The following is a 115,343-nucleotide window of genomic DNA, read 5'->3' as shown; positions in this document are numbered from 1 at the left end:
AAATCTAAGTCTTCTTATTTTCCTACAGCACCTACCGAAATCATCGCACATCTGAATCCGATGTGGTTGGTTGCTGAGTCTTGATGCATAAATCTTCTCGTACCTGGAGATAACCAATAGGCAACATCTCTCCAAGAACCACCTTTATACACTCTGTAATTGTCATCGATCAAAGTAGTACCGTAATCTTTGGCTTCATCGAAGATACCATCTTTTCTCAGTGGGTTCAAATCATCAAAATCTGTATACGAAAGTGGTCTATAGACATCCTGTACCCATTCGTTCATGTTACCAGCCATGTTATACAGACCGAAATCATTTGGCGGGTAATCGTATACGTTGGTTGGGATGATGTCTCCATCATTGGAGATACCACCTGCGATACCTGCGTAGTCACCTCTACCTCTTTTGAAGTTAGCAAGCATATCTCCTTGCTTCCCTTTTCTCTTGATGTTGTAAGGGTTTCTGACACCTCTACCATCCCAAGGATAGATTCTGCCATATTCCTGATTCTCGTCCATGTACTGAGTACCGATCATCGCTTTTGCAGCATATTCCCATTCGGCTTCACTTGGTAGTCTATACTCTGGCATAGCTACACCTCTTTCGATCAATTGGTTTTTGGTCAGCGTACTGTCTATGCCTTGCTTTTGGCGCATCAGTTCATTTACATATTGGGTTCTCCATTTGGTATAAGCGTTGGCTTGAGACCAAGTCACACCTGCTACAGGATAGAAGTTGAAACCAGGGAATCTGAAATAGTAAGTGTCATAGACATCATTGTAAGACATGGCACCTTCCCATACGCGATCGGAGGGCTCTAGCTTGCCTACAGAGTCTGCACTTACGGCTTTGCGCATATTGAACAAAAATTCCTTGTAGTCATTGTTTGTGATTTCGGTTTCGTCCATGTAGAAAGAAGCGATCGTCACTGTACGCTCTACATTGTCACGGAAAGCCATGATATCTTGCTCTTGAGAACCAAGTACCGCACGACCACCTTGGATATATTTCAGGTTGGGTCCGACGATTTGCTTTGCCATTCTGGTGACTACAAAATTGGTGCTGTCATTCGCGTCAAAGCTGAATTGCGCACCTGTAGTCGCACTTACTTTACCAGGTTTAGCCGCAGTTCTTCTTCCATAACCAGGGGTTTTGTTACAAGAAGAAAGGATACTTACCGCCACAAAAAGCAATGCGGTAGCGACCAATCCGAATTTATTTTTTCCAAAAACCATAAACATTTAGTGTTTTTTGTGCACAAATAGAACGCTAATATATAATGTATAATATCTTATCACAATATTATTTTTTCTCTTTTGCCAATCCAAAAGGCTGAAATTTGTGGATTTTAGCAATATGATACAAAATTTGTCTACAAAGAGGCAAATTTAAGCTTATCAAAATTTTTTAACTTTTTTTGATTTTCATCTCATTTAGCCATTGTTTGGCCCGCTGAATGGTCTTCACTCCGCTGATTGTGAGGATCAAACGGTTTTTGTACTCCTTCATTTTACAATGCTTAGGCTGGGAAGATACATATTGCAAGACCTGTCCGAAGGTCTCGGATTTGAAATACTGCTCTTTGGTTGATGGGACAAAGAAACATTTCATGCTTTCATTTTTTAAGATCAATTTCTCAAAACCTAACTGCTCCGCCATCCAGCGTAGCCTCACAGTTTCGAAGAGGTCATTGACTACCTCTGGAATTGGACCAAATCGATCTTGAATCGTCTTGATATAGGCCTGAAGTTCATCCTCCTTTTTGATATTGTCTAGCTTGGAGTAGAGGCTCAGTCTTTCCGATATATTGCTTACATATTCTTCTGGGATCAAAAGCTCCATGTCTGTCTCAATCACACAATCCTGTACCAAGATCTCTACCTTCTCTTTGAGGTCTACCTCGAAGAGTGCTGCAAATTCATTTTCCTTCAATTCCTGTACGGCTTCATCCAGAATTTTATGATACATGTCGAAGCCCAAATCTGTAATAAATCCACTTTGCTCTGCGCCGAGCAAGTTGCCGGCTCCTCTGATATCCAAATCTCGCATGGCGACTTTGAAGCCATCACCCAAGTCTGAAAACTCTTCTAAAGTTTGCAAGCGCTTTCTTGCCTCAGAAGTCAGGCCTGTAGTTGGGGTAGTCAAGAGGTAACAAAAAGCCTTCTTGTTGCTTCTTCCTACTCGACCACGCATCTGATGCAGGTCACTCAAACCAAACATGTGTGCACGATTGATGATGATGGTATTGGCATTTGGAATGTCCAATCCTGATTCGATGATGTTGGTGGAGACGAGCACATCAAATTCACCTTCGATGAATTTGACCATGATTTTTTCCAAGGTCTTGCCATCCATTTGTCCATGGGCTCCAGCTACCCTTGCATCTGGTACCAAACGCATGATGGTATTGGCAATGGTGTCGATTTCGCCGACCCTGTTGTGAACGAAAAACACTTGCCCTCCTCTCCTCAATTCAAAGGCTACAGCATCACGAATTACCTCTTCTTCAAAAGTATGAATTTCTGTTGTTACCGGCTGTCTATTGGGTGGAGGTGTAGCAATCACGGACAAATCACGCGCTCCCATCAATGAAAAGTGTAAAGTTCTAGGAATAGGCGTAGCCGTCAATGTCAATACATCTACATTTAGCTTCATTTCCTTGAGTTGATCCTTGACTTTTACACCAAACTTCTGCTCCTCGTCAATGACCAAAAGTCCCAAATTTTTGAATTTGATGTCTTTGTTGACGATTCTATGGGTACCTACGAGTATGTCGATTTCCCCTGAAGTGACCTGCTTGGTGATTTCTTTGATTTCCTTGGCAGTGCGAAAGCGATTGATGTAATCCACTTTTACAGGGAATGCTTCTAGCCTTTCTTTGAAGGTCTGATAATGCTGCATCGCAAGGATGGTGGTCGGTACCAAGATGGCTACTTGCTTCCTATCGTTGACTGCCTTGAAGGCTGCACGGATGGCTACTTCTGTTTTGCCAAATCCAACATCTCCACAGACTAGTCTATCCATAGGATAGGGTTTTTCCATATCTGTTTTCACATCTGCTGTAGCCGAAGCTTGGTCTGGCGTATCTTCAAAGACAAAGGAACTTTCCAATTCCACTTGTAGCACGGAATCTGGTGAAAATTGAAATCCTGGTGCGTTTCTTCTTTTGGCGTAAAGGGCTATTAGGTCCTTGGCGATGTCTTTTACTTTACTCTTGACCTTCTTTTTCTTATTGTCCCATTCCGGAGAGCCAAGCTTGGACATGGATGGGGCTGTACCTTCCTGACCAGAATATTTGGAGATTTTATGCAAGGCGTGAATATTGACGTAGAGCAAATCGTCGTCTCGGAAGACTAAGCGTACAGCTTCTTGTAGTTTGCCATTGACATTTACTTTTTCCAAGCCCGCAAATCTTCCCACGCCATAGTCGATATGCACCACGTAATCTCCAGGATGCAAGGATTTGATTTCTTTGAGCGTCAGTGCCTTGGACTTGCTAGAGCGCGCCTTGGTTTTGTACCTGTGAAAGCGCTCAAAAATCTGATGATCCGTGTAGCAAGCGATCTGCAAAGTCCTGTCCACAAATCCCTCTCGCAAGCCAATCAGCATAGATTGGGTTTTCAGTGTGGGATCTAATTCTTGGAAAATATTATCCAATCGATTGATTTGCTTGTCATTTTCGGAGCAAATGATATTCACCCAGCCATTTTTTTCATTGCTGACCAAGTTTTCGACCAGAAGATCAAAGTTTTTATTGAAAGAAGGCTGTGGCTGGGAGTCAAAAGTAACCACCTCAGCATCTTTGGCATAAAACTTATGTCCAAATTCTACCTGTACAAAGGACTGGCAGAGCTGCTGAAAGCTTGAAGCATCATCAAACAAATCTTCTGGCTTGGGTAGGAGCCTATCAGATTTAGACTTGTCCACTTCCTGCTCAAAATGCCTTTTGGCTTTTTCAAAGTTTTCATCCAAAACATCTAGCGTAAATTGAAAATCCTTGAACCAGATAGTCGTGTCATTGGGCAAAAAATCCAGAAATGATTGCCTCACCTCCTGAAGCAATCGCGTCTGTACATTGGGAATGATGCTGATGGATTGGATAGGGTCAACAGAAAGCTGTGTTTCTGGATCGAAAGTTCTGATGCTTTCGATCTCCCGACCAAAAAGCTCTATTCTGTAGGGCAAATCATTGGCGTATGAATAAACATCCAAGATTCCGCCGCGAATAGAAAACTGTCCTGGCTCGTAGACGAAATCGGATTTTTCGAAATCATAGGTCATCAGCAATTCCGCGATAAACTCCATGTCTACCTTTTCTCCCACCTTGGCCGTAAAGGTGTTTTCTTTGAGGGAGCGCTTGTTGATTACTTTTTCGTAAAGTGCTTCCGCATAGGTGATGACGATTTCGTTTTTTTCTTGCCTCTCTGAGATTTTGTTGAGAATCTCTGCTCTGAGTAGGATATTCGCATTTTCTACCTCCTCAAAATGATAAGGGCGCTTGTAGCTTGAGGGAAAGAGTAAGGTGTCTTTTTTACCAAGGAGCTCTTGCAGATCTGAGTTGAGGTAGGCCGCCTCTTCCTTATCATGTGCTATGATGAGATGAAATCCGCCTAGGCTTTTGAATAGGCTCGTGAAGAGCACCATATCCAAACTCCCTGAAACCCCCTTTAACTGAAATTGACGGTTTCTACGGTATTTTAATTTCTCTGAAAAAGTCTGTACAAAAGGATCTTTTTCGTAGAGGCTTAGAAATGCTGATTTATCCAAAATGCTTAGAAATTGCGGTGTTCAATGAGTCGGCAAGTTAGGAAATTGATTTGTTTCCTTCCTTATAGAGACTATTTTGAATTTGTGAAGTATAATCCTGAACCTATGCCCTTTTAAAATGTTTAGAAACAAAGTACAACATTACCCATGAGTCAAAAACAGCAAACCTGGTTTCAAAAAATAGAAAGTATGCATCCTTATCAGACCCTGATGTATTTGGGGATGTTTGGTAGCGGATTGATATTTCTTTTTTTGACGGTTGCTTTTTTAGCCTCGGGCTATGGTCAGATGGATGGTTTGGGCTTTAAGATGCCCCGCTCTTTTATTTTGAGCACTTTGGTAATCTTATTTTCAGGCTACACGGTGTCCAAAATGCTGCTTTATTTCAAGGAAGAATCTATCAAAAAAGTCAAAAATAGCCTTTTGAGCACTTTTTTTATGGGGCTGATTTTCACCGCACTTCAATTGATGGGCTGGAAAGAACTCACAGGAATGGGCGTGGATTTCAGAGGCTTACCGAGCGGGAGCTTCCTGTATGTGCTCAGTGGTATCCATATTTTTCACCTGATTGGGGCGATGGTATTTGCTTTGATCATGGTGGTGCAATACAACAAGCGGGAAAAAGACCAAGTACAGCATCTGATCATGTTGACCAATCCATTTGAAAAAATGCGCATAGAGCTCTTTACCAAATACTGGCATTTCATGGACTTGATTTGGCTGGTCTTGTTCTTGATTTTTGTAATCTCCTTTTGATTTATTATGATTTATATATATCCGCTTTCTTGCCAGTAGAACCTAAAAAGTGGTATAAGCCTATGATTCCAAGCCAATATCAATGAATAACTCGTCCGCCGTGGCGGATCCAATATCTACTAATATCAATATATTTTATTTACTAGTCATTTTTGCGGATACATTTAAATTATATTTCATTTTGAGGAAAATTTGCCTTATTCTTAGCAAAGAGAAGCTTTTTGATATCCGAAAGTGGACAATTTTACGTATTGGAAATTTAATTATTCGCGATTGACCGAATAATTAATTGGACATCATGACTAAAGATGAAGCAATCATCAAAGACATATAGCCGACTTTGGCGCTTAAAAATCTATGATGAATATTATATTTAACACCTTTTAAAATAGCAGAGATCAAAAAATAATAAAATTCAATGGAAGACAAAAATTATGAAATCAACATCAATCCTGACTGGATCAAAAAGTATCTGGGCAAGATTGTAGTCGGACTAATAGTCATCGTGGCGCTAGGATCAAGTGTCAGGACGGTAGGTCCAGAAGAAGAAGGAGTGGTCATTCAGCTCGGCGAATACAACCGAACAGTGCAGCCGGGATTGAATTTTATGTTGCCTTTTGGCATAGAGAAGATGCACAAGATTCCTGTACAGCGACAGCTGAAGCAGGAGTTTGGATTCAGAACTACCAGTTCTTCGCAAAGGTCAGATTATGCCAAATCGGGTTTTGGTGACGAGAGTATGATGCTCACGGGAGACCTCAACCTCACCGATGTGGAATGGGTGGTGCAGTATAGAATCACCGATTCGTATAAGTTTCTCTTCAGAGTAAGAAATGCAGAAAAAACGCTTCGTGATATGTCTGAGTCTGCCATGAGAAAAATCGTGGGTGACAGAACGGTCAATGAAGTCCTCACAGTAGGTAGGCAAGAGGTAGCATCAAGTGTAGAAGTGCTCTTGCAAGCCATGTGTGATGAATACGAAAATGGTATTCGCATCGATCAGGTCGTATTGCAGGATGTCAACCCACCAGAGCCAGTCAAGCCTAGCTTCAATGCGGTCAATCAAGCGCAGCAAGAAAGAGAGACTTTGATCAATCAAGCAGAAGCAGAATACAACAGAGTCATCCCTAGGGCGAGAGGAGAAGCAGAGGAGACCATTCAGTTGGCAGAAGCTTTTGCACTCAACAGGGTCAATAGGGCTATGGGTGAGGCAGAGAGATTCAATGCCCTCTATGATGCTTATGTCAAAGCGCCAGAAGTAACCAAGCAAAGAATCTACCTAGAGACCATGGAGCGCATCCTACCTAAGATCGGTAATAAGATCATCGTGGATGAGAAAGGTAATAATGTATTGCCACTTTTGAATATCGATAAAGTTAAAGCACCTACACAATGAAAAAAAATAGAATAGGATACCTCGTCATCGGAGCCATTTTGGCAGTGCTGCTTTTCAATAGTTATTTTATCCTAGACGAAACACAGCAAGCCATCGTCACGCAGTTTGGTAAGCCAGTTGGCGAGCCGAGAACTTCTCCAGGCATCAATTTCAAGACCCCGTTTTTGCACAAGGTGCAGTTTTTTGACAAGCGCTACCTAGAGTGGGACGGCGATAAGAATCAGGTGCCTACCAAGGATAAGAAATTCATCTTTGTAGATACTTATGCCAGATGGGAAATCACCAACCCCCTACAGTTCTTTATCCGATTGAGGGATGAGCGCTCAGCGCAGTCTAGGTTGGATGATATCTTGGATGGAGAGACTAGAAATGCCATTGCCAGTCATGACTTGCTGGACTTGGTAAGGTCTAGCAATAGAGATCCAGAAATCACCGAGGACTTTATGGAAGAAATCGAAATCCTCGAAGATATCTCCGTCGGTAGAGATAAGATCGAAAAGATCATTCTGGAAAAAGCCAATGAAAGAACCACTGACCTCGGTGTAAGGATTCTTGATTTCAGATTCAAGCGCATGAACTATGTGGACGAAGTAAGAGACCGCGTATATGACAGGATGATTTCTGAGAGAAATAGGATTGCCGATCAGTTCCGTTCTGAAGGTCAAGGTCGCGCTAGGGTGATAGAAGGCAACAAGGAGCGAGATTTGGCGCAGATTCAATCTGAAGCTTTCAAGGAAGCAGAAGAGATCAAGGGTCGTGCAGATGCAGAAGCTACCAATATCTACGCATCCGCCTACAACAAAAACAGACAATCCATAGAGCTCTACAAGTTCTTGAGAACGATGGAGAGTTTCGAAAAATCCATGGACGAAAATACCAGCCTAGTGCTTTCCACAGATTCTGAGTTCTTCAGGTATTTGAGGAGGTTGAATTGATAAGTAAAACTGAAGTTTGGTTCTCAGGTGGTATATGAAAATAGGCACTTCTTGGTTTGATAAGGTATTGATCAAGAGTGAACATGAATACGATAGCCTGAGGTTATTGGAGAAAGTGCATACAGTCAATTGATATTAACAAAAAATGCCGCAGGGTCTAATCTGCGGCATTTTTGTTTGTAAAGGAAGTGAGATGATTAGTTATGCGTATCAGGTCATATTTTGCATAGAAGAAAATCTAAACCAAACACAAACCTCGACGTGAATTCTTAAGTCAGTGCGGAAGTAAAAAGCACCTTGCCAGACCCTATCTAGCCATCATGAAAGGTCGTTCCAATTCTAAGCCCCGCATCTAGTCGAACTTGCTGTGCAAAGGCAGTTGAAAACAGGAATAACAATAAGGGCAGCAGAATTGGGAATTTTATGTTCGCTCAATTTAAATTAAAAGATTGTGATGACTAAAAGTACCTGTAATAGATTACGGGATGGGGAAGGTTGTTGATGGAATTCTTAAGACTTAAAAATATTACTTCTATGCCATTCCAAATTATCTCTTGAGGGTTGGTATTTTGCTTTGCTAGGCAGTAAAGCTTTTTTACCTTTTAATTTTCTTATGCTATATGAGTTTTCTGCATCTTCTTCAAAGTGATCAGAAACTAATATTTTGTAGTCTTGATCTAAGCTTACAAGTCCCCTATCAAATGCCCTGTGAATATTTGGGCATAATGCTATTCCGTTTTCAACTTTATCATTTTGAGAAACACTGAAAGGAATAATATGGCAAGCATCTATCAAACTATATCCATGCATCGAAACTAACTTCATTCCTGTGAAGCTACATTGTGATTCATAAATTTTAGGAATTACACGTTTGAAAATACCATTTCTTACATATACTTCATCCTCTTTTGTTGAGATAATTCTTTTGTAAGGTTCAATTGGCTCGTTTAGAATTTCACTTTCAATATGATTGATATAGCTTGTTACACCAGTTTGATAATTCAGACCTTTATTTGGAAAATATTGATTGATCAAGTTTGATTTTAAAAACTCCCTTTTGGTAGGGTCTTGAAGAAGTTGAAAGAGGCTTGGATCTAAATAACCATACTCCAAAACATCAGATAATGTAAAAACACTTTTAATATGTGAGTTTATAGAGTACCCAGCCTTAGGCTTTAAATACCAAAAGTGTTTCTTCTTGTACTGATCATTTTGGAGGTAATAAAAGGGTTGAGTAAAATCAGCCTGATGTAAAGTATCTACGTAATTACCCCAAACCTCTTGAAATTTAGCAACGAGAAGAGCATCGACATAAAACTCATTTTTCACCACATCGCCTTCTTCAATCAGCTGAATTAAAGTTAGAAGAAGAATAGGCTTATGTGGAGCTTGACCAAACTTTGTGGAACCCCTCTTTAGTCTACTTAGGCCCTTTATGTAAAATTCTAATTCCTCGTGCATGTTGAAAGATAATGATTCTATTCAAAACCCTCTTCCCTACCTCAACAATATCCTATTATCTCAATATCCAAATATCATTTAAATCATCTCCTTCCAAACTCCACTTTTGCTTCTTCCAAGAAGTTGACGAAGTTTTGGATATTGGTATCGTAGGCTTTGGGCCTGACGAGGAGTTCTTCATTGTGGTCTAGGATTACATAGTAGGGCTGCGCATTGTTGTTGAAGCGGGTGATTTGAAAATCGGCGTTTTGCTTGCCGATGGTTTTTTTCTCCTTGCCATCATATTCCGATACATACCACTCCGACTCTGGCAATTCAAAGCGCTCGTCGATATATAAGGCCACCATGATAAAATCTTCATTGAGCCTCTTCAGTACCTGTGCATCAGACCATACACGGGCTTCCATTTCTCTACAATTCACACAGCCATGACCCGTAAAATCGATAAAAAGCGGTTTGCCTGTTCGCTTAGCAGCAGCTAGGGCTTGGTCATAGTCGAAGTAACCTTGGATTCCATGTGGGAAATGTAAGAACTCGGCATATTTCGGCACGTCATCTAGGGTGTTGACTTCAGACATGCTCAAACTTCTATTTTCTAGGATATTGAAGTCGTGGGTAGCCATCGGAGGCAAGTAGCCACTAAGTGCCTTCAGCGGAGCGCCCCATAAGCCTGGAATCAGATAGACCACAAAGACAAAGGTGCTGATCGCTAACATCAGCCTTGGCACACTGATGTAGTCCATGGGTGAATCGTGTTTGGTTCGAATCTTTCCAAGGAGATAGAAACCCAATAAGGCAAAAATCACAACCCAAATGGCGATGTAGATATCCCTATCCAAAAGTCCCCAGTGATAGACCTGATCTGCTACGGAGAGGAATTTGAACGCCAAGGCGAGTTCGAGGAAGCCCAGGACCACCTTCACAGAATTCAGCCAACCACCTGACTTAGGAAGGGAGTTGAGCCACTCTGGGAATACGGCGAATATTGCGAAAGGAATCGCAAATGCCAAAGAGAAGGCAAACATGCCCAAAATAGGCTTCACCAAGGCTCCTCCTGCCGAACTGATCAAGATAGAACCTACGATCGGGCCGGTACAAGAAAAGGAAACCAATACCAAGGTAAAGGCCATAAAGAAAATTCCGGATAATCCACCCTTATCCGCTTTAGCATCTATTTTATTGACAAAACTGCTTGGGAGGGTAAGCTCAAACATGCCTAGGAATGCGAAGGCAAAGAAGATAAATACCAAGAAGAAAAAGACATTGGGTACCCAATGGGTAGAAAGCCAGTTAGCAAACTCTGGCCCTTGGATGGCTGCTACAGCCGTACCAGCTATGGTGTAGATTCCGATGATGGAAATCCCATATATCAGGGCATTTTTGATTCCCTTGGCTCTGGATTTGGAGCGACCTGTGAAAAAGGTCACGGTCATCGGAATCATCGGGAATACACATGGCGTCAGCAAAGCAGCCAACCCCGCCAAAAACGCCAATATCATAAAGCCCCAAAGACTTTCTTGCTCTTCGCCAGCTGCAAGGTCTATGTAAGAGCGCTCCTCTTGCGTAGGAGTAATTTCAGCTGCTTCAGCTACTGTGCTTTCTTCGGCAACAACTGTTTCTGTTTCGCTTGATTCTGTGGATATTGCCTCAGCTACTGATGCATGAGTCGCTGTTGCTTTGGCTTTGATGCTGAAGTCTTCGTCAAAAGGCACGCATTGCCCAGTCACATCAGTACACATTTGATAGCCTAGGTAGCCATCAATGACAATATCTTCTGCGGTGATTTTGATCAACTGTTCGAAAGTCCCCGAAACTTCAAAATAAGTAACATCACCTTCCCAAACCTCGTCAAACTTCTTTTTTGGGTTGATGGCTTTGAGTCCACCTACTAGGCTAAAGCCTTTAGATTTTGCTTTATCCAGATTCAATTCGGTCAGCATGGGACCCAATTCTGGATCAAAATCATTGGAATAGATGTACCAGTCCTTTGGAATTTGAGCTTTGAATGTAATTTTCACCTCGTCTCCTACTTTGAGGTCTTTGGTAGCCAACTCAATGCTCCATCGAGGCGGTGCAATCATCTGTGCAAATGCAGCTGTGCCAATAAGAAAAAGGAAGGATAAAATCAGTGAAGATTTGAGAAATTTTGACATGATCGTAGTTGAATGCTAAACTGAATGTAAAAAGGCAAAAATAGCGAGGAAAGTTCAGTGAGAAATGTTCCAATGCTAAGCTGATAAACCAAAACTCCAAGCAAAACAACATGTTTTACTTGGAGTAGGCTTACTATAACTTATTTGCTTGCTTCATTTTTGAAGTGTTTGAAGAAGAGTGCGATGGTTTCGATGCCCATGTAGTAGTTTTTCACGCCATAGTGTTCATTTGGCGAATGCAGCGCATCAGTATCTAGTCCAAAGCCTAGCAAAATAGGGTCTAGCCCAAGTTCTTGCTGGAAAAGCGAGCAAATTGGAATGGAACCTCCTTCACGAGTAGGAATGGCTTTTTTGCCGAAGGCTTCTTGTATCGCTAGGTCAGCTGCTCTGTAGCCAGCTGTATCGGTAGAGACTACTGCCGCTTGACCTCCATGATGTGGAGTGACTGTCACTTTCACTGAATCTGGTGCGATAGCTTTGAAATGTGCTTCAAAAAGCTTAGCAATTTCCTTATGGTCTTGGTTGGGCACCAAGCGCATGGAGATTTTAGCGTAGGCTTTAGAAGGAAGTACTGTCTTGGCGCCTTCTCCTGTATAGCCTCCCCAGATGCCGTTTACGTCCAAAGTAGGTCGGATACCCACACGCTCGATGGTGGAGTAGCCCACTTCTCCGTGTACCTCATTGATATCAAGCTCCTTTTTATAAGCTTCTATATCAAATGGCGCATCATTCAGGGCTTTTCTATAGTCAACGGAGTAATTTTCTACTTTGTCATAAAAGCCAGGGATGGTAATGTGGTTATTCTCATCCTGAAGAGAAGCGATCATTTTGCAAAGGATGTTGATCGGGTTGGCCACAGCTCCTCCGTAAGTTCCTGAGTGTAGGTCTCTATTTGGACCAGTCACTTCCACCTGCATGTAGGCAAGTCCTCGCAAGCCTACAGTTACGGAAGGGTTTTCCAAAGAAATCATGTGTGTATCAGATACCAATACCACATCAGCTTTGAGCTTTTCCTTGTTTTCTTTCACAAAAATATCCAAGTGCTCAGAGCCAACTTCTTCTTCTCCTTCTATCATGAATTTGATGTTGCAAGGCAGGTCTTCATTGGCCATCATGGCTTCGAAGGCTTTGACATGCATGTAAAACTGTCCCTTATCATCGGCTGAACCTCTGGCGAAGATGGCTCCCTCGGGATGTCTTTCGGTCTTTTTGATGACTGGCTCAAAAGGAGGCGAATCCCAAAGTTCATAGGGATCAGCAGGCTGCACATCATAGTGCCCATAGACCAAAACAGTCGGCAGTTCAGGATTGATGATTTTCTCTCCATAGACAATAGGGTATCCAGCAGTCTGGCAAAGTTCTACTTTGTCGGCACCAGCTTTTTCTAAGCTTGCCCTCACAAATTCCGCCGCAGCGAATACATCATCTTTGAATTTGGGATCTGCACTTACCGATGGGATTCTCAGTAAGTCTAAAAGTTCACTCAGAAATTTCTCCTGATTGTCTTGAATATACTGTTTTACTGACATACTTGGGTTTTGGTTTTAATACTTCGTCAAACACTTTTGCAGCTACAAGGCTGATCAAAAACAGGTACTTTGATGCCTGATGCAGTCAAAGTGCTGATTTTCACAATGCCTCAAAATTACGGGATATAATAAGAATTGCCTATTTTAGTCAAAACTTTTATCTATGAAAGCGATACTTTGTCAAAAACACGGACTACCTGAATCATTGACCTATAGTGATGTGCCCGAGCCTGAAATTAGCGAAGGAGAAGTACTGATTCAGGTTGCCGCTTGTGCAGTGAATTTTCCTGATGTGCTGATCATTCAGAACAAATACCAATTCAAACCAGAGCTACCTTTCTCTCCTGGAGGGGAAGTGTCAGGCATAGTGGAAAAGGTAGGAAGTGCTGTGAAGCACCTACAAGTAGGGCAACGTGTCTTGGCACTTTGCGGCTGGGGAGGTTTTGCAGAAAAGGTGAAAGTGGAGGCCGGTCGGGTTTTCCCTATTCCTCCTCAGATGGACTTTATCACCGCTGCTTCTACATTGTACACATTTGGGACAGCTTATCATGCCTTGAAGGATAGGGCAAATTTACAGACTGGAGAGACCCTTTTAGTACTGGGCGCTTCTGGAGGTGTGGGTTTGGCGGCAGTTGCATTGGGGAAAGTCATGGGAGCTAAAGTAATCGCCGCAGCTTCAACAGCCGAAAAGCTTGAAGCCTGTGCTTCCCAAGGAGCCAGCGAATTGATCAATTATGAACAAGAAGACCTCAAAGAGCGGATCAAGTCCATTACCGATGGCAAAGGGGTAGATGTAGTCTTGGATGTAGTGGGTGATAAGTATGCGGAGCCAGCTTTGCGAGGGATAGCTTGGAAAGGAAGATATTTGGTGGTTGGCTTTGCGGGAGGTGAAATCCCCAATTTACCCTTCAACCTCGCTCTGCTAAAGGGTTGTGCTGTGATGGGGGTTTTCTGGGGAAGATTCTCTAAAGAGGAACCCAAGCAAAGCCAGCAGAATATCATGGAGCTTGTAAAACTGATTCAATCAGGAAAAATTTCCCAGCACATTTATAAAACCTATGCCTTAGACCAAGCCCCTCAAGCTTTACAGGATATGTTGGATAGGAAGGTGATTGGGAAGGGGATTATTGAAATTGATATTGATGGATATTAAGTTGATATGATTGGATATTGGAAATAAACTGAAATACGATAGAAATATTGTGGAAATACAATAGAAATAGGGTTGAAATAATCAAAAGATCATCTGCGTAAATCCGTAAAATCAGCGTTCCATTGACCACAGGACCTGTTCCGATCACTATCGGAATGACACGGATTGAGCGGATAGTCACGGATTTAATGATTCAAAATTCATCCGCGAAGATCAGTAAGATCAGCGTTATCCGCGTTCCATAAGCGTTCCATCAGTAGAAGATGACGGTTTTATTGCCGATTGCATGGACCTTGTGCTCCAAGTGGTATTTGATGGCTTTTGAAAGCACCACTTTTTCTATGTCTTGCCCCATCTGTACCAGGTCAGCGACGGTATTGTGGTGCCTTACCCGAGACACATCTTGCTCTATGATCGGCCCTGCATCGAGTTCTTCTGTGACATAGTGTGCGGTGGCTCCGATAATTTTCACTCCACGTTGGTATGCTGCATGGTATGGTTTTGCTCCTACAAAAGCGGGTAGGAATGAATGGTGAATATTGATGATTCTGTTGGGGTACTTTTTGATAAAGTCTCCGCTGAGAATCTGCATGTATCTAGCCAAGACAATGAAATCAACATGATTTTCTTCTAATAAGGCTATTTGCTTGTCCTCAATGGCTGATTTGTTTGCCTTATCCATGGGTATATAATGAAAGGGAATTCTAAATGCTTCGACCACCCGCTTGAGATCCCGATGATTGGAAATGATCAAGGGAATCTCTACCTCAAACTGTCCCGCATAGTACCTGCTCAATATATCAAAAAGACAGTGAGAAAGCTTGGAAACAAAAATCGCCATCCTTGGCTTTCTATCATTGAAATAGAGCTGAAAATCCATTTTAAACCTCAGCCCAATTTCTTGCTCAAACACTTCCTGAATGGCTGATTTATCCAATCCAAAACTATCGAGCTCCCAGCAAGCTCGCATAAAAAATAGTCCAAGTTCTTGATCCACATGTTGGTCAATTTCCAAAATATTGCCATGATGCTTATATAGAAAGTCTGAAACTACTGCCACGATTCCTTTCTGATCAGGGCATTGGATGATAAGCGTTGCTTTTTGCATAATTCAATAGATTTGAATCTAAAATTAGTCGAAAGCGTTGGAAAATTGCCGCTTCACGTTGCCTAAATGCTAAAAAATCAGACTTTTGAAAAACTTTATTGATCTTATCGTTTATTTATCAAAACAAAACCTTTGAGAAACGAGTGTTCCCAAAGGTTTTATAAAACACAGTTCTCCATCTTTTGTATTGATGCGAACAACACAAAACCTTACAAAGAACCTGTGGGTTAGATTAAAGAAGGATAATCAATAGAATAAGAATCACAATCAAGGCACCTGTGGAGATATAAAGTCCACCGCCATTGCTTTTTGCTTCTTTCTTCAATTCTTTTAATTCCGATCGAATTTCCTTTCTTTCTTCTTTGCTAAGTTCGGTGAAATCCATGGCCTTGATTTCATTGACTCTGGATTCAATTTCGTCCAATCTGACTTTTACCTCTGGAGCTATTTCTACATCTTTTGTAGTAGTCTCCCCTTTAGCAAATGCTGCAGTTGCTGTTCCTCCAAAAAGTAGGATTGCGAAGCAGATGTTGATAAAAAACTTCTTCATATGATTAATTTTAAAATGAAAAGGAAGCCCAATTTTGAGACTGAGCTTCCGCTTGTTATTTGACTTATTTTAAACTACCAATCATGTCTTCAGGTTTCACCCATTCGTCAAACTGCTCGCTAGTCAATAATCCTAGTGCAATAGCAGCTTCTCTGAGGCTAGTTCCTTCCTTATGTGCTTTCTTAGCAATAGCAGCAGCGTTTTCATAACCTATATGTGGGTTCAAAGCTGTAACTAACATCAAAGAATTTTCTAAGTGTTGCTTGATGAAAGGCGTGTTCGGTTCGATGCCAATGGCACAGTTGTCATTGAATGATACTGCGGCATCTCCTAGCAATCTTGCAGATTGAAGGAAATTGGCGATCATCATTGGTTTGAACACATTCAATTCAAAGTGACCATTGGAGCCACCTACTGAAATGGCTACATCATTACCCATCACTTGTGCAGCGACCATGGTCATGGCCTCTACTTGCGTAGGGTTCACTTTTCCAGGCATGATGGAAGAACCTGGTTCATTTTCAGGAATTAAGATTTCTCCAATACCGGATCTTGGACCAGAGGAAAGCATTCTGATATCATTGGCGATTTTCATCAAGCTAACTGCCAATTGCTTCAATGCTCCATGGGCTTCCACGATGGCATCATGTGCTGCCAATGCCTCAAACTTATTTGGTGCTGTAACTAGCGGTTGACCAGAAAATTCTGCGATTTTCTTGGCTACAAGTTCAGCATAGCCTTTTGGAGTATTCAACCCAGTGCCTACTGCCGTACCACCAAGGGCTAATTCAGAGAGGTGAGGAAGGGTGTTTTTCAATGCTCTCAAGCCATGATTCAATTGCGCCACATAGCCAGAAAACTCTTGCCCTAAAGTCAGCGGAGTAGCATCCATGAAGTGTGTTCTACCGATTTTGACCACATTCATAAATTGTTCAGACTTGGCTTGGAGGGTATCTCTAAGTTTTTCTATGCCTGGAATGGTTGTTTCTACGATCATTTTGTAAGCAGCGATGTGCATGGCTGTAGGAAAAGTGTCATTGGATGATTGAGATTTGTTCACATCATCATTCGGATGGATTTTTTTCTTTTCATCTTCCAAAGAACCTCCCAATAATACGTGAGCTCTGTAAGCAATCACCTCGTTGGAGTTCATATTGGACTGCGTACCAGAGCCTGTCTGCCAAATGACGAGTGGGAATTGATCGTCATGCTGACCAGCTAGGACTTCATCACAGACCTTGGCAATGATATCCGCTTTATCTTGTGCCAATACGCCAAGTTCGGCATTGGTTAAGGCTGCAGACTTTTTCAGGATGGCAAAAGCTCTGATGATTTCGATTGGCATGCGGTTTCTCTCCCCGCCAATCTTGAAATTGTTGATAGATCTTTGGGTTTGTGCTCCCCAGTACTTGTCAGCAGGGACTTCTACAGGCCCCATGGTGTCTTTTTCTATCCTGATGCTCATGTGTATATAGGTTTTTTTATGTTTTAACTTTGAGTCTGCTAAATTACTACCTGATGCTTATAATCCATAGCCATTGATGGATTTACTCTTATAGTTTGCTGATTGCTACGGTTGATTTTTGTCGAGAAGTTGATGGAAGATATCTTGAGAGATTTTGATTTTCCTTTTGAAATGAAGCCAAGCAAAACTGTAATTGAACAGTCCAAATACCAAACTGCCTGCAGCATAGAGGGGTTTTTCAGCTACAAAAAAGAAAAAGAAGACTAATGCAAGGCATACAAAACTCCAAAATCCCAGGAAAAAGGAAGAGCTGGGAAATAGACGATAGGTCAGAAAAAGGATAGAACCTTTTGGCGTCTCTTCTACTCGACCTTTGATCAGTGGGAGAAAACTATCTGCTTTTTGAATGACCAAAGATAGCCTGAATTGATCATTGGTGATGCTGCCATTGAATTGATGAGGCTTTTCTCCCTTGAAGTCATAATCCAGGTAATTTACTTGTTTGGTAACTTCTTGTAAGTTGGCCAAGACTTCATCTTTATGCAATGAAGAAACCAAGACTTCGCTTTGAGATGGGAAAAAGGGCATAGCAGCATAACTTCGTCAGGGCAAAGTTAGTTATTAGATCGGCTAGTTTTTAATTTATACACTGTGGAAAATTTGAATTCCTATGAATACACATTAATTGAAATATGGGAAGCCGATGTATCGGGGCGGGAAGATAGTGTTTGGAAAAAAATTGAAGCTATCGGAGGAGAACAAGGCTGGTACTATGGAACCATACTTTGGAAAACCCGAGGAGCTGTAGATAAGTTGCTCGGTGGAATTGGATATAGAAAAGGTAGGCCATTTAGAGAATTACGAAATGGAGATCAAGTTGATTTTTGGAGGGTTGTAGGTGTGGATAAGTCTCGCAAGTATTTGAAGCTCCAGGCAGAAATGAAATTGCCAGGCAAAGTGTGGATAACTTATGAAATTAAAGCCAATCGATTCTTTCAAAAAATAGAATTTATTCCTAAAGGCGCATTTGGGAGGGTATATTGGTATTTAGTGAAGCCTTTACACTATTTTATCTTTACACAGATGTTTCGTGCGATTGTAAAATAATTTAAATGATTATCCGCAATGACAGCAATGTTTAAATATTTCACGTGTATCAATGCGAATAATCGTCAATAGTCCACAGTTTACCGACCACAGCTGATTGAAATTAACGGCATACAATATTATAGATGGCTACTGGTGTAAAAGGGGGTATATAAAGTAAGAGGAAAGCTTGATAGTACCTTTAACCTTTCCCCTTTCTTCCCCTATTTCACTGCAATGCAAGAAATTTCTACATTGACATCTTTGGGAAGTCTGCTGACCTCTACGGTTTCCCTTGCAGGGGGATTTGACTTGAAGTACTGACCGTATGCTTCATTGATGGTGCCGAATTGACCCATATCTTTGATAAAGATGGTGCACTTGACCACATTAGCAAAACCATAACCTGCTTGTCGAAGTACAGCTTCTAAGTTTTTCATGACAGCATGTGTTTCTTCGGTAATGTTTTCATTGATCAGTTCTCCTGAATCAGCATCAAGAGCTATTTGACCTGAAACATAAAGGGTGTTGCCTGCTTTTACGGCCTGACTGTATGGACCAATTGGCGCAGGCGCTTCTGCTGAATAGATGATTTCTTTTTCCATTTATTAGGTTAGTTTGTTGTTTTATGTTGCTTGCAAGTTTAATTTACCACGGATAGACACAGATGAACACTAGGTAAAATTCAAATCTAAACCTATTATGCTTTCTGTACCATGTCAAGCTTTGTAAGAGCCCAAATCTAAAATCTAAGATCTAAAATTAATGGCTCGCGGATTCCGCGGATTTCGCAGATTTATTTTACCACAGATAGACACAGATGAACACTAGATAAAATTCAAATCTAAACTTATTTTGCTTTCTGCATCTTGTCAAGCATTGCAAGAGGCTAAATCTAAAATCTAACATCTAAAATTAATGGCTCGCGGATTCCGCGGATTTCGCAGATTTATTTATATTTATTTTGAGCCGTTTAGATTGAAGGCTCTCTATAATTTTATAAATTTAGATAAAATTGAGTTTTTAGATTTAACTTTTTATGGATATCAACGAGAAAAGCTATAATATAAGAAGAGCATGTTTTAATGTTCATAATATATTAGGACCTGGATTATTAGAAAGTGTTTATGAAAGAGCATTAATCTATGAATTAGAGTTGCAGGGTTTTTCAACTGAAAAACAAGTTGCTTTACCTGTGGTTTATAGAAATTTTAATCTTGGTTTAGGGTTTCGGATTGATATCTTAGTAGATAATGAAATTATTATTGAGTTGAAGTCTGTAGAAATGCTTAATTCAGTGCATAAGAAGCAGGTTTTAACTTACCTCAAAATAGCCAAAAAGGAATTAGGTTTTCTGGTAAATTTCAATGCTAAATCATTAGACAAAGAAAATTTGATCAGAATTATCAATTCTAAATCTGTGTAATCTGTGAGCTTCATTTTTGGATAAATGCTGAAATACCTCTAGGTATTGATCGGTGACGTGGTCCCAGTTGTATTTTTGGGTGAGGCCGGAGCGGGCGTTGTCTCGGAGAGATTGCATGGCCTCAGGTTGGGATTCTGCTTTGTGGATAAGTTCGGATACTGCTTTTGGATTCTTTTCAAAATACCATCCATGCTTCCCATTTTGAAGCATTTCTTGATTGAAGGCAGTATTCAAAGCCAATATCGCGCAACCATAACCTAGGGCCTTGAGCATGGCAGGGTTGGTTCCTCCGTATTCATGACCATGGAAATACCCATAGCAATTGTGATACAAAGCTTTGAGTTCCTCAGGGTCTGTCACATAGCCTGTGAATAGCAAGCGTTTGTCTTGAATGGCTTTTAAGTTATCCACATAGTCATCCTGAAAAGGCACATCGCCCACGATTACAAGTTTTCGTTTGGAATTGGACTTTACAAAACCTGAAATGATGATATCTGCATTATTATCAGGAACAAGTCTGCCAACAATCAAGAAATAGCCTTCCTTTTCCAATCCCCAGTTTTGAATTTTCCGAGCATCAGAACTCAGAGAGGGGTTGGCTCCATAAGCAATTACTTTGGAATCAGCATTGAAGAGCTCTTTGTAAATCCGCTGCATTTCGTCAGAGTCGTTGATGATCTGATCGTAAAATTTGGTAGCCATCTTGGAGGCCCAAAAAAAGTATTTAGACCCAAAGCCTTTCCATTTTGGACGAAGCCATTCTAAGCCATCCACATTGATGGCTGTGGGTTTTCTAAAGATTTTGGAAATGATCCCAAAAGGGCCATTACCAGAGTTGACTACAAATATCACATCTACATCAGAAAAACAGGCGTGTAACATGGAGACAAATGAATGTGTCAATTGCGTTAAACTTTTCTTTTCTATTGCAGGTGTATAGACGAGTTTGATGCCATTGACATAGGGTGGGCGATTCTTGAAAAGTGCTCGATGGCAATAAACGGTTACTTCTACGCCCTTTTTTTGGAGTCGTTCTCCCAGTTCTTTGACCATGGTATCATAGCCACCATAGACATAGGGATATCCCTTTGCTCCTAAGATGGCCACTTTTAACTTTTGGTCTTTCTTGCTGTTCATGATTGTTGATTTACAAGCTGAAATGCTCTATGACTCGCTTTTGACCATTTGAGCCCAACTCAGAAGAAAGCGCTCTATCTTCAATCAATGTGGATAACTTTGCTACGGCTTGGTCAAGATCATTTTCTTGGATCAACAAGCCTGTGACCTGATCAAGAATCACCAACTCAGATAATTTGGACTGAATGGAAATAACAGGCAATGCCGTTGCCATGGCCTTAAGGATAATGCTTGGAAATATACCTTCAGCCTTATAGGGAGATACAAAGATGTCAGAGGCTTTGAGGATGTCAGGAAGCTCTTTTCCAAATTTGAGGTAAGACACCTTTCCATAAAGGCTCGGTTGGTCAAGTTTTTCAAGTAAATCTTCTTCAAAATTTGGATCCACTTCATTCGTAGTGATCAAAAAATAAAGTTGGTCGTATTTCTGAGATAGTTTTTGGATCAGCTCCAAAAAGAAAAAGTGGCCATATCCAGCTTTCATGGGTGCTGACATATTGATGATGAACTTATCCACAGGTAGTTGCAGATAATATCGAGCATCTACTTCTGGCTCGATAAAAGGTTTATGATCGATGGCTTGAATTTCACCTTGTGTTAAAGCTGATTTTCTTTTTTGCTTCATGAAAAATAATTGTTTAAGAGGTAAAGATAAAAGGCTTTTTTAAAATTACCTTATTGGTTCATTACCTCAAGGACAGCCTTACCAAAATTCTCCAGATAGGCATCAATCGAAAAATATTGTTTCAACCTATCTTGTCCCTTGATTCCCATTTGTCTGCGCAACTCTGGGTTGTCAATTAGCTCTTGGATTTTTTCTGCAGCTACTTTTGCATCATCATGAGGAATCAAGAAACCTGTTTCTCCATTGACGACCATTTCCAGTGCTCCACCATGATTAGTTGCTATGACCGGTTTTCTTGAAGCCATGGCTTCCAATACAGTTGTGGGCAATGGATCAGGAAGGGTTGAAGGAAGAATAAAAATATCTGTCCCAGATAAAATATTATATGTGTCTAATCTAAAACCAAGATCAGAAACTATAGAACTCAAGTTTGAAATTTTGATAAACGAGTCTATTTCTTTAAGTAAAAACTCAAATCCTGGATAAGGATCTCCAACTAAAACAAAATGTAATTTTTTATTTATTTTTGAAAGCTTGTTTGCAATTTCAAGGAAATACAATTGTCCTTTCCATTGATTTACTCTAGCAATCATACTAATTATAATAACTTCATTATCTAAATTCAATTCTGATTTTAAGTTATATGTTGATTTTTCAAACTTTGAATAATCAATTCCATTAAATATTACCTTGGATTTCGTTAAATTTAAAATTGGTGAATAATTACACTTTGTAGCTTCGGAAACGAAAACATTCAAATCTCCAGTAAAATTTAAATAATGCGCTATAAAGTTTTTCAAAAAAACAGGCTTTACGATTATCTCACGAATATGCCAAATGTGTTTAGTTTTGGTCAATTTTGCAGCAAGTGCTCCAGATAAGATTACTGATGTATTTGTTAATATTAATTCATACTTTTCACTTTTAATTAAATTAATAATTTTTATGGTTGATTTTATGAAATAATATGACCTATTTAAAAATCCTGGAATATTGAAATATTTTTTACGGAGAACACCAAGTCTTAGTATTCTGGTTTCTACTCCTAGTTCCTTTACTTTGGCAGTAAGGGGACCGTTCTCAGAGAGAATAAGCATGGGTTTTAAGCCTAGGTTTTGTAGTGATATTAAGGATCTATATAAACTATTACTTGCTCCATACAAATCAGAACTTGAATGTAGTACTAGAACTTTTTTACCTTTCATAAATTAATTTTTTGATTTCTTTCCAAGAATTGCTCCAATTGTACCAAGAAAGGAGTTTTTGTTGTTCACTCTTCATTGTGGATAGCGCTGAATCGCCAAGACTGAAAAGCGCCTCTATCTGTGAGGCCATATCTTGAATATTGTAAGGGTCGAATAATAGACCTCCTTGTCCTACTACCTCCGGCAAGGAAGATATATTCGAAGTCGCCACAGGCAGCCCATGTTGAAAAGCCTCTAAAACGGGAATTCCAAAACCTTCATAAGTAGAAGGGAAAACATAAGCTTTGGCATGTTGATAATATAGGGCTAGCATCTCATCTTTCAAATAACCCGTCAAATGAACACGATTTTCCAAGCCAAGTTCTTTGATCGTTGCTAGGATTTCAGGATAGCTGTCATTGAAAATTTTTGAAGGCCTACCTCCTCCCAAAACCAAATGAATAGATTTATCCTCAAGCAAAGCAAAAGCATGGATAAGGCGAGGGAGATTTTTTCTCTTGTCCAATACACCAATGTGGAGGATGTATTCATCAGGAATTGGTCTCTGAGCAGAGTTATCCACACTCGTTTGAGTTGCTTTGGCACCTATTGGAATGACCTTTATCTTGGCGCCTGCAATACCCAAGACATCTATAAGTTTAGATTTGGAGAATTGTGATACTGTCAATACACGGTGTGCCTTTTTCTCTCCTTGCATGGCAAGTGCAGAAAAGTACCACCTCCAGACAGCATTATAATTTTGAGGGATTTCCCAAATATTGCAGCCGTGGAAAACGGGGAGGGTTTTGACCTTACCGAGAAAAAGAGATGGTGCTACATAATCTGGACAAAGGAGGTAATCCACATGAGCTTGCCTTGCTTTTCTAGGAAGGGTCCACAGTTTCCAAATGATAAATTGAAAATGTGCGAGGGCTTTACTCCATAGTGAACTGGGTGCTTTGGCATTTTTAGGACTCAATAATACCAATTCTACTGTTGGGTCTTGCTGAATTTCTTTGATCAGTTCTTCTGAAAAAGTTTTTGTGCCCGTTTGCGCAAAAAATAAGTCTCTGGAGTCAAAACCCACTCTAATCTTACCCATGACTGATGATTTCTTTAAGCTTTTGCCTGTGGATAGCATTGACGGTGTACCCCACCATCCACCAAGTTATGAGCGAAACAAATAAAAATTTCTCTGCATTGGAAGTAAAGAGGGGAAATATTGCTGCAAACTTAACGGTGGTCGCAATGAATGCAATCCTCGCTTCACCAGTATTTTTCAGTTGGCCAAAAGCCTTGTAGCAGTAGACAATTGACCCAAATAGCATGAGGATATACAAGATCATCCCTATCCAACCTATTTGTACACCAAATACTAGGAATTGATTTTCTCCACCTACCCGGAGTTCTTCATCGACTGCTCCAATGTTCCCACTTGTAGCTAGTCCTATTCCCATTGGGTTGCTTATCATAGATTCTATGGCTGCGAGCCATTCTACAAGATGTCCCAAAGAAGAGGAGTCTTGTAAAGTGATCGTATCTATAAGAAAGTACCTGAACTCGTCCGAGCTAAAGAAAAGAATGTATACCAAAATAGTAAGGACAAAGGCAATTACTGCAAAGATGATTTTGTATAGTTTGAACAAGAATGAAATATATACTAACATAACAAGCAAAGCTGCCATAGATGATCTTGAATAAGAAAACACCAATGTTGCAGCAGTAGCTCCTATCATGAATAGGTAAGGTGTAGCTTCTCCCCTTTTGGTGGTCAAATACATAATCAAAGCTGTTGCAAACATCATGATTGATGAAATAGCCAACTCAAGTGGATCCGAGAAGAATGAAGCAAACCTTTTGGCGTAAGTTGGAGTCTCAAAAGTCCATGTCAAACCATGGTTACCCTTAGGACTTATATTATTGATTTCTTCATTGAATACTGCATATCCAGTATACTGCTGGAAGTGGGTATCAATACTGAATTCAATGATATTCAAGGTCAATGCTAAACCAGCGATTAGTAGAATGGCGTGCAATAACTTCTTAAGCTCTCGATCATCAAAATGGCTGTTTCTTCCAAAGAAATAGAAGAGACCCATCAAGGCGACATTTTTGAAATAGAGCAACTTGCTGTACACGGTAGCTTCTCCAATCGGTAAGATTAAAAAGCAAATGACTAATAAGTAAAAAAATATAAAGCTATAGTCTAGACCATTCAATCTCAGAGGGTAATTGGATAGGTTCTTCTGGTACACAAAGAAACCTATAAAAGCAATTAGCATGACTATTTCCTTGATATATTGAAATATAGAAAAAATCACGATGGATTTAGTTGTACTATATACCGTACTGATAATTGTAATATAAAAAGGAAAGAACATAGCGGCAAAAAATATGACATACTCCCATTTACCTCTAAAAACAATGTTTTTGAAGGTGATAAAACACAAAATAAATACCGTTATGAAGAAAATTATAAATAACATATAGCTTGAGGTAATTATCCTTCATGAAGATCATTATTGTAACCATAATATAGAGTAGTGAATGGAAGATAAGAGTAGAGTCTCCATTGATTAGATCATTATATTCCAAAGCTTACTTACCTGGTAATATAATGATTTTTATATTGCTGACTATCCGATCTTTTCTTGATAAGTTCATTAATCTCGGGATCGTTTTTCTGATCTTCAGTAGGTGCGTAAAGCGCACGTTGTCTGTCAACATAAGTGGCAGGTGGCTCGCAAAGATAATATATAGCCAGTGATTTCCTGATTTTCTGACCATCAGAAGTGACCTGGCGACTAAGTCCATGCCAAGACTGTAAACTAGTATCGAAAATCACCGCTCTATTAAATTTGATTTCTACTTCTTTAATTAGTTTGTCTGGACTGTTTGTTTCTTCATTGTTGCTCCACAGACCGAAATGGCCTCCATACTCAGGTTTCCAATCCTCCGATAAATAGATAATCAGATTGATTCTTCTTTGTAACCCTAGTTTGGGATGTATATTATAATCCAAATGGGGGTTAAGCTTGCCACCATCTGGATGCATGTGCCATCCACCTCCATGAAGGCCAAAATCAGGGAATAATTTTATCCCTAGAATTTCTCCCAGCTGATTGACAAAATCATTTGAACAAAGAAATTCAAAAAAACTGTAAGTGTTTGAAGGAAACTTATTCCAATCATTCAAAGCAGATTTTTTTTCTAACGGATTAGAATAATTGAAAAGGCTTTTGTCATTGATATCGGGAAATTCATTGGATAATTTTTGAGCTAGTTCAAAATCCAAAAAATCATCTATAACCAAATGGGGAAATGGTTTAGCTGCTTTGTAAACCTCAATTCCATTTCTAATAATTTCAGTATTAATCATGGTAAGTTTTAAATAATCCATCTTTAAAGCCTTTCCAGACCATCTTTAGCTTTATAGGCCTCCAAAGAACTAAAAAATATAAGGAATAAGCAAGCAACTTGATAACTTGTGTTAGGACGGCGACGGGTTTAAATATAGTCGGAGTATGGTGGTTGATAAAAATCATTTGATTTCTTTGAGTTAGATAATGGAATTGAGGATTTAAGAAACCTTCTTTACCCTTAACTTTGGTTTTTGATGAACTTCCTACAGAATGATAGATTTCTGCCTTTGGTTCAAACCAAAGTTTATAACCTTGATTTTTAATTCTTATTGATAAATCAACATCCTCAAAAGATCCGAAAAAATAGAATTCTCTTAATAATCCAGTTTTTTTTAATACTTTTGATTTAATAAGAAAAGCACATCCTGTAATCCATTCAGTGTCTGATGGATATATTTTTTTTGATTTTACTTCATTTTTAAATTTAGTAATTGATAAACCTAATGCTTTTATATATTTACCACCCCCGTTCCATATCAAATGTCTATTTGGTGTGTTGTAAAAAATCAATGGTTGAACAGCGCCATAATCTGGCCGATTATCTACAGACTCGACCAATATATTTAGAAAGTCAGGTTCTACTTCTGTATCATTGTTAAGCTCCAAGATATATTCGTAGTTTTCATTCATTGCATGTTTAATACCTAAATTATTTCCTCCAGAAAATCCCAAATTGGTCTCAGAAAAAATAAAATCACTAAAATCTTTATATTTTTTTTCTAATGCTAAACCTGATCCATCTTTTGAATCATTGTCAACAACAATAGACTTAAAGTTTGGATAATTGCACATTTTCAAAGAATCAAGGCACTTTTCTGTGTCTTCGTAATTATTCCAATTAATTATAATAATAGCAACAGATGGATATTTAATCATTATTCTGAATTTTAATGTTTGACTATCTTGCTTTTTTAAAATAGAAGCAAGCTTGATCCCCTTTTTGAATTTTATTTAGGAGCTTAGCTTTCATTAATAATTCCATTTTCATTTTTCTATTAACAAATTTTTCTGGATCACTATCCTTTAACGAAAATCCCTTTTTATACATTTCAGTGATTACAAATTGCTTTTCATTACTGTCAAAAATAATTTTTGTCAAACTCAAACCTTCTAAATCCCCCATAATCCTCATTGCTTTAACACTAGGTATAAATAAGTGCCTTGGTGCGTCTAGTTGAAACCAATTTATATTTTCTTTTTCCCAAATTTCAGCATCTGTCACAGGTACCCGTATCAATAATTTTCCATTTGGATTTAATAGTGAAGCAAGTTTTTTAAAAGAACTCTTCGGGTCTGGCATATGCTCAAAAGAATGATGTAACATAATTACATCAAAACTTTCTTTAATTTCTTCTAATTGACATTTTTCTAAAACTAATCCATTCATCGATAACTCTTTATTTAAAAATGGATCGTAGCCATGAAGATTACTGAAACCAGAACAATACATTTCATAAAGTAATTGACCATTTCCACAACCTATATCTGCAATTTTGTCATTCAAATTCAAATCTAGCGGGCTTATCCAATCTAAAAATTTTATTTTCTTGAATCTAAAAATATTTCTTTTAAAAAGCTTCCATCTTAATCTTTTATAAAAAATCTTAAGTGGATTGCTGAAAATCAAGTCTTTAGATGTGTAATATTGATTTGAATAATAATCTTCTAGATTGATTGGTATATCCTTAATTTGCAAAGAACGGCAATCAACACATTCTTCGTATAAAAACAAATGTTTCCAACCAAACATATTTTCAGGAATAAAATAGGACTTTCTTTTTTCATAACTATCGCAAACTAAACATTTAAATTTTTCTGACATATTTGTTATTTTTTATAATTATTTACCGATGAATTAATCGTTCTTAGGAATGTTTAATTTCCTGACACTTTAAATATGTCATTTTGGGATTATTTTTATAATGTACCAGTAATATGAAAAATAAAATATGAATATTTACCCAAATACAAGTAGGTAAATTTTATTCTTTGAAAATAAGTGTCAAAATGCTTCAAGGCTAGGTTATAGGTGTTTTCTTGCCCTAAAGTAAATAAAAAGTTATGAATATTTTTCAATTCAATGCAAAACATCCTGATTAACCAATTTACATTCATTTTTTTAAGGTACAAAGTGAAAGAATGATAAACAACAAATTGTAAGTCCAGTGAACACTAATGGCTTAAATCTCTCAATATGTTTAAATATAAACATTATGAATTTAGGACAAGCCTGAATAGTGGTATGGTTATTGAAAAAAGTTAGTTGCACATTTAGGATCTAGGTCCATTGAATGACACTTGTAAGCGCTACCAATAAGGGGTTTTACTACCTGAAACTCCGAAAGGAGATGGTGCAGATACGAGACAGTTTTCAGATTGTACCACAAGGGCATATAATGGTCAAAGTGAACTCAAAAGAATTCTGCATAAGTTCCATATGGTTGCAGAAAAGATGCTTCAAAAGTATTTCAATGAATTCGGATACAAAGTAAACCGAAGATACTTTGGTAAAAAACTCTTTGACAGATTGGTTATTACAAGCATTTGCCCTTACTTGTATACAAGCGGATATTCATTATAAAATCTGTCTATTCGTAATGTTGCACGTACGGGTAAATAGAAGCTACAATTAATCTGTTGAACAATTTTTCTCTAAAGTACCTTCGGTTGAGTTTTTAGACAATCTCATTGAGGTAATTCTGTAAATACTTCTCACTGACCATATGATATATTCACAATAGGTTCTTTTTTAGATTACTTATTGCCACATGTACCCAGTTTAAATCTCCTTTTGTGGAATCTGGAGATGATTTAACCTTACCATGATCTTCTACAAGTCTTTCAAGATTGTAATAAGCAGTATTTTTATCGGTAATAAGGACCGATTTTGGAGTTACTACATCTGACACAAACTTCTCTAAAGATTCTTTGGTCACCTCCTGAAGTACTCTCATTTAAAGAACCCACAATGTCAGCTTTTTATACCAGAATCTGGATCCTCCAATGGAGTTGATTCTGATGCCACTGCAACAATAGCATGGTTTTTGGCTTCCCTTGCCATGTTTGAGACGCTTTTGGACTTCATGTTGGGTTGCTTTTCTAACATAAGCTTCATCATATTCTACCATACCTTTGAGAAAATACAAATCATCTCTTTTCCCCATTACTGATCTTATCTTGTGCATGAGATTAAACGCAGTCTCATATCTTTCCAAACCCAATTGTCTTTGAAATTTAAGTCAAGAAAATCCTTTTATTGGTAGTTGACATCAACAGAAAAGCAGTAAGCCACGTGTGTAAAGAAAGATTACTCGACTCCATGACTGTACCGGATTTAAGAGAATATCTTCTTCTGCATTTGCTGCACTCAAAGAACTTCCTCCCGCTGAACCAATAGTGCTTTGAGATGCATTTGCAGGTCTTACAATAGATGCTGGTATTCTCTCGATGTGTATTTAAAAAGCTCACATAACTTTTCTCGTTTGGAAAATGACTAATAAATTCAAAGATATTCATGGCTTTATGTATTTTTAACCAGGAAACATCAATAAAACAAACTTAAAAAATCATTGACACTAAATGACAAAAATTATTTTGCTAAGTGTATGATTCCGAATAGTTAGATAATAAAATATATGTGTATCCGCTTTCGCACCAGTAACCATAATTTATTACGCACACACCTTAACTTCAGCTGTTGTAGACTATCAACTGTCGTCCGTCGACGATTATCCGCTTGATCCTTTTGTTTTATTGAATTACTGGTGTCATTTCGGATAATCATTATAAAGTAATACTAACTTATGTATATAAAAATTTTTTAGTTTTTTTTTACATCAACATTTGTTTTTTAATTATAAATAATTTAATATTATGAAATAAATATTGTTATTAAATCTGATCAAATTTCTTAAACAAAACATGTATGAAACTAATGACATTTACTAAAATCATTTGCATTTTTTTCCTTTTAGGAATAACATGCTTATTTTCTTGCTCTACAGAAATTGAAGATGGAATAGAATTGGAAAAGGAACTCGTTTCTCTAGATTCCCAAGATACAGAATTTATTGAGTCATTAAATTTGTTCTTAAGGACGTATAATATTCCAAATGATAAAATCAGCGAACATGATGATCATTTCTTGATTGATGGTTGTATTCATTTAACCAAAGAAGAATTAAACAGGAATTTCGCAAAAAAAATAAGTGGTAATAAGCTAAATGGCGAAAATTTACAGGCTACAACTAATGCGCTAATTAATTATACCCCTGGAGTTAAAAGGACAATTACATATAGAATAGCAGACATCCCAACATCTGGGCCACAAAATTGGAGACCAAATATTCAAGAGGCTATGGCTGCCTGGTCGAATATCAGAAATTTCAACTTTAATTTTGTTGAAACAACAAGTTCAACAGCTGACATTACCTTTGTTGAATTTAATAATATGAGCGCAATAGCAAGTGCAAGTTGGCCTCAGAATGGAAACCCAGGTACAATTATAAGAGTAAATTTGAATTACTCAAATTTACCAAGTTCTCAAAAAACTTTTGTAATGGCACACGAGATTGGTCATACTTTGGGTTTTAGACATACGGATTGGAACCTACAGAACGAAGGTCAGGGCGTAATTGGTGCTAATTTAGTTAGAGGTACTTGGAACAATGATAATGCTTCAGTTATGAATTCAGGATTATTTCATCCTAATATTCCAAACTGGCAAAATTTTTCTCGATATGACATTTTAGCTGGTAGAACCATATACCCTTTTGATAATGGTGAAAGACCACTTTACACATACTACAAAAATCTTTCTGGAAATAAAAAATCACATAATTGGACTGGAAATTGGAATGAATTCGGTCTTTCTGCTAATGGCTTTACCTATAGAGGAGTTACTGGATTTATTTATAATTATCAAAAATCACAAACAGTGCCTTTATATAGATATCAAAACAGTGTAGGTTATTATTATTTGTCAAGGAATCCAAATTTACAAACAAATTTCCCTGATTTTCAAAATAGAGTATTAATTGGCTATGTTTATAATAGTCCAAGTGAAGATAATATTCCAGTTTATGAATACTATAATAGTAGTGAAGGCCATTTTTTTACAAGTAATTTTAATGACGCTTGGATGAGTGGCTCTGGTTGGTCAGGAGGAGGTATTGCATTTTATGTGGGCAAATAATATAGTTAATTTCTTGAATTAATAAAACGTTAGATACTAATGTTTATAGATTGACATTTTTGAGAAATTCTTTTGAAAACAGAAAGTAGAGCTTAGATTTAGCTCCACTTTCTGTTTCAATACTTTCAATATGAAGCAAGTGTTTGCTGTAAAATTTAATTTAGGGCTTCTTGTAAAATTCATTCCGTAAAAGTGGAGTAAGGTAAATAATTCACCTTGCTCCACTTTTTTTATGCTTTATTTCTCATAAATCGAGTCAATTTGAGTGCGGAAAAGTACAATTTTTCTAGCTGTTCGACTTTAATATAGGGCGTATTTGAGGTATGGGCACACTTATCCCTTGATTGACTTTTCTGTGCTGGTTTTTAAGCCGATTTTCTTTCCGGTGGATTTTCTTTTTCGCTTCTTCTTTTGGCGATTTTTACCGCATTTGCTGTTATTATTCCGAGAAATATCATCTGTTTCTCCCTTTTTTCCTCTTTCACCTTGATTTTGCGAAGGCCATAAAAATCCTTGTTTGTACCAAAAACACCTTCCATTACAGTCGCCTTCTGTTTTGATATCTCTAAACTCATTACTTTTTCTTATTTGCTCTGCTTTTTTGGGCCTTTCTTGGGAAATCAGGTGAATATTCTGTTTTCCATACAGAATCTGCGGTTACTGTTGGTAGAATAGATCCTGTCCGCATCCAGCTGATTGGAAGGTCCGAAAAACCTTTTGTGTTTGGTCACCGAAAGCTTTAGCCTTGTACACTCGTTGAAAGCCTTGAAGTCGAGTTTATCGATAAATGTGAGTCCGTCCACCTAAAGGTTATGTACCTTGGCACCGAATTCAACAGGTTTGTTCACTTTGCCCCTGACTATAGGTCTGAGATATGGCTTGTGCAGGGATATATCCTGTCCTTCAGTTCAGAGGTATGATTGGTAAGCAGGAACTGTTGCTGGGTGTTTACCTTTTTTACCACTACCAGTCTTGAGAAGTCCTTAAGATCAAGACCTGCTCCCCGGTGGCCGTCAAGAATTTCCTGGAGCTAGGCGATACCTTTTCCAAGGAGGTAAACCAGTGCCTTCCTTCTTTTGAGTGTTTTTTTGAAACTGTTCTTTCTTTTCCTGAAGCAGGACATCTGTTCAATCTTCTGCTCCCTATATTTTGACCTTTGCCTTCTTATTCCCAAAACACTGCAGATCCTGAAAAGCTGATCTTCGAATAACCAATCACCGAATTCCCAGAGTAGCTTGACATCTGTCGGAAACCTTATGTAGGATTCGTAACAGTTGGCATCCATTAAAAGCACAAGGGTATTGTTGACATCAGGTTTCCAAAGGCTGGTGAGCACTTCCTTAAGTATTTTCCATTCACAATGTTTTTCCAGATAGGCCCTGATCATTGTCAAAATGGTCATGTCCCTAACCTGTTGGTCCTCTGCTAGAACCTTGTCACAGAAATACTGTAGCATCCAGTCCGAATTATAACGCTCCAGCAACTGCCAGTCTTTGATATTCAGATAGGACTTCAGGATCATAAGGTTAAACATACCCTTTGAGCCGAACCAACTTGGTATACCCCTTCCTGAACGTTCTTTGGGCAGACTGTGAACCAGCTCATCCCAAGGAATGCAATCAAGCACCTAGCCAAACAATGAATTCTTGAAAAAGTGATATTTTTGAGAATATCCGTCGAAGTCTTTGAAAAGAGGGAGCTGCCCCATATCTTTAATTTTATTTTATTCTGCAACCTTAAAATAGAAAAAAGAAAACCCCAAAAAAGCTCAAAACAGCTAATTTCGGGGTTTTTACATTATGTTTTTGTTAATTATTTTATTAAAATTCAGATAGTTACGAAATTAGTAACAAACCCTAATTTATTTTTCTTTAGTATTCTGAAAAGCTTAGGAGTATTAAGTAGGCTTTTAAATAATTCCTATATTTTTAAATATCACCTTGGAAAAGGAATACTAAGATGACCTTTCTCGGTCCTTTTCTTTGTATCAATTTTTTGCAATCATAATTTGTATTCAGACGTTCTTAGTCATAATGTTTTTGTTAAAATAAATTCGGTAAAAAACTTCTCTTGAATTTTTAACTAAAACTAATGAAAATAAAAAGAAATAAATTAATTCTGTAGCTAAAAGAGCAATACAAATCCCAATAGCACCATAATTTGAAGCCAGAAAACCTCCAAGAGAAAGCATACAAAAACACGCAATTGACGAGATTTTAAAAAAAAGTTCCTGCTCGTTTTTGATTAAAAGAATTAATACATTTAACAAATTTAGACTAGCTAAAAATGGGATAAATGATAGAATTTTCAAATAAAATATAGATTCTTGTATATCATTTTTTGAAAGTAGTTTTATGATGAATGGTGCTGTAGAGTAAATAAATATAGAAATTATTAAGGATATTGATAATCCTAAGAAGTATGCCTTTCTCGCAAATTTGAAAAACCCATCTAAATTATTATGGAATAGTTTAACAACATTGGGGTAAATGGATTGTGTTAATATAGCGGGAAAAAGTCTGATGATCATAGTTATTTTTTCTGAAAGGCTATAATTGCCTAGAGTTTCAGGAGTAGAATAAAAGCTTAACATTATCAATCCTCCATTGATAGAAATATAGGAGGTTAAGTTTGAAAGGAAAAAGTTAATATTTGATTTAAGTGAATTATATATCTCTTTAATTTGAGGAAATATTAATGCTATTTTCATTTTAAATTTGATATAAAAAATAACAAGAACATTAATAGTTAAACCGCTTGCCCCAAGCAAAAAATTTACAAACTTTGAATGATTAGGCTGATCTATAAACAAAACAATACCCAATAAATATAAAAGTTTACTAAATACATTTGCGATTGATATTAACTTCAATTTCTCTAAACCTTGAAAAAACCACAAACTAAATGTCGCTTCAGAATAAAGAATAAGTAACGAAAAAACTAATATTGACTGATACTCTTGAAAAATGTTAAAAATGAATATTCCCATTGTCAAAAGAATAGCTACAACAGTAGCCAGTAGGAGCTTACTAACCGTTATTCTTGATAATAGAATTGATAGTTCTTTTTTGCTTTTTTGATTAATAGCTGTTTCTCTTGGACCACTTAAGTTAAAACCAAAACTTACAAAAATATTTGAAATTACTATTATAGATAAAGATAAATTAACTAAACCAAATTGATCAACACCTATAGAGGTTATTAAAATAGGCATTGAAACTAAATTGATTAAAATATTAGAGACTTGAATAGAACTAAGAAATATAAAGTTCTGAAATGACTTATTTTTTAAAGAATTTAATAGAGATAAACGCAAGATTTTTTGAAGCATATTTAAAATTAAACAATTCATTTTGACAGTAATTTGCCGTATGATTTTTGGAAATAAAGAATCGCAAGACAAAGTATAAATGTTATAATAGACCCATACAATAAACCCCATATTAATTTTATCTCATATCGATTCAAGGGATACCTTGGGCTATCGATAATCTGAATCAATGGAGAATTGTTTCGCTGATTGACCTTGGCTACTTCTAGATTTTTGACGATTTCGGAGTAGATCGCAGAATTTGCCTGAACATCGATTTGCTTCTTCCTAATATCTATATTTCCCGACTGTAAGAGCGGGTTTGGATTAGGTGTTTTGTCAGAAAGAAATGCGAGTTCCTCCAAGCTTCTATCTAGAATCTTCCGCACAGAATCAGCTTGAGATTGTAGGATTTGGAGATTTTCAGAGGTCTTTTTGGTTTTGGTTTCGAAGTAGAAGTTATTCACATTCTCTACCAGCCTTTCATTGAATTCCTTGGCAAAAGCCTCGTCTTTTCCGGAAATGTCTACTTTGATAATCGATAATTTTCGATCTGGCTTGGCTACGGAAAGGTGTTGTTCACGAATGATCTTGGATAGCTCCCGCATCACTGAATCTTGGGTCACTGAGAATTCCTCCCTTGGTAAGGTAAAATCTAAGCTATTTAGATCTACCGTTTTTTTCCATTTTTGATCCAATTCATTGAATGCAATATACCTATGAATCAATAACTCCTCTCCTTGAAAAGGGCTCAAGAGGGTTTTGCTAAGCATATTATTGGATCGATACAGTTCTATGATATTGTCTCCTTGAAATAGGCCGCTTGAACCACCAAGTGAGCCGATGTTTACACCAACCAAAGTTGCCAAACCTGACATTTGTCCCAATCCACCTCCATCAGATTCCTCTAATACAAATGAGGTCTCTGCTACGTAGACTGGTTTTTTGACAATAGATACCAAGGCACCTAATCCAGCTCCAAGTGCTACCCAAATAAAAATGGTTTTCCACTTTGAACGGAAATACTTGATCCACTCACGTAGTCTCAAAACAACTTCTCTCAAAGTGATCTTATCGTCCAATATATGCTTTTCTGACATGTCGGTTATTGTGTGATCTGTGAAATAATCAATACCAAAGTAGCCAAGCCAGTGGTCAGTCCTACGAGTTCACCAGGTCTTATCGGTACCCTTGGCCCTTTGGTTGGCACGAAAACCTCTGCACCTGGTTCTATCGATGGGTATGATCTCAGGCCTAAGAAGCTTCTTGTGCGGGCGACATCACCGTTTGCATAGACTACATAAGTCCGTTTTCTATTGGCTCTGTTGTCGAAGCCTCCTGCTTTGTTGATATAATGCTTCAGTCCTCTAGTGTTTTCATAGCGTACAGTTGTAGGGTAGACAATATCTCCTCTCAATCGTACTGTCTGCAACTGTCTTGGAATTGAAATAATATCTCCCTCTTCTAAGATCAGGTCAAATGCTGATCCGGGGTTGTTCATGATTTTTTCCAAATCAATAGCTACAGCTTCAGTCTCACGGATTTTTACCTGACCAAAATCTCCTTTGCTTTCTGCGATTCCAGCTACTGTCTCTCTTTTAACTTCGGAAACAGCGGCACTTTCTACTGCACTTTTTGCTGCATCCTTATTGCCAAGGTCTTTGAAAAGTCGTTCAAGGAGTAGTTCCTGTGCTTCTGTATTATTAGGATCAGCTTGCAGCTTAAGTTGTAAATCCATCAAGTTTTTTTGCCTCCTCAGTTGCTCGGATTCTGTATTGAAGTATTCAGTTCGGCGGATTAGTGTTGCTCCTTTGGCATACGCAAAAGTTGTCAATCCCCCAGCGCGGGAGATAACGTCTGAGATACGTTCTTGGGCAGATTGCACCGCAAAAGCACCCGGAGAATTAACCTGCCCTTCGATGTACACGATCTTTTCCAAATTGAAATTAGGCTTTCTTCGGATGATTACATTATCGAATGGCTCAAGGACTTGAGGATTGTCACTCGGAACCAGAGATTTATCTACATTCACAGGAATCAAAGTGGAGAAAAGCCCTTCTTGTGGTGTTCCTACCCTCCTTGCGATTTCTATGTCTTTGGTACTTGCTGCTTCTCTTAATCCACCAGCTAAGATGATCAAGTCCTCCACGGTCATCTGTTTTGAAAATGGGTAAGTACCTGGGTTTCTAACTTCTCCTGTCACCTGTACATAAAATTCCTCCTGCAAATCATAAATGCTGGATATGCGAATTACATCTTCTCTTTGGAGCGGGATGTCTGCTGCGCTTCCATTGAGAATATCTCTGACATTTACTGTCAAGACTTCTGTACTCAAATCCTCACTTGTGCGAAGTATACTGGCTCGTTCAAGATATGCCTCACCGCGCACTCCATCTGCATTGGCTATAAGTTGTTTCAAAGTCAGCCCTTCTGTCAGTGCGTAGTTACCTTCCCTGAATACCGCTCCCTTGATTTGTACCCTGTTGGTGAATCTATTCAAGACTTTATTGATGGTATATTTATCACCACCTTTGACAGTGAAGATGTCAAATTGATTTTTGAAAATATCTGACACAGATCGTTCTTTGCCAGTGATTCTTGACACAGCAATCCTATCTTGAAAAGCCTCGTCTGTAAATCCACCCGTATACCTGAGCAAGTCAGCAAAGGTTTCTCCATTTTTCACTTCGAAGATTTTCGGCCTCTTGACTTCTCCTTCCACTGTTGCCCTTCCTTCAAAAGGCTCTACCAAGATTACATCTTGATCTTCCAGCTGCAAGTTGAGATCAGCCTTGCCATTAGTGATAAAGTCATAGATGTCTATTGTCGATATCGTCTTATTCTTACGGATCAGTTTGATGTTTCTATAAGTTCCGTTTTCACTAGGGCCGCCCGCAGCATAGAGCGCATTAAACACCGTACTGAAAGAACTCAAAGTAAAAGTGCCAGGAAGTCTAAGTTCGCCTACCAAATGCACTTGGATTGATCGGACATTTCCCAAAGTCACTTGCAAATAGGTGTTTGGGTTAGACCCGCGCATGCCTTCATAAAAATTAGAAAGCCTGTTTTTGAGGATGTTGGTAGCTTCTTCTATGGATTTTCCTGACAAACTGATTGGCCCAATGTTTTCAACAATCGCAAATCCATCTGGGTTGATATTGACCTCCATGTATCTTTCGGATTGCCCATAGATGTCAATGTAGATCATATCACCAGGGCCCAAAATGTAATTTTTTGGCGTAGGGATATTGATGTTGGGTTCGAAGGTCAGCTTTCTGTTTTTATTGTAAAAAAGATCACCGCCGAAGTACGGAGAACTTTCCTCTTCAAAGAAAAATAGCTCTTGCTGATATTTGAAAAAGCCCTGTGTAATTTCGTTCAAATCACCCTGGCTTCTAGCATCCCTTTTTCCAGCTTGGGAGCTAGACCTGGCGGAGCCCATAGCCGAAGAATCTAGTCCTTCGATCCTGTTTTTGAGTTTCTCTATTTGAAAATCAGATAGACCACGCAATTTGGCCATCTGGAGTAGCTCTGTTTCACTCAATCCAAGTTCACCTGCTCTTCTGATCAGCTCTCTGATTTGTGCGTCAGATAGCTCGTCTACATTTAGATTTGAGAGTTCGCTGAGTGATTGTGCTTGTACTGTCGTGGGATTGATGCTGATCAGCGTCGAAGTAAAGAGTAGGATGATAGTGAGGACCCTGAGGATTGCCTTGTGTTGAAAATGCATAGGATTTACCATGATTTATGACCAAGATAAAATAGATCCGTAAAACTGCGGAGCTGATTATCTTGATTAGTATGATCGCATTATAAAATAAAACTTTCGTAAAGATAATTATTCCAAGGTGTAAAGAAATAGCCACGAAGCCTTTTTCAAGTTGGATGGTATCATTCCGTGCAGTTTTTGCAGATTTCTATTTGCTTTCTGTCTTCTAAAAGCTGCTTTCTAAACGTTTGATAGGCAGTGTTTTTCCAGATTTCTTTCATGGGCTTGAAACTCAACTGTCCCATCACATGAGCACCGTCCTTGTCAAAACAACAAGGCACTACCCTGCCATCCCATGTGACTACAGCACCTTGCCACATTCGCCAACATTTATTTTCAATGTCCTTTTTGAGTTTCCACTTTCCATCCCCTGTGGGAATATATCGGGAGTATTTTAAGTCAGTAGGAATCAAGTCCGAACCATGCTCGAAATCATACACTTGAGTTGTTTTCAGCTGAAGTTCGTCCACTTGCATTGATTTTGCCCAGTACTTTAGCTGTTCTATTTGATGTTCGTTTTTTCCAGTTACCAGAAACTGAACTATCACGCGTGGGAATTTCTGTTTGCGTATTACTCTTTTTTCTAAAAGTAATTTGAGCCCAGCTTGTACTTTTGAAAGTTGACCGCCTATGCGGTAATCCTCGTAAATTTCTTGCGTGATGCCATCCATTGAGATGATCAGCTGCTGGAGTCCTGAGTCCAGGGTCTTAGTGACGTTTTCCTCGTTGAGATAATGTGCATTGGTGGAGGTCGCCGTGTAGATTCCTTTTTGATTGGCATAGGCTACAAGATCGAGGAACTTGGGATGCAAATAAGGTTCTCCTTGAAAATATAAATGCAAATAGGTCAAAGAGTTGCCATTTTCGTCAATGATCTTTTTGAAAAGTGACTCTTGGATCATTCCAGTAGGTCTGGTAAAACTTCTTAGACCACTGGGGCACTCTGGGCAGCGGAGGTTGCAGCTGGTCGTGGGTTCTATGGAAAGCGTAGTGGGCTGACCCCAAATGATAGGTTTTTTGAACCAGCGGCTGTAGTGAAATGATAAAACAAGCTGGAGGTAGTTCAATAACTTCCTCCAGCTCAAAAATTTCAAATAACCATATGCCGAAATAAGTTGATTCAAGTTTACCCTTTTTGGTTAGATTTCCTTGACTTTTGCTCCCCTTCAAGCTCGATCAGAAAGCTATCGATAGTACCTTGTTTGACATGTGGCATCACGACGATTTTGTACCACTCTGGCTCAAATTCATAGCTATTGGCTACCAGGTAAAATTTATCCGCTAGCTCAGCAGACATGTACTTGGCTTTGATGGCGATGATGTTATTATAGGGATTTCGGAAATACTCCACACCCATCCTATCTAGTTTTTTGCAGATACGCTCGGTCTTATCACATAGGGATTCCATTTTGTATTTCCACCCTTCTGAGCCGTGAATCTTCAAAATCATCCACATCGATATGGCATTGGCTCCTGACCGGCTTCCACTGATGGTATAGTCTTTACCTGGGATATACTGCGCTTCGTCAGTCTTGACATATTCTATATAGCCCTTTCTGATTAGGAAAAGTCCTGTTCCATACGGAGTTTGTAACATTTTATGTCCATCTGCTGTGATAGAACTCATATATGGATTTTGGAAAGTAAATCGACTTGTGGGATTGGTAAAAGGATAAATAAAACCCCCATAAGCTGCATCAACGTGTATTCTGAAATCTACATTTTGATCTGTAAAGAAGTCTCCCAATGCATCTATATCATCTACAGACCCAAACATCGTTGTTGACAAGTTGGCGATGACAATAAAGTATTTGATACCATCCTGCATGGCTTCTTTGATTTTAGACTCTAGGGAGCTTTGGAGAATTTCTCTTGTCTCAGGATTTACTTCAAGGATGATGTTCTGAAGGTTCAGGATATTGGCACCCTTAGGCATGCTATAATGGGAATCCTCAGAATAGACCAAGGCAATTTCACCCAATCGAGCACCTTTTTCTTTGATAAAATAATTGCGGTAAACCCACATGGCTTGGATGTTGGCTTCTGTGCCACCTGTGGCCACGTAGCCATCTTGACCATTGGGTTCTCCATTGAAAACTTCCTCAGCTACGAGCCTGATGAGATCTCTTTCGATCTTTTGCGTTCCTTCGAAGACTTCCAAAACGGACTCTTCGCTCAGCGTGTGTACCCCAATGTGATTAGGGTTGCGGACCATAGCTGACATGTAGGGTGCATCCTGAAGAAAGGGTGCATCAGGATAGAATTCTGTAGTATCTAAATATGTCCCCGGGATTCCCAAAATAGGTCGCTCTCCTCTGTAGTCCAAGTTCTCGCCAAGGGCTTTGAATACTGTTTCTTTGATTTGTTCGTGTGATAACTTTTTCCAGTACATGGTAATAATATAAAATGGGTTGAGATCAATTCCAAATCTTCCAAGCAGCTTCTGCCTGAAGATGAAGCATTTCCAAACCATTTTTTACTACTGCACCACGCGCTTCCAAAGAGCGCATCAAAAAAGTTTTTTCTGGGTTGTAGACCAAGTCATATACTTTATGCTCACTTGAAATCAAACTCGAATTGATATCAGCCATTACTTCTGTATTGGGGTAGGTTCCTAGCGGCGTGGTGTTGATAATCAAGTGATGTTGTTGAAGAATTTTTTGGTCGTTTTTAAGGTCTTCGTATGTAATCCAATTGGGTTGATTGCTTGTTGACCTTGAGACGATCAAATAGTCTATATTGAGATCTTTGAGCGCTTGTATCACAGCTTTTGACGCTCCTCCAGTTCCTAGCACAAGTGCTTTGGGTTTGGCTTTTCCCAGCCAATTGTCGAGAGAATCTTTGAAACCAATGTAATCTGTATTGTATCCTATCAGCTTTCCATCCCTTACCTTGATACAATTCACGGCACCTATTGCTTCACAAGCTGGATCTAAGCCATCTAGGTATTCAATGACTTTTTCTTTGTAAGGAATGGTGACACTCAAGCCTTCCAGTTCTGGATTTTCTTGTAGTATTTTTGGAAAAAGGCTGACATCCTCTATTTCATAAAGATCAAATTGACACTCAGACAACCCTTCCTTATCAAATTTTTCGGTAAAGTATTTTTTTGAAAAGGAATGTGTCAACGGAAATCCTATCAGGCCAAATTTTCTCATGATCTTTTCATATAATAGGCTAGTCTCTCAATGCCTAGGACTATCAGTACACCAAATGAAAATGCTAGTATCGCCTGTAAAAATAAAGAATCTTGTCCAGTTTGCTCTAAATAATACTGAGGAAGTATATTTTCTGTCATAAAAGGCTTTTGAACGCCCGAAGATGACATTCTATAACTCAACACAAGCTTCCATGGCCAAAGCTTATTGATGGATCCAAGCATAAAACCCGAAAGCATGCCGATGGTGATGGCATGATATTTTTTCAATAGCCAAGAGATCAATCTACTAAAGGCCAATAAACCTGTAATACAACCCGCTCCAAATATGGCAATGATGACAAGGTCTTTTTCGGAAACTGCCGCTAGTATTCTTTCATATTGCCCAAGCATCAGTAGCAGAAAACTTCCCGATACCCCTGGCAATATCATCGCACAGATAGCGACAGCCCCAGCTACAAATGTGAACCATTGACCATCAGGTGAATTGACCGGTGGGATACTGGTAAATAGGTAAGCGCTGACAATACCCAATACAATGGCCACAACTACAGCAATGCTCCAACTCTTGATATCTCTCAGGATAATGATAGCTGAAATAATGATGAGCCCACAGAAAAAAGACCAAACTGGAATGGGATGCTCGTCTATCAAGTAGGTGATGATCTTTGACAATGCAAAAATGCTGCTGAGTATCCCAAAGAGTAGCGTTGCCAAAAAATTTCCATTGACATGCTTCCACAATTCTTTGATTTCAAATTTGAAAAGATGCTTGACAGCCGTTTGGTCAAATGACTTGATGCTATCGAGGAGTTTTTCGTAAATGCCAGTAATCAAGGCAATGGACCCACCTGATACGCCTGGAACAATATCAGCAGCCCCCATAGCCATACCTTTGAGATAGGTGAGTAAGTAATCTTTGAGTCGGTTCATGAATGAAAAACGAAATGGACTGCCTAATATCATCAGGCAGTCCAAAATAATTTATAATTTGATGTCTCCGAGGAAGTGATCGAAAGTGTCACCCCTGAGCCCCAAGCGGATAGTTTCTAAAGGAATCAACTCCGATGGAGCGATATTTCCTAAATTTACATTGGCACCAAGTAACTTGACAAACCATACTTGTTGCTCTTTTTGTGGAGCTTCCCAGAGAATTCTTTCTTCGGGGATTTTGGTAAGAATCTCCTCTACCAAGCCTTGTCTTACTTCTCCCGAATCTCTAAATAGACCAACAGTTCCTCCCTCTCTGGCTTCACCAATTACCTTCCATGAGCCGGCTTGTAATTCTTTTTCCATCTGCTCAATCCACTTGTATGGGGGGATAATCTTGGCGGCATCTTTGGATCCTACCTCAGAAAGCACAGTAACATCTTTGGCCAAAGTAGCAATAAACTCACACTTCATATCATGTGGCATACTTACAGAACCATCTGATACCTCAGCGAATTTCAGGTCATATTTTTCTAACACTCTTCTGTAATCATCAAATTGATCTCTAATGACAAAGGCTTCGAAGAGTGTTCCTCCCAAGTAGACCGGCACACCGGCATCATGGTAAAGGCTTATTTTCTCAGCGAGATTTTTGGTAAGGTAAGAGGTCGCCCAGCCTAGCTTGACGATGTCCACATAATCTGCATTGGCGTCCAAAAAGTTTTCTACTTCTCTAATGCTTAGGCCCTTGTCCATGACCATGGTAAATCCTGAAGTACGTGGTTTTTGAGTACGTACAGGGATGTTCTTGAGAACGTAATTCATTCTTTGAGATTTTTTGCTGGTAAATAGATTTTCAAAAAGGTATCAACCTTCCTTGAATTGAGAGATAATCTTGAAAATTGCCTTTTGATGCTTGACTTCAGGCATCAATTCATAGAGAATGGCATGTTTTTCGAAGTCCAAAGTTAATGCATTTTCTAAATATGAAAAGGCTTCCTTGTATTTCCCTGATTTGATAAGAAATACTACTAATCTATAGTATAATTCAGCATTTTCAGGTAATTCTTCTATCCCTTCTTTGATCACATCTTCGGCTTCTTCAAATCTGTTTTGGTCAAAATAGATGATGGATAGGTTGATGTAGGTTTCTACCATCCCCGGTTCAAGGTTGATGGCTTCTTCATAAGCCTCAGAACTCGCATGCAGATTGCCCAAATGATATTCTGCATCCGCTAAGCCCACCCAGTAATTAGGGTTTTCTTTGGTGATTTTGATAGCCTTTTTGAAGTAGTGTATCGCTTCAAAGTATTTTTCCTTTTTCAGCATACACATGCCTAATCCAAACCAAGCATCATCATACTCTGGGTCTAGTTTTGCTGACTTTTTAAAATATTTGAAAGCTTGATCTATCTGTCCCAGCTTTTCATAAGCAGCACCTAGATAGCAGCAATTTTCTGAATTTGCACCTTCGCAATTTATCGTATTTTGATAGGCCTCAAGTGCCAGCTCAAACTGCTCCGTATTCATGTAGGCGTTACCCAAATTGAAATAGGCCGAAGCAAAGGTGTCATCGATAATCAAGGCATAATCGTAGGCTTTGATGGCATCTTCAAATTTACCGAGTCTATTGTAAACCACGCCTAAGTTGTACCAAGCGCCTGCTGAATATGGGTCTTGATCGATAAACTCCTGATAGAATTCCAGTATTTCATCAAAAGAACCCTCTTCTTCGGTGATCATTGCCAACTGAAAAAGCGCATCCTCGTGGTTGATTTTCAGTTTTACACATTCTTTGTAGTAGAAGACCGCTTTCTCCTTATTGTCTTCGCTTCTGTAAAAATTACCTAGGCAATAATAGACTTCTGCTTTGTCTTCTGCCAAAGGTAAAAACTCCTCTAAGATGCTAATAGCTTCTTTGGTATTGTCCGATAGCATCATTGCATTGGTCAAAGCCAAAATGATGTCTTCATTGTTAGGGGAGATGTTGTTGATATTTTCCAATAATTCCAATCCCTCTTCTAATTCATCATTGAAAATGAGACATTGCGCTTTGAGCAACTTTACCTCTATACTGAAAGGGAATCTTTCCAATGCATGATTGGCAGCCTTTAGGGCTTTGAGGTATTTTTGATTATCAAAATAATACCGGATGATGTCCTCTAATTCCTCCTCTTCAAAATAAAGATCAAGGTTGGCCTTCAGTGAACTTTCATACCTTTCAACCAGCTCCTTATCATTGTTCCATTCGTTTTCAAAATCTCCGGTCATCGGCGTCAGGTTAATTTCTAGTGATTAAGATACCAATAAAATCAGTGTCTCAAAATCAGTTGATTTAATTTTTTGTCTTTAAGACCTTTTTATTTTTCCACACATCAAATGCAGATTCTGGGTTAAAGTAAAATTACAAACGGCCGAGTATTAGGAATCGTTCCTTCTGGCCCATTTGAGGGTGTTTTGTAGGGTGTGAAACTCGTAATCTATAGCCGAAATGAGTTTTTTATTGGAAAGTATAAACTTACGCTGGGCAAGCATGGCAGTTTGAGGGCTTAGCGGTAGTTTATTGATACTAAATGCCTTTGCAATTTTGGTAAAGAATAGAAGTAATTTGAGGGAAATGGCGGTGACAGGTTTGTACGGTGCTTTTTTATCAAAAGCTTTTGCCAACTCTTCAAAGAAAGCTTTATAAGAAATAGCCCCCGCACTTAGAATAAAATGCTCACCCCAGCGACCGGCTTGGTAAAGTTTAACCGTTGCCGCACTTAAATCTCTGACGTCAATGTAGTTTACTGTACCTTTTGGATAATATTTGTTTTCCTCCAATACATAATTGTACATCTGTGTACTGCTACGATTGTCTGCTATTTTCCCAAGTACCACTGAGGGATAAAGTACCATCACTGAGAGTCCTTCTTGGGCTCCTCTCCATACTTCTAAGTCTGCATGATATTTGGAAATGGCATAAGGCGTGTTAAGTGGAGAGGCGATCCATTTGTGTGTTTCGTCAATTTCAGTGAGTTCTGGCGATCTACCCAAAGCAGCTACTGAACTGATATGAATTAACTTTTTGATACCTTGATCTAGCATGACATTGACCACATTTGTAGTACCCTCCACATTGATTTTCATCAATCGATCTGCATCCTTAGACTCGTATGAGACCAATGCCGCAGCATGTATGATCACATCCATGCCTTCAAATGCAACTTCCAAGGATTGATAATCGGTAATGTCACCTGTTCGCCATTGAATTGTTGGTATATCAAGGTCTTCTATTTGGCTATCTGATCGCTTAAGTCCATAAATTTCTCCTAATTCAGAAAAACTCCGAGCTAAATATCTTCCTACCAAACCAGTGGCACCGGTGATTAATATTTTCATAATGTATGGTTGAGCAAATTCAAGCCTTGAAGCTTTTCGTAATACTTACTTGAGCTGAGCAACTCCATGTTATCCAAATAACGCATATTATGGCAGTCAGTTCCTACTAGCTTGATTCTTTTTTCGTCCACTAATAGTTCTGCAAATCGCTGTACATCCTTCGAATAAAAACCAGTAAATGAAAGCAGATTGGCTTGGAAGTAGATATTTCTATCGAGCAGGTCTTCTTGAAGGCTTTTGTCAGCCATCAAATAAAAATAACGCTCAGGATGGGCTAGGATAGGCTGGAATCCTCTGAGCTCCAACTCAAATAAAGTGTCTAATAAAATGGATGGTTTATTGATAAAACTGGTTTCTACCAAGATGAGATTATCATTGATTGTCAATAACTCCTCGCCATTTCTCACCATTTCTAAGAATGCTTCATCAATGTTGTATTCAGCGGCAGCTTTGACAGAGATATCCATGCCATTGCTGACAAGCCCTTTTTGGAGCTTTTCTAGTCCAGAGAGGATGATTTCGGGAGTGTTCTTATAAAACTCCACCATGATATGTGGTGTCGTGATGATTTTCTTCAATCCGTATCCTTGGAGTCTTTTGATGAGTGCAATTGACTGATCCAAAGTCTTCGCACCATCATCTATTCCTGGTATCAAGTGAGAATGCATGTCTGTTTCCATCCAGCTTAAATCTAGTGGAAGCGTTTTTTTTTGCTCTCTTTTGAAGAAATCTAGTAGTCCCATTACAATCCTCCTTTTTCCTTAGTAAATGTCTCTAATGTGGGCCAAAGTTGATCTTTCTCAGAGAGGATTGGCGTTTCCACTTTCCAGTCAATCTTTAGCTTGGGATCGCTCCACAAGATACCCCCCTCGCTTTCTTTATGGTAATAGGCAGAGCATTTATAAGAAAAGATAGCATCTTCTAATACCGAAAAACCATGTGCAAATCCTTCTGGAATGTAGAGCATGTTGTGTTTTTCTGCATCCAATACGATGGTGTAAATGTCTCCATAAGTCTGAGAATCTTTGCGCAAATCCAAGACCACATCTAAGACTTTGCCCTGGATCACGCTCACCAACTTAGCTTGTGCATGTTCACCAGCTTGAAAATGGAGTCCCCGAACCGTCCCTTTTTTAGAGAAAGATTGATTCTCTTGTACCCAATCTTGCCTTATTCCAGCTTTTTCAAGCATCTCTTTTCTAAATGATTCAAAAAAGTACCCGCGACTGTCTTCAAAAACCGTTGGGGTAATTTCGAATAAGCCTGCGATGGGTGTAGCATTGATTTTCATGAAAATGGATTAGTTAAATATTTGTTGCGATCAAAATTATCCCGTCAATTGGCTAAGGGATCAGAGTTCAAATATAACAGTTATTCTAGCGATGTGCTTTTTCCCAAATTCAATTTTAATTTTTAAATACCTTCTGTCAGTCCAACACCTTATAATTAGCGCTTGATTCGTAACTTTGCTCTCCAATCCTCAGGGAACTAATCACCAATACCTTACCTTATTTATCAAAAGGTCTAAACATTTTATGAGCAAATACTCCAGAAAATTACAAAAACTACACGAAACAGCTCCCAAACAGGATACCGCGGTACTCGTTGCCTTGATCAAACAAGGGCAGTCAGACCATCAGGTGGACGAATACTTGGACGAGCTGGCATTTTTGACAGAAACATTGGGAGCCAAAACTGTCTACAGGTTCACCCAAAGAATGGAGAAACCCGATGTGAGGACTTTTGTAGGATCTGGAAAGCTGGAAGAGATACAAGCTTATGTGCAGCACTTTGAGGTTGACATGGTGATTTTTGATGATGACCTTTCCCCTTCTCAAATGCGGAATTTGGAAAACGAATTGAAGGTCAAAGTATACGACAGGTCTCTATTGATCTTAGATATTTTCCTCCAAAGAGCACAGACTGCTCAAGCCAAAACGCAGGTGGAATTAGCAAGATTTCAATACTTGCTGCCAAGATTGACTAGAATGTGGACTCACTTGGAGCGACAGCGAGGCGGTACGACCACGAGGGGTGGGTCCGGTGAAAAGGAAATCGAGACAGATAAGAGGGATATTAGGGGAAGGATTACGCTCCTAAAGGAGAAGCTAAGAGACATTGAAAAGCAAGGAGTGACTCAGCGAAAAAGTAGAAAAGGAATTGTTAGGGTTTCTCTCGTAGGCTATACCAATGTGGGCAAGAGTACCTTGATGAACCTGATCACCAAGACCGATATTCTTGCAGAAAACAAGCTATTCGCTACAGTAGATTCTACAGTGAGAAAAGTTGTTTTGGAGAATATTCCTTTTCTCCTTTCGGATACGGTGGGTTTTATCAGAAAACTCCCAACTCACTTGATTGAATCCTTCAAATCTACCTTGGATGAAATCAGAGAGGCTGATTTGTTGATTCATGTGGTTGATATTAGTCATCCAGGTTTTGAAGACCATATCGCAGTAGTCAATCAAACCCTCACTGAAATTGGAGCGAGCAATAAACCAGTGCTGCTGGTTTTCAATAAAATTGATCTTGTAGACCAAATGCCAACCGATGAGGAGCAGATGCAAATGACGGAAATTGAATTGGAGGAGCGGAATTTTCTTGATTTTGAAAAATTAGCTGAAGCATACAAAAAGAAATTCGGAATTAATCCAGTGTTTATGGCAGCTGAGAATGGTACGAATGTAGAGGAATTTAGAGAAGCATTGGTCAGGGAAGTAAAAAAAGAGCATAAGAAGATGTACCCGCACTACCTCGAAAGCGAAACCATTGACATGTCAGGTTTCGAGGAAGAGAACTAACCTAGCGAATAGGTTAACATCTTTCAGGTTCTTAAGTTATTGATTAGATTGCTATATAAATCTTGAGAAATCACCCTTCCTTGGATTTATACTGAACCTTGATCCTTTATTCGGGTTAGATAGCCGAGCGCAGATCATTGTCAAATTGTACTTTCACTGCTTTAGTCAATTCTATGAGAGTCCTTGTTTTTATATTACTGTTGTTCTGTATTCCCAAGACTTGGGCACAGTACGCTTCTATAGATCAGCGCATGGAGGAAGCGCTCAAGCAATGGGACGCAGGGGATGATTTGGAAGCCTTGCTTGTTTTTTCAGATGTGATAAGAGAGCGACCATTTTTTGCTGAGCCATATTATTATAGGGCTTTGGTTTATGAAAAAATCGGGGATACTGAGGCAGCATTGACTGACTTCAATATCCTGCTAGAACTCAACCCATACCATTCCGAGGCGTATTTTGCCAGGGGTTTGATGCGTTATAAAATGGGGCAATACGAATCAGCCATTGATGATTTCAAAGTTTTGCTTGACATTCCAAGGGGAGAAACCGTGGAAATCATTTACCGAAGACCAACTTATAAATCTGGCGTAGATAAAATTCTCAGCAGGCAAAATGAACAAATTGACTATCTCTATCATCACCTTGGCCTGTGCGAACAAGGTTTGGGACGGCATGATTTGGCTATACAATACTTTACGAAGGCCATTCAGATCAATGCCACAGAGCCAGATTACTATTTGAGTCGTGGCAAGTCTTTACTGATACTTAACAACACAAAAGCCGCAGAAGAGAATTTTGCCAAGGCTTTGTCTTTGAATCCATATCACCCCATGGCTTATCAGTACCTTGCTGAGTTGGCCAAAGAATCAGGGGAAAGTCTGCTGGCAGAAAAGTATTTCAGTCAAAGTATTGAAAATGCGCCAGAAAATCCCACAGCTTACAAGCAAAGAGGCTATCAACGCTTGATCTCAAAACAATGGAAGGAAGCGCATGAAGATTTTTCGATGGTTTTGAATTTGGAGCCTGAAGACGTGGAAGCTACTTACTATTTAGGATTGAGTTTGGAGGGGCTTGGGCGTTATCAAGAGGCCCTTGTTTGTTTGCAGCGTGTGACGACAAGGCAAGCTGATCACCTTGCAGCTTGGATGGCCAAAGGAAATGTACTGTACAAAGCCAAAAACTACCAAGATGCCTTGCAGGCATATCGCATGGTCATCATCTACCAGCCTAATCACAAAGAAGCCTACTATCAAAGGGGAATTACACAATACCGCTTGGGTAATCAGTCTGCCGCTTGTGCAGATTTACATCAAGCTGCGATTTGGGGAATGAATGAAGCAATAGCTGCAAGTCAGCGTATTTGTAATTAAATTTTATGATTATCTGCTTTCTTACCAGTGGAACTTTAAGAGTGGAATAAACCTATGATTTCAAGCCTACATCAATAAATATCGGGTTAATCTAGGCTCTTATTTAATTTGGTTAGTGGTATAATTGCGGATATACATATTAATTTTCATGATTGTTCGACTTTTTTCAAGCGTAATGGATCAACTTTCATTGATATCCAACTATCGCATTTTCAAATTTCTAATTCATACAGAAAAATCCCTGCTCTAATTATAGATGTTGTATTAAAAAAGCATAAAAATTAAATTAACTGTAAATTTTAAGCTAATTTGTTACAAAAATTTTAACAAAAGGAATGTTTTATTACCTTTGAAATATCAAACAAAGACAAAAGGTCAAAGGAGTTTGAAATAAAGACAAATTGTAGGATGTTGAAACTGGCAGACAAGCCCTCCTGTCTCGGGGGTGAAGATCACAGCATAAAGCAAACATCGAGCTCGTGTTTCGCCTAACTGCTTCGTGGAGGTTCGAATCCTTCTCCTACAGCTGAGATTCTGATAAAAGATCAGAATTTATAAATTGATGATATGATACTGTAGGATGTTGAAATTGGCATCCCGATAGCTATCGGGACTGTCTCGGGGGTGGGGATCACAGGATAATGCAAATGTCGAGCTCGTGTTTTTGCCCAACTGCCCCGTGGAGGTTCGAATCCTTCTCCTACAGCTGAGATTCTGATAAAAGATCAGAATTTATAAATTGATGATATGATACTGTAGGATGTTGAAATTGGCATCCCGATAGCTATCGGGACTGTCTCGGGGGTGGGGATCACAGGATAAAGCAAATATCGAGCTCGTGTTTTTGCCCAACTGACCCGTGGAGGTTCGAATCCTTCTCCTACAGCTGAGATTCTGATAAAAGATCAGAATTTATAAATTGATGATATGATACTGTAGGATGTTGAAATTGGCAGACAAGCCCTCCTGTCTCGGGGGTGGGGATCACAGGATAAAGCAAATATCGAGCTCGTGTTTTTGCCCAACTGCCCCGTGGAGGTTCGAATCCTTCTCCTACAGCTGGTTATTTTGGGTTTATTGTTAATTGACTAAAGCTGTGAAACTTTGTTTCGCGGCTTTTTTATTTTATACTCACTATGATCCAAAGCCTAATGGGTTCAGGTTATTCATCTGCCTCAAGATCCAAGCTTGCCTACCATATATATAAGGTGTCGGTCTAGCAGGAGACCATCGTCTTGGATTTGGCAGGGTCGCTGCAATCAAGGCCGCCTCTTGTCTTGTGAGCTGTGCTGCTGATTTTTTGAAATAATATTGCGCGGCTGCTTCAGCACCATAGATGCCCTCTCCCATTTCAATGACATTGAGGTAAACTTCCATGATACGCTCTTTGCCCCAAATGAATTCAATCAAAACAGTAAAATAAGCCTCAAAGCCTTTCCTGACCAAGGTTCTCGCCGGCCAAAGAAATACATTCTTGGATGTTTGTTGTGAAATGGTGCTGGCTCCTTTAACCCGGTTTCCTTTCTGATTATTCTCCCAGGCCTTTTTCATGGCTTCTCTATCAAATCCATGATGGTCCATGAATTTTTGATCTTCGGCCGCATAGACTGCTTGAGGGAGGTGTTTTGATATCTTAGACATAGGAACCCAGTCTTTGTAAAGCCTTACTTCCTTCTTATCGTCGAAAGCTTGCTCCCATACACGAATAAGCATCAAGGGCGTGATGGGTATAGGAACAAATTTGTAAACAACAGTCAAACCTATCGTGATCACAAAAAACCAAAGGATAATTTTGGCTATAAGTCTAAGTACCCATTTCAAAACTTTCATATTTCCAATTTAAGCAAAAGCAGTAGCTTGGATAAACCTATAGTAAAATACTGCATCTTTTCGAGCTTTCAATTCATCCATCTCTTTCTGCATTTTCAGTAGCAGCTTTTGGTCTATCAATCCTGCTTCCAGCAAAGCTGGCGCACCGCTGCTCATCAAGTTTTTCCAATATGTAATGACTGTATTTCTGTCATCGGGATTGCGACTATCTAAGTGAAATCCCCCTGAGCGCAGTGATATATCCCTGTAGCCAGCAATTTCTAATAGATCACCAAGCCTAGCACCTACCTGTGGGTCTCCACCGATCTCAACTTGGTAGTCATTGTAGATTTGCCAATATTTTTTTACGGTTGGCATTTCGGGATAGGTGTAAAAAGTGGCATTGAAAACCTCCGTAATGACTACCTTGGCTCCAGGCAGAAGGGAAGGCTTCATGCTATGCAATACCTGAACTGGATCAGAAATATGCTCCAATACCCAGCAGATGAATGCAGCATCGTATTTTTCTGAAAGCTGTAAGTCCTTGGCATCTTGTTGAATAAATTGAACTCGCGGCGCAGTATAGCCTAGCTCTTGCATGTTTTTTTCTGCTTTTGCGATTTGCTTGGGTTCGTATTCTACACCTGTGATCTGTAGTTGTGGGTATCTTCTCAGCAGAATTTCTGTCTGTGCACCTACTCCAGAGCCTATCTCTAGTAAATTTTTATACTCCGAAAAATCTATGTAATCATATATAGGTCGTTCAATCACAAGTGCTTGATGTCTCAGACGTTCCTGCTCTTCATCTAAGTAGCCATGAATGTACTTGGGTGTATGCTTCTCGGTCATATCATTGGTATTCTCAAGCAAATTAAACTGAAAATAATGGGAAAATTAGTACCTTTAATTTTTTTAAAACCTATTAGCATATGAGTTTAGTAAGAATTGGAAGTTTCGAAGAGTTTGAACAATATATCGGGAAAGACCTAGGTGTCTCTGACTACCATCAAATCACGCAAGAACAGATCAATCAGTTTGCCACTGCTACACTGGATCATCAATGGATCCACACCGATCCAGTAAAGGCAAAGGTTGAGGGTGCCTTTGGCGATACCATTGCACATGGATACCTTACATTATCTATTGTACCTTATCTCTGGGGTCAGATTGTGGATGTGCATAACCTGAAGATGATGATCAATTATGGCATAGAGTCCTTGAGATTTGCCCAAGCAGTATTGGTCAACAACGAAGTGCGACTCAACGCCAACCTCAAATCAGTGGTCAATCTTCGCGGTACGGTCAAAGCTGAAGTCAATGTGAAGCTGGAAATCAAAGACCAGAAGAAACCAGCCTTTTCAGGCGTTTTGGTTTTCCTTTATCATTTTCAATAAGCGTAAATAATATGGTATGTTTTCTTTTCAACTGCATGAAAAATAAATTTATGATTGCTTCTTAGTAATATCTATGAGTACCCAATAACTATTAATATCGGTACAAAAATAAATCAGGTGTATTGTTTTAAAGAAAAGACCTGCCAGGTTTTTGAAAACCTGGCAGGTCTTTATATTTTAATCTATCATCTCTGTCATAATTTTGGCAGAGAGTAAGCAGAGTGGAATCCCTCCTCCAGGATGTACGCTACCCCCGCAGAAGTAGAGGTTTTTGATATCAGAAGAAAAATTAGCGTGCCGAAGGAAGGCCGCATACCTATTATTAGAACTATTGCCATAGAGCGCTCCTTGCGCAGAGGAGGTTTTACTTTCTATGCTACGAGGTTCAAGGATTTCTTCTACCGCTATCAATGGCTCTATGTCTGTCTTTAGCACACGATTGATTTTGGCAATGATGCTTTTTCTAGCTTCTGAGATCAAATGATCCCAGTCTTGTCCTTGGTTGTTGGGGACATTGATCATCGTGAACCAGTTCATGCAGCCAGCTGGGGCATCGTCTTTTTTGTAGACGGAAGTAATATTGATGTAGACGGTAGGGTCATGGTAAATGGTTCTACGCTGGAAGATGTGCTCAAACTCTGCTTTATAATCTTCACTAAACAGGATATTGTGCAAATCTAGCTCAGGGAATTCCTGTTTGATGCCCCAGTAGAAAATCAATGCCGAACTGGATTTAGGCTGATCCAAAAGCATTTTTGGTTGTTTTTGTTTGCTGAGGATGGTCTTGTATGCATTGACCATATCCATATTGTTGATGATGGTGTCAGCAAAGTAGCTTTCTTCTCCAATTTTGACACCAATGGCTCTGTTGTTTTCAACTAGAATCTCTTCTACTTTTTTGCCAAAGTGATAACGGACACCCAGACTTTTGGACAAATCGTACAAGCTTAAGGTAATGTCGTGCATACCTTTGTTAGGGAAAAAAGCACCTATGTTAAATTCCAAATGCGGAATGATATTCAATGTGGCAGGTGTCTCGTATGGGTTTGAGCCATTGTAAGTGGCATATCTATTAAATAGTTGCACTGTTTTTTCTTGCTGAAACTGCTTTTCATTGGAGCCATTCATGGTATCGAAAATTCCAAGCTTACCCATCCTCAGGTAGGAACGCAAAGCCTGTGGATTGACCCAGGTGTTCCATTGATGCAGGGATCTATGCATAAATAACGGTGCCAAATGTTCGTATAGGTAGGCAGCGCTTTTCAATGCCTTTCGAACATTAGCGGCTGGCTCTCCGAGTTTGGTTTCCACTTCTTCTGCAAATGCATGTATATCACCATAGGCATGAACACGCTTGCCATCTTCCCAGAAGTAGTGGCAAGCCACATCGAGTTTTTGGTACTGAAAGTAATCCTCAGGGTTTTTGCCAGCTAAGCGAAAGAGTTCTTCTACTTGTTCGGGTAAAGTAAAAAGAGAAGGGCCAGCATCGAAGCGGTAACCTTGGAGCTTGATTTCTGCTAATTTTCCCCCAGGATAGGTGTTGGCTTCAAATACCGTTACTTCAAAACCCTTGACTGCAAGTCTGATGGATGCTGCGATTCCTGCGATTCCGGAGCCGATGATGATTGCTTTATGCTTCATATTGGTCTAAACTCGGCTACGAAGTTATGGTTTAGATGAAGAAAAGATGAATTTTGTCTTCAGAAAGATTTACTTTTTGCTCAGGCAAAAAATATTTTCAAATATTTTTTATTTTTTTTCTCCTTCTTTTATCATATAAAATCATTCTTTAGGATTGTTTCAAATCAATGGGAAAGTGAAAATATAGTTTATTTTGAATTGGTATAAGTTTTTAAGGTTCAGGTAATTTTAGCATATATTGCTCAAAATGTATTTCGTATACAAGTAATTGTTTCTCGTTCTATATTTGTAATCTAATCGATAACTCCTTATATCAATTTAACATGATGAAAAACACATTTACAAACTATTTCAAAGCGACGCTTTGGAGCGTAGCGCTGGTCTTCGGGATGATGGCTTGTGCGCAAATGGAAGATTTGACACCTAACTCTTTGGATGCAGAAGTTGCTGCATTAATGGATGGTTCTAACCCTTTCGCTAGAATGTCTGGAGATCCTGCTGTAGCGCCAGTTTTCTGGAATCAAGGTCCAGGAGGGAATGCAACATGTGATGATGCTGCCTCAACTTTTGAAGGTGTAGATGGATTTGAGATGTCTTCTGGAAGAAATAACTATGAAGATGGTCAGTTCGTCAACGAGTGGCCAGAAGGTCTTACGGTACAAGTGATAGATGGAAAAGTTTATTGGGAATATATTGCGCCAGAAGGATTCTGTTTAGAGAATATGTCTGTCATCGTAAAAGGTGGCCCTGCCGCAAACATTTATAACTATGAATCAGGAATCTACCATGATGGTGGCCTTGTAGCTCCAGTGGTGGTAACACCAGGAAGAGGAAAGAACAAAGCTACATCTAGCCCTGCTGGATTGTCAAACTTGACTTTCTGTTTCAACTTGACTGATGCTCCTGAGGCTCCTGTAGTAGAAGAAAGCGAAATTGTTGCTTGTTTTGATCCAGAAGGCGAAATTGGAGTAGGCTCTTTGACTGCTACTGCAACTGTTCAAGATGGTGCTACCCTAGTATGGTACAACGAAGATGGTGATATGGTTACTGACCCTTCTATTTCTGAAATCGGTACAGCTATTTTCTATGCTGAAGCACAATTTTTCAATGGCTGTGTAAGTTCAGAAAGAACAGCAGTTACTTTAACGCTAGAGGATTGTAGTGATACGGATGTAAATGAAAACTGCACAAGAGATACTGCTTTTGCTGGAACATTAGGCGATTTACTTGATAATAGAGGCTGGTTCTATTTAATGAGCTTAGACGGAGATGGTTCAGCAACAGGTACTTTATTCGCTGGTAGAACAAAAGAAGCTGGCACAGTAACTATTAATACAGTAGGTGGCAAAGTAGTAGTTTCTGTAGTGCTTAAAGAAGGTTTTTCTTTGCAGTCAGGTGAAAACTGGTATGTACATGGGTATGATGAAGAACCTAAATTTAGACCAGTTGGAGGTCGCCAAGGAGATGCGAAAGCCTATGCTAAGGGTAATGCTACATCAGCACCATTTACAGTAGAATTAGATAAAAATGGCGCTTCAATCTTTGCAGTACACGTAAATGTTCAAGAGTGTAAGCCTGCATCAAATTAAGTATTAGATCCCTAACCTAATACTGAGAAAGCCACCCCGCGAGGGGTGGCTTATTTTTTTTCTATCGTGTCGTTGGTCTGTGATTTAAGCGGTGTTAAGTAAATTAGGAGTTTGCCCAACAATCCATTTAAAACCTCGCAAACGCTACTAAAGAAAATCTAAGAAAGTCATTTTTTGTAGCAATTACAAGCAAATTGACTGAGAAGCTAAAAGTAGTTTCATAAGTGATCAAATATCAGTCCAAACTCCCAAATTATTGATAAAGTGCTGAAAATCTGATTTATATAAGAAAATTTGAATTATTTTTTTGATCGGAAAAGTATTATAAATACAATGAAAAGTCATCTAAAATTTTTGCCATGTCAAAAAACTCTTAAAAATATGATTTTGGTAATATCATAAAAAACCGATGATAATTTTTTGAAAAACATTTTTTACGTAATTAAATACATTTATTTGTATATTTGAGGTAGGAGTTTGTTTAACAATTTAAACCATTTAAAACTATGAAATTAAACCCAACCGTGAGGTGGTCAACGGGAGTGTTGGCCCTTGCAATTTTTTTGATTGGTTGTCAGGAGATGGAATCTCTTGACGCAAATTTATTGGATAAGAGCGAATTGGCTCTGAGTGACGGTGCTGGCGATCATATCAATGCCAGAATGATGATCCAAAATGTAGAGCCTGTAGTTATCACAGGTGCTAATCCAGGGGGAAATGTAGAATGCAGTGAGGTTGCTGACCATTTTGAGTTAGATGGATTCAATTCTTCGAGTGAAAGAATAGCTACTGCTAGCGGTTCATTTAATGGAACATTTCCAGCAGGTTTTACAGTAACACTTACTAGTGAAAAAACAATGGATTGGAGTTTTACCCCAGGTCAAGATAAATGTCTATTTGACATAGCGGTCATTGTTAAAGGAGGACCTTCAGCAAATGTTTATTACTACAAAGATGGACAGACTGGGGGAACTGGTCTTGTTGCCCCAGGAGGTGCAGGTATCAGTAATGTGACTTTCTGCTATAATATCACCGAAGCACCTGCTGCTCCTGAAGTGATGGGAGATGAAGCTTGCTATGAAGAAGGTATCAAGCTTACTGCTAAAGCTGTTAATGTACCTGATGGTGTCACTATCGTATGGTATGAATCTGCAGAAGGTGGAAGTCCTGTTGCTGATCCAAGCATCACCACCGTTGGTTCTAAAACTTATTATGCTGAGGCTGTCTCTGGAACATGTGTAAGCACAAGCAGATCTGCTGCCACGCTAGAAATCTGGGATTTACCAGCAGCACCGACAAATCCTAATAGTCAAGAACGCTGTATTGAGACTTACCCTTCTCTAACTGCCTCAGTTGAGGTTCCTGAAGGTGTAACAGTAATTTGGTATGATGAAGAAGGTAATGAAACTGATTATATCACAGTAACTACTGTGGGAACACATAAGTTTTATGCAGAACCAATCAGTGAAAATGGCTGCGTAGGTGAAAGAACAGAAGTAGTCCTTATACTGAAAGTTTGTGGTGACACTGATATCGAGGAAGATCCTTGCTATGCTGACGAGACCGCTTGGGCTTCCAGAGGAGCAGGTTTAGACAGGTATAATTCCAGAGGTAATTGGGCTACTTGGGTATACTTTAATGGCAACAAAACTGTTGATCTTTTTGCTGGACAAACACACCTGATTGGTACAGTTAGCTTTGCAGATAATGGAAACAATACTGTGACCATTACCATAGAGTTGAACAGTGATGGTGCCTTCCAAGATGTGGGTGATAATGTGAAAATCCAAGACTACGCTTCCAAGCCAAGTGGTAATCCTGCACCAGGTGGATTTGCTCATAAAGGCACTGCCGAAGGAAGTTCATTTGAAATTACCGTTCCAAAGAACAATTACTATGGAGTTCACGTGGATGCAGCTCGCTTGATCGAGTGCCCTGTGGATGAAGATTAATTGATATAAGGATGATCTATAATAAAAAAGGGCTAGCGATATCGCTAACCCCTTTTTTATTTGATAAGAGTGTGAAAAATACGAGTTTGTTTACCTATTAAAAAATTCCCTAACCTATGTTTTTTTCATCCACTTGTTTCGTGGATTTTTAATTTTTTAATGATACCAAATTTTAATTTGCTCTATGGGCAATCGGATCTGGTGTGGAGTCCTTGTCATTTTTGATAAATCCATCACCTCTAATATTACCCAATAACCTTAGTCCTGCCACGTGGGGTGCAGCCATAGAGGTGCCATTTTTGCTACCATAGCCACCTCTCAATACTGTAGACCTGATGGATACACCAGGTGCTGCCCAGTCAATAGGAGGGTTGCCATAATTGGAAGAACTTGCCATTCTATCACTGCTGTCCATAGAAGAAACCGTTTGGAGAAATGGGCCATTCGCTCTGGCAGGAGAATAGTTATTCGCATCATCTGCACTATTTCCGGCAGAGGTTACAAACCAAATTCCTTTGTTGGAAGCATTGATGACAGCATTGTCAAAAGTTGTACTGGCAGATGCTCCGATACTCAGATTAGCCACATCCCCAGGCTTACCCACTGAGGCTACATAATCTACACCAGCTATCGCCCAAGAAACTCTACCTCTACCATCATCTCCCATAATCTTCACAGGAACCACTGGAGCTCCAGCTGCTACTCCGACTACGCCAAAGTTGTTATCTATAGCGCCCACAATCCCAGCGACGTGTGTACCATGTGAGTGTAAGTCAGAAAGTGTTGTACTGATATCATCCGGTACGATTTTTATACCCAAAGAAACAAATACATTCAAATCTGGATGATCCAATTCAATCCCTGTATCTAAAATAAAGGCTACATTGGTACCTGTATATCTTGTGAATCCACCAACACGTTTGATTCCCCATGGAACTTCCTGAGAGGAAGGTCCTGATACAATTGGCTCTGGCTCTGGACTTGGCTCTGGCTCAGTTGAATCTGGATTTTCCGGAGTCGGTTCTGGATCAGTCGGAGTCGGTTCTGGATCCGTAGGAGCAGGCTCAGTGGTGTTGTTTTTCTTAGGGCCACCACCATTATTTCCTCCGTTTCCGCCCCCGTTTCCGCCACCATTGCCACCACCACGGTTATTGACCGTTGAATCATTGGGTCTGGACAAGGTGATTACTTGATCTTGTTCTATATGCTTGACACGAGGGTCTTTTCTGAGCGCTTCAAACTCTTGGTCTGATAACTGAACCGAAAATCCATCCATCGCATGTCCATACACCATTCGAAGATTTTCAGGGCTGATCTTGTTTCTAAAAAGGATCTCAGAAGATAGCTTTCTCATGCCTGCTTGTACATCCTCGTATTTGTCAGATTTTCTAAAGTTGACAGCAGAAGGGTGAAGCTCTACGATATACTCACCGGGAATAAATTCTGAGCTGAAATCTTGGGTGATTAGCTCTTGGTTGAAAGGTGCTTCTTGATCTAGGGCTTCATAGCAAGAAACCAACATAGTTAGGGTCGCTACGATTCCTAACGTCAAACCCTTCGTCATTCTCTTTCTCAAAGTTTTCATAGCATTTGTGTGTTTTTATAGGTATAAATTTTTCTAGACAGTTTTAAACTCTTCTTAATCAGGAATTTGCACTTCATTTTTGGCCATAAAAAAACCACCTCGAAAGGTGGTTTTTAGTAAAGACTTACCGGATTGTCTCTGGCTTTTGAGCCATACCTCTTGGGGTATTCCCCAGCCTGTATTTCTTCCCATCGAAGGGAAGGATTGCGAGCTTTTTGTAGCGATATGGAACAAAGTCAGATTCATGATTAATTAATTTTCACTGTTTTCGATACTTCAAAACAATCTGATTTTGAACACTTTAGCAAATCGGTCAAAAAATTAAAATAAGACAATAAAAAAATGAAAATAGAAAATTTATAACTCTTAATTACATATTAAACACTGTTTTAAATTTAAAATTGTCAGTTTAAATAATGAAAAATTACCGTAAAATATTTTGTTAAAAATGCACAAAGCAAAATATTTTACGCTAGTTGCAAAATTGATGATTTGAAATTTTCGACTTTTTCAATAAAAATTACGCAATCTAACATCCATCTTTCCCCTAGACCTGATATAGATCCTAATATCGGATTCGGTGCTGTAGATTCCTTCCACATCCAAGCTAGGCTGGATCAATCTGAAATCTGCCAAATCAGTCTGAATATTCCCTTGACGCTGTAGCTCAAACCTTGCCGCATCTAGGTATTCTCCGATAGGGTAGTAAGCCATTTTTTTGATTTGATTGAGTACTTGTCCTTGTTTCATCCAAGTAGCACTACGGGCTAAGAGATTCTTTGTATGGATATCAAATTCAATTTCCTCAAATCGAATTGCCTCGGTCTCTGAATCAAAAGTTGGTTTACCTACCAAATACATTTCCCCAACAATCTGTCTGCGATTTCTCCTGATGGCTAGAAAGTCCATCTTGAGCAAGATTCTATCACCAAAGCTTTGAGAACTCAGATTAGATACTTCAAGTACGGTGTTTTTGTCAGTTCGAAATCTTTGCCCTGATAAACTCTCGTTGAGGTATTCATCCAATTTATCATAGTTAATAGCCAATGGAATCATGATATCCAGCATATTTTCCTTGTTGTCATTCGCTTGTAGCCTAGGCAATGGCTTGGGCTGAATCTGTGGTGCTTGACCCACTTGAGAGAATACCTCACCTTCAATTCCAAGGTATAGCTTAATTTTTTGGTCATTGCTGACCTCCTCCGTCACTTTCAATCTACTGGGTTGCGTGTAAATATATGCTGCCACACCATCCTGAGCGATAGCCAATGGCTTCGCAAATGTCGTCCATGCCTCCTCGGCAATGCTTCGAAAATCAAACTGCGTCAAGCCTGAGTTTCCCAACTGCTCGTTTAGCATTTTTTGAAGTTGCTTGCGAATCATGGGGTCTAGATCAATCTCAAAGCCAAGCAAATTGTACTTCATGGATCGACCGTAGTTTTCGATTTGAATATTTTGCAATGAAAAATTCCAGTCGGCTCCAATTTTTGGGATAAAGCTGATCTCAGGCATCAGATTTTCATCGAATGGAATGGCCGTATTTAGGTTTTGACCAAAAATCCGCTTTTCAAATTTCAGATTTCCAGCCATACTCATCGGAAGGATAAGAGATACCTTCTCAGAAGATTTGCTCACTAGTCTAGCGCTTCCGGTTTTGTTGACATCTATATCTGTAAAAAACCCTCCTCCTAAATCCAATCCTCTTTCAGCAAAGAGCCTAGATGACAGAGAATTGTTGAGCAGTTGTTCGATTTGTGAAAGTGGGATTTCGACAGGAATATTGATTTCAGATGTTGCTCTCGGCAAAATGATTGGATCGCCTGAATAGCTGGGCTTGTTTGGATTGATACTTTTACAAGCTGAAAAGAGTACAATTAATATGACTAACCGGGTGAAGTTTTGCATAGGGGAATATTGCATTGAAATTTTGTAAATATAGTAAGGAACTATTTCAACGAAGAATTAATTGATCGAGGTATTAGATTAAGATAATTTAGCATATGGATTGGTTGACACTCAATAATATTACGCAACTCGAAGAGATCAAAGAAAGCAGCAAGGAAAAGCCTGTCTTGATTTTTAAGCATTCTACCAGATGTTCTATCAGCAGCATGGCTTATGATCGCTTGAGGAGAAACTGGAAGGATGAGGATACTCAGAAAGTCACACCCTACTACTTAGACCTGATTAGCTATAGAGATATTTCCAATGCTATTTCTTCAACTTTTGCTATAGATCATGAAAGCCCCCAAGTCATTTTGATCAAAGATGGGGTCGCCATCTATGACAATAGCCACATGGGAATCAGCTATGCTGATATCATGGCACAATTTCAATAAATACGAGTTGCTAATCCCCTGTTCAATCAATAAGGAATTTCCCAATCAGGGTTCAAGCACTTTACCAATGCCATGAATGACGCCATTTTTACCATGTATGTTGGATAAATTGGAAAGCAAAGGCGCATCGTTGATTTCTTGATTGGTCAGGTTGACAGAAAGTGTTTCTCCAGAAATTAATGTCGGAAGACTTCCTCCTTCTCTGAAATCTTGGCTAAAAGCCCTCAAAGGAACAATGTGATAGTTTAATATTGTTGCTAGCTCCTCTGGACTTAAATCATTGATACTAGCAATACCTTTGCTTGCCAAAAATCCTTCGAAAGCCTCGTCAGTAGGAGCAAAAAGGGTAATGTTTTCTTCATAGCCTCTATTGAGCAGATTGCCAATGCCAGCCCTCTCTATCGCCTGTATCAACAAAGAAAAAATACCTCCTTCTTCCTCGTTTCTCAGGTTGAGCTTTTCAAGCATGCTTATTTGAGGTCTTACGATGACATTGTCTATGACATGGACGATACCATTGTCAGCTTGCAGATTAGTACCAGTTACCCTTGCAGTTCCATTCACCCAAATGGCACCATTTGGAGCTATACTGATGAATATGGGTTGTCCTGTGAGCGTAGGAAGCCCAGCAGATTCAAATGCAGCTGCTGGAATCACCCCATCGATTGCGTGACCTCTCAGGATAGCTGGAAGTGAGTCAGCGCTCAAAAGTTCCGAAGTACTTAGCCCTTGGTCATTCAAGTATCGCGTAAAAGCTGCATTAGTGGGGACAAAGGTCGTGTAAGGACCTGTATTGTTGAATAGATCGGTCAAGTCTGCTGCATTGACAGCGTTGAGAAAGGTGGTGAAATTATTCCGCTCTACTACATCCAAAATAGTATTAGATGGGGGAAGCATCAATTGGTCTATGATATGAATGACACCATTGAGCGCCTCTCGGTCTCTCTGGATGACTTGAATAGAATCATTGAGTAGGATCCTGCTACCTGATTTCTCTATATTGATGACTGCATTTTCTAGAAAAGTATCTACTTCACCTGTATTCAATAGACTACTGATATTTCTTCCTGGAATCACATGGTAGGCGAGTATTCCAGCTAAATTATCGGGAGGGATTGCGGCCAAACTACTAAACCCTAAATTTTGTAAGGCTGCAATAAATGCCTCATCACTGGGAGCAAATATGGTAAATGGTCCCTGCTCTGAAAGCGCTTGTCTCAATCCAGCCCGATTGACAGCCTCTACAAATAAGCTCAAGCCTTCCCGATCTGCTGTTTCCACAAGCAATAACTCCTGCTGTGGAGGGAGGTCATAGTTGTTGCATGCAAAAAATCCTGATAAAATACAGAGCATTAAAATTGGCAAATATTTAAACTGTGATGGCATGATTTTAAAATTGAATGCTTGCTGTTGTTGTTAAAAACGACGGGAAGATACAAAGGATGGAGATGGAATGAAAAAAATATCTAAAAGCAAAAAAGGGATGCCCATAGACACCCCTTTTCCAACATTTATGAACTTAGGGAAAAATTTCCTTATTCTGGTAACAATACACTGTCAATCACGTGAATCACACCATTTGTGGCATGTACGTTCAATAGTGAAGGTACAAGACCTGACTCATTAATTCTTAAATTAGCCAAATCAACCGTCAAATTCTGTCCTTCTAATAGCGTAGGCAAAGATGCACCCTCTCTTAAATCTTGTGAGAAAGCTCTCGCTGGAACAACATGATATAAAAGTACATTTGTTAGTAACTCCAGCTCAATTTCATCAACTCCATTCACATCTAAAGCTTCATAAAGTGCTTCAAATGCTGCATCGGTTGGAGCAAATACGGTTAAATCGTCATCAAAGCCACCTATAAATGCATCTACCAAATCTGCTCTCACCAAAGCTGCTACCAATTGTGTAAATTCTGGCTCTTCTCCCTCAGCAAGACTAGTTGCGATTTCTGCGATATTTTGTGTCGGAGGCGTAATGACATAATCTAGCACGTGAATGATACCATTTGAGGCTTGAATATCAGTATTTATAATTCGGGCTGATCCATTTATCCAAAGTGTACCATTAGGACTTTCGCTTACAAAAAATGGAAAATCAGCTACCGTATTCACTCTTCCAGGAGAGACTTCTGAAGAACTTACGGATGAACCTACTACATGATAGGTCAGGATCAATTCAAGATTAGGATCGCCAAGAAGTTGTTCTGCTGAAAGATTATTGTCAGACAAAAACTCACCAAATGCGTCGTTGGTAGGTGCAAATACTGTAAATGGGCCATCACTAGATAAAGTAGCAACTAAGCCTGCCTGATCTACAGCTGCCACAAGAGTTGAAAATTGTGTGTTATCACTGGCAACGTCTACAATGGTATTACTTTCTACAATTGGTGGCTGATCATCATCATCACTACATGCCACCAAACCAAAGCCGAGCGCAAGCGCTAAAGCGGTGCTTTTGAAATCCCAATTTAATCTACTGTGCTTTTTCATAATTTTTGTTGGTTTAGTTAAATAAAAGTACACAGTTTCAAACCCTTTGATATTAATTAATGTTGCGAAATATATTCGATAATATATAAAAAAGTGTCTGTAATAAACATAAACATAAATGAACATATTTTTTATGTAAACGAAATATTAATTCAAGTTCAAGAAATTTAAGCTTTGCCAGTTTTTAACAATCCAATTATTATAAGAATAATTATATATGAAGCATTTGGGAAATTTATCCTCGCTCAGAAATTTTAGCTTTCTTCCCAAGATTCAAAATAGATTCTACTAGATTTGAACTCAAATCATTTGAGCATGAAAATTCTATTTAATTATCGACAAGGGATATTACTGATGATGCTGACCTTGACATTGGCCTGCAAAAATCAAGAGGAGGAATGTCGCTTGGACAAGAAAATTTTAGCTGTGCCTATTGATTTTGACTTGGAAAGGCTAGAAGACAGATTTTATAATGCCTATGAAATCGAGGAGATCAATTACCTATTGGAAGCATATCCTGATTTTACGGATAAATACCTCCAAGTAGAATTGTATGATTCCAAAGCTGAATTAGCAAAAGCCTTGTTGGAAATCAACCAGGACTCCTTGATGCAAGAACTTTATCAAGAGGTAAAGCAAGAATTTTCTGATTTCGAAGCTATTGAGCAACAGTTACGAGATGCTTTCGCCTACATCAAGTATTATTTTCCTGAATTTAAAGTACCCAAAGTTTACACTTACCTTTCTGGATTTGGAAACGATCTCTTCATTACAGAAGATTTGATTGTGATCGGCTTGGACTATTACCTACCCAAAACCCATCGTTTTCAGCCACCTGACCTGCCACAATACATGGCAGATCGCTACGAAAGGGATTTTATCGTGCCCATGATCGTGACAGCCATCTCTTCTCGATACAATCAAGTGGACCTTACACAGAATACGCTTTTAGCAGAGATGATTTTCTATGGAAAAGCTTATCATTTTACAAAAGCAATGTTGCCTTGTATCTCCGATGAGTATATCATTGGGTATACCACAGATGAGATAGCAGCAAGTTATGCGAATGAAGCTTTGATTTGGTCACATTTTATAGAGAACGACCTATTATTTGTTACAAACCCCTTTGAGATCAGAAAATATACAGGAGAAGCCCCATCTACAGATGAAATCAGCCCTGATGCACCAGGTAGACTTGGAAGATGGTTGGGTTGGAATATTGTGGATGATTATAGATTCAATAACGAACTCGAACTCGATCAACTTATGGCCGAAAGGGATGCAGAGAAGATTTTCAGGCGCTCAGGATATAAACCTCGTCAGTAATTTCATTTCCGAATTGATTCGCATCAATAGCAGACAGTAATCTTTTGATGGCCATTTCTTTGGTGAAATGCTCCTCAGCTAATTTTCTGGCATTTCGTTGGTACAAGGGAAGCGTATTTTCTGCCAGCATTTGATCAATCTTTGCCAATGTTTTCTCAGGAGACTTGCTGTGATGAAAGATGCCAAGTTGGTACTTTTTTGTCAAATCATATACCCAACCTTTGTGATTGACTAAAATAGCCTTGCCGGCAGCAAGCGCATCAAAGAACTTATTTGGAGAGTTGGTCTTCAGTACAGGCAAATGCTCAAAAGAAATGAATGCCATGTCTGAGATGTCCAAGAGCATTCTGACCTTTTCCTTATTGCCGAAGTCAAAGAACCTGAAGTTTTTTAATCCCAAATCTGCGGCTTTCTCTAATAAAGCTCGTTGATGGCTACCTTTGCCCACAACCAAAAACTGATATGGCCTCCTTTCTTCAAGTGCTAGTTTAGCAAGGTCAAGGAGCTCGCCTACAGCATTGACCTGCCCGATGGCTCCAGCATACAGAATTGTCAATTGATCTTTTAATCCTAGTTGCTCTAAAAGTAAGGAATCTTTCTCCGATGTAGGCTGGAAAAACGCTGTATCAGAAAAATTGGGGACAATGGCTATGGGGGTATTGGTTCTAGCTCTTACCGCATTCGCTATGCCAGGTGAAAGGGCAATACACTTAAGCGAATGTGTGTAGATTCTTTTTTCAAATTGGTAAAGCAATTTTTTGAAAATAGGGTTGCGAATGGCTCCTACTTCTATAGGGGCATCTGGCCATAAATCACGTATCTCGAAGAAGTATGGAATGGCAAACTTTCGCTTAGCCCACAGCCCAAGTAAGCCAGTGGTCAGAGGGGTGGAACTCACATACAAGTAATCAGGTCTAGGAAGTTTTTTGATCAATTTTTTGGCTTGCGCAACAAATTTCAGAAATGACAAAGATCGCTTCGCAAACCCCCATTCTTGCTTATAACTGACCGGTAAATAATGCACCCTAACACCATCGATAATCCTGAGGTCGTAATAGTCCTTATTGTGAGCAGTGATCATATCCACAGCTATTCCGGCAGCGACCATGCCCTTTGCAAGGTGGTAAGAGCGAACCGCCCCGCCTTCTTCTGGTGTTAGAAAATATTGATGGATGTAGATGATTTTCATTTTTGCAAATCGATTAATCTTGAAATAATGAATTTCCCCAAACTGATGGATAAGTCCAAAAGACTATCAGGCATGGATCCTCAGCCATGATGCCAAGATAAACATATTCCAGATCAATAGAAATTGATCTTTTGAGGCTTTTTCTGGAGCCTTACATAGCGCTTGCATTTCCATGGGAAAATGTCGCCCCCATTTATAGTACATGGCTTTGATTTCGGGATTTATCCAGTTTTGAAATGCTTTATCCCTAGCAAACCACTCCTCCAAGGGAAGTCCAAACCCAAGTTTCTTTCGCTTGGCAATCTTATCCATTCCCCTGTATATAAGGGCTGATTTGATCGGTTGCTTTCCACAGATTTTTAAATGTTCAGCTTCTGAAAAACTCTTGATCCAAGCGATCAGGTCAAAATCCATATAGGGAGTTCGACCTTCTATACCATGTGCCATGCAGGCATTGTCATGAACTTTGAGGATATCATTGACCAAATAGTATTTCCTGTCAAAATCAAGTGCAGCGCTGTATACATCTGTCACAGAGGGATACCAATTCAAAAATTGCTGTGCAGTTTCTTCAGGAACTGGTCTCAAGGATGCAAAATTCAGAAATGTATGTTTTGGATCTGCTTTGATACTAGCCAAGAATTTGCGGACCCTTCTCGGTAGCGGAAGCCATTGAATATATGGTTTCAGCTTGAGCAGCAGGGTTTTATTATTTAAGTAGAATTTGAAAGCGCTATGTCGCTGATAACCTCCCAAAAGCTCGTCAGCGCCTGCCCCAGAGATCAAGACTTGTACATCAGACTTAGCTTCTTTGCCAATTATCCAAGTCAGCAAACTAGCACTATCTCCCACGGGTTGATCCAATGACTCGATGTATTCATCCCAGTTTGCTTTGATCTTATCGAGACTGATATGTACTTCATGGTGAAAGCCTTCATAATTACTGGTCAACTTTCTGGCATATATGGGATCTCGATATTTTTTCTGGAAAGCCTTCTCAAATGTAGCGGTAAAGGTTGGCATGGGCTGTCCAGTTTCTTCCAGCCACAATTGATACAAAAGGCTGCTGTCTGCTCCACCACTCAAAATCACGCCTACATTGCGCTCGCTATGAAAGTTTTTTAGGACGGCATCCTTGAGTTTAGATTCAAATAGTTGCTGAGAAAATGCTTCCTTTTTTGCTACTTCATGTTCCCATGTAAACTCTACTAGGCACTTTCCTTGTAAATCCAATTTTAATCCGCGTCCAGGAAGGAATTGCTGAATGCCTTGATAAAAACTTCGATCAGGAAAAGTATGTCTGGAGTAAAAATAAGGCAGAAACTGAGCGCCATCAATATTCGGTCTTTGATCCAAGCCAGCTTTCACACCGCGAGCTTCAGAGGAAAAGACCCACTGATCATCTTTTTGGTGGTAATATAGCGGCTTCTCACCAGATGGATCTCTCGCAATGATAATTTCCTCTAAATCTAGGTTTACAAAAACAAAGGAAAACATCCCTTTGAGTGATTTGATGCCTGATACACCATGTTCCTTCAGCCAAAGCAAGAATACCTCAGAATCTGAATTGGTTTTGAATGTATACCCGATATCTAGCAGTTTGTTTCTGAGATCTTGATAATTGTACAATGCCCCATTCCACACCAACACGTAGCGCTTACTTTCATCCCAAAAGGGTTGATTGGAAGCATCGCTAAGATCCAGAATTTTCAGTCGATTCCCAGCAATCCAAACTTTCTCACTAACTTGACTGCATTCAGTATGATCGGGTCCACGATGGCGGTTGGCCGCCATCATTTGATGGATTTTATACTCTGCCTGGGGACTATTGTCAATCAGGAGGGAAATGCCACACATAGCTTAATCCTTATCGGTTTTTGCCATGACAGCCTTTACTTTGTTTGCCTTTTCATAGTATCTACAAAAATGTGTGATATTGCAGAGCTCGCATTTGGGTTTTCTGGCTAAGCAAATGTACCGCCCATGCAATATCAGCCAGTGATGCGCTTTGTGAATGTACTTATCAGGAATATTTTTGACCAATTGTTTTTCTACTTCTAGGGGCGTTTTGGCATTTTGAGGGACTAGGCCAAGACGTTTGGAAACCCTGAAAACATGCGTATCCACTGCCATATTAGGCTGATTCCACACCACGGATGTGATCACATTGGCTGTTTTTCGACCCACACCTGGTAGTTTGATCAGCTCATCTACGGTAGATGGAACCTCACTACCAAAGTCCTCCACCAACATTTTCCCTAGACCTAGCAAGTGCTTCGTCTTGTTGTTGGGGTAGGAGATGCTTCTGATATAAGGGAATAGCTCGTCAAAATTAGAAGTTGCCAAATGTTCGGGACTCGGAAAATGTTCAAAAAGCTTTTTGGTGACGATATTGACCCGCTTATCTGTACACTGGGCGCTGAGCACGACTGCCACTAATAGCTGAAATGGATTGTCATATTCCAGTTCGGTTTCAGCGACTGGCATATTGGTTTCAAAGTGATCGATAAATGTTTTATATCTTTCTTTTTTTAGCATTTTGTTTCCATTTTGATTGATAAAAATAATATCTTAATGCTGATTTCTCTTGCTGGCAATGATTTAATTTACAACATCAGTCAGCATGAATCGTTTTTGAAAGTATAGTAAAGTTTAGATCACCATGACAAAAAGTTTGATTAGGAATACGATAAAAGGAAGTTTTTTACTCACAGTAATTTTATTTTTTTCATGCGCAGATCCAGAAGAAGCACCCCTCAACCTTGATCCATCGGTAGCTGTAGAAATCATAGACGATGACTATGGGAATCACCCGCGTCAAGTGATGGATGTCTATTTGCCTGCCAATCGTTCCACCAATAGCACCAAGGTATTTGTATGGGTTCATGGCGGTGCATGGACAGATGGAGACAAGTCGGAGTTTAGTAGATTCAAACCTTGGCTCGAAGCGGAGTTGGAGGATTATGCCTTCGTCTCTTTAAACTACCGTCTTTATAACATTACCACAGGGAGCAATCGCTTTCCTAACCAAGAAGAAGATGTACAAGCCGCTATCAATTATATCAAATCAAGGCTGAGTGCATGGGATGTCTCCGATGATATCGTGCTGGCTGGTGGAAGTGCAGGAGGCCATTTGGCATTATTGCATGCTTACAAAAATAACCCTGACCGTGCAGTCAAAGCTGCTGTTGCTTTTTTTCCCCCAACAGACTTTCCTACTTTTCATGGATTCAATTTCATCACCACAGCACTAATTGAGGCATTGATTGGTGGAAGCCCTAGTTCTAATCCTCAAGGTTATGCTGCTTCAAGCCCTACCAGTCATATAAGAAGTAGTAGCGTCCCTACAGCTTTTTTTCATGGGACAGCTGACAATGTGGTTCCAATTCAGCAGAGCTATTTGCTGGAAGAAAAGTTGACTGTTCGCAATGTCCCGTTTACTAAAAGATACGTCCAAGGTGCACAGCATGGATTTCCTGAGTCCATATACCGAGAGATGATTGCACAGACAGCGGAGTTTTTGTTGGTACATGTGCCATAAAAAAGCAAAGGCCTGAGAATCCGCTCAGGCCCACCTTTTTTGAATTTTTCATACTCTTTCGAGTCCCGTAGATTTGGCTTTTTTAAAAATGGCCTTTACTACTTTTTCCGAAGGCTGGAGCGTGATTTGATCTAACTTCTCTATTGTGCTCAGCATCTCCAAATATTCTTGCATCAAAGACTCGTCTAGGTGCAAGGCCTGCATTAGAAGTTCACTCTCTCCCTCGTTCATTTCTTGGTAGATGTATCTAACCAAGTCATTTGGGGTAAATTGTTTTATCATAGGCTATGTTTACTTGTTTCATTTTTTTTCTCAGATTGATCAAGGCATATCGCATACGGCCAAGGGCTGTATTGATACTTACACCTGTTTGCTCTGCAATTTCCTGAAAACTTAGATCCATATAATGTCGCATGATCAACACCTGCTTCTGAGATTCAGGCAATTCATCAATCAACCGTCGAACCATCTCTATGGTGTCTTCTTGGATTTTTTGGTCTTCCACATTGTTTTCCGCAAACCTCAATGTATTGAAAACATTCTCACCATCCTCCATGACGATGGTTGGATAGCGTTTACTTTTTCTAAAATAATCAATGGCAAGATTGTGCGCGATACGCATCAACCATGGCTGAAACTTTCCCTCTTCGTTGTAGCGGTCAGAATTTAATGTTTGGACTACTTTGACAAATACATCCTGCAACAAATCCTCAGCAACCCCTTGATCTTTGACAATCAGATAAATGGTGGTAAAAACTCTTGACTGATATTTTTCTACCAACACTTCAAACGCAGCTTCACTACCAGCTCTGTATTGTGCTATTAGCTCACTGTCTTTAGGACCAATCCTTTTACTCATACTGATTTGACTTTTGAATAACGTAGAGGTTTATGCCATAGTATATGTTTATGTTGAAAGAAAAATACGAACGAAACCAAATGTATAGATTCAATAACAATCATGCAATAGATAAAAGAATTTTTTTCTAACAATTTGTCTTGATAAAAGACTATGCCACTATCGATAATTACAGTTTTGGCTTCCAAAAGTGAAATAAAATTTGCTAAAGTTTAAGATGACTGCGTTTTTTTAGAAAATATGATTATCCCATATTAAATCACTTATAACTTATTAAATAACATGATTATCCGCTTACTTACCAGTAGAACCTAAATAATGGAACAAACCTATGATTTCTAGCCAATATCAATGAATATCCAATATCTATTAGTATCGGATTTATCTAGGTCCTTATTTAAATTGGCTAGTGGTATAATTGCGGATACTCAAATTAACCAATCACCAATAAACATTAATCAACCAAAACAAAATACTGGAAAAGGTTTCCAATGGGGATTTTGCATTGATTTTATTACCTTCGTTTTTCGACAGCAATCAATTAAAATAGCAATATGGAAATCAGTGGAAAAATTGTTCAGGTATTGGCTGAACAAAAAGGGAATGGAAGAAATGGCACCTGGAGAAAGCGGGATTATATCTTAGAAACAGGTGGCAATTATCCTAAAAAAGTAGCCCTTACCGTATGGGGAGATAAAATTGATCAATTCAATATGAATGTAGGTGATGATGTCACCGCAGGGATTGAAATTGAAAGCAGAGAGTACAATGGTAGATGGTACACCGACGTAAAAGCTTGGAAAGTAGATAAGCAAGGAACCACGGCTGCCCCAGCTCAGCCTAGCAATACCGCGGCAGCGATGCCAGATGTAACCTCTTTCTCAAGTGAGGATGGTGAAGATGTATTGCCTTTCTAATTAAAAAAATCATACCCTGAGCAAGATTGGCTCAGGGTTACTTTCTATTCTATTTTTAATAAAAACCTTTTTACCATGTGGGACGATTTTGACGACAATGACTTCGATGAAGATGATATGGCAGAATTCCAAAGGAGGAAAGAGGAGCTCAACAGTCATCCATTGAAGCTTAAGGGCATGGAAATTTTTGACTTGACCCATGCTTTGGTTGGCTCCTTAGATGAAGCTAGAAAAGAACTCTATGGTGGGTTGATGCTTGAAAGTGCAGGATTACTGCCAGCTAAATTTTCTGGGGCACATGGCGTAGATGATTATATCATCAAAATGGAAAATGCTGTGATCATGAAAGTTCATGCTAAAAGTTTACAAAGCATGACTTATCAACTGGCACTAGAAGGGACACATGCTGAGGAACACCTTCAACTGTTGAGAGATGCCATTGGGGAATTTAAAGAACTCTTTAGAGAATGGGTCAAAGGTTTTGATGGCGCAGAGCGTTACGACGATGGCTGGGGTTTGTTTTTGGATTAAGGTTGTACACTTTCGCCAAACTTGAAACCCAAATAAAGCCCACCCAAAATCATCAAAAGACTAATGGCACCAAGTAGTAAGAGTACACCAAGTGGCATTTCCCAATCTTCTTTGCCTAGTTTGAATTTAATAATTCTATTCAAGTCCATCATATCTAGATCTGACTATGTGTTTTTTTGCCCTAAAGTTCAACTCCTGAGCGCTTTAAATCAATATCAGTAAAATTCTCAAACCCTTTTTTTAAATTGGTCTAATTGCGGATAATTGTATATCTTAATGTGATCATCCGATTTCTTAACAGAAAAGATTCTAGAATAAACCTTTGATTTATCGCCAATATCAATAAATATCTAATATCTATAAATATCAGTTTACCTTAAACTCTTCTCTAAATTGATTACTGGTCTAATTTCGGATATTAATCATCCAGCCCTTCTTTCCAGCCCTTCAATTCGATTTCTCTGGCTGAATCTTCCACTTTTTGCTTGAGGTCTTTTTTGAAGTTGTCTAAGCTTTCGGCTACTTTGGCATCAAATGCTCCTACGATGGAAGCAGCAAGAATCCCTGCGTTTTTCGCTCCATTGAGCGCTACTGTAGCTACTGGAATACCGCCAGGCATTTGTAAAATAGATAAGATACTATCCCATCCGTCGATAGAATTGCTTGATAAGATAGGGACACCTATTACTGGTAAGGAAGTCAAAGAAGCAACCATCCCAGGCAAGTGTGCAGCACCGCCAGCACCGGCTATGATGACCTTGATCCCCCTTTGTCTTGCATTTTCAGCATATTCAATCATCCGATGTGGTGTTCTATGTGCAGATACTACGGTCAATTCATAGCCAACTCCTAATTCTTCTAGTGCTTTTGCTGCTTCTGACATGATCGGCAGGTCTGACTTGCTGCCCATGATGATTCCTACTTGCTTACTCATGATTATGCTTTTATCTTGATTTTTTCCTTGATTTCTATTGCTCGGCGCTTCAATTGACCAAGCTCTTCATCTAGTAGCGTGACATGCCCCATTTTTCTAAAAGGCTTGGTGATTTTCTTTCCATATAGGTGTACATATACGCCCTTTTCTGCCATCGCTTCATCCAACCCTTCTACTATGGCATCACCTATAAAACCATCCTCTCCCAAAAGATTCACCATGGCAGCTGGACAGCGTAGCTCTGGATTGCCCAAAGGCATATTCATCACTGCTCTCAGGTGTTGCTCAAACTGTGAAGTGAAATTTGCCTCGATGGTATGATGGCCTGAGTTGTGTGGCCTTGGTGCAATCTCGTTGACCAAAATCTCTTCAGATTTGGTCACAAATAATTCTACAGCCAAAATACCTACCAAATCCAAGGATTCGATGACATTTAAAGCGACTTCCTTGGCCTTTGCCTCAATCTCCGTGCTCACCGCCGCTGGCGCAAAAAGAAACTCTACCAAATTGGCAGTTGGGTGAAAGGCGCACTCTACGGCTGGGTAAGCAATCAGTTCCCCTCTTTTGTTTCTCGCTACGATTACAGCGAGCTCTTTTTCAAAATCAATCAATTTCTCAAGTAAACCTGGAGCTTCAAAGGCTTTGTCCAAATCTGCCGCGGTTCTCAACAGCTGTACACCTCGTCCATCATAGCCCTCTTTGCCAAGCTTATTCACAGCAGGCAAAAAATCCGCATTGTCCAATACTTCTTGCTTATTGGCAGTCAGGATAAATTCTGCGGTAGGTATTCCCTTTTCCTTATAAAATTGCTTTTGTTCTCTTTTGTCTTGTATGAGCTTGATCAAGTGCGGTTGAGGAAAAACTTCCTTTCCTTCTTCTGCTAATTTTTGTAAGGCCTCGGTATTGACATTTTCGATCTCTATGGTGATGACATCACAAGCCTGACCAAAAGCATATACCGTATCGAAATCAGTCAGCGCCCCTTGGGTAAACTGATGGGCAATAGCCCTGCAAGGCGCATTGGCATCTGGGTCTAAAATATGGATATCGATATTGTAATTGATAGCGGACTGGATAACCATGCGGCCCAATTGCCCTCCTCCTAAAATTCCTAAGGTTTTTTGCTGATAGTTTTCTTGCACTTCGATAAGCTTTGGATGCTCAAAAATAAGCAAAAAAGTACAGGCATGACACCCTTTATAAAAAAAGCCCCGCTTGGGGCTCAGTATCATAAATTTCAATGATGCCTATCTATACAGAACGACCGCCGATTAACCTCAGCAATACCGAAATGATGGCCAATACTAATAAAATATGAATCAAGCCACCAATACTATAAACAAAGAAACCGAAGACCCAACCAATAATTAATATCAGTGCGATCAGATACAATAAAGAATTCATAGTTAGTTGGTTTAAGTAAATAATTGATTTACTTCTGATTAAACAACTACTATGCCAAGACCTTTAGCTCAGTTGAACTTGATCCCCATCAATTCCATCAACTTGTGAGCATTGAAGCTAGGACAAGGACCTGCTTTGATCTTATAGTCAAAGTGAATTTCTTGATCCGTGATTTCAGAGTGGAAACTTCTGTTTTTCAAATAATTAAGCTTATTCTCCAAAGCACTCAATTCAATGTCATGGGTTGAAATAATCCCCTTGCCGCCTGAGGCTGCGAGCTGTTTGATCAGGGCTTCTGATCCCAAAATACGATCTTCTGTATTGGTGCCTTTTAAGATTTCATCCAATAGGAAAAAGACCTTGATGCCTTCCGCAGCCGTATCCAAAAGCAATTTGATCCTAGCCAATTCTGCATAGAATGAACTTACACTCTCACCCAGATTATCACTATTACGCATACTGGTGAAAAGCTGAAAATGACCACAGCGAAAAGCAGTAGCACATGGACTCAAGCCCAAGTTTACCATGACCATGTTGATTCCCAAGGTGCGCATAAAAGTAGTTTTCCCTGACATATTAGCTCCCGTCAAGAGGACTACTTGATTGCTAGCGTCCATGCTGAAGTCATTGCCCACAGCTTTGGCAGGATGAAGTAAGGGGTGCTTGATGTCTTTCACCTCTATCATGTCCTCTTTTGTCCAATCCACAGTTTGGGTCAAAGACTCTTCGGCAGTAAAAGCACCCAAGGAAACTAAAACCTGCCATGTTGTAAAGGAATTTTCCCAAGATTGAAGGTATTGGGCATTTTTGTTTTTCCAAACAAGCAACCTCCACCATAGAAAAAAGTCTGTCCAAAACAGGAGGTTGAAAATCAAATACACCAGATTAAACCTGTTTTGGATCATAAAGGTCTTTTGCTCCAAAGATTTCAATACCTCTGGTGCTGCTACCTCTTGATTTTTGAAGTCGTGCTGTAGCTGTTTGAGATAATCATCTTCAAACTTTTCCTTGACCAAAATAGCTGACCAAAGTCCGAATGTCTTGACATCACCCTCATTGGGCATGACTAGGGCCGCTTCCTGGAGCGATTGAAAAACAAAGCCTAAAAAAATCATTCCCAAAAGGATCCAAATACCAATCCAACCGTAAGGCAACCCGAAAAATAAAGTCCCCACGAGTACCCCTAATCCTCCAATCGGCCCGAGAAGCATGGGGAGAAATTGCCAAGTTTTCCACATTTGCGGCTTCTCCAACCATTGGTAGAAATCCTTCTTTGATTTTTCCTTACCGATAAAGGCTCGCCCCAATGCCTCAAATGATTTCAGAAATACAGGCTTTTGACTCAATTCTCTGATAGCGGTAAATCGTGACTTGGCATTTACAGCATTGATGGGGCTCTTCATCCAGGTGACCAACAGAGACTCACCTGCTTGATTGACCGTATGGTTGAGTACTTGAAAAAGGGAATGCTCCCCAAATAGATCCAGGTCATTAGCAAAAGGATGGTTCTTGTCAAGGTACCGATCTCCTGAACGGAACATTTTCAGTTCACGATGCTTTCTTTTTTCAGACTCAACAGCCATTTGCATCAATTGCTTGATAAAGGCTTCCTTGTCTTTTTGTCGATTGAATTGAATGATCAGATACACAAAAAAAATCAGGGCAAAAGGCAAGCTCAACAACAAAAGCCTGATTTCACTCAATCCTACAATCGTAATGGCCAAAATCAGAAAAAATAAAAGCAAGCGCACTAAGGATAAGGCAGTAGCTTTCTTTTTGGCTTGAGCGAGTTCTTTGTCAAGTAATTCAAAATCAATCTCTGTAATCATCCTGTAAAATTAGACTTTATAATCCATTTGTGTCCTTCTGATCAAAAATATCCTTCCTTTCCCCTTGATATTCCTTACCTTTGTCTTCCATATAACCAACCCCATTAGCCCCAATGAACGAAAGGTATATGCAGCGTGGTGTTTCAGCCTCCAAAGAAGATGTACACCAAGCTATTTCCAAGCTTGATAAAGGCCTTTATCCGAAAGCTTTCTGTAAAATCGTAGAAGATACTCTAGGAAATGATCCCGAATTCTGTAACATCATGCATGCTGATGGAGCCGGTACTAAATCCGCTCTTGCATACATGTATTGGAAAGAAACAGGCGATCTGAGCGTATGGAAAGGCATTGCTCAAGATGCCATCATCATGAATACAGATGACCTTCTATGTGTTGGGGCGATCAATAATATCCTCGTCTCATCAACTATCGGTAGAAATAAAAACCTTGTACCCGGGGAAGTGATATCCGCCATTATCAATGGCACAGAAGAAGTGCTCCAAATGCTCAGAGATAATGGTGTAAATGTAGTACTTACTGGTGGTGAAACAGCCGATGTGGGTGATTTGGTAAGAACCATCATCGTAGACAGTACAGTCACTTGTAGAATGCGTAGGGACGAAGTGATTTCCAATGATAAGATTCGTGGCGGAGATGTCATCGTAGGGCTTTCATCGTATGGTCAAGCGACTTATGAGTCTGAGTACAACGGCGGAATGGGCAGCAATGGCCTTACTTCTGCCCGTCATGATGTGTTTTCTAAAGTCTTGAAAACAAAATATCCTGAAAGCTTTGACCCAGCAGTACCAGATGACTTGGTGTATTCAGGTAAATATAACCTTACGGATGCTGCGCCAGGCACTGCTGTGGATATCGGCAAACTAGTGCTTTCACCAACCAGGACTTATGCACCGATCATGGTTGATGTACTCAAGTACCTGAGACCGCAGATTCACGGAATCGTACATTGTAGTGGAGGAGCACAGACCAAAGTGCTTCATTTTGTGGATAACGTACATGTGATCAAGGATAATCTTTTTGAAACACCACCCCTATTCAAAATCATCCAAGAAGAAAGCGGGACTGATTGGAAGGAAATGTATAAGGTGTTCAACATGGGACATCGAATGGAAATCTATCTAGAAGAGCGCTATGCCGAAGAGATCATCGATATCGCTGAGGGTTATGGCGTTGAAGCAAAAATCATAGGTAGGGTCACTCCTCATGAAGGTAAAAAAGTAACCGTGCAAGGTGCACACGGGACTTATGAATATGAATGAGAGCTACTGAAATGAAGATGTGGATAAGTCTATGTTAAAATTCCATAAAGCTGTTTCAGGTGTTTTTATAGCGATATTCATCGTTTTGCTCCTGGCAATTAACTTGACAGATAGCATAGACAGAAGTCCTATTGAGCATCAGGAATTCTATAGCAATACGCTCGCAAAACTGCATAGTCTGACCCCTACCATCAGCGAGGGAAACACTTGGCTTGTTGGCTGGTCCAAAGTCAATGCTACTCCTAAACAAGCAGCTTCTTTGGTCGGTTATGCCCCTAGGGGTAAATATGAATTTGTACAAGACAGTAGCTACATAAGGTCACTGATAGTAGGTAATGGGGAACAGAATATCGCTTTCCTCAATTACGAACTTTTGATCATCCACCCCTATTTGGCTACAAGTATCAGAGAGGCTGTCAATCAATCAAAGCTTCCTGTGGATAACTTGTATTTCACAGCTACCCACACGCATAGTGGAATTGGAGGATATATTCCAGGTTTGATGGGCAAAGTTGCTTTCGGAGGGTTTGATCAGGCAATTGTGGATTTTTTGACCGAGCAAACTCTGAAAGGTTTACAGATGGCCTTGGCAGATCAAGACACGGCCTTTATCAACTTTCAGGTTGCAGAGACTGATACGCTTGTTTACAATAGATTTGTCAGAGAAGATCCTGTAGATCCTTATGTGCGACAATTGATTTTTCAGAAAAAGGATGGAAGAAGAGGTACCTTTCTAACTTACAGTGCGCATCCCACCACATTGGCTAGGAATTTTATGGGGCTTTCGGGGGATTATCCACATTATTTGATGCAAAACCTAGAAAGTCAGATCTATGATTTTGCATTGTTTGCTGCTGGTACTGTTGGTAGTCATGGACCAAATAGACCCGGAAATCAACCTGAAGACACGCAGGCTTACGCCAATGCACTTTATCTACAATCTTTGAAGCATGTAAAAAGATTGACTTTAGTCAATTCGAATCGCCTGTCATTTACATTGTTTCCAATTGAATTGCGTAATCCTCAATATCGCCTTGGGAAAAATATAAAATTGAAGCCAGCCTTGTTCAACTTTGCATTTGGAGAGATCAATCCCCATTTTGATCTGGTCTTGATTGGGAATACACTATTGATCAGTAGTAGTGGAGAAATATCAGGTGTATGGATGGCAGGTTGGGAAGCTTTGGCAAAAAGTCACGGATTAAATTTGATGGTCACAACATTTAATGGCTCATATATAGGATACATTACTCCAGATGAATATTATGATTATGACTATCATGAAGTCAGTGCCATGAATTGGTTTGGGCCAGGAAATGGAGCTTACTTTGACACAATTATTCAAGGTTTGATTGTAAAGAATAGGCAATATTGAGGAGCTTGGAGGTTGACAATAATCCTATCCCAACCTAATACAGGGCTTGCTGAAAAAGTCTCAGGTATGCCAGGTTCAAAGCGGGCGAATGAAGATGTATGCTGATACTTCGAATGAGCCCAATGAAGAACCTGTCAAGTCGCCAGGCAGGGATGGTATGCCTGAGGCTAGCCTTAAAATTTCAAGTTTTGAAATTTTAAGGAGCTCGGAAATCAAGCTAGATCGTTGATTAAGGTTTCGCCTGCTTAAAAAGATAATACTTGTTAATTGAGGTATTCTTGAAAATTTTATGAATTTATGCTCTATTTGGCGTTTTTCAGTACGCCCTAATGTAGCCTTGATCATGAAGTTCTTCGACACTTTTGATAGGGAATGACCTACCATTATTGATCATGTAGACTTGGTCAGAGATATCCATGATGTGTTGATACAAATGGTCAGAGATCAAAATACCCTTATTGGGTTTTTCTAGTAGGATCAAATCTTTGATTGTCTCTACATGGAGTGGCATAATATGCGTAAAAGGCTCGTCCAATAAGACAAACTTACTTTTAGACTTTAAGATAAGGTAAACCTCTAAAATCCGCTGCCAGCCTCCCGATAGCTGGTCGATTGTCAAATTTGGGAAATTCCCAAACTCAGGAAAGTAGGCAATCAACTCAGATTTTTCCAACTCAAAGTCTGCTAATACCCGATCAAGGGATAGTTTATTGGGGATAAATTTCTGTTGTGGGAGATATCTCATGTCATTAGGATGCCTATAATCACCCAAGAGGCTCATCCCATCAATTCTTACTGACTTATCCACAGCAATAGGCTCTCCAAACATGATCCTCATAAGCGAAGATTTGCCACAACCATTTCTACCAAGTAGTCCAGTTACCTTTCCTGTTTGACATTTCAAGTAAATGTTTTGTAATACCCTATTTGTTCCGTAATTGAGCAATACGCCATCTACTTCTAAGACGTGATTTATCCTATCCATAGTATGATCAAATAGCCAATGATAAAAAGCCCAAAGTCAAAACCTAGGCTCCAAGCCCACAATTGCTTTCTACTATAACCAAGATTTTGGAAATAATAAAAATGTCTACTAATGTCTTCATTTACGAAAAAATAGATCAAACCTAAAGTCAGTACCTTCAGCCAAAAAAGCAGTCCAAATGCAGCAAGGCCCGAGAAATAAATGACAGCCCAACAAACCACAGTCAAAGTAAGGCTTGCTGGAGCAAAAAAACTATAGAACGTTTTGAGGACTTTAAATTGCTTGTATACTGACTTAGTACTCGTCATAGTTTAGTTGATTCCTAAGATTTTTTCAATATCAAACTGGGCTTGGTCCAACTTCTTAGGCTCAATCTTAGTTGCAGTCATTTCAACATAATAGTCCTCATGAAAAATTACAGACTTGATGCCTAATGCCCCTCCTGTCACACTCAAATAAGCATTCCAGTCACCAAGATTATGATTGGAAAACATCATTGGGTCAACTCGAATCAAATCTGAATAATAGGTTAAATTCCCTTCCTTTTCAACGGATTTACAAGCGTATTTAAGAACTTTTTGTTGCTTTTCGAAAAGGGAATAACCAGACCCCTTGTAAGACACATCACCTGCATCCAACTTGTAAACTCCATCTCCCCTTTTAAAAAAGTATTGATTGCCCTCAGCATTATACAGTTGCATCAGGTTTTGGTCCTGATCATATGCGACATAATTCCCTTGATTGATGTAGTAATGCTGTTCACTAGGGTGCAAATCATGCATTTGTTTACTGATATTTTTACCGTCTATAGAGAAGTATTCATACTTGTATAAAATATATCCCTCGAAGTAAGTTTGTGCCACAGCTTGGCAATGGATTAGGATACATATTCCTAAAATTAGAAAGAGTTGTTTCATGTTTGTAAGGTCAATCTATACTTATAAATATAGTGAATATCTCAAATGTTACAAGAAAAGTACAAGCAAAAAGGGCAATACAAAACTCAACTCCATCACCCTCCTTTTGCTCAATTCATTGCTGCTGGACTTTAAAAAAGATTCCAAATGGATAAATAGTATCATCAGCAAGATCCCAGTGTAAATGTGAAAATAGGAACGGAAGAAAACTAATAGCATCAATCCATACAGTAAAGCAACACCAATCAATAAAAGAATCATACGGCTGAGCATTTTTTCATTGAGCCACATGCTTACTGACCCATACCCATCTTTTTGATCTATAGCCCTATCCATTTGGGATAGAACCAGCAAATTGATATAGGCGATAAGAAAGTAAAAACCAGCTATGTAGTAGGTTTCTACAGGTATCAACTTATCCACATAGACAAATGGAGCCAGCGCTATTCCCAACACATAAAAGGTAGCAATCAAAAATTCTTTCAAGAATGCCAGACGCTTTTTCAACATAATGACCAAACCCAACACAAGTGCCAAACTGAAAGCTAAGATCAAACCTGGCTTAATCAAGAAATGTAGTTCTTTTTTCCAAAAGAGCAGGATAACTACAAACACAAAAGCTAAAATCAGGAATGATTGAATGCCTCTTTTATGCTGTAAATGAAAAGCATGTCTCAATGAACTTGGGCCTCCCTTGGCTTTCTTGGCATCCATCAGATGATCCAAAGTGTAGATAATCCACACCGTCAATGCTAGCAACAAGTAAACTTCCTGATTCAATTTGACGCCAAGCAAATGGGCAAAAAAGTACATGCCTGCTAGGGCGCCCAAGACCACGTCTAAGGATAAGAGATTGAAATAATGGTATATTTTGGCAAACTTATCCACAATCAAACTAGGCCAACAAGGCCTCGATATCTTCCTTGTTGAGGCTCTTCATAAAGCTTTCCTCAGTGCTGATCAGTTCTCCTGCTAGCGCCATTTTTCGTTCTTGCAAAGCCATGATTTTTTCTTCTACACTGTTGCGGGTGATAAACTTATAGATGATCACTTTATTTTCTTGACCTATTCTATGTGCTCGATCTATAGCTTGCGCTTCCACTGCGGGGTTCCACCATGGGTCAAGCAGGAATACATACTCAGCTTTGGTCAAGTTCAAGCCGACACCTCCAGCCTTCAAGGAGATCAAGAAAATTTTAACAGATTCGTCCTCCTGGAAGGACTTTACCTGGGCTTGTCTGTCTTTGGTAGAACCGTCAAGGTAAGCATACTTGATTCCTTCTTGATCGAGAAATTCCCGCACAATTCCCAAATGCCTCACAAATTGGCTAAACACCAGCACCTTGTGCCCCTCACTCGCAGTCTCGTGAAGCATGTGAATCACATCCTCTAGCTTCCCAGAATCCCCTACATAATCCTTATTGGTCAGCCTAGGGTGGTTGGCGATTTGTCTCAGCTGAGTCAAGCCTCTCAGTAGGGTAAACTGCTGATTTTTCAGCCCTGGTACAGAAAGCTCACTGACGATCTTCTCTCTGTAATAACTCTTAATTTCCTCGTAGGCCTTCTCTTGTGATTCCGTCATCGAAGAATACTTCACGTTGATCACTTTTTCTGGTAGGTCTGTAGCTACTTGAGTTTTCAACCTACGCATGATAAAGGGCTTGATCATGGCATGCAGCTTTGCCGCCTTATCCATGTCATTTTTCTTTTCTATAGGAAGCAAAAATTGCTTCTTAAACATGTTCTGATTGCCCAGCAGCCCAGTGTTGATAAAGTTCATCTGAGACCATAGATCCATGGTGCCGTTTTCCACAGGCGTACCCGTCAGGATCAATTTATGACGACAATTGAGCTCATTGACAGCTTTGGCAATGATACTACCCGGATTCTTGATAGCTTGAGATTCATCGAGAATCACATAGTTGAAATAAAAGCCTTTGAAGATATCCACATCTAGTCGGGTGATTCCATAGGAAGTCAAGACCAAGTCATATTTTGCAAAGCGTGTATTGTCCTTGATTCTTTGTGTCCCTGTATACACCAGGACTTTCAAGCCAGGAGTAAACTTCCTTGCCTCCAACTCCCAGTTATAGATCAGGGAGGTTGGCATGACCAATAGGGAAGTTGCTCCAGGGTTCACTTCTTTTTCGTGAGCCAATAGTGCCAGCGTCTGCACGGTTTTACCCAGACCCATATCATCGGCCAAGCAACCTCCAAACCTGTATTCATTCAAAAATCTCAACCAATTGTAACCAGCTTTTTGATAAGGACGAAGCTCTCCATGGAAAGTACTTGGCAAGTCAAAGTCTTCAATTTGTGAAAAATCTCGTAGCTTCTCCAGCTTGCGACTCATGGTGAGTTGTACCAAGTTGTTGGATTGTAACTCCTGTGCCAAAGCAATATGGTGCTTCTTCAGCATCAATGCTTCTTCCTGGATCTTTTCATTGTCCTCTAGAAAAGCAAAAATCTCCGTATAATTCACAAACCAAGAATCAGGAATCACCGCAATCTCTCCGTTGGGTAGCTCAAACTCAGACTTGCCCTGAAGAAGCAATTTTCGGATTTTGGCAAAAGGGATCTTGTAGGAGCCAAACTTGATCAGGGCGTTTACATCAAACCAATCAATATTTTCAGTGACTTCCACGGAGATTTCTGCATGCCCTATAAAGTACTTTTTACCCTTCCCATTGGTAGCTTGCTGTATGCGGATGCCCTGTTCTTCCAGCTTTTCTCTATTGGAGTTGATCCAGCCAAAGGCCTTGGACTTTTCTAGCGCAAAACGCGAAGACCTGACAGGAAGTCCGAGATCCTTGAGGTAATCGCCGTAGGACTTTTCTCTGACGCCATCACGGACTACTTTGTAGAAAGTATAATCGTCGCCATTTTGCTCCAGTTTGACATTATTGGGAGCAGTGTCATCTGAGCGGAAAGCATAATTTCCATATTGAAATTTCAGGTCAAAGACAATCTTATCCTCATCACCATCTCCCTCCTTATTCCCAAATAGATCTATAGAAGGGCTGCCAGGCAAATCACTCAGGCTGAGAACAGGTTCGGGAATATTGCGCTCTACCTTGATCTCAAAGCCTTTGGCGTAGACATCAAAGGAAGCTACTAGCTGGGTGACAAACTTCTCATAATATTGCTGCTCTACCTTTTTGGGAATGACGATAAATTTCTTGTTGAGAAAAGGGCTGAGTTTTTTTCCATCTACACCCTTGGCAAAATGGTATAATGCACCATCAGCCACCAGCCAAGCAGGCTCATGACAGACCAAATAGGCGTTTTTATACTGCCATTCCAGTTTCTCTCCTCGGTATTTGAGGGTGGGGAAGTAATGGGTGTTTTCTTCATTCCTCCTAAAGTGAAAAAGTACGGTGGCAGGCTCTGGCATTACGCAGATTTCCTTCCAGATAGGATTGCCATCATTGGCCATTTCAAAAAGTCGCTTGCCCTTGAGTTTGGGAAGGATTTTTGACCTCAAACCCTCAAGTTTGAGCTCCAACATTTCCTGAGCAGCTTTATTTCCAGTTTTGGGATCGTAGATTTTACGGAGGTATTCCTTGGCTTTGAGTTTTTTGGTGTTCAGCTTTTTGGTGATGGCATCTTGCTGCATTTCATCCATCATTTTGATCAGCTGATAATCGGTTTCGTCCAGTCCAGCTGCAAATTCCTTGGCATTGACAGAGGAAATATTCTGATTGGCCAGCGAAAGTCTGCCCTTTTCATCCAATTGAATCACAAAAGATTCAAATAGGAGCCCAAGGAACTCATGACTAAAAAGAGAATATACGATCTCAAATGGCTGCTCTGCAGAAACTTTCATAGCTGTGGGTCAAACCGAAGAAGCAAAATCAACGGCAAAAGAGTTTTTTGAAATTTAAACTAGTTCGAAAATTAGCGAATAAAATCCATTATTAAAAAAATGAATCTGTATATCTACTTTGAGCCTGCTTCGTGATTTCCTCCACTTAGGCAAGGACCTAAAAAGAAGCGACACAAAACTCACCAAGAAACCCAAAGCCCACAAAATTAAACCTTAGAGGTCTTCGTGTTCCTTCGAGTTCTTTGTGATTCCCTCCTGCTTGGGATGGTTCCTAAAAAACATCTCCCTTTTCCTTAATTAACCCAATCAACCTAATAACTAATTTCCCTTCCCCTCCTTCAATCCTTCCTCACCAGCCTATACCGATCCACCGTCACCCCATCACTTTTGCTGAGAATCAATTCCTCACCAGAGCGCTCTACCCTGAAGTCACCAGCCAAAATCAAAGTCCAGTCAAAATCAGCGGTAAAAAAGCAGGTATTTGAAAACTTGATCGTGCTTCGGCTGATGCTGTAGCTGCCAGCACAGATGGCTGGAAAGTTGCGTTGCTCGCTGCTACCATTGAAATTGCCGCCTTCCAAGACGATCCAAACCTCAGCCTCACCTTCTGAATTACCATCTATGGTTCGCTGAAAAGTGCCCTCATAGCGCCCTTTTAGCCCTTCTTCATTAAATCCTCCCATAATTCCACAGGCCGTCAAGCCCCATATCATTCCAACAATTGAAAATATTTTGATCGCTTTCATATTCATCTCAAATTTATATGAAGAAGACGAGAAATTTATCAGCAATGTCCTGAGTTGTTTTTGAATAAAAAAAATTCTTTGTGCTATAATTACATCCTAGTGTCATTGTGTATAATCATATTTTAATTTTTGACCTAATCAATCCAAATGGCCAATCTGCTTCGTACCTCTTTCCGATTAGCGCAAACAATAAACTTTTTGTGCTGTTAGTTTTACAAACCAACTAAATATATTATGAAAAATAGTTTAATCATTAATCGAATCAAGCAAGGTGCATTACTCTTAATGTCCGCCTTGATTTTTGTAGCCTGTACGGAGGATGACATGCCTGCATTAGATCCAGATGAAGTATTGACAGGTCAGTCTAAATCCTATGACCTTGATGAAGTGGCAGTTCCTGGAATCAGTGGCACAGCCGTACTAGAAGAAACCTCCACAGGTAGCACCAAACTAACGATCACACTATCAGGTACTCCTGATGGAGGTCAGCATCCTGCACATATTCATTTTAATTCCGCAGCCACAGGAGGAGGTATTGCAGTTTCCCTAACACCTGTCAACGGCACGACTGGCATCAGCGAAACCATCATTTCCAGACAAGATGATGGCTCTTCATTGACTTACAATCAGTTATTGGATTTTGATGGATATATCAATGTGCATTTGAGTGCCGATGATCTGGGTACCATCGTAGCCCAAGGAGATATTGGCTCCAATGAACTGACTGGTGAAACCAAGACCTATACCCTCAATGAGGCAGATGTAGATGGGATTTCTGGAGAGATTATCTTTGAAGAAAGAAGAAATGGCTTTGCGTTGGCTACGATCAGCTTGACTGGTACACCTGATGGTGGCGTGCATCCTGCACACATCCATGCTAACTCTGCAGCAATTGGTGGTGGAATTCTATTTACTTTCAATCCAGTAAACGGCACTACAGGTATGAGTATGACCGATACGCGTGCAGGCATGATGGATGGCGAAGAAGGTTATACTTATGATGAAATCCTAGAGGTAGATGGCTATGTCAATGTTCACCTTAGTGCAGAAGCGCTAGCCACTATCGTAGCCCAAGGTGATATTGGGTCCAACGAGCTGACAGGTGTGTCTCAGACTTACCCACTTGCAGCGGTAGCAGTGGCGGGGATTTCTGGAGAGATTACCTTCCAAGAAAGAATCAATGGCTTTGCCTTGGCAACCATTACTTTGGTTGGAACGCCTGTTGATGGCAGTCACCCAGCACATATCCATGAAAACAGTGCTGCTGTAGGTGGAGGTATTTTGTACACCTTCAATCCTGTCAATGGTGCTACTGGAGTGAGCATCAGCGATACCAGACAAGGCATGATGGATGGAGAAGCATCTTACACCTATGCCCAGATACTTACAGTAGATGGATATGTCAATGTGCACTTGAGCGCTACCGAACTAGCAACCATTGTGGCACAAGGAGATATAGGTGTTAACTTTGAATAAACGTTAAAACTTAAATCTAAGAACTAGATTAAAACGAAAGCCGTCCTCACTTATTGAGGTCGGCTTTTTTAGTTTTAAAAATCATTTTCTATTCGTCTAAGTCGATATATATCAAGCACCCTCTCGGTTTGTCTTCGAAGGACTGTCTCTCCTCCTTGCCGACTGACATGATAAGATCCATTTTGAATCAAAGTCCAGTCAAAATCAGCATTGCTTCCATTACAAGGATTAGCTCAAATAGTAGAGTTTTGACCTTTAAATTACTTGAGGATGAGCTTTTTGTTTGGTTTTTGGAATCCTTATCCAAAACCCCTTGTTGAAAATTACCACTGCCTCTCTGTTGTTAGAATGATTTCATTACCTGTCTCTAAGCCAATTAGAGTGCCTTCGTAGTGAACGAATTTTCCTCCTCTTTTCTTGACATCCTTCAAATGTTTGATCAGTGATTTAATTTTTGTTTTTTTCATGGTTTTTGGAAGTTTAGTTTATTGAATATTTGAATTGATCATAGTATTGTCCTTGAGTTTTTTGACTTTACTTTGGGTGTGACGAAAAGCATTCCTGTATGCAAAGATCCCAAGGCATCCTTTATGGTTAGTTTCACATTTGTTTCGACTCCCTTCCCTTTTTTCACATGTAATTCAGGAACAATTTTATCTTGGTAAAGCTGATACACTTTACCTGAAACCTCAGATTGGTCTTCTTTGATAATCATAACTGGATAACCCAAAAGATCTTTGAGGTCAAACTCCACCACCTCCAAGTCCTCTAGGTTAACTCTATCAATGAGTAAAAAACTTGAATCTGAACACATGGCTTTAATATCAGCTTTGCGGATATCAGGATAGTCTTCATCATCCAAATACAAAAGATGATAAATCATATTTGGATCTTCATCAGGGTATGGTGTGTGGAACCTTACCACTTGTCCTGCTTTAGTAGGTCTCATGATTGTGATGCAGAATTTAAAGCGTTGCCCCCGCTATTTCGATAGAACACTGATTTATTTGTCGATTTAATTGACAAAACCGACTATCTTAATATAGTGAAAAAATTCTAAATGTTTACAATAGTAAACAAAAAAATTATGGATATCAAAGAAAAATTTGGCAACAGGCTCAAAGCGCTAAGAAAAGAAAAAGGCCTGTCCCAAGAGGAACTGGCCTTAAAGTCTGGTCTCAATCGCCCCTATATCTCAGGAATAGAGCAGGGCAAGCGAAATGTATCATTGGAGGTGATGGAGAAATTGGCGGAGGCTTTGGGGGTGGGGATAGGGAGTATGGTGAGATTTTAAGCTGTTTCCAATTGCAATAATCTTTCCTTTAAAGCAAATGCAATGGTTCTCTTTACCAATATACTAGCATCTTTAAAAGTAGTCTTGCTTTTCAACTCTTCAATTTTCATAGAGAGTAAAAGCTTGCCAAAACATTCATCAGCGAAACTATGGGATATAAACTCTACGCCAGAAAAATCAAACACTACAAGAGCTTCTATTACTAAAGCTTGCTCAATATCCTTCCTAACAGTTTCACCAAGAAACCTTGTGCCAAGATGGGTTCCAAAATGTGAGAAGTTGATTGTCATACTATTTGATTAAGGAAATTATCAGATTTCGAAAATAGTCTAAAAAAAGCTTCTTTCCCAAGAGGGACTAACAAAAAATCATTGATTTACAGCTTTTTATATCTATGAAGTGCAATAAGGAAAAAGAAATTTGTCTTTAGAGGTAATACAGAAGTTGGCGGAGGTGTTGAGTGTAGAGATGTTGGAGATAGTGTAGTATTAATATTTATTAGGTCCAGACAATTTATTTAATCTAACATTACATTTAATAATTCTTTAAGTAAGAATCCAATTCATCCTCTGTATTAAAGCTTACATTACTATCTTTTCCTGATTGAAAAAATTCAATTACACTGATTAAGGTATCAAAAAATCTAAAGTGGGTTCCTTCATAATTGTAAACAAATACACACCGTCTTCTTCTAGAATTCTCCAATGCAATTGTTTCTAAAGTTCTTGACGCTGTGATATATTCGGTGTTAATTACAATGATCTTATTCATCTTAGCTTTTTTTTAATAGCTATAAAGGTATTTCTAACTTAAGTCAGAAGCAAATTATTGACATAAGTTGTCACATTCATTTGGTGTATGCGAATTAGATTTGCCCGTTGAGACAAGAGAAAATATTTCTGAGACAATTAGCGTCATTTATCTAGTTTTTGAAATTTTTACGGTCAAAAATTCTATCAGTTTATAACTTTTGGAAAACATATTACTTTATATTTGTAACCATTGTGTAAGGTTTGATAATTTGGTTATCTAATTGACGGAATAACAAAACCTTACTTTTTGCTTTACTTACTTGAAACCAACTAAGGCTACTTAAAATCATCTAAATACCATGAAAGAATATTTGTCACTTGCAGAAACAGCAGACTTAGTAGGAAAAAGCAAAGAAACCTTAAGACGATGGGATAAAGAAGGTATTCTAAACGCTGTCAGAGAGCCTGTTTCTAACTATAGGGTTTACAGAAAATCCGATGTGCAATTACTTATGGGTAGCCTCTTTGATGAGGTAATAGATGACGAGGTCTCTAATTATGCCGAACCGAAACATGAATACTCAGTCCTAGAACTTTTTGCAGGAGCAGGTGGACTTGGAATAGGTCTTGAAAAAGCAGGACTTAAATGTGTAGGATTGAATGAAATTGACAAGTGGGCATGTGAAACTTTGAGAAGAAATAGACCACATTGGAATGTGTTGGAAGGAGATATCAAAGAGTTTGATTTTTCAGAATACAGAAACAAAGTGGATGTGGTCACAGGTGGCTTTCCTTGTCAAGCTTTTAGCTATGCAGGAAAGAAACTTGGACTTAATGATGCCAGAGGAACATTGTTTTATGAATTCGCTAGGGTGGTGCAAGAAGTAAACCCAGCCATCTGTATAGGTGAAAACGTGAGAGGATTATTGAGCCACGAAAAAGGTAAAACCTTGCAAGGTATGATTTCCATTTTGGATGAAATTGGCTACAGAGTAGTTCCCGTTCAAGTTTTAAAGGCTATTCATTACAGGGTTCCACAAAAAAGAGAGCGATTAATTTTGGTTGGTATTAGAAAAGACATACATATAGATTTCCAGTACCCGAAGCCACATAAAAAAATTTACAATTTAGAAGATGCCTTGAAAAAAGGGCCATTGTTTGATACAGATGTTCCCAAATCAAACGGTGCGAAATATCCAGCATATAAAAAGAAAGTTTTGGACATGATACCACAAAAAGGGTATTGGCGTGACCTTCCAGAAGACGTCCAAAAAGAATATATGGGAGGAAGTTTTTACTTAGGTGGAGGCAAAACGGGCATGGCTAGAAGGATTGGCTGGGATGAACCCTCATTGACTTTGACATGTAGTCCTGCCCAAAAGCAAACAGAGAGATGCCATCCAGAAGAAACCAGACCTTTTACGGTTCGCGAATATGCCCGAATCCAAACTTTTCCAGATAGCTGGGAATTTGCTGGTTCCTTAGCTCAGCAGTACAAGCAAATCGGAAATGCTGTACCCGTCAACTTAGGCCAAGAAGTGGGTTATGCCATAGTGAAGTTTTTGAATGAGTACTATTCTAGCAATTCTAATAATTCAAAAAAGACTTATAATTTGGCAAAACAATAGAGTTTCTTTAGTTTGTGGAATAATATACAAACGACATGCGATTACTTTCTTGGATTTCAGATGATCATCTTTTCAGTACTGTAGAAAAACTCATATCTGTTGCTGAAAAATCGCTCAAAAAATCCGAAACCCAGTTCAACAAAAATGTTCTCGATCCATTTTCAGCAATGTTCCAAATCGCAGGGTTTAACATCTCACATGAAGAATGGTTGGTGGCAGAGAAAACGCGCCAAGCACAGAAATCTCTACAAAATCATATCGGTGATTTCCATCAAATCATTCTTGGTGGAGTAGAAGGCTGGGATAATTTGGAAACTGGTAAAATCATGGATCTTGTGAATCATGAAAAGAAAATCATTGCAGAAATAAAAAATAAATACAACACGGTTAAAGGCTCTGATTTGTCAGGCCTCTATCAGGCAATGGAAAATTTAGTGGGAAATAAATATAGTACCTACAAAGGATATACGGCATATTATGTAACTATAATCCCAAAAAAACCAACAAGAATAAACATCCATTTCACTCCATCAGACAAAGAAAAGGGCGCAAGGTATTCGGAAAACGATGCAATAAGACTGATTGATGGAGCAAGTTTTTATGAAATTGTTACTGGAGATCGAGATGCCCTATTTGACCTATATCATATACTTCCTATTGTTATACAAAATATCACAGGAAAAGAAATCAATTCTGACACCAAAGACATAATGGCCAATTATTTTGAACTTGCTTATGGAAGTTCTGACTCTGAGGTATAAACACTCAAAATTCATTTTACAGTGAAAAAAGGACAGAAACTTTGGACTAGAGATGAATTGATCCTAGCCATCAACCTGTATTGGAAATTGGAGTTTGGTAAAATCCATCAAGGAAATCCGGAAGTAATAAAGTTGGCAGAATTGCTGGGCAGGACTCCGTCATCTATTGTCTTCAAGCTTGGAAATTTTGGCAGTTTTGACCCAAGCCTTCAAGAACGCGGGGTCAGTGGATTGAAAAATACGAGCAAACTAGATGAACAAATCTGGAATGAATTCTTCGGAAATATCCAAGAAGTAGCCTACGAAAGTGAAAAATTGAGAGCGTCATTAGAACAAAAGCCAATAGGAGAATTGAATGAAATCAACATTGAAGAACTTCCTAAAGAAGGCTTAATGAGAGAACAACTGGTGAAAACCAGAGTTAATCAAAACTTCTTCAGAAAAACCATTCTAGCCTCCTATAAAAACACCTGTTGCATCACAGGAATCAATATTCCCAATCTATTGGTGGCTGGCCATATTGTCCCTTGGAGTGTGGATGAAAAAAACAGAATGAATCCAAGAAACGGTATTTGTATCAACCCCCTTCATGATAGGGCTTTTGAACTTGGATATTTGGGTATTGATAGAAACTATAAAATTCATATCTCAACTTCTATTTCAGCGTTTTTAAATGATCAAACCCTACATGATTATTTTAAGAGATTTGACAGGCAAAGTATTCATCTACCAGATAGGTACCTTCCCGATCCTGAATTCTTAGAGTATCATTTAGATGTAAAGTTTAAAGGTTGATTACTTTTCAGGCTTTCCAATTAATTTATAGTAAATTGTCGCATATGAAAATCACAGAAAGAACATATTTGAAATCTGAGGTCATTACTTTTAGAAGTACCAAAGGGTCTTTTGGTGGTCTATCCAATATGGCTCCAGGCTATTCAATTAGAGTCAATGATGTGATCATTCCTACAGCAGAAGCCTTATACCAAGCTTGTAGATTCCCCTTATTTCCAAACATCCAACAAGAAATCATTGAGCAACATAGCCCGATGACTGCAAAAATGATCAGTAGAAAATACCTGTCTAAAACCAGACAAGATTGGGAAGAAATAAAATATGAGGTAATGTATTGGGTGCTTCAGGTAAAGTTATCTCAAAACTTAGAGAAATTTTCTTCAGTTCTAAGACAAACAAGTGATAAACCCATAGTGGAATATTCTGCTAAAGACAAAGACTGGGCCGCTACAAAGAAAGATGATCATACACTCAAAGGTAAAAATGCTTTGGGAAGGTTACTGATGAAACTCAGAGAAGAATATATTTTTAACCAAAAACCCATTGATTGCGTGCCCCCTCCTCCGATTGTTGGCTTTATCCTCTATGGCTCTGCTGTAGAGACCGTCTGTGATCCTACACTTGAATTTGAAGAGGAGGATTATTGTTAAAATTCTGTTTGATGGCCTTTGTATCAAGGATAATGACCATTTCTCATTTTTATAGGATGATCGAAAGCCAATGGATCTATTTCCATGATGATCTGGCGCTCATGAAAGCGCGATTAAGCAAGAAGAGGACAATCTGTATCAAAGCACCAAAATTTTCTGGGTTGTCAGCCTTAATTATTTTAGATTATTGCTAACTACATCTTATTTGCCCAATTGGATAATGATGAAACCTGAGGGGAGTTGTTTTGGACAAAATTATGGAATTCACCCAGTGCCAAGTTGAACTTTAAGACTAGAGAGAAATAGACTACCCTGAGAGATCAGTATTTCACTGGTGGGGTTTATTATAACGTCTAGAAAATAAACTTTAATTAGTTATATTTCATAGTTAAAATCAATTTTTATCTAATTATGGTAGAATTCCCTCATCTAATTTATACCCGACAGCCTGATAAAATAAAAGGTTTCAAGAAAACAAGAGGAAGAGACCCGGAAAAAAAAGAAAATAACTTAGAGTCTGAGGAACCTATATCAGAAGTAAAAAAGAACAGACTTTCCAGAAAATTAGGGGAGTTTATATCTGCCGTAGATGCACGATTAAAAAAAAAGACACTTAAAGTCCCCTCCAATTTTGACCTTATCCAGATTGATTTTCATACAACCTTTGATAAAGGATTGGAGAATCATTTTTATAGCACCTATGGTTTAGAGCCAATTGAGAAATCCAATTTCAATAGAAATGTTCTTTTTAATATTATTGATGATAAGCTTTTCTCCTCATTTGCTGACCACATTAATTCCATTTCAAACCTTAAGCCTAATGAGGATCATAGAAAAAAACCATTTTCCAAAATTGCTCTTATAAGTAACTTCTACCTACTAGATAGCAAGAATAGAAAAGGAGTCCTTTCGGGTAAAGATGGGTATATCCTCAGTATATGTGAAATCTTTCAGCATAGAAAGGCATCGGTTCAACTAGAGTTTTTATTGGATTTTCTGCAATCACAAAATATAGAGATTACTTTTAATAGAGAAAAAACCTTGATTTTTGTGAAAGCGGACAACCCAAAATTGGATCAGGTTTTGGTAGATAATTTTGATGTTATTAGGCTGATTTCCTCTGCACGAGTCCCATTGATCAAACCTGGAGTTGTTGCCACCCCTATAAGAACCTATGGTTTTGAAGTGAGCATATCCGATGATCTACCGATTGTTTGTATTATAGACACCGGGGTTCAAACATCAATTGAGCCTTTTCAAAACATTGTAACCCCTATAGCAATCGATCATACAGGCACTGCACCATCCTGGGATGAAGCAGGTCATGGTACCGCTGTTGCAGGATGCGTTGCATTTGGGACTGACTTTTTTGATAATTCAAAAAAGGTGATTGAAGCTAAGGCAAAAATCGCAGTACTGAAAGTTATCCATGCGGAAAATGATGATCTAAACATTGTAGCATTGCTGGATAATATCCGAGAATTAAACCTCAATTATGACGTTCGAATTTTCAACATTTCTTTAAATCTGCCGGGGTCAAAATCTTATAATGCACCCATTGGAAGATTGGCTTATGAACTTGACAAGCTTGTCTATGAATTGGATATATTAATAATCAATTCAGTAGGAAATTACAGTTTGAATGACTTGGACACCTTAATGCTATTGGGTGAGATGGATCTAAATCTTCATTATCCATCCTTTTTTTATAAAACTTCTCCAGAGATAGAATTTCACATTTGTGAACTCACCAACATTCAGGAGCCTTCTGAGGCAATGAATATCATATCGGTGGGAGCGCTTGCAGGAAATTTCGAAAATGGGGTTACCGACGGAATTACCCCCGCAAAAGAGTATCCTGCATATTATACCAGAAAGTTCCATATGGACCCTAGTATTTTCATCAATGGAAAAAAACTGAAAGACACTCAAGACAACAAGCACCTTAACAAACCTGATTTAGTTTTTGAAGGGGGAGACTATATCAGCTCTGAAGCAGCTATGGAAGTAATTACCAATCCACTAGATCCGAACTCTCCCTACTATGGTAGAATGGCCGGAACAAGTCTTGCCGCCCCACTGATTACCTCTTTGGTCGCTGAATTGCTCAAGGCATATCCAGATTTGAATATGACTAGTATAAAGGCACTATTGATTAACATTGCAGAACCTCCGGCAGGAAAAAAACCACCCCACTTTGAGTCAAAAGAGAGTAAACAAATCTATAGAAAATTAACTGGGCATGGTAGGCCTAACCAAGAAAGACTCTTTGATAATGACAATAATTCGGTAACGTTTATTATTGAAGACAGGGCTGTTTTTGATGAATTTTATACGTTTAATCTCAAATTCCCTGACTGGGTTCTGACCACCAAAAACAAAATAGAAGTTACTGGAACCTTGGTTTATAAATTCTTACCATTGCTCAATAACCATTTAGCCTATTTACCTCTTCATATATCATTTGGTTTTTTTAAACCAGTAGATATTACTGCCCTATCTCAGCAAGACTTGAAAAATTTTCAATTAAAATCTGATGTGTCTTGGGCAGAAGATCATTTCGGGGTAGAAGACAGGATTTTCTCAAATGTCCAAAAGGTATGCTTCAATCTATCCAGTCATCACTTTGAGCCAAATAACCCTAATGTGTCAATAGCAATCAGATGCTATGGCAAATCCCAGATCCCAGAATGGGCAGCAAGACACCTCAAAGAAAACCTGCATGAGTTTTCACTGGTCGTAAGGTTAAAAGAAGTCAAGAAAAACAAAAAATCAAAACTATCAGACTCCTTATACAATGACATCAAACTACTCAATGACCTACATTTAATCTCAGACCTGGAGGCAGGATCTTCCTTGGAAGGTGGAATTTAAGCTTTACCAGAATTTAAAAGAGCAGACCTCTCGTCCTCTATCAATTTTTCCCAGATTGCCTTATCGATTTCAACTTTGGCAGGTATCAAATCCGTCTTAAGCTGATATAGACTGCGTTTCATGGCAGTAATCAGCGTTTTTTGTATACTATAGAATGACAACCCTTTGGCTTTTTGGATTAACTTTTTGATTCCGGATTTAGAGCCCAAAGTAAATACTCCGCGCTTCAGGGTCAATCCGATAAGTTCTTCAATTTCCTTTTCCCCTGGAAGTTCAAATCCAATTTGGGTATCAAATCTTCTCACAAGCGCATCATCTAGCATGCCGACTTGATTGGTAGCCGCAATCACAATAGTAGATTGAGGTAGATAGTCAAACAATTGAAGGATTGTGTTGACAACACGCTTCATTTCTCCATGGTCTTGGCTATAGTCTCTCACTTTGCCCAAAGAATCAAACTCATCTAAAAATAAAATACAATCACCAGAAGCTGCCATTTTAAAAATTCTAGCCAGATTTTTACTTGTTTCTCCCAGCTTGGATGAAACAATAGCTCCTAGATTTACAACCAGTAACATTTTTTCCAATTCTCCAGCAATGACATATGATGCCAAAGTTTTGCCACAGCCTGAGGGGCCATAAAACAGAATTTTATGTGCCACCGGAAGTTCAAGGGCTTCAAGAAGTGATTTTTTTCGGTGTTCAAGAATAAAGTGATCCAGTGATTCTTTGATCTGTGGATTACATATAAGGTCTGATAAGCGATAGTCAGAAGTAACTTGGTCCAGAATCAAATCCTCAACTCCTTTACTGGTTGGGGTTTCGAAGCGAATTCCTGAACTGGTTTTTGAAAGTGATCCTGCTTGGTGAAACCTTATCGCTTCTTTCAGAATGGATTGTAGTTGTATGGCCAGATTGGTTTTTTTTGTTTTTCTGGCATGTTCTATCATCTCCTGAAGGGAATCCTTCAGCTTTTCCTGATCATTTTCAAGACCAAAACGGGCAATATCTTTGATGAAGTCGAATTGTGTCAATGGGAAGCTGGTTTCTTTTTTCACATTCATTTGTGAATGCTTCTAATATAACAAAGTACGTGATTTTAGGTAATAAATTTACACTATATTGTATAATTATATATTAAACTTTTTTCGGCCTGCGGAAAGAAGAATTAAGTACGCCTCTAATTCCAGTGATTAAAAACTAATAAGATTCTTTTTAAACAAATAAAGAAGGAATAAAACCTATTGAGTACTCAAGGTTTATTAATTCATCTAAGTCTTTGGTCTCCAGACTTCAAAATCAAATGCCATAGGACTACCTGCTGCAGGCAGGCATGACCGACATCTTAACCCAGCATTTCAATGCCGGGTCTAAAAACCCAAGACGACCCCAAGCAGTGCCATAAGTACGGCCGACTGTAATACCAACACTTACCATTATGTCAAAACCTCAACCAAAAAACCAAAACAACCACTTCCTAAAATCCACCAACCAGCATACTATTCCACCTAGTAAGCCCTTCACCCTGCGGATGTCAGTCAACAGCCACTAACCAAAAGACCCTGATAGATTTTCACATCAATCAGGGCTCTTTGCATGGACTTTTGGCTAGTGGGCTAAATGTTAAAAGCTGCCCTCCTGTCTTCGCTGCTTTGTTTGATTAAATGGTCGCTGTTACTTAAGTCTTGCTTCATGGAATTTCATTAAATCATTAAATTTTTTCCAAAATTTTCTGCTTTGTCTTTGAACATAATTTTCTCCGTTTATTGATTTCATTGAATCATTTGCTTTGTTAATGTAGCTCAAATAATTCCCCCAATAGTATTCGTTTGTTTTTTCGTAAACTGTCTTGTCCGCCTTTGATGGTCTATAAATAAGTTTTCTTTTTGCTCCTCTGTGTGTAAATCGCTTATAAAGTCTTGATTTGAATAAACTCTTGTCAGGGTTTTTACTGTGAATAGCCAACGATGTTGATTTTTTAAATGAGCTTTTCATTGACCTATAAAACTTTGAAAAGCCCGAAGTTTTTATCAAAACTCTTCGTCCGTCAAACGAAAAGCCCAAATATTCCAAAGTCTGATTGAAATTTGGAGTCTTAGTTTTTTCATCTATCTCGAAACCCGTAAACTTTCCTTTTACATGCTCGAAACGGAAAACCTTTGTCTTGTTTGGTTCAATTTTTAAATCAACGAGAGTTTCAACCTTATCTCTGATTAATTGTATTATTTCATTTTCATGCTCTTGATCGCAAACAATTATTAAATCATCGCTGTATCTCTGATAAAAGCCCCCAATGGAAGAAACTTTTTCAAAGATTTCTTGGTCAAATTCCAACATGTATATATTTGCCAATGTTGCACTAATTGGGCTTCCTTGAGGTATTCCTTCCGAATTGTTTTTTGAAATAACAAGATTTAGGTTGTTTTTGAGAAACTCCTTTTTATCACAATAATGACTTGCTCCTTTTTCTTTGAAGAATTTGCTGTTTTTTATTTGCTTTCTTACAAATTCTGATTTGTTTGAAGAATTTGGAATCCCCTTTTTCACCATCATTGTATTGCCGTAACTTTCAAACAATTGGTCTCCTTCAATGTATTTTATATTGGTAAGAGACCTAAATACATTATAGTGGTCTTGGGGTAGGGTAGTTTCGTTCAGAACCTTAGTCCATTGTTTTTTTAAGATTTTATGATTCAGATTGTCAAAGAATGAAGTTACATCAGCAACGATTGCAGTAAGCTTTTTTGTATTGTTCTTTTGGATAAATTCAAATGTTGATTTTGCAAAATCAATATTGCATTTATTTTTCTTTGAACCCTTTGAAATTGGAATTTTGCGGTATGCAACAACTGATTCATTAAAATTTAGATTTTCGATATACTTCTCGTATGCAGTCGCTAAAATTTCATTGTATTTGGATAGAATTAATGAGTCAAGGTGCGATGCAAAGAAAATGTGACGGTCTTTTGGTTTAGCAAGTTTCCTTTTTCTCTTACCACTTGGGTTTCTTGCTGGGACTTCTTTGTCTGCTCTAAACTTTCTTTTTAGGATTACTTTATGAATTAAAGGAAGAAAACTATGTGTCCTAACCTTTTCGGGATTTTCAACATACTCCTTTACCCAATTATAATCCTTGATTGTAATAGGTAAACCTATATGTGGATACTTCTTTGTTTTAAACCACGTTTCTAATTCCATTTTTTCAAATTTAAAAAAGGGGGCAGATACTAAAATAGTATGTAGCAGGTTAAAAATGTACATGCTCTGTCGAAGCTTTGACCCTCTCTCGAGGGAGGCAACGCTACTCAATTCAGGTATAGAAATTGTTATCTTTGTACGTAAATTCATAAACACAATAAATATGCTTAGAAAATTCATCCGCAGAATCAACTTCAGGGCTTCAACAGTTGTTACGCTGTTGATAACACTTTCCTCATTAATTCCTTTGAAGGAAAATTTGGAAATTGGTATTGTCCTTCCCAGCTAGCGTATATCCTAGACGTGGTAGTATTTTGCAAAACGTATCATTTCGACCCTCTGCCCCCAAAATCTTTGTGTTTATCTTATACAATTTATTTAGTCATTATTTTATTTTTAGCAGTCTCTGTCTGCTCGGGTTGCTTGTAACAATTTCTCTACGACATTATAGCGTAGAGTATTCCAATTCCGTGCGATAGGTGCCATTATGGCGTCTTTACCTGAATTATCAAACCTAACCAATCCCTCTTTAACAAAAAATACCCCCAACAGGGTATTTTCATATTTTATATAACAATCCATTTAAAAAATTACGATTCTGGGTATTTTTTTCAAATTTTAAGGTTTATAGATTGGGAAGTTATTTGTGAAGATTATAGATTCAATCTGTAAATTGAAGAAGTAAATTATTATTGTTTCACCGAAGAGTTATGGAATATTTTGTAAGTAACTGGGAATATTTTTAAAAATGAATCCTGAGGTCAGAAGAGTTGAAAAATTATTCATTGGCTAATATTAGCTTCAAGTCAGGATGAAGATTGGGATAATGAGTGGCTATGGATGAAGTGACTGGAATTTATAATCCGAACTTACTTTTTATTTCAACACAAATAACCTCCAAAATTCTTCTATAATCAGTCCCAACGACTATTGATAGTTTAATTATTTCCTCGATAGAAAGTTTTTCGGGATTGCTGAGTTTATCTAAAAAAGTATAGTAACCCATGTTCAGTTCTTTGGAAAGATTAGTAGGCTTAATCTCATGAAGCCTAGAAAGTGATTTGATAGAACCTTGATTAAAAAGTGCTCCAATTTCCTCAAACTCTTCTTTAAATTTAACCTCTTTAATTGTTCTTTTTTTGTCCTCCTCTTTCATTACCTAAAAGTGACATGACAATCTTATTTCTAAAAGAAAAATTTATGAAACAAAAATAATTATTTGTTATATAGAAATTTTATTTTAAATTTGGGTTAAATACATTGATTAGAAAGTAATTCTAAGTATATGCAGAACCTATAATTAGGAACTGCTCAATGAGTCTCGCTACAAAATCTGGTAAATTTTCCGCGCGAGAGTTCAAAGAGTGGTCCCGATCCCTATTTTTGTAAAATAGGGCGGGCACTCCTTGTTTCTTTTGTGCGGACTATCTAAGGATAGCGGCTTTACCAGAGCCTTGTAACATTAGAACTTGGAGAAATGCCTGCCCTTCCTTTTTTTGGAAGTATTGCTTTTTTCCTTTCTACCGACTCGTTTAAAAACTTTTCAAAAACATGAAAGCGAGCAACACCATCCAGCTTTATATTCTAGATTTCAGAAGGCTTATTTCTGAGAAGCTTGGAATCGTATTGCCTTTCTTGTGGAGAAAAGTAGCCTTCGAGTCCAAAATTGGCATGCTCAGCATGCTAGTACTGAGCTTTGAAATAGCGCTGACAGCGTATGACAGGCTATTTCCACTCAAACCCAAAAATCCTATCTGAACCTATTTTACCTACGACGAGACGAGTCCCCGATGAACTTCGTTTTTCCAACCTATCTACGCTAATGGGTGTGCTCGCAACTTTACTTCCAGCTGCTGCAGAAGCTCAGTAAAGTCTAATACCAATCAATTTCTTAACCAAGTCTAACAGAGGAGATTACTCTGACTGGAAAACCTTTGCCCATACCCGTCTGACGGATATAAACCAGAGGTGTAAAACATACGGTACTTTGCTGATCCGTCTGACGGGTATCCACGGCCAAGCCCCCTTTCCACTCACCAGGCTGTAACGCTTAACGCTTAACAGTTTATCCGCCGCGGCGGACTTAACGCTCCAGCCCTCCTCCCAGACTCCAAACCCCTTCAAAGTATGCAAAAAACATACTCCCTGGCATTACTTTGCCTTTTTATTAGCATGGTTCATGTTCAAGCACAATCAGTTTGGATCTATGGTGAAATCACACCTCCATCTGCCCAAGATGTCTTAACCATTTCTCTCAATACTGGTCAGAAAACTGAATTATTCAAGCAAGAACTCAAACCAGGAAACCTATTTATTGCTGGTTTTGGGAAAGCATATTTCTCTTTTCAGACCCCTACGATTGATAAACCTACCCAGCTATCAGTTCACCTCAATCAAAGGGCTATCATCAATCATTATTGGGTATTCCCTGGTGATAGCATTCAGTTTATGGCAGACAGAAATAAGGGTAGGATAGTATTTGGCGGCCCTGCTGCAAACCAATTCAAAACTCAATTTGAAATCGATTATCTCATTGATGAAAACACCTTTTCCAAGTCTTCCTTTTTTGGAGTCGAGGACAAAGAAAAGTTCTTAAATGACTCATCTAATTACGCTCAATATAGCAGTGCCAATGCCATCTACGGCAGGCAGACGGAAATAGCAAACAATGACATTAATGTCTATATCAAAAGAATGCTCAACGCATACCACCATGACTATAATCCCACTTTAAATAGCTTATACTATCAATTCAATAAAGGAGAACTCTACAAGCTTATGTTTTTAAGTCACTTGGGAAGGGCTATGTTTTTTGTTTCCCAGAGTAGCAGGCTAAAATACAATGAGTTGAACCGCACAGAGCAATTTTCCGATGCAGCAAGCTTGAAGGAAGCTTATAATGATTTTGTGGACTACACTGAATCACTGTTTGAAGACCAGGATTGGACAAGATATAAAGTACTCTCAAGTCAATATTTAGATGGAAAGACAGAGCAAATCATTACAGCAAACCACTTTGGGAATCAGAACCCCAATACCTACCTTAAAAGTTTGCCAAGGGGAGCAGAACGGGATAATTTGATCAACAACTACCTGAATAAGGTCAGCAAAAAAATAAGCGATATCCCAGAGGCAAAAGAATTTTTCCTTCCATTGATAGAAGATGAAGCCATTTCAAAAAATATTAATACCCTTCTCAATGCCCTGCAAAATGGAGGTCAGGTCGACCTATCTCCATTTACTACGCTAGATCAACAGTCCTCAGATTTGAGTGCCAATAGCGGAAAGATTCAGTTGCTAGATCTCTGGTATACAGGTTGTGGAGCTTGCTTGATATTTTATAAAAACATTCTCTTACCACTCCATGAAGAATTTGGTCATCGAGATGATTTCCAAATAGTATCAATCTCTGTTGATCGGAGCTATGATTTATGGGTCAAAAGCGTCAAGGCAAACAAATATACCAATGCCGACTTTGTCAATTTCGCTACGCTAGACCAAAAACATCCTTTCCTTCTCAATTACAATATCCGAAGCTTCCCCCATCACATGCTGATCGGTAAAGACCTGTCCATTTTGAAAGGGACAGATTTCCCAACTGAGCTTGAAGAATGGAAAAAACTTATAGAAACACACCTCAAACAATAATCCACCATAAACAATCAGCCATGAAAAAAATTCTATCAAAATTTTGCTTAACCTGCATCATAAGCATCATTCTCAGTGCATCAGTATTGGCTCAAGAGCAAAGTAATAGAGCTTATGGGACAGTATTGATCTCTGGAACAGAGGAACCGCTAATAGGAGCCACTGTCAAAATCAAGAATCGTAATATCGTTGTAATTACAGACCAAGAAGGGAAGTTCAATTTTCCAATCAATAGGGAGGAAGAAATAACCCTAGAAATATCATTTATAGGATTTGTCAAGCGAGAAATCAATACAAAGCTACCGCAAGAAAATGAGTTGATAATCTATTTGGAAGAAGATAATCTCAATTTGGGAGAAGTACAAGTTTTCGCTACAGGTTACCAAGAAATCCCAAAGGAAAGAGCAACAGGTTCCTTTGTAGGACTTGATCAAGAATTGATTTCTAGAAGAGTAAGTACCAATCTGATAGATAGATTAGAAGACGTAACGTCTGGGTTGATATTCAATCGAAACTCAGGAGCTGCATCCAGTAATGATAGAATTAGTATCAGAGGGAGAGGGACAATATTTTCGGAAACTTCCCCGCTGATAATTCTTGACAATTTTCCTTATGATGGTCCATTGGAAAACATCAATCCAAATGACATTGAGTCCATCACTGTTTTGAGAGATGCAGCTGCAGCATCCATTTGGGGAGCAAGAGCAGGAAACGGCGTGATAGTAATTACCACTAAATCTGGTCAAGAAGGGAAAACCAACATCACTTTCACCTCAAATACCAATATCATTGAAGCGCCGAATTTATTTTATAGACCTCAAATGAATATTGGAGATTTTGTAGAAATGGAAAGAACACTTTTCCAAAGGAATTTCTACAATGCACAAGAAAATTCTATAGCACAAAATGCACTGTCCCCTGTCGTAGAAACCCTGATAGCTCATAGAAATGGTCTTATCTCCGAGCAGGAAGCAAATCAGATGCTAAATGCTTTTAGTAATCAGGATGTAAGGAATGATTTGTCACGCTTTTATCAAAGATCAGCGGTACAGCAGCAGACAGCCTTAAACATAACAGGAGGTACAGCAAGGAGAACTTACGCTTTTAGCCTTGGATATGATAACAACCTATCCTCTGAAATAGGCAATAAAAATGACAGAGTCACCATATCTCAGCGTACCAACTGGAAACTTCTTAATGATAAATTAGATTTCAATCTTGGGCTAAACTATATCAGAAGGTCAATTACCACGGGCACTAACATGCCCACTGTCTCTACGATAGCGCCTTATGTATTCCCTTATTCTCAATTAAGAGATCAAAATGGAAACGTACTTCCTGTTATTCAGAATTTTAGCCAAAGATTTATCAACTCTGTAGCCAATCAGGGTCTTTTAGATTGGCAATACTTCCTATTAGATGAAATAGGTCAATTCGGTGAAAATAATATTCAAAATGAAATTAGGATTACAACTGGCCTAAAATATAACATTAGACCATGGCTTTCGATCGAGTCAAGTTATCAGTATTGGACAAATAGCACTCAAAATGACCATATACAGAGTACAGCATTGTTTCAGACAAGAGATTTGATTAATAGATTTTCCCAAGTCGATGCCAATGGTGACCTGCTAAGGAATATCCCAGAAGGATCTATATATGACTTAAGTATCCAAAATGCATTCAGTCATACTTTTAGAAATCAACTCAGACTCAACAAATCATTTGGGAATAAACTTGATCTAAATGGACTAATTGGTAATGAAATTAAAGATTTTCAAAGCCTTGGGAATAGCATTCGATATTATGGATACAATGATGATCTGGGGATCAGCCAGTCCATAAATTTCTTAGGAAGGTTTCCACAATTTCAAAATCCAGGATCACTTGGTACCATCCCTAACCCTTCTGGACACAATGGAGCTATAGACAGATTTATTTCCTATTACGCAAATGTTGGATTGACCTACAATGATAAATACACCTGGACATTCAGTGCCAGACAAGACGCCTCAAATTTATTTGGTGTAGATGTTAACCTAAGAGCTGTTCCATTATGGTCTAGTGGTCTTGCATGGAATATTTCAGAAGAAAACTTCTTCAATTGGGATTTTTTCTCTTTTCTAAAATTACGTGCAACCTTTGGATCCAATGGAAACATTAACCGAAGTCTATCAGCATTCACAACATCTGGAATTTTGGGTGCTGGATCCAACCAATTGACAAGAATCCCTTTCAGTACAATTAGGAACCCACCAAACGCGAACCTTAGATGGGAAGTAAATAATGTCCTGAATTTTGGGATTGATTTTGACTTAAAAAATGACGTGCTAAGTGGATCAATTGAAACATACTTCAAAAATGGAAATGACCTTATCGGTGACAGCTTTTTTCCCGCAGCAACTGGGGTAACTTCCTTTAGAGGAAACTTCGCAAATACCAGTACAAATGGTGTGGATTTGATGCTGACATCTAATAACCTCAAAAGAGGAATTGTATGGAAGACAACATACCTATTAAGCTGGGTAAAAGAAAAAGTCACAGGATATGAAAATGAAGCTACAATAATTTCATATCTCAATAATGCAGCAGGAAATGGACCAGCTACACCAAGAGAAGGATTTCCACTCTTTTCTCTTTACAGCATCCCTGATGCAGGTCTTGATCCAAATACGGGTGAACCAAGGGGCTTTATTAATGGAGAGCCCAGCACCAATTATACTGGAATAATTTCAAATTTAAGCTTTGATAATGTGAATTATCATGGGCCTGCAAGACCCACAGCCTTCGGATCAATAAGGAATGACTTCTATTGGCAAAATTTCAACTTATCATTCAATGTCACTTACAGGACAGGATACTTCTACAGAGATTTTTCAGTGAATTATGATGAATTATTGAGAGGAAGGATTACACATGCAGACTTTAACCAAAGATGGCAAGAGCCAGGAGATGAATTGACAACAAATGTTCCTGCCTTACCTACTACATTAAACCCTACTAGAGATGTGTTTTACAGACTTTCAGAGTCCTTGGTTAGAAAAGGAGACCACGTTAGACTTCAGGATATCCGATTAGGCTATACTTTCAATAAAACAAGAATCAAGTCCTTGCCTTTTGAAAGTGCTGAAATATATACCTATGTCAACAATGTAGGGATTCTCTGGAAGGCAGAAAAAAATGATCCCTTAGACCCAGATTTCAGAGTTAATCAACCACTCAGAAGCATTGCTGCAGGCCTCCGAATCAATTTCTAATCCTAAATTCTCTAGGTATGAAATCCCTTTACCCTTTGATCCCTCTACAATAAACCAATAATTAATCCCCCCATGAAACATATCAGACCCCCAACTTTAAAACCCTCCAATGCTAAGCCAATCTAAAATCTCCCCGACCCCTCGGGGCTAAAATCTTAAGGCAGCGGCGGGCATATGTCTAACAACAAAAACCAAGTAATGCTAAACTGGGTTCGTGGCGTACCTCATCCGTCACACCCGCCCTGCCTTTCTTCTTGATGAGACCTTTGAGGTTTCCAAAAACCTCGAAGGTCTTCACTAAACCACTACCCCGACCCTTCGGGGCAAATAACCATTAACCCCCAACATTCAAACCTTCCAACTTTCTAACACCTAATAACTCAATTCAACAAATCACTTAATCCACTAATAACTAAAACCATGCTCCCAACCCGCCCCCCATCTTTCCAACTTTAAAACCTTCCAACCTCAAAAGGCCTCCCCGTCTACTTTCCTCATAAGGTTAAACGACGAATATAAACCCAAGTAGTCCGGATACACATACGGTGACGACACTACTGGACGGTGGAGTGGGGGAGTTCACTCCCCAGGCCGGTACCAACCCCAAACAACCGTAACCCCGCCGGCCTCCCTTATTTAAGAGACAAGTGAGACCTTTGAGGTTTCCAAAAACCTCGAAGGTCTTCAATAAACTACTACCCCGACCCCTCGGGGCTCAACTAATCACATAACCAACCCCGACCCCTCGGAGCAACTAACCATTAACCACCAATTTTCCAATCCCTTATAACTAATAACTCAATCAACCATTAACTAAGCATCAAATAACCATCAACCTCCTTTCCCCATGAAACCTTCCAACCTTCCAACCACTACCCCCAATCTTCCAATCTATGACATCAACATTCAAACACGAATCCAATCTTCCAACCCCTAATTCCCAATAACCCAATAACTAATCAACCTCCCGATCCCTCGGGGAACCCTAAAATTAACCCCTATGAGCTTTCAAACACCGTCCCAACCTCCTTTAGAAATTGATATTCTAATTATCTATGACATTGATAAGAGTTCAACAAATCAGAAAACCATAAAAATTTAATAGCTATGAAAAAAACAATTTACTTCTTAATACTTGCAGTAATGATAGCTGCATGCGATGGGTTTTTGGATGAAAAACCTCTCAAATCTATTGTGGTACCAAGTACCATTGAAGACTTTCAGTCCATTTTAGATAATTCAGTGACCATATTTAATAACAACCCCTCCATTGAATTATTCTGTACCGATGATTTCGAGATTCCTGAAAATACAATATCTGGGTTTAACATATTTGCCCAATATGCATACCAATACAGAGATGATGTGTTTGACGGACCATCAGCACCATTTGATTGGGCAAGACCCTATCAACAAATTTATTATACCAATGTTGTTCTTTTGGAATCTCAAAAACTCACACCACAAAATCAATTTGATGAAAGAAGATTGAAGGAAATAAGAGCTCAGGCAAAGTTTTTAAGAGCGTTTGCATATTTAAACTTGGTTACTTTGTTTGCTCCGGTTGCTATTTTAGGGAATGAAAATAATTCTCCAATTCTTCCAATTTTTGAAGAACCAATAATCACGGATAATCCAAAAATTGGAACCCTTTCGGAGATCAATCTACTGATTGAAAACGACCTTTTGGGAGCTATTGATGACCTACCAGAAACAGTTTTATATTTGACAAGACCTTCTAAAATCGCTGGCTATGCATTATTGTCACGATTCTACCATTATTTTGGTAACTATCAAGAATCATTAAAGTATTCAACACTTGCTTTAGAAAATAATGGTCAGCTGATTGATTACAATACCCTGGATTTGGGTAGGGTCAATCCATTTCCAATATTTATGGAAGAGGTTTTATTCTTCAGTTATGCAGGATTCAACACAGGTACTGTTAATAATGCTAATTTCAACATTTCAACTAGCCTTTTAAATCTTTACAAAGATGGTGATTTAAGGTCGCAAGCATATTTCAATACCAATCCCCAAGGAAGACTGATTATGTCAGGACATTATTCTGGATCAAACAGATTCTTTGGAGGGGTATCCTTGAATGAGATTTATCTCAATAGCGCAGAATCCAAAGCAAGAGCCAATGACCTAAATGGTGCCTATCAAGATATAAATGACTTACTTGTTAAAAGGTATGCTACAGGAACCTATGTTCCACCAACATTTACAGATCAAGAGCAAGCTATTCAGTTCATTTTATCTGAAAGAAGAAAGGAATTAGTAGGTCAAAATTTTCTGAGGTGGTCTGATATCAAAAGATTAAATCATGAAGGGATTTATAAAATTGCGATTGAAAGGATTATTGAAGGTCAATCAATTAGCCTTCCTGAAAGAGATGGAGGATATTTCTTCAAAATACCTCTTTCGGAAAGAACTGCAATGGGGTTAAATTAAAAATAAATGGCTACCAAAATGGTAGCCATTTAACCCTAGAACTACAGTTCTTCAAATCTACCTGGTATGGTTTCGGATTCCAAATTTGGCTCCAAATACACACATATTTCCTCAAATGCCATATTACATTGATAATTGACACCTGATACATCGGTAAATGTATCGGTTAAAGGATCATATACAAATGGTCCTTGCTGAGGTTTCGGCTGCGTAAATGCAAAAGCAAATACCGCCGCTAGAGTGAATACTCCTGCACGTAGCAGGATACTTAATTTATTTTTCATAATTTTAACTGTTAAAACTAACAATACTCGGCTGTTTCGATCAATTGATTTGCTAGATGATCTTTTGAGAGGAATGGCCGATTTTGCTTACCCCTGCTGCCGGAAACCCATCACCTGGTGACTACTCCCCGTATTTTTTCCTTCTTATTCCTCTTACCTCCTTTCAATTTCTTCGCTTAACGTTTAACACTTAACTCAATCACCCTATCACTAATCCCCATTCTACCTTTATCCTTCCCCCCCTCCAATCAACTCAATCACCTTAATAACTAATTCCCTTCCCCCTTCTCCAAACCCCGATCCAAGCAATCCCCAAGAGAAACAAATTCAAAACCAAGTGCTCTCCCCATCCAATACTTGATAGAATACCTCCGCATGAACAAGGAACCCTATCAAAAATTCGGAAATAAACCAATGCAACATATAGCGTAAATAACATCATCATCACAAATACCCCATATATCCCAACCACTTGCGTAGGTTTAAATAATAACATCATCCCTAATACCAATTCTGTAATAATTATGAAGTATAAAAGGAAGTTGGCAACTGAATTTGGGAATACCTGATTGTGCATAGCTTGTCTTGTCCCTTCAAAATCATATACTTTGCTGATTCCTGTATACAAGAATACAAATGCCAGCAAATAAGCTATAGATTGCCATATAATATAAGATGATTTGCCCATAATGATCTTATTATGAATATTTTAACTTGATTCAAGTTAAGAAGGTGGGTACATTAAAGTCAAAAAAATCTGGCAGAAAAATCACAGCATCTCAATCTTTCTGCCACCTGTCATAAAAAACAACCAAATCATGAAAGGATTAAATACTAGAAGTCATTTATCTCTAGTTTTGAAATTTCCATGAACAAGGAAATTAACTTAGATCATTTAATAAGCTTGGTTCTGCTTATAAAGACAATTCTTATTAAAGGAGGTATTCATCAAAATTTAAAGAATTTATTCGATAGTTGGCGTTTTTCAGCACGCCCTAACTAGTGAATATCGACCAACGGTTTAATCCATTGTGCTGTAGATCAAATTTTCAATTCAACCAGCGGTATGATTGCAAATCAGTATGTGGTTTTATGCCACATGGCAGAAAATTAAACCAATTTGAGTATTTTTTCACCTAAAACATTGAAATTTAACTATTTATACACCTATTTTAGTAAAAGTTTCGGTTGCTATACTGATTTTTATGATCGGTTTTAGGTCTGGGGAATTACTATTTGCTGTACAGTTTTCGAATCCCCGGGATGAGGGTATAACCTTTTTTGTGACGTGATTTTCAAATAAGCTTTTTATTCCCAGCATGAAAGAATTAATCTACCAGATGAAAGAAGACTATGATAGTATTCTTACAATCAGTTTTGATGCATATCTCGAATTATTTAAGTATTTATCCATTAGGAGATACAAGAAAAATGAAATCATTAAAGACAATTCTCAAATAGAAGTTGCTTCAAGATATATTTCTAAAGGGATTATCGCTCTTTATGATTTAAGCTTAAAGGTTCCAGCCTGTAGAAGGATTTATAGTAAAAGTGAAACTGTCTGCGACATGGAATCTTACTTGACGGAGTCAATTACTTCTTCCAAAATCGTCGCATACACCAATTGTATTGTTTGTGAACTTCCGAAAGAAAACGAATTCAAGGTTATTGACAATATTCCAGAATTTGCAAAACTAGCGCTACGCATTAACCATAGAAATGCCACAAACGAGTTCAGATGGAGACGTCTTGCTTGGAAGAATAAAGAAAATGCCTATTTGGAATTGATGCAATTGTGTCCTGATTTCAGTTCAATAAAAGTCAAAGACATTTGTACAATCATAGACCTTCCAGAGAGAAGCATCTACAGACTAAGACAGAAACTTCGATCAAATTAATTTTAAACCAATAACCTAAAAGGTCATGCATATCATTTATCCTTTCAGTTCTGAAGTCAATCCTAAGGCAGAAATATTAGATGAAATTATACTTGATTGGGCATCTACAATTAGTTTACTGGCAAATGAAGCACAATACCAACTCGTAAAGGAAATGAAGATAAATTGGTTTGCAGCTTATTTATACCCAGGAATTTCATTGCCTAAATTAGTGCCTATTGCCAAATTATTTTTAATGCTGTTTATCTTGGATGATATTTGGGACAATAGACAAACTAATCTAGAATTAGAATCAAGATTCATTGCATTAAAAGAGGATTTGATACTTATTCTTCAAGGTAGAAAACCTAATTTCGAAACCCAATTTACAAAGGCATTTACAGATTTTTTAGGTGAATGGAGGCATATGTCAGGCGACACTCAAATTCGCATTTTCATAGAAGTATTTAAAGATTACTTGAGTGCACAATCATGGGAATATGATTTAAAATTAAAAAATATATGTCCTAGCATGGCTGAATATTGTCAAATGAGGCCTATTGCATCTGGAGCATTGATAGCTACCTATTTTGCTGCTACATTGAATCCAATTCCAGAATCTTTTAGTAATCTTTTCAAGTGCCAATTGAACTTATTAGAGCTGAGAACGGCGGAATTGATTTGTATTTCTAATGACATTACATCATATAAAAAAGAATGGTCAGAAGGAAGTAATCAAAATTACCTGATTATTCTAATGCATACATACAATTTATCATTCGATAAAGCATATAATATCGCTATTAAAAAGCATAATAAGCTTTTATTAGATTTCCTGAAGATCTCTATAGAGCTAAGTGAATCAAATAATTTTCATTGTATTGCTTATATAAATAACCTTAAAAATTTAATCTCAGGAAGCTTCAAGTGGTCGGAAACAGAAACTTCCCGTTACGAAAATATAATCAATGGATCAATTAAATAATCAATTATTCCATAGAAGAAAACCTTCGAACCTTCCAACTTTCCAACCACTAATCTCCAATCTTAAAATTTCTCTCCCCCTAATGCATCAATCCAACAGTCCTCCTCAAATATGGCAAAGTCATGCAGAAGAAACGATGCGTCATATACCCCCAAGACATCCAGCGGATGACCTCCAAGTCAGAGAGATATTCCCAAAATCTCCTGCAAAAAATACGCATATACTTCAATAAAGAATCCCATCAATTCGTCACCATCAAAGAGTTCTCCGAGTTCTCTGGCATCCCCCTAGAGGAAATCGACCCCTACATCGAACGAAATTAAATGAAAATACCTTCTGGTTCAAGTCTTTTGCTTCTCGAAATTTGCCCCGATTCCTCGGGGTTCGAGATAGAGATAAATAGAATTTGTAATTCTAATCAATACCTACCTTCCTGCCCTTTCCGCTATTCGGAATTTGCCCCGATTCCTCGCGCTCCAAAACCAGATAAAAGGAATTTGTAATTCCGATCATTAAAAAACCCGCTGCGGCGCAGGGGTCAATGCCATCACAGTCCTCAATATAATAGATATCATGGCCAAAGACCTCCAAAAGAAAGATGCCCCAGAAGCATATATGGGCTATGCCCTTTATAGCTTGTCCCGAAAGCAAAGCGTATCGGGAATGCGGATAGCAACCTTTATGAATTTGGTAAGCATATTTTGAGCAAAAATGCTGCGAATAAGCATGAAGTTTTGGAAAATAACCTCTATATTCCCCAAGACGGATTTATGGAAACGTTCTTAGTGAATGAAACAGACGAAAACGTATGGTTTGATGACTTTAGCATTATGAGTACTGGCTCTCCAGTGATTCAGGAAACCCACTACGACCCTTGGGGATTGGAGCTTACAGGGCTAGGGTTTCAAGCAAGTAGTATGAAGGTAAATAAGTACCTCTACAACGGCAAGGAATATGTCGACGATCTCAACCTGAACATCTACGACTATGGAGCCAGAGGCTATGACCCTGCGATAGGCAGGTGGGGAGTTGTGGATCCGTTGGCGGAAGAGTATCACGACGTAAGCCCATTTAATTATGCAATAAATAACCCAATTAGATTTATCGATCCGGATGGTAATAGTGTGTGGGATATGACTACAGATAAGGCTCATAAATCAGCTTTGGCAAGCTTTGCTAGAACAAAAGAAGGGAAACGTTTTCTCGCTCAATATGCTAAGGCAGGACAAAAAATAGGGGGTGTCAGATTTAGTAAAGACGGGAAATATTCTCATCAACATGTGGCGTTTTATTCAGCCTCAAACTTGGATGGTGGAGCTCATGGCATGACAAGATCTTTCTTAAGAACAAAGCAAACACCAAAAGGTCTAAAATTAACTGATTTAACTGAGTCAACAATAAGGGAGAATAAGGGTAATTTGGGTAATTTGTCTTTTGCTATTGATATCAAAAAAGGAATAAGTGAAAATGATGCATTGATTACAATTGGCCACGAGGCTTTTATTCATGTTGAGAAAACATCCAATGATGTCAAAGAAGGTCTATTCAGTTTTTTCCATGGAGAATTTGGTTCAGGTTCCGAAAGAGATACAAATTTTTCAATTTTTATGGGAGGTCTTATTGGAGACGAATCTGACCACAGGCTTGCCGTAAATGGTGAAGTTGTTAGCATGGAAAATTTTGTTAAAGAACTAGACAGCCTTTTAGGGGGAAATACATTCTCGAAAAAATATGAAGATTGGAAAAATGCAGAGAAGAAAAGACTTGAGAAAAATTAAGGGTATGGTTATGGAAAAAATAAGTAAATTTTTTTTAGGTATATCCATTATGTTTATCAGTTGTAATCAAAAAATTGAAGTAAAGATGGCAACTCCTGCTCTGAAAATAGAAACTAATATAAAAGGGGAAGTCCAAATGGTAGGATATACTGTGCATGATCAAAAAGAGGGAGAATGGAGAGAATATAGAAATGGAGCTCTATTTTCAATTCGAAATTATAAAAATGGTGTTATGCATGGAAAACAGACAACTTACGAAGTTAATTCATGTAAAATAATTGAGGAAGGTCAATGGGAGGATGGAATTCCTGTAGGTCTTTGGTTTTTTTATCAGGAAGGTGTTTTGGTTTCTATAACTGAGTATAAAAATGAAAATGGTCAAATCGAATATCATAACCCAAAGTTTAAATACGCAGACGAAATACCCCCGCCACCTAATTAAAAAAGAAATACCTCTACAATGGCAAGGAGCTGATCTCTGACCTAAATCTTGGTTTATACGATTATGGGGCTAGGATATATGATCCTACTATTGGTAGGTGGAGCGTTGTTGACCCTAAAGCACATCTTCTACCTTCTTGGTCGCCGTATGTATTCAGTCTGAATAACCCTATATTGTTTATTGACCCAGATGGGCAATTTCCATATACTTTCCATGTGAGAGCTTTTGCACCTACTGGATCATTTAAGGGATCCGGTTTCCATGATGATGGCAGAGGATTTTCTACAAATGCTGGTGCATCATCAAGGATAAAGCAAAACTTTACAGTTGACCCAACAGCCCAAACATTTTCAGGAGGAACACCGACTAGTGATCCGACATACTGGAATGGTATTAATACCGGAACTGCTACAAATAAGGGAGGTATTTCTACACCCGAATTTGGAGCCAATTCACTTGGTAGTGCCACTGCCTCTCTTTCCTCTAATTTTGAGGGTTCTAATCCTGCATTTAAGGGTATCCGTCCGATAAACCCCATATTTTCTGATTTCTGTTTGGTTCGTAATCTTGCGTCATGAAAAAGATTAGCAACGACGAATATTACAAGCTGTTCACCAAGTGGCAAGGATCAGGACTAAGCAAAGCTGCATTTGCAT

101 protein-coding genes and 3 pseudogenes are annotated in these 115,343 nt (G+C 38.9%); 39 read left to right on the top strand and 65 right to left on the bottom strand.

Annotated features, from left to right (window positions below):
- Nucleotides 1–14: 14 nt before the first annotated feature.
- On the bottom strand, nucleotides 15–1,238 hold the full coding sequence (gene gldJ, locus BW935_RS02625; protein ID WP_076498344.1) for a gliding motility lipoprotein GldJ: 1,224 nt from the start codon (nucleotides 1,236–1,238) through the stop codon (nucleotides 15–17).
- 172 nt (nucleotides 1,239–1,410) lie between these two features.
- Complete coding sequence (gene mfd / locus BW935_RS02620) at nucleotides 1,411–4,770, bottom strand: transcription-repair coupling factor (RefSeq protein ID WP_076498343.1); 3,360 nt, start codon at nucleotides 4,768–4,770, stop codon at nucleotides 1,411–1,413.
- Between the two features lie 147 nt (nucleotides 4,771–4,917).
- On the opposite strand from mfd, the gene BW935_RS02615 reads away from it, so the two are divergent.
- The 3 genes from BW935_RS02615 to hflC all read left to right on the top strand — a co-directional run bounded on the left by BW935_RS02615 (nucleotide 4,918) and on the right by hflC (nucleotide 7,857).
- Nucleotides 4,918–5,526, top strand: coding sequence for a cytochrome c oxidase subunit 3 (locus tag BW935_RS02615; RefSeq protein WP_076498341.1), 609 nt, complete (start codon nucleotides 4,918–4,920; stop codon nucleotides 5,524–5,526).
- 418 nt (nucleotides 5,527–5,944) lie between these two features.
- On the top strand, nucleotides 5,945–6,922 hold the full coding sequence (gene hflK, locus BW935_RS02610; RefSeq protein WP_076498340.1) for an FtsH protease activity modulator HflK: 978 nt from the start codon (nucleotides 5,945–5,947) through the stop codon (nucleotides 6,920–6,922).
- Nucleotides 6,919–7,857, top strand: a complete 939-nt coding sequence (gene hflC / locus BW935_RS02605) for a protease modulator HflC (RefSeq protein WP_076498338.1) — start codon at nucleotides 6,919–6,921, stop codon at nucleotides 7,855–7,857. The genes hflK and hflC overlap by 4 nt, the downstream gene beginning before the upstream one ends.
- Nucleotides 7,858–8,367: 510 nt before the next feature.
- On the opposite strand, the gene BW935_RS02600 is transcribed toward hflC, so the two are convergent.
- The 3 genes from BW935_RS02600 to BW935_RS02590 all read right to left on the bottom strand — a co-directional run bounded on the left by BW935_RS02600 (nucleotide 8,368) and on the right by BW935_RS02590 (nucleotide 13,000).
- Complete coding sequence (locus BW935_RS02600; RefSeq protein WP_076498337.1) at nucleotides 8,368–9,318, bottom strand: HNH endonuclease; 951 nt, start codon at nucleotides 9,316–9,318, stop codon at nucleotides 8,368–8,370.
- Nucleotides 9,319–9,401: 83 nt separating this feature from the next.
- Nucleotides 9,402–11,471 (bottom strand): protein-disulfide reductase DsbD family protein, encoded by a 2,070-nt coding sequence (locus BW935_RS02595; RefSeq protein WP_076498335.1) that lies wholly within the window; start codon nucleotides 11,469–11,471, stop codon nucleotides 9,402–9,404.
- A gap of 140 nt (nucleotides 11,472–11,611) precedes the next feature.
- Nucleotides 11,612–13,000, bottom strand: a complete 1,389-nt coding sequence (locus BW935_RS02590) for a dipeptidase (protein ID WP_076498334.1) — start codon at nucleotides 12,998–13,000, stop codon at nucleotides 11,612–11,614.
- A gap of 163 nt (nucleotides 13,001–13,163) precedes the next feature.
- Here BW935_RS02590 and BW935_RS02585 point away from each other — a divergent pair, with 163 nt between their 5' ends.
- On the top strand, nucleotides 13,164–14,153 hold the full coding sequence (locus tag BW935_RS02585) for an NADPH:quinone oxidoreductase family protein (RefSeq protein WP_076498332.1): 990 nt from the start codon (nucleotides 13,164–13,166) through the stop codon (nucleotides 14,151–14,153).
- A gap of 253 nt (nucleotides 14,154–14,406) precedes the next feature.
- Here BW935_RS02585 and purU read toward each other — a convergent pair whose 3' ends face one another.
- From purU to BW935_RS02565, 4 genes are all read right to left on the bottom strand, one after another.
- Complete coding sequence (gene purU / locus BW935_RS02580; RefSeq protein ID WP_076498331.1) at nucleotides 14,407–15,261, bottom strand: formyltetrahydrofolate deformylase; 855 nt, start codon at nucleotides 15,259–15,261, stop codon at nucleotides 14,407–14,409.
- 232 nt (nucleotides 15,262–15,493) lie between these two features.
- Nucleotides 15,494–15,811 carry a hypothetical protein gene (locus tag BW935_RS02575; RefSeq protein ID WP_076498329.1) on the bottom strand — a complete coding sequence of 106 codons (318 nt, stop codon included), beginning with the start codon at nucleotides 15,809–15,811 and terminating at the stop codon, nucleotides 15,494–15,496.
- Nucleotides 15,812–15,875: 64 nt separating this feature from the next.
- Nucleotides 15,876–17,276: a class II fumarate hydratase gene (fumC, locus tag BW935_RS02570; RefSeq protein ID WP_076498328.1), complete on the bottom strand. Its 1,401-nt coding sequence runs from the start codon at nucleotides 17,274–17,276 to the stop codon at nucleotides 15,876–15,878.
- 105 nt (nucleotides 17,277–17,381) lie between these two features.
- Complete coding sequence (locus BW935_RS02565) at nucleotides 17,382–17,864, bottom strand: hypothetical protein (RefSeq protein WP_076498326.1); 483 nt, start codon at nucleotides 17,862–17,864, stop codon at nucleotides 17,382–17,384.
- Between the two features lie 63 nt (nucleotides 17,865–17,927).
- Here BW935_RS02565 and BW935_RS02560 point away from each other — a divergent pair, with 63 nt between their 5' ends.
- Complete coding sequence (locus BW935_RS02560; RefSeq protein ID WP_076498325.1) at nucleotides 17,928–18,383, top strand: DUF2867 domain-containing protein; 456 nt, start codon at nucleotides 17,928–17,930, stop codon at nucleotides 18,381–18,383.
- A 203-nt stretch (nucleotides 18,384–18,586) separates the two neighbouring features.
- Here BW935_RS02560 and BW935_RS02555 read toward each other — a convergent pair whose 3' ends face one another.
- Nucleotides 18,587–18,967: a RidA family protein gene (locus BW935_RS02555; protein ID WP_076498323.1), complete on the bottom strand. Its 381-nt coding sequence runs from the start codon at nucleotides 18,965–18,967 to the stop codon at nucleotides 18,587–18,589.
- A 434-nt stretch (nucleotides 18,968–19,401) separates the two neighbouring features.
- Between BW935_RS02555 and BW935_RS02550 the strand changes: the two genes are divergently transcribed.
- Nucleotides 19,402–19,788 carry a GxxExxY protein gene (locus BW935_RS02550; RefSeq protein WP_076498322.1) on the top strand — a complete coding sequence of 129 codons (387 nt, stop codon included), beginning with the start codon at nucleotides 19,402–19,404 and terminating at the stop codon, nucleotides 19,786–19,788.
- Here BW935_RS02550 and BW935_RS02545 read toward each other — a convergent pair.
- The 8 genes from BW935_RS02545 to BW935_RS02510 all read right to left on the bottom strand — a co-directional run bounded on the left by BW935_RS02545 (nucleotide 19,741) and on the right by BW935_RS02510 (nucleotide 27,978).
- Nucleotides 19,741–20,925, bottom strand: coding sequence for a glycosyltransferase (locus BW935_RS02545; protein ID WP_076498320.1), 1,185 nt, complete (start codon nucleotides 20,923–20,925; stop codon nucleotides 19,741–19,743). The genes BW935_RS02550 and BW935_RS02545 overlap by 48 nt on opposite strands.
- A 10-nt stretch (nucleotides 20,926–20,935) precedes the next feature.
- Nucleotides 20,936–21,550, bottom strand: coding sequence for a glycosyltransferase (locus BW935_RS02540; RefSeq protein ID WP_076498319.1), 615 nt, complete (start codon nucleotides 21,548–21,550; stop codon nucleotides 20,936–20,938).
- 50 nt (nucleotides 21,551–21,600) lie between these two features.
- Nucleotides 21,601–22,755: a glycosyltransferase family 4 protein gene (locus tag BW935_RS02535; protein WP_076498317.1), complete on the bottom strand. Its 1,155-nt coding sequence runs from the start codon at nucleotides 22,753–22,755 to the stop codon at nucleotides 21,601–21,603.
- Nucleotides 22,745–23,836, bottom strand: coding sequence for a glycosyltransferase family 4 protein (locus tag BW935_RS02530; protein WP_076498316.1), 1,092 nt, complete (start codon nucleotides 23,834–23,836; stop codon nucleotides 22,745–22,747). Before BW935_RS02530 ends, BW935_RS02535 begins: the two co-directional genes overlap by 11 nt.
- Nucleotides 23,829–25,220 (bottom strand): O-antigen ligase family protein, encoded by a 1,392-nt coding sequence (locus BW935_RS02525; protein WP_076498314.1) that lies wholly within the window; start codon nucleotides 25,218–25,220, stop codon nucleotides 23,829–23,831. The genes BW935_RS02530 and BW935_RS02525 overlap by 8 nt, the downstream gene beginning before the upstream one ends.
- Nucleotides 25,221–25,336: 116 nt before the next feature.
- Entirely contained in the window at nucleotides 25,337–26,113 is a 777-nt protein-coding gene (locus tag BW935_RS02520) for a 2OG-Fe(II) oxygenase (protein WP_076498806.1), read from the bottom strand.
- Nucleotides 26,106–27,032, bottom strand: a complete 927-nt coding sequence (locus BW935_RS02515; RefSeq protein WP_076498313.1) for a glycosyltransferase family 2 protein — start codon at nucleotides 27,030–27,032, stop codon at nucleotides 26,106–26,108. Before BW935_RS02515 ends, BW935_RS02520 begins: the two co-directional genes overlap by 8 nt.
- A gap of 22 nt (nucleotides 27,033–27,054) precedes the next feature.
- Nucleotides 27,055–27,978 carry a class I SAM-dependent methyltransferase gene (locus BW935_RS02510; RefSeq protein WP_084565778.1) on the bottom strand — a complete coding sequence of 308 codons (924 nt, stop codon included), beginning with the start codon at nucleotides 27,976–27,978 and terminating at the stop codon, nucleotides 27,055–27,057.
- A gap of 627 nt (nucleotides 27,979–28,605) precedes the next feature.
- On the opposite strand from BW935_RS02510, the pseudogene BW935_RS18620 reads away from it, so the two are divergent.
- A pseudogene (locus tag BW935_RS18620) lies at nucleotides 28,606–28,737 on the top strand (IS1595 family transposase); the annotation flags it as partial.
- A 7-nt stretch (nucleotides 28,738–28,744) separates the two neighbouring features.
- Here BW935_RS18620 and BW935_RS02500 read toward each other — a convergent pair.
- Nucleotides 28,745–29,672 (bottom strand): annotated as a pseudogene (locus BW935_RS02500) (IS1595 family transposase).
- Between the two features lie 409 nt (nucleotides 29,673–30,081).
- Between BW935_RS02500 and BW935_RS02495 the strand changes: the two are divergent.
- The gene (locus tag BW935_RS02495) at nucleotides 30,082–31,350 is read left to right on the top strand and encodes a M57 family metalloprotease (protein WP_084565777.1); all 1,269 of its coding nucleotides are present in this window, start codon (nucleotides 30,082–30,084) and stop codon (nucleotides 31,348–31,350) included.
- A gap of 365 nt (nucleotides 31,351–31,715) precedes the next feature.
- Here BW935_RS02495 and BW935_RS18615 read toward each other — a convergent pair whose 3' ends face one another.
- The 14 genes from BW935_RS18615 to rfbC all read right to left on the bottom strand — a co-directional run bounded on the left by BW935_RS18615 (nucleotide 31,716) and on the right by rfbC (nucleotide 47,188).
- On the bottom strand, nucleotides 31,716–31,925 hold the full coding sequence (locus BW935_RS18615) for a hypothetical protein (RefSeq protein ID WP_245802625.1): 210 nt from the start codon (nucleotides 31,923–31,925) through the stop codon (nucleotides 31,716–31,718).
- 455 nt (nucleotides 31,926–32,380) lie between these two features.
- A complete protein-coding gene (locus tag BW935_RS18610) occupies nucleotides 32,381–32,872 on the bottom strand; it encodes a hypothetical protein (RefSeq protein ID WP_245802624.1) in 492 nt (163 codons plus the stop codon).
- Nucleotides 32,873–33,364: 492 nt separating this feature from the next.
- A complete protein-coding gene (locus BW935_RS02485; RefSeq protein ID WP_076498804.1) occupies nucleotides 33,365–34,681 on the bottom strand; it encodes an oligosaccharide flippase family protein in 1,317 nt (438 codons plus the stop codon).
- A 17-nt stretch (nucleotides 34,682–34,698) separates the two neighbouring features.
- Nucleotides 34,699–35,760 (bottom strand): Wzz/FepE/Etk N-terminal domain-containing protein, encoded by a 1,062-nt coding sequence (locus BW935_RS02480; protein WP_076498307.1) that lies wholly within the window; start codon nucleotides 35,758–35,760, stop codon nucleotides 34,699–34,701.
- Between the two features lie 5 nt (nucleotides 35,761–35,765).
- Nucleotides 35,766–38,390, bottom strand: a complete 2,625-nt coding sequence (locus BW935_RS02475; protein WP_076498802.1) for an SLBB domain-containing protein — start codon at nucleotides 38,388–38,390, stop codon at nucleotides 35,766–35,768.
- Between the two features lie 161 nt (nucleotides 38,391–38,551).
- Nucleotides 38,552–39,553: a radical SAM/SPASM domain-containing protein gene (locus tag BW935_RS02470; protein WP_076498305.1), complete on the bottom strand. Its 1,002-nt coding sequence runs from the start codon at nucleotides 39,551–39,553 to the stop codon at nucleotides 38,552–38,554.
- A 2-nt stretch (nucleotides 39,554–39,555) separates the two neighbouring features.
- The gene (locus BW935_RS02465; protein WP_076498801.1) at nucleotides 39,556–40,821 is read right to left on the bottom strand and encodes a pyridoxal-dependent decarboxylase; all 1,266 of its coding nucleotides are present in this window, start codon (nucleotides 40,819–40,821) and stop codon (nucleotides 39,556–39,558) included.
- Between the two features lie 25 nt (nucleotides 40,822–40,846).
- Nucleotides 40,847–41,587, bottom strand: coding sequence for a shikimate dehydrogenase family protein (locus BW935_RS02460; protein ID WP_076498303.1), 741 nt, complete (start codon nucleotides 41,585–41,587; stop codon nucleotides 40,847–40,849).
- Complete coding sequence (locus BW935_RS02455) at nucleotides 41,584–42,519, bottom strand: DUF368 domain-containing protein (RefSeq protein ID WP_076498301.1); 936 nt, start codon at nucleotides 42,517–42,519, stop codon at nucleotides 41,584–41,586. The genes BW935_RS02460 and BW935_RS02455 overlap by 4 nt, the downstream gene beginning before the upstream one ends.
- Before the next feature lie 51 nt (nucleotides 42,520–42,570).
- Entirely contained in the window at nucleotides 42,571–43,341 is a 771-nt protein-coding gene (locus tag BW935_RS02450) for a phosphosulfolactate synthase (protein ID WP_076498299.1), read from the bottom strand.
- Nucleotides 43,342–43,383: 42 nt separating this feature from the next.
- Nucleotides 43,384–44,787: a tetratricopeptide repeat protein gene (locus tag BW935_RS02445; protein ID WP_076498297.1), complete on the bottom strand. Its 1,404-nt coding sequence runs from the start codon at nucleotides 44,785–44,787 to the stop codon at nucleotides 43,384–43,386.
- Between the two features lie 150 nt (nucleotides 44,788–44,937).
- On the bottom strand, nucleotides 44,938–45,897 hold the full coding sequence (locus BW935_RS02440; RefSeq protein ID WP_076498296.1) for an NAD-dependent epimerase/dehydratase family protein: 960 nt from the start codon (nucleotides 45,895–45,897) through the stop codon (nucleotides 44,938–44,940).
- Nucleotides 45,894–46,640, bottom strand: coding sequence for a tyrosine-protein phosphatase (locus BW935_RS02435; RefSeq protein ID WP_076498294.1), 747 nt, complete (start codon nucleotides 46,638–46,640; stop codon nucleotides 45,894–45,896). The genes BW935_RS02440 and BW935_RS02435 overlap by 4 nt, the downstream gene beginning before the upstream one ends.
- The gene (rfbC, locus tag BW935_RS02430; RefSeq protein WP_076498293.1) at nucleotides 46,640–47,188 is read right to left on the bottom strand and encodes a dTDP-4-dehydrorhamnose 3,5-epimerase; all 549 of its coding nucleotides are present in this window, start codon (nucleotides 47,186–47,188) and stop codon (nucleotides 46,640–46,642) included. The genes BW935_RS02435 and rfbC overlap by 1 nt, the downstream gene beginning before the upstream one ends.
- Before the next feature lie 244 nt (nucleotides 47,189–47,432).
- Between rfbC and hflX the strand changes: the two genes are divergently transcribed.
- Both hflX and BW935_RS02420 read left to right on the top strand, forming a co-directional pair.
- Nucleotides 47,433–48,698, top strand: a complete 1,266-nt coding sequence (gene hflX / locus BW935_RS02425; RefSeq protein ID WP_076498291.1) for a GTPase HflX — start codon at nucleotides 47,433–47,435, stop codon at nucleotides 48,696–48,698.
- Nucleotides 48,699–48,871: 173 nt separating this feature from the next.
- A complete protein-coding gene (locus BW935_RS02420) occupies nucleotides 48,872–50,068 on the top strand; it encodes a tetratricopeptide repeat protein (RefSeq protein ID WP_084565776.1) in 1,197 nt (398 codons plus the stop codon).
- 1,134 nt (nucleotides 50,069–51,202) lie between these two features.
- On the opposite strand, the gene mtgA is transcribed toward BW935_RS02420, so the two are convergent.
- Both mtgA and BW935_RS02410 read right to left on the bottom strand, forming a co-directional pair.
- Entirely contained in the window at nucleotides 51,203–51,898 is a 696-nt protein-coding gene (gene mtgA / locus BW935_RS02415) for a monofunctional biosynthetic peptidoglycan transglycosylase (protein WP_076498288.1), read from the bottom strand.
- Nucleotides 51,899–51,907: 9 nt separating this feature from the next.
- Nucleotides 51,908–52,726, bottom strand: coding sequence for a class I SAM-dependent methyltransferase (locus BW935_RS02410; RefSeq protein WP_076498286.1), 819 nt, complete (start codon nucleotides 52,724–52,726; stop codon nucleotides 51,908–51,910).
- 80 nt (nucleotides 52,727–52,806) lie between these two features.
- Between BW935_RS02410 and BW935_RS02405 the strand changes: the two genes are divergently transcribed.
- Nucleotides 52,807–53,271, top strand: coding sequence for a MaoC family dehydratase (locus BW935_RS02405; protein WP_076498284.1), 465 nt, complete (start codon nucleotides 52,807–52,809; stop codon nucleotides 53,269–53,271).
- A gap of 177 nt (nucleotides 53,272–53,448) precedes the next feature.
- On the opposite strand, the gene crtD is transcribed toward BW935_RS02405, so the two are convergent.
- On the bottom strand, nucleotides 53,449–54,912 hold the full coding sequence (gene crtD, locus BW935_RS02400; protein ID WP_076498283.1) for a 1-hydroxycarotenoid 3,4-desaturase CrtD: 1,464 nt from the start codon (nucleotides 54,910–54,912) through the stop codon (nucleotides 53,449–53,451).
- A 323-nt stretch (nucleotides 54,913–55,235) separates the two neighbouring features.
- Between crtD and BW935_RS02395 the strand changes: the two genes are divergently transcribed.
- Nucleotides 55,236–56,501 (top strand): immunoglobulin domain-containing protein, encoded by a 1,266-nt coding sequence (locus BW935_RS02395; RefSeq protein WP_076498281.1) that lies wholly within the window; start codon nucleotides 55,236–55,238, stop codon nucleotides 56,499–56,501.
- Nucleotides 56,502–57,007: 506 nt separating this feature from the next.
- Complete coding sequence (locus tag BW935_RS02390) at nucleotides 57,008–58,453, top strand: immunoglobulin domain-containing protein (protein WP_076498280.1); 1,446 nt, start codon at nucleotides 57,008–57,010, stop codon at nucleotides 58,451–58,453.
- A 172-nt stretch (nucleotides 58,454–58,625) separates the two neighbouring features.
- On the opposite strand, the gene BW935_RS02385 is transcribed toward BW935_RS02390, so the two are convergent.
- The 3 genes from BW935_RS02385 to BW935_RS02375 form a co-directional block, all read right to left on the bottom strand.
- Nucleotides 58,626–60,038: a S8 family serine peptidase gene (locus BW935_RS02385; protein WP_076498278.1), complete on the bottom strand. Its 1,413-nt coding sequence runs from the start codon at nucleotides 60,036–60,038 to the stop codon at nucleotides 58,626–58,628.
- 54 nt (nucleotides 60,039–60,092) lie between these two features.
- Nucleotides 60,093–60,284: a hypothetical protein gene (locus BW935_RS02380; RefSeq protein WP_076498277.1), complete on the bottom strand. Its 192-nt coding sequence runs from the start codon at nucleotides 60,282–60,284 to the stop codon at nucleotides 60,093–60,095.
- Nucleotides 60,285–60,548: 264 nt separating this feature from the next.
- On the bottom strand, nucleotides 60,549–61,943 hold the full coding sequence (locus BW935_RS02375) for a DUF4403 family protein (protein ID WP_084565775.1): 1,395 nt from the start codon (nucleotides 61,941–61,943) through the stop codon (nucleotides 60,549–60,551).
- A gap of 95 nt (nucleotides 61,944–62,038) precedes the next feature.
- Between BW935_RS02375 and ytxJ the strand changes: the two genes are divergently transcribed.
- On the top strand, nucleotides 62,039–62,377 hold the full coding sequence (gene ytxJ / locus BW935_RS02370) for a bacillithiol system redox-active protein YtxJ (RefSeq protein WP_076498274.1): 339 nt from the start codon (nucleotides 62,039–62,041) through the stop codon (nucleotides 62,375–62,377).
- A 45-nt stretch (nucleotides 62,378–62,422) separates the two neighbouring features.
- On the opposite strand, the gene BW935_RS02365 is transcribed toward ytxJ, so the two are convergent.
- Nucleotides 62,423–63,763 carry a fasciclin domain-containing protein gene (locus tag BW935_RS02365; protein WP_076498272.1) on the bottom strand — a complete coding sequence of 447 codons (1,341 nt, stop codon included), beginning with the start codon at nucleotides 63,761–63,763 and terminating at the stop codon, nucleotides 62,423–62,425.
- 149 nt (nucleotides 63,764–63,912) lie between these two features.
- Nucleotides 63,913–64,872 carry a fasciclin domain-containing protein gene (locus tag BW935_RS02360; RefSeq protein ID WP_076498271.1) on the bottom strand — a complete coding sequence of 320 codons (960 nt, stop codon included), beginning with the start codon at nucleotides 64,870–64,872 and terminating at the stop codon, nucleotides 63,913–63,915.
- Between the two features lie 315 nt (nucleotides 64,873–65,187).
- Here BW935_RS02360 and gldB point away from each other — a divergent pair, with 315 nt between their 5' ends.
- The gene (gene gldB / locus BW935_RS02355) at nucleotides 65,188–66,198 is read left to right on the top strand and encodes a gliding motility lipoprotein GldB (RefSeq protein WP_076498269.1); all 1,011 of its coding nucleotides are present in this window, start codon (nucleotides 65,188–65,190) and stop codon (nucleotides 66,196–66,198) included.
- Here gldB and BW935_RS02350 read toward each other — a convergent pair.
- From BW935_RS02350 to nth, 3 genes are all read right to left on the bottom strand, one after another.
- Entirely contained in the window at nucleotides 66,167–67,387 is a 1,221-nt protein-coding gene (locus tag BW935_RS02350; protein ID WP_076498267.1) for a glycosyltransferase family 4 protein, read from the bottom strand. The two genes, gldB and BW935_RS02350, sit on opposite strands and share 32 nt — an antisense overlap.
- A gap of 66 nt (nucleotides 67,388–67,453) precedes the next feature.
- Nucleotides 67,454–69,244, bottom strand: a complete 1,791-nt coding sequence (gene asnB, locus BW935_RS02345) for an asparagine synthase (glutamine-hydrolyzing) (RefSeq protein ID WP_076498266.1) — start codon at nucleotides 69,242–69,244, stop codon at nucleotides 67,454–67,456.
- Nucleotides 69,245–69,247: 3 nt separating this feature from the next.
- Complete coding sequence (gene nth / locus BW935_RS02340) at nucleotides 69,248–69,925, bottom strand: endonuclease III (RefSeq protein ID WP_076498264.1); 678 nt, start codon at nucleotides 69,923–69,925, stop codon at nucleotides 69,248–69,250.
- A 124-nt stretch (nucleotides 69,926–70,049) separates the two neighbouring features.
- On the opposite strand from nth, the gene BW935_RS02335 reads away from it, so the two are divergent.
- Complete coding sequence (locus BW935_RS02335; RefSeq protein ID WP_084565774.1) at nucleotides 70,050–70,928, top strand: alpha/beta hydrolase; 879 nt, start codon at nucleotides 70,050–70,052, stop codon at nucleotides 70,926–70,928.
- A gap of 48 nt (nucleotides 70,929–70,976) precedes the next feature.
- On the opposite strand, the gene BW935_RS02330 is transcribed toward BW935_RS02335, so the two are convergent.
- Complete coding sequence (locus tag BW935_RS02330) at nucleotides 70,977–71,210, bottom strand: hypothetical protein (RefSeq protein ID WP_076498263.1); 234 nt, start codon at nucleotides 71,208–71,210, stop codon at nucleotides 70,977–70,979.
- Nucleotides 71,185–71,787 (bottom strand): RNA polymerase sigma factor, encoded by a 603-nt coding sequence (locus BW935_RS02325; protein WP_076498261.1) that lies wholly within the window; start codon nucleotides 71,785–71,787, stop codon nucleotides 71,185–71,187. The genes BW935_RS02330 and BW935_RS02325 overlap by 26 nt, the downstream gene beginning before the upstream one ends.
- Before the next feature lie 554 nt (nucleotides 71,788–72,341).
- On the opposite strand from BW935_RS02325, the gene BW935_RS02320 reads away from it, so the two are divergent.
- A complete protein-coding gene (locus BW935_RS02320; protein ID WP_076498260.1) occupies nucleotides 72,342–72,704 on the top strand; it encodes a DUF3127 domain-containing protein in 363 nt (120 codons plus the stop codon).
- Nucleotides 72,705–72,779: 75 nt separating this feature from the next.
- Complete coding sequence (locus tag BW935_RS02315; RefSeq protein ID WP_076498258.1) at nucleotides 72,780–73,235, top strand: hypothetical protein; 456 nt, start codon at nucleotides 72,780–72,782, stop codon at nucleotides 73,233–73,235.
- On the opposite strand, the gene BW935_RS18295 is transcribed toward BW935_RS02315, so the two are convergent.
- From BW935_RS18295 to BW935_RS02300, 5 genes are all read right to left on the bottom strand, one after another.
- The gene (locus BW935_RS18295; RefSeq protein WP_175606626.1) at nucleotides 73,232–73,387 is read right to left on the bottom strand and encodes a hypothetical protein; all 156 of its coding nucleotides are present in this window, start codon (nucleotides 73,385–73,387) and stop codon (nucleotides 73,232–73,234) included. The genes BW935_RS02315 and BW935_RS18295 overlap by 4 nt on opposite strands.
- A gap of 266 nt (nucleotides 73,388–73,653) precedes the next feature.
- A complete protein-coding gene (purE, locus tag BW935_RS02310) occupies nucleotides 73,654–74,169 on the bottom strand; it encodes a 5-(carboxyamino)imidazole ribonucleotide mutase (RefSeq protein ID WP_076498257.1) in 516 nt (171 codons plus the stop codon).
- Between the two features lie 2 nt (nucleotides 74,170–74,171).
- Nucleotides 74,172–75,311, bottom strand: a complete 1,140-nt coding sequence (locus tag BW935_RS02305; RefSeq protein WP_076498798.1) for a 5-(carboxyamino)imidazole ribonucleotide synthase — start codon at nucleotides 75,309–75,311, stop codon at nucleotides 74,172–74,174.
- A 109-nt stretch (nucleotides 75,312–75,420) separates the two neighbouring features.
- A complete protein-coding gene (locus tag BW935_RS18150; protein ID WP_139325481.1) occupies nucleotides 75,421–75,573 on the bottom strand; it encodes a lmo0937 family membrane protein in 153 nt (50 codons plus the stop codon).
- A 68-nt stretch (nucleotides 75,574–75,641) separates the two neighbouring features.
- Nucleotides 75,642–77,402, bottom strand: a complete 1,761-nt coding sequence (locus BW935_RS02300; RefSeq protein WP_076498255.1) for a MutS-related protein — start codon at nucleotides 77,400–77,402, stop codon at nucleotides 75,642–75,644.
- A 113-nt stretch (nucleotides 77,403–77,515) separates the two neighbouring features.
- Between BW935_RS02300 and BW935_RS02295 the strand changes: the two genes are divergently transcribed.
- From BW935_RS02295 to BW935_RS18290, 3 genes are all read left to right on the top strand, one after another.
- Nucleotides 77,516–78,682, top strand: a complete 1,167-nt coding sequence (locus BW935_RS02295) for an AIR synthase related protein (protein WP_076498254.1) — start codon at nucleotides 77,516–77,518, stop codon at nucleotides 78,680–78,682.
- A gap of 31 nt (nucleotides 78,683–78,713) precedes the next feature.
- Nucleotides 78,714–80,057, top strand: coding sequence for a neutral/alkaline non-lysosomal ceramidase N-terminal domain-containing protein (locus tag BW935_RS02290; RefSeq protein ID WP_076498252.1), 1,344 nt, complete (start codon nucleotides 78,714–78,716; stop codon nucleotides 80,055–80,057).
- Nucleotides 80,058–80,145: 88 nt separating this feature from the next.
- A complete protein-coding gene (locus BW935_RS18290) occupies nucleotides 80,146–80,286 on the top strand; it encodes a hypothetical protein (protein ID WP_175606629.1) in 141 nt (46 codons plus the stop codon).
- Nucleotides 80,287–80,373: 87 nt separating this feature from the next.
- On the opposite strand, the gene BW935_RS02285 is transcribed toward BW935_RS18290, so the two are convergent.
- The 6 genes from BW935_RS02285 to BW935_RS02260 form a co-directional block, all read right to left on the bottom strand.
- Complete coding sequence (locus BW935_RS02285) at nucleotides 80,374–81,042, bottom strand: ATP-binding cassette domain-containing protein (RefSeq protein WP_076498249.1); 669 nt, start codon at nucleotides 81,040–81,042, stop codon at nucleotides 80,374–80,376.
- Nucleotides 81,030–81,350 (bottom strand): hypothetical protein, encoded by a 321-nt coding sequence (locus BW935_RS02280; RefSeq protein ID WP_076498247.1) that lies wholly within the window; start codon nucleotides 81,348–81,350, stop codon nucleotides 81,030–81,032. The genes BW935_RS02285 and BW935_RS02280 overlap by 13 nt, the downstream gene beginning before the upstream one ends.
- 3 nt (nucleotides 81,351–81,353) lie before the next feature.
- Nucleotides 81,354–81,959: a hypothetical protein gene (locus BW935_RS02275; protein ID WP_139325480.1), complete on the bottom strand. Its 606-nt coding sequence runs from the start codon at nucleotides 81,957–81,959 to the stop codon at nucleotides 81,354–81,356.
- Nucleotides 81,960–82,007: 48 nt separating this feature from the next.
- A complete protein-coding gene (locus BW935_RS02270) occupies nucleotides 82,008–82,847 on the bottom strand; it encodes a UbiA prenyltransferase family protein (RefSeq protein WP_139325479.1) in 840 nt (279 codons plus the stop codon).
- 7 nt (nucleotides 82,848–82,854) lie between these two features.
- Nucleotides 82,855–85,785, bottom strand: coding sequence for a DEAD/DEAH box helicase (locus BW935_RS02265; RefSeq protein ID WP_076498243.1), 2,931 nt, complete (start codon nucleotides 85,783–85,785; stop codon nucleotides 82,855–82,857).
- Nucleotides 85,786–86,123: 338 nt separating this feature from the next.
- Nucleotides 86,124–86,531 carry a hypothetical protein gene (locus BW935_RS02260; RefSeq protein WP_076498241.1) on the bottom strand — a complete coding sequence of 136 codons (408 nt, stop codon included), beginning with the start codon at nucleotides 86,529–86,531 and terminating at the stop codon, nucleotides 86,124–86,126.
- Nucleotides 86,532–86,765: 234 nt separating this feature from the next.
- Between BW935_RS02260 and BW935_RS02255 the strand changes: the two genes are divergently transcribed.
- Nucleotides 86,766–88,007: a CHRD domain-containing protein gene (locus BW935_RS02255; protein ID WP_076498238.1), complete on the top strand. Its 1,242-nt coding sequence runs from the start codon at nucleotides 86,766–86,768 to the stop codon at nucleotides 88,005–88,007.
- A 323-nt stretch (nucleotides 88,008–88,330) separates the two neighbouring features.
- Here the strand turns inward: BW935_RS02255 and BW935_RS18285 are convergent, their stop codons facing one another.
- Both BW935_RS18285 and BW935_RS02250 read right to left on the bottom strand, forming a co-directional pair.
- Nucleotides 88,331–88,474, bottom strand: coding sequence for a hypothetical protein (locus BW935_RS18285; protein WP_175606628.1), 144 nt, complete (start codon nucleotides 88,472–88,474; stop codon nucleotides 88,331–88,333).
- Between the two features lie 38 nt (nucleotides 88,475–88,512).
- On the bottom strand, nucleotides 88,513–88,956 hold the full coding sequence (locus BW935_RS02250; protein ID WP_076498235.1) for a hypothetical protein: 444 nt from the start codon (nucleotides 88,954–88,956) through the stop codon (nucleotides 88,513–88,515).
- 138 nt (nucleotides 88,957–89,094) lie between these two features.
- Between BW935_RS02250 and BW935_RS02245 the strand changes: the two genes are divergently transcribed.
- Nucleotides 89,095–89,301, top strand: a complete 207-nt coding sequence (locus BW935_RS02245; protein WP_076498796.1) for a helix-turn-helix domain-containing protein — start codon at nucleotides 89,095–89,097, stop codon at nucleotides 89,299–89,301.
- Here BW935_RS02245 and BW935_RS02240 read toward each other — a convergent pair.
- Nucleotides 89,298–89,591: an STAS-like domain-containing protein gene (locus BW935_RS02240; RefSeq protein ID WP_076498233.1), complete on the bottom strand. Its 294-nt coding sequence runs from the start codon at nucleotides 89,589–89,591 to the stop codon at nucleotides 89,298–89,300. The genes BW935_RS02245 and BW935_RS02240 overlap by 4 nt on opposite strands.
- 821 nt (nucleotides 89,592–90,412) lie before the next feature.
- Here BW935_RS02240 and dcm point away from each other — a divergent pair.
- The 5 genes from dcm to BW935_RS02205 all read left to right on the top strand — a co-directional run bounded on the left by dcm (nucleotide 90,413) and on the right by BW935_RS02205 (nucleotide 96,761).
- Nucleotides 90,413–91,681, top strand: a complete 1,269-nt coding sequence (dcm, locus tag BW935_RS02230) for a DNA (cytosine-5-)-methyltransferase (protein ID WP_076498229.1) — start codon at nucleotides 90,413–90,415, stop codon at nucleotides 91,679–91,681.
- A 35-nt stretch (nucleotides 91,682–91,716) separates the two neighbouring features.
- Complete coding sequence (locus BW935_RS02225; RefSeq protein WP_076498227.1) at nucleotides 91,717–92,442, top strand: Eco47II family restriction endonuclease; 726 nt, start codon at nucleotides 91,717–91,719, stop codon at nucleotides 92,440–92,442.
- 21 nt (nucleotides 92,443–92,463) lie between these two features.
- Entirely contained in the window at nucleotides 92,464–93,237 is a 774-nt protein-coding gene (locus tag BW935_RS02220; protein WP_076498226.1) for an HNH endonuclease, read from the top strand.
- 44 nt (nucleotides 93,238–93,281) lie between these two features.
- The gene (locus BW935_RS02215) at nucleotides 93,282–93,887 is read left to right on the top strand and encodes an NADAR family protein (protein WP_076498223.1); all 606 of its coding nucleotides are present in this window, start codon (nucleotides 93,282–93,284) and stop codon (nucleotides 93,885–93,887) included.
- A 411-nt stretch (nucleotides 93,888–94,298) separates the two neighbouring features.
- On the top strand, nucleotides 94,299–96,761 hold the full coding sequence (locus BW935_RS02205) for a S8 family peptidase (RefSeq protein WP_076498218.1): 2,463 nt from the start codon (nucleotides 94,299–94,301) through the stop codon (nucleotides 96,759–96,761).
- Here the strand turns inward: BW935_RS02205 and BW935_RS02200 are convergent.
- From BW935_RS02200 to BW935_RS02185, 3 genes are all read right to left on the bottom strand, one after another.
- Nucleotides 96,758–97,825: an AAA family ATPase gene (locus tag BW935_RS02200; protein ID WP_245802623.1), complete on the bottom strand. Its 1,068-nt coding sequence runs from the start codon at nucleotides 97,823–97,825 to the stop codon at nucleotides 96,758–96,760. The genes BW935_RS02205 and BW935_RS02200 overlap by 4 nt on opposite strands.
- A gap of 610 nt (nucleotides 97,826–98,435) precedes the next feature.
- The gene (locus BW935_RS02195; protein ID WP_076498793.1) at nucleotides 98,436–99,959 is read right to left on the bottom strand and encodes a reverse transcriptase domain-containing protein; all 1,524 of its coding nucleotides are present in this window, start codon (nucleotides 99,957–99,959) and stop codon (nucleotides 98,436–98,438) included.
- An 856-nt stretch (nucleotides 99,960–100,815) separates the two neighbouring features.
- A complete protein-coding gene (locus BW935_RS02185; RefSeq protein ID WP_076498212.1) occupies nucleotides 100,816–101,115 on the bottom strand; it encodes a hypothetical protein in 300 nt (99 codons plus the stop codon).
- A gap of 395 nt (nucleotides 101,116–101,510) precedes the next feature.
- Here BW935_RS02185 and BW935_RS02180 point away from each other — a divergent pair, with 395 nt between their 5' ends.
- From BW935_RS02180 to BW935_RS02160, 4 genes are all read left to right on the top strand, one after another.
- On the top strand, nucleotides 101,511–101,717 hold the full coding sequence (locus BW935_RS02180; protein ID WP_076498209.1) for a hypothetical protein: 207 nt from the start codon (nucleotides 101,511–101,513) through the stop codon (nucleotides 101,715–101,717).
- A gap of 369 nt (nucleotides 101,718–102,086) precedes the next feature.
- A complete protein-coding gene (locus tag BW935_RS02170; RefSeq protein ID WP_084565773.1) occupies nucleotides 102,087–103,607 on the top strand; it encodes a TlpA family protein disulfide reductase in 1,521 nt (506 codons plus the stop codon).
- Nucleotides 103,608–103,627: 20 nt separating this feature from the next.
- A complete protein-coding gene (locus BW935_RS02165; protein ID WP_076498792.1) occupies nucleotides 103,628–106,864 on the top strand; it encodes a SusC/RagA family TonB-linked outer membrane protein in 3,237 nt (1,078 codons plus the stop codon).
- Nucleotides 106,865–107,971: 1,107 nt separating this feature from the next.
- Entirely contained in the window at nucleotides 107,972–109,321 is a 1,350-nt protein-coding gene (locus BW935_RS02160) for a RagB/SusD family nutrient uptake outer membrane protein (protein ID WP_076498200.1), read from the top strand.
- A gap of 41 nt (nucleotides 109,322–109,362) precedes the next feature.
- Here the strand turns inward: BW935_RS02160 and BW935_RS02155 are convergent, their stop codons facing one another.
- Nucleotides 109,363–109,605, bottom strand: coding sequence for a hypothetical protein (locus BW935_RS02155; protein ID WP_076498198.1), 243 nt, complete (start codon nucleotides 109,603–109,605; stop codon nucleotides 109,363–109,365).
- 262 nt (nucleotides 109,606–109,867) lie between these two features.
- The gene (locus BW935_RS02150; RefSeq protein ID WP_076498196.1) at nucleotides 109,868–110,293 is read right to left on the bottom strand and encodes a MauE/DoxX family redox-associated membrane protein; all 426 of its coding nucleotides are present in this window, start codon (nucleotides 110,291–110,293) and stop codon (nucleotides 109,868–109,870) included.
- Nucleotides 110,294–110,924: 631 nt separating this feature from the next.
- Here BW935_RS02150 and BW935_RS02145 point away from each other — a divergent pair.
- The 7 genes and pseudogenes from BW935_RS02145 to BW935_RS02115 all read left to right on the top strand — a co-directional run.
- Nucleotides 110,925–111,503, top strand: coding sequence for a cyclic nucleotide-binding domain-containing protein (locus BW935_RS02145; protein WP_076498193.1), 579 nt, complete (start codon nucleotides 110,925–110,927; stop codon nucleotides 111,501–111,503).
- A gap of 25 nt (nucleotides 111,504–111,528) precedes the next feature.
- Complete coding sequence (locus BW935_RS02140) at nucleotides 111,529–112,467, top strand: terpene synthase family protein (protein ID WP_076498190.1); 939 nt, start codon at nucleotides 111,529–111,531, stop codon at nucleotides 112,465–112,467.
- Nucleotides 112,468–112,549: 82 nt separating this feature from the next.
- On the top strand, nucleotides 112,550–112,699 hold the full coding sequence (locus BW935_RS18280) for a hypothetical protein (RefSeq protein WP_175606627.1): 150 nt from the start codon (nucleotides 112,550–112,552) through the stop codon (nucleotides 112,697–112,699).
- Nucleotides 112,700–113,040: 341 nt separating this feature from the next.
- Nucleotides 113,041–113,172 carry a hypothetical protein gene (locus tag BW935_RS18755; RefSeq protein WP_262484348.1) on the top strand — a complete coding sequence of 44 codons (132 nt, stop codon included), beginning with the start codon at nucleotides 113,041–113,043 and terminating at the stop codon, nucleotides 113,170–113,172.
- Between the two features lie 65 nt (nucleotides 113,173–113,237).
- Nucleotides 113,238–114,245: an RHS repeat domain-containing protein gene (locus BW935_RS02125; RefSeq protein ID WP_139325478.1), complete on the top strand. Its 1,008-nt coding sequence runs from the start codon at nucleotides 113,238–113,240 to the stop codon at nucleotides 114,243–114,245.
- Nucleotides 114,199–114,687, top strand: coding sequence for a toxin-antitoxin system YwqK family antitoxin (locus BW935_RS02120; protein ID WP_076498179.1), 489 nt, complete (start codon nucleotides 114,199–114,201; stop codon nucleotides 114,685–114,687). Before BW935_RS02125 ends, BW935_RS02120 begins: the two co-directional genes overlap by 47 nt.
- A gap of 11 nt (nucleotides 114,688–114,698) precedes the next feature.
- Nucleotides 114,699–115,265: pseudogene (locus tag BW935_RS02115) on the top strand (RHS repeat-associated core domain-containing protein); the annotation flags it as partial.
- Nucleotides 115,266–115,343: the final 78 nt, after the last annotated feature.

This window comes from Belliella pelovolcani (assembly GCF_900156785.1).
Classification (GTDB): Bacteria; Bacteroidota; Bacteroidia; order Cytophagales; family Cyclobacteriaceae; genus Belliella; species Belliella pelovolcani.
This window is presented reverse-complemented; position numbering and strand designations above follow the sequence as displayed.

Excerpts from the sequence above, each read along its gene's own strand:
- gldJ (WP_076498344.1), bottom strand. The coding sequence starts at position 1,238 with ATGGTTTTTGGAAAAAATAAATTCGGATTGGTCGCTACCGCATTGCTT.
- BW935_RS02615 (WP_076498341.1), top strand. The coding sequence starts at position 4,918 with ATGAGTCAAAAACAGCAAACCTGGTTTCAAAAAATAGAAAGTATGCAT.
- hflK (WP_076498340.1), top strand. The coding sequence starts at position 5,945 with ATGGAAGACAAAAATTATGAAATCAACATCAATCCTGACTGGATCAAA.
- hflC (WP_076498338.1), top strand. The coding sequence starts at position 6,919 with ATGAAAAAAAATAGAATAGGATACCTCGTCATCGGAGCCATTTTGGCA.
- BW935_RS02600 (WP_076498337.1), bottom strand. The coding sequence starts at position 9,318 with ATGCACGAGGAATTAGAATTTTACATAAAGGGCCTAAGTAGACTAAAG.
- BW935_RS02595 (WP_076498335.1), bottom strand. The coding sequence starts at position 11,471 with ATGTCAAAATTTCTCAAATCTTCACTGATTTTATCCTTCCTTTTTCTT.
- BW935_RS02590 (WP_076498334.1), bottom strand. The coding sequence starts at position 13,000 with ATGTCAGTAAAACAGTATATTCAAGACAATCAGGAGAAATTTCTGAGT.
- BW935_RS02585 (WP_076498332.1), top strand. The coding sequence starts at position 13,164 with ATGAAAGCGATACTTTGTCAAAAACACGGACTACCTGAATCATTGACC.
- purU (WP_076498331.1), bottom strand. The coding sequence starts at position 15,261 with ATGCAAAAAGCAACGCTTATCATCCAATGCCCTGATCAGAAAGGAATC.
- BW935_RS02575 (WP_076498329.1), bottom strand. The coding sequence starts at position 15,811 with ATGAAGAAGTTTTTTATCAACATCTGCTTCGCAATCCTACTTTTTGGA.
- fumC (WP_076498328.1), bottom strand. The coding sequence starts at position 17,276 with ATGAGCATCAGGATAGAAAAAGACACCATGGGGCCTGTAGAAGTCCCT.
- BW935_RS02565 (WP_076498326.1), bottom strand. The coding sequence starts at position 17,864 with ATGCCCTTTTTCCCATCTCAAAGCGAAGTCTTGGTTTCTTCATTGCAT.
- BW935_RS02555 (WP_076498323.1), bottom strand. The coding sequence starts at position 18,967 with ATGGAAAAAGAAATCATCTATTCAGCAGAAGCGCCTGCGCCAATTGGT.
- BW935_RS02550 (WP_076498322.1), top strand. The coding sequence starts at position 19,402 with ATGGATATCAACGAGAAAAGCTATAATATAAGAAGAGCATGTTTTAAT.
- BW935_RS02545 (WP_076498320.1), bottom strand. The coding sequence starts at position 20,925 with ATGAACAGCAAGAAAGACCAAAAGTTAAAAGTGGCCATCTTAGGAGCA.
- BW935_RS02540 (WP_076498319.1), bottom strand. The coding sequence starts at position 21,550 with ATGAAGCAAAAAAGAAAATCAGCTTTAACACAAGGTGAAATTCAAGCC.
- BW935_RS02535 (WP_076498317.1), bottom strand. The coding sequence starts at position 22,755 with ATGAAAGGTAAAAAAGTTCTAGTACTACATTCAAGTTCTGATTTGTAT.
- BW935_RS02530 (WP_076498316.1), bottom strand. The coding sequence starts at position 23,836 with ATGGGTAAGATTAGAGTGGGTTTTGACTCCAGAGACTTATTTTTTGCG.
- BW935_RS02525 (WP_076498314.1), bottom strand. The coding sequence starts at position 25,220 with ATGTTATTTATAATTTTCTTCATAACGGTATTTATTTTGTGTTTTATC.
- BW935_RS02520 (WP_076498806.1), bottom strand. The coding sequence starts at position 26,113 with ATGATTAATACTGAAATTATTAGAAATGGAATTGAGGTTTACAAAGCA.
- BW935_RS02515 (WP_076498313.1), bottom strand. The coding sequence starts at position 27,032 with ATGATTAAATATCCATCTGTTGCTATTATTATAATTAATTGGAATAAT.
- BW935_RS02510 (WP_084565778.1), bottom strand. The coding sequence starts at position 27,978 with ATGTCAGAAAAATTTAAATGTTTAGTTTGCGATAGTTATGAAAAAAGA.
- BW935_RS02495 (WP_084565777.1), top strand. The coding sequence starts at position 30,082 with ATGAAACTAATGACATTTACTAAAATCATTTGCATTTTTTTCCTTTTA.
- BW935_RS18615 (WP_245802625.1), bottom strand. The coding sequence starts at position 31,925 with ATGAGTTTAGAGATATCAAAACAGAAGGCGACTGTAATGGAAGGTGTT.
- BW935_RS18610 (WP_245802624.1), bottom strand. The coding sequence starts at position 32,872 with ATGATCCTGAAGTCCTATCTGAATATCAAAGACTGGCAGTTGCTGGAG.
- BW935_RS02485 (WP_076498804.1), bottom strand. The coding sequence starts at position 34,681 with ATGCTTCAAAAAATCTTGCGTTTATCTCTATTAAATTCTTTAAAAAAT.
- BW935_RS02480 (WP_076498307.1), bottom strand. The coding sequence starts at position 35,760 with ATGTCAGAAAAGCATATATTGGACGATAAGATCACTTTGAGAGAAGTT.
- BW935_RS02475 (WP_076498802.1), bottom strand. The coding sequence starts at position 38,390 with ATGCATTTTCAACACAAGGCAATCCTCAGGGTCCTCACTATCATCCTA.
- BW935_RS02465 (WP_076498801.1), bottom strand. The coding sequence starts at position 40,821 with ATGTACTGGAAAAAGTTATCACACGAACAAATCAAAGAAACAGTATTC.
- BW935_RS02460 (WP_076498303.1), bottom strand. The coding sequence starts at position 41,587 with ATGAGAAAATTTGGCCTGATAGGATTTCCGTTGACACATTCCTTTTCA.
- BW935_RS02455 (WP_076498301.1), bottom strand. The coding sequence starts at position 42,519 with ATGAACCGACTCAAAGATTACTTACTCACCTATCTCAAAGGTATGGCT.
- BW935_RS02450 (WP_076498299.1), bottom strand. The coding sequence starts at position 43,341 with ATGAATTACGTTCTCAAGAACATCCCTGTACGTACTCAAAAACCACGT.
- BW935_RS02445 (WP_076498297.1), bottom strand. The coding sequence starts at position 44,787 with ATGACCGGAGATTTTGAAAACGAATGGAACAATGATAAGGAGCTGGTT.
- BW935_RS02440 (WP_076498296.1), bottom strand. The coding sequence starts at position 45,897 with ATGAAAATATTAATCACCGGTGCCACTGGTTTGGTAGGAAGATATTTA.
- BW935_RS02435 (WP_076498294.1), bottom strand. The coding sequence starts at position 46,640 with ATGGGACTACTAGATTTCTTCAAAAGAGAGCAAAAAAAAACGCTTCCA.
- rfbC (WP_076498293.1), bottom strand. The coding sequence starts at position 47,188 with ATGAAAATCAATGCTACACCCATCGCAGGCTTATTCGAAATTACCCCA.
- hflX (WP_076498291.1), top strand. The coding sequence starts at position 47,433 with ATGAGCAAATACTCCAGAAAATTACAAAAACTACACGAAACAGCTCCC.
- BW935_RS02420 (WP_084565776.1), top strand. The coding sequence starts at position 48,872 with ATGAGAGTCCTTGTTTTTATATTACTGTTGTTCTGTATTCCCAAGACT.
- mtgA (WP_076498288.1), bottom strand. The coding sequence starts at position 51,898 with ATGAAAGTTTTGAAATGGGTACTTAGACTTATAGCCAAAATTATCCTT.
- BW935_RS02410 (WP_076498286.1), bottom strand. The coding sequence starts at position 52,726 with ATGACCGAGAAGCATACACCCAAGTACATTCATGGCTACTTAGATGAA.
- BW935_RS02405 (WP_076498284.1), top strand. The coding sequence starts at position 52,807 with ATGAGTTTAGTAAGAATTGGAAGTTTCGAAGAGTTTGAACAATATATC.
- crtD (WP_076498283.1), bottom strand. The coding sequence starts at position 54,912 with ATGAAGCATAAAGCAATCATCATCGGCTCCGGAATCGCAGGAATCGCA.
- BW935_RS02395 (WP_076498281.1), top strand. The coding sequence starts at position 55,236 with ATGATGAAAAACACATTTACAAACTATTTCAAAGCGACGCTTTGGAGC.
- BW935_RS02390 (WP_076498280.1), top strand. The coding sequence starts at position 57,008 with ATGAAATTAAACCCAACCGTGAGGTGGTCAACGGGAGTGTTGGCCCTT.
- BW935_RS02385 (WP_076498278.1), bottom strand. The coding sequence starts at position 60,038 with ATGAAAACTTTGAGAAAGAGAATGACGAAGGGTTTGACGTTAGGAATC.
- BW935_RS02380 (WP_076498277.1), bottom strand. The coding sequence starts at position 60,284 with ATGAATCTGACTTTGTTCCATATCGCTACAAAAAGCTCGCAATCCTTC.
- BW935_RS02375 (WP_084565775.1), bottom strand. The coding sequence starts at position 61,943 with ATGCAAAACTTCACCCGGTTAGTCATATTAATTGTACTCTTTTCAGCT.
- ytxJ (WP_076498274.1), top strand. The coding sequence starts at position 62,039 with ATGGATTGGTTGACACTCAATAATATTACGCAACTCGAAGAGATCAAA.
- BW935_RS02365 (WP_076498272.1), bottom strand. The coding sequence starts at position 63,763 with ATGCCATCACAGTTTAAATATTTGCCAATTTTAATGCTCTGTATTTTA.
- BW935_RS02360 (WP_076498271.1), bottom strand. The coding sequence starts at position 64,872 with ATGAAAAAGCACAGTAGATTAAATTGGGATTTCAAAAGCACCGCTTTA.
- gldB (WP_076498269.1), top strand. The coding sequence starts at position 65,188 with ATGAAAATTCTATTTAATTATCGACAAGGGATATTACTGATGATGCTG.
- BW935_RS02350 (WP_076498267.1), bottom strand. The coding sequence starts at position 67,387 with ATGAAAATCATCTACATCCATCAATATTTTCTAACACCAGAAGAAGGC.
- asnB (WP_076498266.1), bottom strand. The coding sequence starts at position 69,244 with ATGTGTGGCATTTCCCTCCTGATTGACAATAGTCCCCAGGCAGAGTAT.
- nth (WP_076498264.1), bottom strand. The coding sequence starts at position 69,925 with ATGCTAAAAAAAGAAAGATATAAAACATTTATCGATCACTTTGAAACC.
- BW935_RS02335 (WP_084565774.1), top strand. The coding sequence starts at position 70,050 with ATGACAAAAAGTTTGATTAGGAATACGATAAAAGGAAGTTTTTTACTC.
- BW935_RS02330 (WP_076498263.1), bottom strand. The coding sequence starts at position 71,210 with ATGATAAAACAATTTACCCCAAATGACTTGGTTAGATACATCTACCAA.
- BW935_RS02325 (WP_076498261.1), bottom strand. The coding sequence starts at position 71,787 with ATGAGTAAAAGGATTGGTCCTAAAGACAGTGAGCTAATAGCACAATAC.
- BW935_RS02320 (WP_076498260.1), top strand. The coding sequence starts at position 72,342 with ATGGAAATCAGTGGAAAAATTGTTCAGGTATTGGCTGAACAAAAAGGG.
- BW935_RS02315 (WP_076498258.1), top strand. The coding sequence starts at position 72,780 with ATGTGGGACGATTTTGACGACAATGACTTCGATGAAGATGATATGGCA.
- BW935_RS18295 (WP_175606626.1), bottom strand. The coding sequence starts at position 73,387 with ATGATGGACTTGAATAGAATTATTAAATTCAAACTAGGCAAAGAAGAT.
- purE (WP_076498257.1), bottom strand. The coding sequence starts at position 74,169 with ATGAGTAAGCAAGTAGGAATCATCATGGGCAGCAAGTCAGACCTGCCG.
- BW935_RS18150 (WP_139325481.1), bottom strand. The coding sequence starts at position 75,573 with ATGAATTCTTTATTGTATCTGATCGCACTGATATTAATTATTGGTTGG.
- BW935_RS02300 (WP_076498255.1), bottom strand. The coding sequence starts at position 77,402 with ATGATTACAGAGATTGATTTTGAATTACTTGACAAAGAACTCGCTCAA.
- BW935_RS02295 (WP_076498254.1), top strand. The coding sequence starts at position 77,516 with ATGAACGAAAGGTATATGCAGCGTGGTGTTTCAGCCTCCAAAGAAGAT.
- BW935_RS02290 (WP_076498252.1), top strand. The coding sequence starts at position 78,714 with ATGTTAAAATTCCATAAAGCTGTTTCAGGTGTTTTTATAGCGATATTC.
- BW935_RS18290 (WP_175606629.1), top strand. The coding sequence starts at position 80,146 with ATGAAGATGTATGCTGATACTTCGAATGAGCCCAATGAAGAACCTGTC.
- BW935_RS02285 (WP_076498249.1), bottom strand. The coding sequence starts at position 81,042 with ATGGATAGGATAAATCACGTCTTAGAAGTAGATGGCGTATTGCTCAAT.
- BW935_RS02280 (WP_076498247.1), bottom strand. The coding sequence starts at position 81,350 with ATGACGAGTACTAAGTCAGTATACAAGCAATTTAAAGTCCTCAAAACG.
- BW935_RS02275 (WP_139325480.1), bottom strand. The coding sequence starts at position 81,959 with ATGAAACAACTCTTTCTAATTTTAGGAATATGTATCCTAATCCATTGC.
- BW935_RS02265 (WP_076498243.1), bottom strand. The coding sequence starts at position 85,785 with ATGAAAGTTTCTGCAGAGCAGCCATTTGAGATCGTATATTCTCTTTTT.
- BW935_RS02260 (WP_076498241.1), bottom strand. The coding sequence starts at position 86,531 with ATGAAAGCGATCAAAATATTTTCAATTGTTGGAATGATATGGGGCTTG.
- BW935_RS02255 (WP_076498238.1), top strand. The coding sequence starts at position 86,766 with ATGAAAAATAGTTTAATCATTAATCGAATCAAGCAAGGTGCATTACTC.
- BW935_RS18285 (WP_175606628.1), bottom strand. The coding sequence starts at position 88,474 with ATGAAAAAAACAAAAATTAAATCACTGATCAAACATTTGAAGGATGTC.
- BW935_RS02250 (WP_076498235.1), bottom strand. The coding sequence starts at position 88,956 with ATGAGACCTACTAAAGCAGGACAAGTGGTAAGGTTCCACACACCATAC.
- BW935_RS02245 (WP_076498796.1), top strand. The coding sequence starts at position 89,095 with ATGGATATCAAAGAAAAATTTGGCAACAGGCTCAAAGCGCTAAGAAAA.
- BW935_RS02240 (WP_076498233.1), bottom strand. The coding sequence starts at position 89,591 with ATGACAATCAACTTCTCACATTTTGGAACCCATCTTGGCACAAGGTTT.
- dcm (WP_076498229.1), top strand. The coding sequence starts at position 90,413 with ATGAAAGAATATTTGTCACTTGCAGAAACAGCAGACTTAGTAGGAAAA.
- BW935_RS02225 (WP_076498227.1), top strand. The coding sequence starts at position 91,717 with ATGCGATTACTTTCTTGGATTTCAGATGATCATCTTTTCAGTACTGTA.
- BW935_RS02215 (WP_076498223.1), top strand. The coding sequence starts at position 93,282 with ATGAAAATCACAGAAAGAACATATTTGAAATCTGAGGTCATTACTTTT.
- BW935_RS02205 (WP_076498218.1), top strand. The coding sequence starts at position 94,299 with ATGGTAGAATTCCCTCATCTAATTTATACCCGACAGCCTGATAAAATA.
- BW935_RS02200 (WP_245802623.1), bottom strand. The coding sequence starts at position 97,825 with ATGAATGTGAAAAAAGAAACCAGCTTCCCATTGACACAATTCGACTTC.
- BW935_RS02195 (WP_076498793.1), bottom strand. The coding sequence starts at position 99,959 with ATGGAATTAGAAACGTGGTTTAAAACAAAGAAGTATCCACATATAGGT.
- BW935_RS02185 (WP_076498212.1), bottom strand. The coding sequence starts at position 101,115 with ATGAAAGAGGAGGACAAAAAAAGAACAATTAAAGAGGTTAAATTTAAA.
- BW935_RS02180 (WP_076498209.1), top strand. The coding sequence starts at position 101,511 with ATGAAAGCGAGCAACACCATCCAGCTTTATATTCTAGATTTCAGAAGG.
- BW935_RS02170 (WP_084565773.1), top strand. The coding sequence starts at position 102,087 with ATGCAAAAAACATACTCCCTGGCATTACTTTGCCTTTTTATTAGCATG.
- BW935_RS02165 (WP_076498792.1), top strand. The coding sequence starts at position 103,628 with ATGAAAAAAATTCTATCAAAATTTTGCTTAACCTGCATCATAAGCATC.
- BW935_RS02160 (WP_076498200.1), top strand. The coding sequence starts at position 107,972 with ATGAAAAAAACAATTTACTTCTTAATACTTGCAGTAATGATAGCTGCA.
- BW935_RS02155 (WP_076498198.1), bottom strand. The coding sequence starts at position 109,605 with ATGAAAAATAAATTAAGTATCCTGCTACGTGCAGGAGTATTCACTCTA.
- BW935_RS02150 (WP_076498196.1), bottom strand. The coding sequence starts at position 110,293 with ATGGGCAAATCATCTTATATTATATGGCAATCTATAGCTTATTTGCTG.
- BW935_RS02145 (WP_076498193.1), top strand. The coding sequence starts at position 110,925 with ATGAAAGAATTAATCTACCAGATGAAAGAAGACTATGATAGTATTCTT.
- BW935_RS02140 (WP_076498190.1), top strand. The coding sequence starts at position 111,529 with ATGCATATCATTTATCCTTTCAGTTCTGAAGTCAATCCTAAGGCAGAA.
- BW935_RS18280 (WP_175606627.1), top strand. The coding sequence starts at position 112,550 with ATGCATCAATCCAACAGTCCTCCTCAAATATGGCAAAGTCATGCAGAA.
- BW935_RS18755 (WP_262484348.1), top strand. The coding sequence starts at position 113,041 with ATGGCCAAAGACCTCCAAAAGAAAGATGCCCCAGAAGCATATATGGGC.
- BW935_RS02125 (WP_139325478.1), top strand. The coding sequence starts at position 113,238 with ATGGAAACGTTCTTAGTGAATGAAACAGACGAAAACGTATGGTTTGAT.
- BW935_RS02120 (WP_076498179.1), top strand. The coding sequence starts at position 114,199 with ATGAAGATTGGAAAAATGCAGAGAAGAAAAGACTTGAGAAAAATTAAG.